At 73.4% G+C, this 113,473-nt stretch carries 101 protein-coding genes, 1 tRNA gene, 1 pseudogene and 1 riboswitch (1 of these 104 cut by a window edge); of the genes and pseudogenes, 33 read left to right on the forward strand and 70 right to left on the reverse strand.

The genetic code is table 11. The features are described from left to right. Nucleotides 1-431 precede the first annotated feature (431 nt). The 9 genes and pseudogenes from ACGFNF_RS27125 to ACGFNF_RS27165 all read right to left on the reverse strand — a co-directional run bounded on the left by ACGFNF_RS27125 (nt 432) and on the right by ACGFNF_RS27165 (nt 10,510). Nucleotides 432-504: transfer RNA gene (locus tag ACGFNF_RS27125), tRNA-Arg, on the reverse strand. Between the two features lie 421 nt (nt 505-925). Continuing rightward, nucleotides 926-1,384, reverse strand: coding sequence for a SitI3 family protein (locus ACGFNF_RS27130; protein WP_393171531.1), 459 nt, complete (start codon nt 1,382-1,384; stop codon nt 926-928). A gap of 14 nt (nt 1,385-1,398) precedes the next feature. Beyond that, complete coding sequence (locus ACGFNF_RS27135; RefSeq protein ID WP_393171533.1) at nt 1,399-1,809, reverse strand: hypothetical protein; 411 nt, start codon at nt 1,807-1,809, stop codon at nt 1,399-1,401. Between the two features lie 185 nt (nt 1,810-1,994). After that, nucleotides 1,995-2,522 carry a DUF6244 family protein gene (locus tag ACGFNF_RS27140; RefSeq protein ID WP_393171535.1) on the reverse strand — a complete coding sequence of 176 codons (528 nt, stop codon included), beginning with the start codon at nt 2,520-2,522 and terminating at the stop codon, nt 1,995-1,997. Between the two features lie 154 nt (nt 2,523-2,676). Beyond that, nucleotides 2,677-3,846: pseudogene (locus ACGFNF_RS27145) on the reverse strand (IS3 family transposase). A gap of 528 nt (nt 3,847-4,374) precedes the next feature. After that, nucleotides 4,375-5,670 carry a condensation domain-containing protein gene (locus ACGFNF_RS27150; protein WP_393171537.1) on the reverse strand — a complete coding sequence of 432 codons (1,296 nt, stop codon included), beginning with the start codon at nt 5,668-5,670 and terminating at the stop codon, nt 4,375-4,377. 363 nt (nt 5,671-6,033) lie between these two features. Continuing rightward, nucleotides 6,034-7,947, reverse strand: a complete 1,914-nt coding sequence (locus ACGFNF_RS27155; protein WP_393171539.1) for a condensation domain-containing protein — start codon at nt 7,945-7,947, stop codon at nt 6,034-6,036. Further along, nucleotides 7,944-9,743 carry an amino acid adenylation domain-containing protein gene (locus ACGFNF_RS27160; protein ID WP_393171541.1) on the reverse strand — a complete coding sequence of 600 codons (1,800 nt, stop codon included), beginning with the start codon at nt 9,741-9,743 and terminating at the stop codon, nt 7,944-7,946. The genes ACGFNF_RS27155 and ACGFNF_RS27160 overlap by 4 nt, the downstream gene beginning before the upstream one ends. Further along, entirely contained in the window at nt 9,740-10,510 is a 771-nt protein-coding gene (locus ACGFNF_RS27165; RefSeq protein WP_393171543.1) for a thioesterase II family protein, read from the reverse strand. The genes ACGFNF_RS27160 and ACGFNF_RS27165 overlap by 4 nt, the downstream gene beginning before the upstream one ends. Nucleotides 10,511-10,696: 186 nt before the next feature. Between ACGFNF_RS27165 and ACGFNF_RS27170 the strand changes: the two genes are divergently transcribed. Further along, complete coding sequence (locus ACGFNF_RS27170) at nt 10,697-11,206, forward strand: flavin reductase family protein (RefSeq protein ID WP_393171545.1); 510 nt, start codon at nt 10,697-10,699, stop codon at nt 11,204-11,206. Nucleotides 11,207-11,236: 30 nt separating this feature from the next. Here ACGFNF_RS27170 and ACGFNF_RS27175 read toward each other — a convergent pair whose 3' ends face one another. The 7 genes from ACGFNF_RS27175 to ACGFNF_RS27205 all read right to left on the reverse strand — a co-directional run bounded on the left by ACGFNF_RS27175 (nt 11,237) and on the right by ACGFNF_RS27205 (nt 25,345). After that, nucleotides 11,237-12,160: an aminotransferase class IV gene (locus ACGFNF_RS27175; RefSeq protein ID WP_393171547.1), complete on the reverse strand. Its 924-nt coding sequence runs from the start codon at nt 12,158-12,160 to the stop codon at nt 11,237-11,239. A 297-nt stretch (nt 12,161-12,457) separates the two neighbouring features. Continuing rightward, nucleotides 12,458-13,669, reverse strand: a complete 1,212-nt coding sequence (locus ACGFNF_RS27180) for a MupA/Atu3671 family FMN-dependent luciferase-like monooxygenase (RefSeq protein ID WP_393171549.1) — start codon at nt 13,667-13,669, stop codon at nt 12,458-12,460. Continuing rightward, on the reverse strand, nt 13,666-16,830 hold the full coding sequence (locus ACGFNF_RS27185) for a type I polyketide synthase (RefSeq protein WP_393171551.1): 3,165 nt from the start codon (nt 16,828-16,830) through the stop codon (nt 13,666-13,668). Before ACGFNF_RS27185 ends, ACGFNF_RS27180 begins: the two co-directional genes overlap by 4 nt. Continuing rightward, nucleotides 16,827-18,515 (reverse strand): non-ribosomal peptide synthetase, encoded by a 1,689-nt coding sequence (locus ACGFNF_RS27190; RefSeq protein ID WP_393171553.1) that lies wholly within the window; start codon nt 18,513-18,515, stop codon nt 16,827-16,829. Before ACGFNF_RS27190 ends, ACGFNF_RS27185 begins: the two co-directional genes overlap by 4 nt. Beyond that, entirely contained in the window at nt 18,502-21,951 is a 3,450-nt protein-coding gene (locus ACGFNF_RS27195; RefSeq protein ID WP_393171555.1) for an AMP-binding protein, read from the reverse strand. Before ACGFNF_RS27195 ends, ACGFNF_RS27190 begins: the two co-directional genes overlap by 14 nt. Beyond that, the gene (locus ACGFNF_RS27200; RefSeq protein WP_393171557.1) at nt 21,948-23,744 is read right to left on the reverse strand and encodes an amino acid adenylation domain-containing protein; all 1,797 of its coding nucleotides are present in this window, start codon (nt 23,742-23,744) and stop codon (nt 21,948-21,950) included. Before ACGFNF_RS27200 ends, ACGFNF_RS27195 begins: the two co-directional genes overlap by 4 nt. Continuing rightward, nucleotides 23,741-25,345 carry a PhpK family radical SAM P-methyltransferase gene (locus ACGFNF_RS27205; RefSeq protein WP_393171559.1) on the reverse strand — a complete coding sequence of 535 codons (1,605 nt, stop codon included), beginning with the start codon at nt 25,343-25,345 and terminating at the stop codon, nt 23,741-23,743. Before ACGFNF_RS27205 ends, ACGFNF_RS27200 begins: the two co-directional genes overlap by 4 nt. A gap of 533 nt (nt 25,346-25,878) precedes the next feature. Here ACGFNF_RS27205 and ACGFNF_RS27210 point away from each other — a divergent pair. Beyond that, nucleotides 25,879-26,730: a BTAD domain-containing putative transcriptional regulator gene (locus tag ACGFNF_RS27210; RefSeq protein WP_393171561.1), complete on the forward strand. Its 852-nt coding sequence runs from the start codon at nt 25,879-25,881 to the stop codon at nt 26,728-26,730. A gap of 76 nt (nt 26,731-26,806) precedes the next feature. Here the strand turns inward: ACGFNF_RS27210 and ACGFNF_RS27215 are convergent, their stop codons facing one another. The 5 genes from ACGFNF_RS27215 to ACGFNF_RS27235 form a co-directional block, all read right to left on the reverse strand. Further along, nucleotides 26,807-28,915, reverse strand: a complete 2,109-nt coding sequence (locus tag ACGFNF_RS27215) for a penicillin acylase family protein (RefSeq protein WP_393171563.1) — start codon at nt 28,913-28,915, stop codon at nt 26,807-26,809. Further along, nucleotides 28,912-30,537 carry a condensation domain-containing protein gene (locus ACGFNF_RS27220; protein ID WP_393171565.1) on the reverse strand — a complete coding sequence of 542 codons (1,626 nt, stop codon included), beginning with the start codon at nt 30,535-30,537 and terminating at the stop codon, nt 28,912-28,914. The genes ACGFNF_RS27215 and ACGFNF_RS27220 overlap by 4 nt, the downstream gene beginning before the upstream one ends. 31 nt (nt 30,538-30,568) lie before the next feature. Further along, nucleotides 30,569-32,371, reverse strand: a complete 1,803-nt coding sequence (locus ACGFNF_RS27225) for an ATP-binding cassette domain-containing protein (protein ID WP_393171567.1) — start codon at nt 32,369-32,371, stop codon at nt 30,569-30,571. Next, nucleotides 32,368-34,194 (reverse strand): ABC transporter ATP-binding protein, encoded by a 1,827-nt coding sequence (locus tag ACGFNF_RS27230; protein WP_393171569.1) that lies wholly within the window; start codon nt 34,192-34,194, stop codon nt 32,368-32,370. Before ACGFNF_RS27230 ends, ACGFNF_RS27225 begins: the two co-directional genes overlap by 4 nt. A 175-nt stretch (nt 34,195-34,369) precedes the next feature. Next, nucleotides 34,370-34,525, reverse strand: a complete 156-nt coding sequence (locus ACGFNF_RS27235; protein WP_393171571.1) for a hypothetical protein — start codon at nt 34,523-34,525, stop codon at nt 34,370-34,372. A 134-nt stretch (nt 34,526-34,659) separates the two neighbouring features. On the opposite strand from ACGFNF_RS27235, the gene ACGFNF_RS27240 reads away from it, so the two are divergent. Further along, the gene (locus ACGFNF_RS27240; RefSeq protein ID WP_393171573.1) at nt 34,660-35,988 is read left to right on the forward strand and encodes a condensation domain-containing protein; all 1,329 of its coding nucleotides are present in this window, start codon (nt 34,660-34,662) and stop codon (nt 35,986-35,988) included. A 47-nt stretch (nt 35,989-36,035) separates the two neighbouring features. On the opposite strand, the gene ACGFNF_RS27245 is transcribed toward ACGFNF_RS27240, so the two are convergent. The 4 genes from ACGFNF_RS27245 to ACGFNF_RS27260 all read right to left on the reverse strand — a co-directional run bounded on the left by ACGFNF_RS27245 (nt 36,036) and on the right by ACGFNF_RS27260 (nt 40,002). After that, nucleotides 36,036-36,965: a phytanoyl-CoA dioxygenase family protein gene (locus tag ACGFNF_RS27245; protein WP_393171575.1), complete on the reverse strand. Its 930-nt coding sequence runs from the start codon at nt 36,963-36,965 to the stop codon at nt 36,036-36,038. A 110-nt stretch (nt 36,966-37,075) separates the two neighbouring features. Continuing rightward, the gene (locus ACGFNF_RS27250; RefSeq protein WP_393171577.1) at nt 37,076-37,627 is read right to left on the reverse strand and encodes a GNAT family N-acetyltransferase; all 552 of its coding nucleotides are present in this window, start codon (nt 37,625-37,627) and stop codon (nt 37,076-37,078) included. Nucleotides 37,628-37,661: 34 nt separating this feature from the next. Then, complete coding sequence (locus tag ACGFNF_RS27255) at nt 37,662-38,384, reverse strand: hypothetical protein (protein ID WP_393171579.1); 723 nt, start codon at nt 38,382-38,384, stop codon at nt 37,662-37,664. Nucleotides 38,385-38,448: 64 nt separating this feature from the next. Then, nucleotides 38,449-40,002: a cytochrome P450 gene (locus ACGFNF_RS27260; RefSeq protein WP_393171581.1), complete on the reverse strand. Its 1,554-nt coding sequence runs from the start codon at nt 40,000-40,002 to the stop codon at nt 38,449-38,451. Here ACGFNF_RS27260 and ACGFNF_RS27265 point away from each other — a divergent pair. Next, complete coding sequence (locus tag ACGFNF_RS27265) at nt 39,958-41,439, forward strand: amino acid adenylation domain-containing protein (protein ID WP_393171583.1); 1,482 nt, start codon at nt 39,958-39,960, stop codon at nt 41,437-41,439. The two genes, ACGFNF_RS27260 and ACGFNF_RS27265, sit on opposite strands and share 45 nt — an antisense overlap. Nucleotides 41,440-41,472: 33 nt before the next feature. Here ACGFNF_RS27265 and ACGFNF_RS27270 read toward each other — a convergent pair whose 3' ends face one another. The 4 genes from ACGFNF_RS27270 to map form a co-directional block, all read right to left on the reverse strand. Further along, nucleotides 41,473-42,432 carry an aldo/keto reductase gene (locus tag ACGFNF_RS27270; RefSeq protein WP_393171585.1) on the reverse strand — a complete coding sequence of 320 codons (960 nt, stop codon included), beginning with the start codon at nt 42,430-42,432 and terminating at the stop codon, nt 41,473-41,475. Then, a complete protein-coding gene (locus tag ACGFNF_RS27275; protein WP_393171587.1) occupies nt 42,429-44,030 on the reverse strand; it encodes a condensation domain-containing protein in 1,602 nt (533 codons plus the stop codon). Before ACGFNF_RS27275 ends, ACGFNF_RS27270 begins: the two co-directional genes overlap by 4 nt. 64 nt (nt 44,031-44,094) lie before the next feature. Beyond that, complete coding sequence (locus ACGFNF_RS27280) at nt 44,095-44,313, reverse strand: MbtH family protein (protein ID WP_393171589.1); 219 nt, start codon at nt 44,311-44,313, stop codon at nt 44,095-44,097. 414 nt (nt 44,314-44,727) lie between these two features. Next, a complete protein-coding gene (gene map / locus ACGFNF_RS27285) occupies nt 44,728-45,546 on the reverse strand; it encodes a type I methionyl aminopeptidase (RefSeq protein WP_393171591.1) in 819 nt (272 codons plus the stop codon). Between the two features lie 75 nt (nt 45,547-45,621). Between map and ACGFNF_RS27290 the strand changes: the two genes are divergently transcribed. Then, nucleotides 45,622-45,888: a helix-turn-helix transcriptional regulator gene (locus ACGFNF_RS27290; RefSeq protein WP_357576654.1), complete on the forward strand. Its 267-nt coding sequence runs from the start codon at nt 45,622-45,624 to the stop codon at nt 45,886-45,888. A gap of 162 nt (nt 45,889-46,050) precedes the next feature. On the opposite strand, the gene ACGFNF_RS27295 is transcribed toward ACGFNF_RS27290, so the two are convergent. The 8 genes from ACGFNF_RS27295 to ACGFNF_RS27330 form a co-directional block, all read right to left on the reverse strand. Beyond that, nucleotides 46,051-47,133: a hypothetical protein gene (locus tag ACGFNF_RS27295; RefSeq protein ID WP_393171593.1), complete on the reverse strand. Its 1,083-nt coding sequence runs from the start codon at nt 47,131-47,133 to the stop codon at nt 46,051-46,053. After that, nucleotides 47,130-47,696, reverse strand: a complete 567-nt coding sequence (locus tag ACGFNF_RS27300; RefSeq protein WP_393171595.1) for an RNA polymerase sigma factor — start codon at nt 47,694-47,696, stop codon at nt 47,130-47,132. The genes ACGFNF_RS27295 and ACGFNF_RS27300 overlap by 4 nt, the downstream gene beginning before the upstream one ends. A gap of 130 nt (nt 47,697-47,826) precedes the next feature. Further along, on the reverse strand, nt 47,827-48,189 hold the full coding sequence (mnhG, locus tag ACGFNF_RS27305; protein ID WP_151453966.1) for a monovalent cation/H(+) antiporter subunit G: 363 nt from the start codon (nt 48,187-48,189) through the stop codon (nt 47,827-47,829). Beyond that, the gene (locus ACGFNF_RS27310; RefSeq protein ID WP_089002241.1) at nt 48,186-48,449 is read right to left on the reverse strand and encodes a monovalent cation/H+ antiporter complex subunit F; all 264 of its coding nucleotides are present in this window, start codon (nt 48,447-48,449) and stop codon (nt 48,186-48,188) included. Before ACGFNF_RS27310 ends, mnhG begins: the two co-directional genes overlap by 4 nt. Next, complete coding sequence (locus tag ACGFNF_RS27315; protein WP_393171680.1) at nt 48,446-49,066, reverse strand: Na+/H+ antiporter subunit E; 621 nt, start codon at nt 49,064-49,066, stop codon at nt 48,446-48,448. Before ACGFNF_RS27315 ends, ACGFNF_RS27310 begins: the two co-directional genes overlap by 4 nt. A gap of 11 nt (nt 49,067-49,077) precedes the next feature. Further along, nucleotides 49,078-50,655: a Na+/H+ antiporter subunit D gene (locus tag ACGFNF_RS27320; RefSeq protein ID WP_357576658.1), complete on the reverse strand. Its 1,578-nt coding sequence runs from the start codon at nt 50,653-50,655 to the stop codon at nt 49,078-49,080. Beyond that, the gene (locus ACGFNF_RS27325) at nt 50,652-51,137 is read right to left on the reverse strand and encodes a Na(+)/H(+) antiporter subunit C (RefSeq protein WP_393171598.1); all 486 of its coding nucleotides are present in this window, start codon (nt 51,135-51,137) and stop codon (nt 50,652-50,654) included. Before ACGFNF_RS27325 ends, ACGFNF_RS27320 begins: the two co-directional genes overlap by 4 nt. Then, nucleotides 51,134-53,971, reverse strand: a complete 2,838-nt coding sequence (locus tag ACGFNF_RS27330; RefSeq protein WP_393171600.1) for a Na+/H+ antiporter subunit A — start codon at nt 53,969-53,971, stop codon at nt 51,134-51,136. The genes ACGFNF_RS27325 and ACGFNF_RS27330 overlap by 4 nt, the downstream gene beginning before the upstream one ends. Nucleotides 53,972-54,285: 314 nt before the next feature. Here ACGFNF_RS27330 and ACGFNF_RS27335 point away from each other — a divergent pair, with 314 nt between their 5' ends. Next, nucleotides 54,286-55,239: a hypothetical protein gene (locus ACGFNF_RS27335; RefSeq protein WP_393171602.1), complete on the forward strand. Its 954-nt coding sequence runs from the start codon at nt 54,286-54,288 to the stop codon at nt 55,237-55,239. Nucleotides 55,240-55,319: 80 nt separating this feature from the next. On the opposite strand, the gene ACGFNF_RS27340 is transcribed toward ACGFNF_RS27335, so the two are convergent. Continuing rightward, the gene (locus ACGFNF_RS27340) at nt 55,320-56,918 is read right to left on the reverse strand and encodes an amidohydrolase (RefSeq protein ID WP_393171604.1); all 1,599 of its coding nucleotides are present in this window, start codon (nt 56,916-56,918) and stop codon (nt 55,320-55,322) included. 204 nt (nt 56,919-57,122) lie between these two features. On the opposite strand from ACGFNF_RS27340, the gene ACGFNF_RS27345 reads away from it, so the two are divergent. The 4 genes from ACGFNF_RS27345 to ACGFNF_RS27360 all read left to right on the forward strand — a co-directional run bounded on the left by ACGFNF_RS27345 (nt 57,123) and on the right by ACGFNF_RS27360 (nt 61,562). Further along, nucleotides 57,123-57,689 (forward strand): sigma-70 family RNA polymerase sigma factor, encoded by a 567-nt coding sequence (locus ACGFNF_RS27345; RefSeq protein ID WP_357576662.1) that lies wholly within the window; start codon nt 57,123-57,125, stop codon nt 57,687-57,689. Between the two features lie 87 nt (nt 57,690-57,776). Next, a complete protein-coding gene (locus ACGFNF_RS27350) occupies nt 57,777-58,532 on the forward strand; it encodes a zf-HC2 domain-containing protein (RefSeq protein WP_357576663.1) in 756 nt (251 codons plus the stop codon). A gap of 51 nt (nt 58,533-58,583) precedes the next feature. After that, entirely contained in the window at nt 58,584-59,264 is a 681-nt protein-coding gene (locus ACGFNF_RS27355; protein ID WP_393171607.1) for a copper resistance protein CopC, read from the forward strand. A 318-nt stretch (nt 59,265-59,582) separates the two neighbouring features. Continuing rightward, nucleotides 59,583-61,562 carry a bifunctional copper resistance protein CopD/cytochrome c oxidase assembly protein gene (locus ACGFNF_RS27360; RefSeq protein ID WP_357576665.1) on the forward strand — a complete coding sequence of 660 codons (1,980 nt, stop codon included), beginning with the start codon at nt 59,583-59,585 and terminating at the stop codon, nt 61,560-61,562. 49 nt (nt 61,563-61,611) lie between these two features. Here the strand turns inward: ACGFNF_RS27360 and ACGFNF_RS27365 are convergent, their stop codons facing one another. The 9 genes from ACGFNF_RS27365 to ACGFNF_RS27405 all read right to left on the reverse strand — a co-directional run bounded on the left by ACGFNF_RS27365 (nt 61,612) and on the right by ACGFNF_RS27405 (nt 71,397). Continuing rightward, nucleotides 61,612-62,301, reverse strand: a complete 690-nt coding sequence (locus ACGFNF_RS27365) for an ATP-binding cassette domain-containing protein (RefSeq protein ID WP_357576666.1) — start codon at nt 62,299-62,301, stop codon at nt 61,612-61,614. Next, nucleotides 62,298-63,353 carry an ABC transporter ATP-binding protein gene (locus tag ACGFNF_RS27370; protein ID WP_357576667.1) on the reverse strand — a complete coding sequence of 352 codons (1,056 nt, stop codon included), beginning with the start codon at nt 63,351-63,353 and terminating at the stop codon, nt 62,298-62,300. The genes ACGFNF_RS27365 and ACGFNF_RS27370 overlap by 4 nt, the downstream gene beginning before the upstream one ends. Then, nucleotides 63,350-64,219: an ABC transporter permease gene (locus ACGFNF_RS27375; protein ID WP_357576668.1), complete on the reverse strand. Its 870-nt coding sequence runs from the start codon at nt 64,217-64,219 to the stop codon at nt 63,350-63,352. The genes ACGFNF_RS27370 and ACGFNF_RS27375 overlap by 4 nt, the downstream gene beginning before the upstream one ends. Then, nucleotides 64,212-65,276, reverse strand: a complete 1,065-nt coding sequence (locus ACGFNF_RS27380) for an ABC transporter permease (RefSeq protein ID WP_357576669.1) — start codon at nt 65,274-65,276, stop codon at nt 64,212-64,214. Before ACGFNF_RS27380 ends, ACGFNF_RS27375 begins: the two co-directional genes overlap by 8 nt. Next, nucleotides 65,273-66,856, reverse strand: a complete 1,584-nt coding sequence (locus ACGFNF_RS27385; protein WP_393171610.1) for an ABC transporter substrate-binding protein — start codon at nt 66,854-66,856, stop codon at nt 65,273-65,275. Before ACGFNF_RS27385 ends, ACGFNF_RS27380 begins: the two co-directional genes overlap by 4 nt. A 482-nt stretch (nt 66,857-67,338) precedes the next feature. Then, on the reverse strand, nt 67,339-68,097 hold the full coding sequence (locus ACGFNF_RS27390; protein ID WP_357576671.1) for an SRPBCC domain-containing protein: 759 nt from the start codon (nt 68,095-68,097) through the stop codon (nt 67,339-67,341). A gap of 1 nt (nt 68,098) precedes the next feature. Next, nucleotides 68,099-68,707, reverse strand: a complete 609-nt coding sequence (locus tag ACGFNF_RS27395) for a helix-turn-helix domain-containing protein (RefSeq protein ID WP_357576672.1) — start codon at nt 68,705-68,707, stop codon at nt 68,099-68,101. A 65-nt stretch (nt 68,708-68,772) separates the two neighbouring features. Continuing rightward, nucleotides 68,773-70,881, reverse strand: coding sequence for a heavy metal translocating P-type ATPase (locus ACGFNF_RS27400; protein ID WP_357576673.1), 2,109 nt, complete (start codon nt 70,879-70,881; stop codon nt 68,773-68,775). A 108-nt stretch (nt 70,882-70,989) separates the two neighbouring features. Then, complete coding sequence (locus ACGFNF_RS27405; protein ID WP_357576674.1) at nt 70,990-71,397, reverse strand: four-helix bundle copper-binding protein; 408 nt, start codon at nt 71,395-71,397, stop codon at nt 70,990-70,992. Nucleotides 71,398-71,508: 111 nt separating this feature from the next. Here ACGFNF_RS27405 and ACGFNF_RS27410 point away from each other — a divergent pair, with 111 nt between their 5' ends. The 5 genes from ACGFNF_RS27410 to ACGFNF_RS27430 all read left to right on the forward strand — a co-directional run bounded on the left by ACGFNF_RS27410 (nt 71,509) and on the right by ACGFNF_RS27430 (nt 74,392). Then, nucleotides 71,509-71,781, forward strand: coding sequence for a hypothetical protein (locus ACGFNF_RS27410; protein ID WP_393171613.1), 273 nt, complete (start codon nt 71,509-71,511; stop codon nt 71,779-71,781). Between the two features lie 5 nt (nt 71,782-71,786). Next, nucleotides 71,787-71,927 (forward strand): hypothetical protein, encoded by a 141-nt coding sequence (locus tag ACGFNF_RS27415; RefSeq protein ID WP_393171615.1) that lies wholly within the window; start codon nt 71,787-71,789, stop codon nt 71,925-71,927. A gap of 9 nt (nt 71,928-71,936) precedes the next feature. After that, nucleotides 71,937-72,392: an ATP-binding protein gene (locus ACGFNF_RS27420; RefSeq protein WP_357576675.1), complete on the forward strand. Its 456-nt coding sequence runs from the start codon at nt 71,937-71,939 to the stop codon at nt 72,390-72,392. A 210-nt stretch (nt 72,393-72,602) separates the two neighbouring features. Then, nucleotides 72,603-73,436 carry an MEDS domain-containing protein gene (locus tag ACGFNF_RS27425; protein ID WP_393171617.1) on the forward strand — a complete coding sequence of 278 codons (834 nt, stop codon included), beginning with the start codon at nt 72,603-72,605 and terminating at the stop codon, nt 73,434-73,436. After that, nucleotides 73,433-74,392: an anti-sigma factor RsbA family regulatory protein gene (locus tag ACGFNF_RS27430; RefSeq protein WP_393171619.1), complete on the forward strand. Its 960-nt coding sequence runs from the start codon at nt 73,433-73,435 to the stop codon at nt 74,390-74,392. The genes ACGFNF_RS27425 and ACGFNF_RS27430 overlap by 4 nt, the downstream gene beginning before the upstream one ends. Here ACGFNF_RS27430 and ACGFNF_RS27435 read toward each other — a convergent pair. Together ACGFNF_RS27435 and ACGFNF_RS27440 are read right to left on the reverse strand one after the other, a co-directional pair. Beyond that, nucleotides 74,352-75,209: a cytochrome c oxidase assembly protein gene (locus ACGFNF_RS27435; RefSeq protein WP_393171621.1), complete on the reverse strand. Its 858-nt coding sequence runs from the start codon at nt 75,207-75,209 to the stop codon at nt 74,352-74,354. The two genes, ACGFNF_RS27430 and ACGFNF_RS27435, sit on opposite strands and share 41 nt — an antisense overlap. Next, the gene (locus ACGFNF_RS27440; RefSeq protein ID WP_393171623.1) at nt 75,206-75,691 is read right to left on the reverse strand and encodes a DUF2243 domain-containing protein; all 486 of its coding nucleotides are present in this window, start codon (nt 75,689-75,691) and stop codon (nt 75,206-75,208) included. Before ACGFNF_RS27440 ends, ACGFNF_RS27435 begins: the two co-directional genes overlap by 4 nt. 209 nt (nt 75,692-75,900) lie before the next feature. On the opposite strand from ACGFNF_RS27440, the gene ACGFNF_RS27445 reads away from it, so the two are divergent. The 3 genes from ACGFNF_RS27445 to ACGFNF_RS27455 all read left to right on the forward strand — a co-directional run bounded on the left by ACGFNF_RS27445 (nt 75,901) and on the right by ACGFNF_RS27455 (nt 78,875). Next, nucleotides 75,901-77,139, forward strand: coding sequence for a DUF2786 domain-containing protein (locus ACGFNF_RS27445; RefSeq protein WP_393171625.1), 1,239 nt, complete (start codon nt 75,901-75,903; stop codon nt 77,137-77,139). A 99-nt stretch (nt 77,140-77,238) separates the two neighbouring features. Next, the gene (locus ACGFNF_RS27450; protein ID WP_132231814.1) at nt 77,239-77,607 is read left to right on the forward strand and encodes a YciI family protein; all 369 of its coding nucleotides are present in this window, start codon (nt 77,239-77,241) and stop codon (nt 77,605-77,607) included. After that, nucleotides 77,604-78,875, forward strand: a complete 1,272-nt coding sequence (locus ACGFNF_RS27455) for an RNA polymerase sigma factor (RefSeq protein ID WP_393171627.1) — start codon at nt 77,604-77,606, stop codon at nt 78,873-78,875. Before ACGFNF_RS27450 ends, ACGFNF_RS27455 begins: the two co-directional genes overlap by 4 nt. Before the next feature lie 90 nt (nt 78,876-78,965). On the opposite strand, the gene ACGFNF_RS27460 is transcribed toward ACGFNF_RS27455, so the two are convergent. From ACGFNF_RS27460 to ACGFNF_RS27480, 5 genes are all read right to left on the reverse strand, one after another. After that, complete coding sequence (locus ACGFNF_RS27460) at nt 78,966-79,463, reverse strand: hypothetical protein (RefSeq protein WP_393171629.1); 498 nt, start codon at nt 79,461-79,463, stop codon at nt 78,966-78,968. A 183-nt stretch (nt 79,464-79,646) separates the two neighbouring features. Continuing rightward, nucleotides 79,647-79,820, reverse strand: coding sequence for a CsbD family protein (locus tag ACGFNF_RS27465; RefSeq protein ID WP_132231820.1), 174 nt, complete (start codon nt 79,818-79,820; stop codon nt 79,647-79,649). A gap of 163 nt (nt 79,821-79,983) precedes the next feature. Continuing rightward, nucleotides 79,984-82,236, reverse strand: coding sequence for a heavy metal translocating P-type ATPase (locus tag ACGFNF_RS27470; RefSeq protein WP_393171632.1), 2,253 nt, complete (start codon nt 82,234-82,236; stop codon nt 79,984-79,986). Between the two features lie 8 nt (nt 82,237-82,244). After that, entirely contained in the window at nt 82,245-83,243 is a 999-nt protein-coding gene (locus ACGFNF_RS27475) for a hypothetical protein (RefSeq protein ID WP_393171634.1), read from the reverse strand. 29 nt (nt 83,244-83,272) lie between these two features. Continuing rightward, complete coding sequence (locus ACGFNF_RS27480; RefSeq protein ID WP_132231826.1) at nt 83,273-83,482, reverse strand: cation transporter; 210 nt, start codon at nt 83,480-83,482, stop codon at nt 83,273-83,275. A 150-nt stretch (nt 83,483-83,632) separates the two neighbouring features. On the opposite strand from ACGFNF_RS27480, the gene ACGFNF_RS27485 reads away from it, so the two are divergent. Beyond that, nucleotides 83,633-83,935, forward strand: a complete 303-nt coding sequence (locus ACGFNF_RS27485) for a metal-sensitive transcriptional regulator (RefSeq protein WP_132231828.1) — start codon at nt 83,633-83,635, stop codon at nt 83,933-83,935. A gap of 176 nt (nt 83,936-84,111) precedes the next feature. Here the strand turns inward: ACGFNF_RS27485 and ACGFNF_RS27490 are convergent, their stop codons facing one another. Together ACGFNF_RS27490 and ACGFNF_RS27495 are read right to left on the reverse strand one after the other, a co-directional pair. Beyond that, nucleotides 84,112-84,738, reverse strand: a complete 627-nt coding sequence (locus ACGFNF_RS27490; RefSeq protein ID WP_393171636.1) for a DUF305 domain-containing protein — start codon at nt 84,736-84,738, stop codon at nt 84,112-84,114. 80 nt (nt 84,739-84,818) lie between these two features. Next, nucleotides 84,819-85,469 carry a hypothetical protein gene (locus tag ACGFNF_RS27495; protein ID WP_393171638.1) on the reverse strand — a complete coding sequence of 217 codons (651 nt, stop codon included), beginning with the start codon at nt 85,467-85,469 and terminating at the stop codon, nt 84,819-84,821. A 475-nt stretch (nt 85,470-85,944) separates the two neighbouring features. On the opposite strand from ACGFNF_RS27495, the gene ACGFNF_RS27500 reads away from it, so the two are divergent. Together ACGFNF_RS27500 and ACGFNF_RS27505 are read left to right on the forward strand one after the other, a co-directional pair. Continuing rightward, the gene (locus tag ACGFNF_RS27500) at nt 85,945-87,294 is read left to right on the forward strand and encodes a YibE/F family protein (RefSeq protein ID WP_393171640.1); all 1,350 of its coding nucleotides are present in this window, start codon (nt 85,945-85,947) and stop codon (nt 87,292-87,294) included. Nucleotides 87,295-87,460: 166 nt separating this feature from the next. Next, a riboswitch (cyclic di-AMP (ydaO/yuaA leader) is annotated at nt 87,461-87,592 on the forward strand. 3 nt (nt 87,593-87,595) lie between these two features. Then, on the forward strand, nt 87,596-88,612 hold the full coding sequence (locus ACGFNF_RS27505; protein ID WP_393171642.1) for a coiled-coil domain-containing protein: 1,017 nt from the start codon (nt 87,596-87,598) through the stop codon (nt 88,610-88,612). Between the two features lie 97 nt (nt 88,613-88,709). On the opposite strand, the gene ACGFNF_RS27510 is transcribed toward ACGFNF_RS27505, so the two are convergent. Further along, the gene (locus ACGFNF_RS27510) at nt 88,710-89,462 is read right to left on the reverse strand and encodes a carbonic anhydrase (protein WP_132231846.1); all 753 of its coding nucleotides are present in this window, start codon (nt 89,460-89,462) and stop codon (nt 88,710-88,712) included. Nucleotides 89,463-89,673: 211 nt separating this feature from the next. Between ACGFNF_RS27510 and ACGFNF_RS27515 the strand changes: the two genes are divergently transcribed. Together ACGFNF_RS27515 and mycP are read left to right on the forward strand one after the other, a co-directional pair. After that, nucleotides 89,674-90,015: a helix-turn-helix transcriptional regulator gene (locus ACGFNF_RS27515; RefSeq protein ID WP_393171644.1), complete on the forward strand. Its 342-nt coding sequence runs from the start codon at nt 89,674-89,676 to the stop codon at nt 90,013-90,015. A 54-nt stretch (nt 90,016-90,069) separates the two neighbouring features. Continuing rightward, a complete protein-coding gene (gene mycP / locus ACGFNF_RS27520) occupies nt 90,070-91,317 on the forward strand; it encodes a type VII secretion-associated serine protease mycosin (RefSeq protein ID WP_357576690.1) in 1,248 nt (415 codons plus the stop codon). 87 nt (nt 91,318-91,404) lie between these two features. Here mycP and ACGFNF_RS27525 read toward each other — a convergent pair whose 3' ends face one another. The 10 genes from ACGFNF_RS27525 to eccCa form a co-directional block, all read right to left on the reverse strand. Next, complete coding sequence (locus tag ACGFNF_RS27525; RefSeq protein ID WP_357580314.1) at nt 91,405-92,730, reverse strand: hypothetical protein; 1,326 nt, start codon at nt 92,728-92,730, stop codon at nt 91,405-91,407. Nucleotides 92,731-92,746: 16 nt separating this feature from the next. Then, complete coding sequence (locus ACGFNF_RS27530) at nt 92,747-93,328, reverse strand: hypothetical protein (protein WP_311410556.1); 582 nt, start codon at nt 93,326-93,328, stop codon at nt 92,747-92,749. Nucleotides 93,329-93,361: 33 nt separating this feature from the next. Beyond that, complete coding sequence (locus tag ACGFNF_RS27535; protein WP_393171647.1) at nt 93,362-94,888, reverse strand: S8 family serine peptidase; 1,527 nt, start codon at nt 94,886-94,888, stop codon at nt 93,362-93,364. 82 nt (nt 94,889-94,970) lie between these two features. After that, on the reverse strand, nt 94,971-95,249 hold the full coding sequence (locus ACGFNF_RS27540) for a WXG100 family type VII secretion target (protein WP_101413905.1): 279 nt from the start codon (nt 95,247-95,249) through the stop codon (nt 94,971-94,973). 28 nt (nt 95,250-95,277) lie between these two features. Next, nucleotides 95,278-95,586 carry a WXG100 family type VII secretion target gene (locus ACGFNF_RS27545; RefSeq protein ID WP_089002280.1) on the reverse strand — a complete coding sequence of 103 codons (309 nt, stop codon included), beginning with the start codon at nt 95,584-95,586 and terminating at the stop codon, nt 95,278-95,280. Between the two features lie 170 nt (nt 95,587-95,756). Continuing rightward, a complete protein-coding gene (locus ACGFNF_RS27550; protein ID WP_393171649.1) occupies nt 95,757-96,017 on the reverse strand; it encodes a hypothetical protein in 261 nt (86 codons plus the stop codon). Nucleotides 96,018-96,045: 28 nt separating this feature from the next. After that, entirely contained in the window at nt 96,046-96,774 is a 729-nt protein-coding gene (locus tag ACGFNF_RS27555; protein ID WP_132231854.1) for a hypothetical protein, read from the reverse strand. A 31-nt stretch (nt 96,775-96,805) separates the two neighbouring features. After that, nucleotides 96,806-97,099 carry a hypothetical protein gene (locus tag ACGFNF_RS27560; RefSeq protein ID WP_393171651.1) on the reverse strand — a complete coding sequence of 98 codons (294 nt, stop codon included), beginning with the start codon at nt 97,097-97,099 and terminating at the stop codon, nt 96,806-96,808. A gap of 17 nt (nt 97,100-97,116) precedes the next feature. Further along, entirely contained in the window at nt 97,117-97,539 is a 423-nt protein-coding gene (locus ACGFNF_RS27565) for a YbaB/EbfC family nucleoid-associated protein (protein WP_357580317.1), read from the reverse strand. A gap of 94 nt (nt 97,540-97,633) precedes the next feature. Next, complete coding sequence (gene eccCa, locus ACGFNF_RS27570; RefSeq protein WP_393171654.1) at nt 97,634-101,596, reverse strand: type VII secretion protein EccCa; 3,963 nt, start codon at nt 101,594-101,596, stop codon at nt 97,634-97,636. 168 nt (nt 101,597-101,764) lie between these two features. Between eccCa and eccD the strand changes: the two genes are divergently transcribed. Continuing rightward, nucleotides 101,765-103,162: a type VII secretion integral membrane protein EccD gene (gene eccD, locus ACGFNF_RS27575; protein WP_393171656.1), complete on the forward strand. Its 1,398-nt coding sequence runs from the start codon at nt 101,765-101,767 to the stop codon at nt 103,160-103,162. 23 nt (nt 103,163-103,185) lie between these two features. Here eccD and ACGFNF_RS27580 read toward each other — a convergent pair whose 3' ends face one another. Next, nucleotides 103,186-104,367, reverse strand: a complete 1,182-nt coding sequence (locus ACGFNF_RS27580; RefSeq protein WP_393171658.1) for a type VII secretion protein EccE — start codon at nt 104,365-104,367, stop codon at nt 103,186-103,188. A 151-nt stretch (nt 104,368-104,518) separates the two neighbouring features. Between ACGFNF_RS27580 and eccB the strand changes: the two genes are divergently transcribed. From eccB to ACGFNF_RS27625, 9 genes are all read left to right on the forward strand, one after another. Then, nucleotides 104,519-106,075, forward strand: a complete 1,557-nt coding sequence (eccB, locus tag ACGFNF_RS27585) for a type VII secretion protein EccB (protein WP_393171660.1) — start codon at nt 104,519-104,521, stop codon at nt 106,073-106,075. 134 nt (nt 106,076-106,209) lie between these two features. Beyond that, entirely contained in the window at nt 106,210-106,578 is a 369-nt protein-coding gene (locus ACGFNF_RS27590; RefSeq protein ID WP_151456012.1) for a hypothetical protein, read from the forward strand. Then, the gene (locus tag ACGFNF_RS27595) at nt 106,571-107,809 is read left to right on the forward strand and encodes a WXG100 family type VII secretion target (RefSeq protein WP_393171663.1); all 1,239 of its coding nucleotides are present in this window, start codon (nt 106,571-106,573) and stop codon (nt 107,807-107,809) included. Before ACGFNF_RS27590 ends, ACGFNF_RS27595 begins: the two co-directional genes overlap by 8 nt. Nucleotides 107,810-107,998: 189 nt before the next feature. Then, nucleotides 107,999-108,403 (forward strand): hypothetical protein, encoded by a 405-nt coding sequence (locus ACGFNF_RS27600; RefSeq protein WP_393171665.1) that lies wholly within the window; start codon nt 107,999-108,001, stop codon nt 108,401-108,403. A gap of 227 nt (nt 108,404-108,630) precedes the next feature. Then, nucleotides 108,631-109,449 (forward strand): hypothetical protein, encoded by an 819-nt coding sequence (locus tag ACGFNF_RS27605; RefSeq protein WP_393171667.1) that lies wholly within the window; start codon nt 108,631-108,633, stop codon nt 109,447-109,449. A gap of 46 nt (nt 109,450-109,495) precedes the next feature. Then, complete coding sequence (locus tag ACGFNF_RS27610) at nt 109,496-109,828, forward strand: YkvA family protein (protein WP_357580325.1); 333 nt, start codon at nt 109,496-109,498, stop codon at nt 109,826-109,828. Between the two features lie 31 nt (nt 109,829-109,859). Further along, on the forward strand, nt 109,860-110,267 hold the full coding sequence (locus ACGFNF_RS27615) for a pyridoxamine 5'-phosphate oxidase family protein (RefSeq protein WP_132231872.1): 408 nt from the start codon (nt 109,860-109,862) through the stop codon (nt 110,265-110,267). A gap of 298 nt (nt 110,268-110,565) precedes the next feature. Beyond that, entirely contained in the window at nt 110,566-111,237 is a 672-nt protein-coding gene (locus ACGFNF_RS27620) for a C39 family peptidase (RefSeq protein ID WP_393171670.1), read from the forward strand. Nucleotides 111,238-111,413: 176 nt separating this feature from the next. Further along, nucleotides 111,414-112,016 carry a hemerythrin domain-containing protein gene (locus ACGFNF_RS27625; RefSeq protein WP_393171672.1) on the forward strand — a complete coding sequence of 201 codons (603 nt, stop codon included), beginning with the start codon at nt 111,414-111,416 and terminating at the stop codon, nt 112,014-112,016. Between the two features lie 133 nt (nt 112,017-112,149). Here the strand turns inward: ACGFNF_RS27625 and ACGFNF_RS27630 are convergent, their stop codons facing one another. Continuing rightward, the gene (locus ACGFNF_RS27630; protein ID WP_393171674.1) at nt 112,150-112,386 is read right to left on the reverse strand and encodes a ferredoxin; all 237 of its coding nucleotides are present in this window, start codon (nt 112,384-112,386) and stop codon (nt 112,150-112,152) included. A gap of 4 nt (nt 112,387-112,390) precedes the next feature. Then, a protein-coding gene (locus tag ACGFNF_RS27635; protein WP_393171676.1) for a cytochrome P450 crosses the window boundary here: on the reverse strand, nt 112,391-113,473 show its 3' portion. 123 nt of this gene lie beyond the right edge of the window; only the last 1,083 of its 1,206 coding nucleotides appear in the window; its start codon lies off the right edge, out of view; the stop codon is at nt 112,391-112,393.

Here is a 113,473-nt window from a genome sequence, read left to right on the forward strand (position 1 = left end):
TTCTTGTCTGCCATGACGTGGTCCTTCCTGGACAGGATCGACGTCCTGTCCAACGGACCACACCCAGGTCAAACACGGAAATCTACGCAGTCCCAGCATCATCAGGTGGGACGCATCCGTCAAGCATGTGGTGGGACTAGACATGAGACTTGAACCCGTCTTCCCGTCATCCGACTCGCTGATCACGCTGGCTGCTGCGAACGGAGGTTGATCACGGGCTGAGCGCGAGGGGCCGTGGTGGCGCTGCCACCTCTCTGCTTCTACGCCCTGTGGCCTGCGTAGACGATCGCCCGAAAGGGTTCAAGATCATTGCACGTATTTGCACGGACGGCTGCAGCCGGCGGCTGCGGGTGGCATCCGGCTGCTCAGGCTGGCCGATCGACGCGGTAACGTATCCGCTGCTCAGATGGCGTTTTTGCTGATCTTCGAGGTGCCCCCGGCAGGATTCGAACCTGCGACACACGGTTTAGGAAACCGATGCTCTATCCCCTGAGCTACGAGGGCGCGAGAGCCTAGTCTAGCGACCTGGGGGTTCACCTGGGGTGGCAGGGAGTGCTCCACGTTCACCCACGTTCCCCGGACCGCCGTTGTCGCAGCCCAGGAGCACATCCCGAGCACACGAACCCCGGGTTGCGACCGGCGGTCGGCCACGGTGACCCGCGTTGGCACCGGTTCACCCGGGTTGGCATCCGCTGGAGAGCACACACCGCGCACATCATCGAAGATCATGTGGGGCTGCCCGCTCCCCCGGCTGGGCGCCGCCTCCCACGGGGGATTCCGGCCAGGTCGCCATCAGCCGCGCGGTGGCTGGTCGTCGTTGTCGCGGATCAGGTCCGTCGGGTCGAGGAAGACGACGTCGACGTCGACCACGGACGACGGGTCGAAGCCGCGTCGTTCGTCAGCGGGTCACCCGCGCTCGGCTGGTTCATTGGGTGATGATGAGGTCGTCTATGCCGTAGTGGCTCCACCAGGTAGGTCGGTGTCTGCGGAGTGTGCCCTCGACGCGGGTCAGCAGGAGCCAGTTTCCGTTCTGGACCAGCGCCGCGTCCTCCTGCCGGGCGGCCAACACCCGGGCCACGGCCTTCATCATGTTCGGGATGCCCTTGTCGACCACGTCGTCTGCCCGCATGGAGAAGTCGATGTCGACGTACGTCTCCGGGTCCCACTCCCAGCGGGCACCGTCGTCGGCCTCGGCATCGAAATAACCCTGGCTCCCTGAAGAGACGGTCAGCGCGTACCCGCGGGTGTCGTAGAGGCGAGCAGTGAACAGCCGCGGGTTGGTGCCGCTCGGCCTGGGCTTCTCGGCGGTGTCCACCGCCACGAGATCAGCCACGTGGTCCAGGGGCAGGTCACCCGCCAGGGTCAACCTGAATTCGACAGCCATCTCTGCGCCTCTCCTCAGTCTCGACGGACGATCTGCACGATCGCGCCACTCGGCGTTACCGCGACGAGTTCTTTCAGTCTCTCGACGGGCCAGGTGTCGAACTGTGTCCGCAGGGCCGCGAGGTCTCCGTGCCAGTCGTGCAGGTTCAGCACCACGCGTTGGGTCTGTTCCTTGTCGACCTTGGCGCGGACCTCGCTCCAGACGCCCCGCACCGGCTTGCCGAGAGTGGGCGAATAGCAGTCGAACACATGACCCTCGATCAGGTAATCCGGGTCTTTGTTCGGGTTGCCCGAGTCGCCGGTGCGGAGCCGGGCGTCGGCGATCTCCTGCCTGGTGGGGTTCTGGTGGACCCGGTAGCTCTTGCTGGCGACTATATCGGCACATTCGTTCTCGAGCTCCAACGGACGCCGCCCTCCGTCGTCCAACCGGGGTGGAATTCTGGTTCTCGGACCGGTCGGCGTCCCGCCCGGGACTCCGGTTGGCTGTCTGGTCCAGGGCGTGCCGTGGCCGTGGTCAGCGGATGTGGCGTCGCCAGCGGCATGAGGTGTCGACGGCGGGTCACCGTGCTCGGAAGGGGTAGGGCTGGTCGGTGGATGACCGCCAGCCCGTGTCAGTTTCCCGAAGACCCCAACTGCCGGGCCTGCGCGATCGCCGCTTCGACTGCCTGCCGGGCCCCGCCGGTGCGCGCAACGACCAGCACCAGGACCTGCTTGATGGCCTCCAGGGCCTGCAGCAGCGGCCCGGGCTGCCCGCCCTGCAGGACCATGGCGACGAGTTGCTGCGCCTCACCGACTCCGGTGATGGCCCCGGTCGCCGCGTCACGAGCGGCGTTCACGGCGCTCTGCACGGGCGCTAGCCCGGCGATCGTCTCCTGCGGGGTGGCCTCGTTCGGCACCGCCGCAGTGGCCTTCGTCGCTTCACCGATCGAACCGGCGAGACTTCCCAGGCCGCCTTGGATGCTCGTGATCGCGTTGCGCACCCGCGCCACACCCGCCGCCACGGCCACGAAGCCCGCGCCCGCGGCCCGCAACGCCACCTCCTGCGCCTGACTGTCAGCGGCGGCTGCCAACCCCTGCGCGCGTTCGACCCCGGTCATCAACGCGCGGAGCTCACCGGTGATCTTCTCGACCTGCGACACGTGGCCGGCGCCCCAATCGACGGTAATGAAAGTGCTTGATGCCTGAACCTACCGGGCTACTCGCGAGGCCACTAGACACCGGCGAGGCGGTCGACACCGCAGACAGCCACCGCGATGCGAACGGGTCTGCTGCACCGGCAGGTGACAGGTGTAGTCACGCGGCCTGACTGGCCGGTGGGTGCATGATGGTCTCGAATTCCACGGGGGTCAACCGGGATAGCGACCGTTGTCGTCGGCGGCGGTGGTAGGTCCGTTCGATCCAGGTCACGATCGCGATCCGTAGTTGCTCGCGGGTGGCCCATGATCGTCGGTTGAGTACGTTGTTCTGCAGGAGTCCGAAGAATGATTCCATGGCGGCGTTGTCTCCGGCGGCGCCGACGCGGCCCATCGATCCGGCCATGTGGTGGCGGTGCAGGGCTCGGACGAACTTCCTGGACCGGAATTGGGATCCGCGGTCGGTGTGCAGGATGCAGCCGGCCAAGTCACCGCGTCTGGCAGCGGCGTTGTCCAGCGCGGCGACGGCCAGGCGGGACTTCATCCGCGAGTCGATGGAGTAGCCGACGATGCGGTGGGACCAGACGTCCTTGATCGCGCAGAGGTAGAGCTTGCCCTCGCCGGTGTGGTGCTCGGTGATGTCGGCCAGCCACAGCCGGTTCGGGCCGTCGGCGGTGAAGTCCCGCTGGACCAGGTCGTCGTGCACCGGTGGGCCTACCTTGCGGCCCTTGCCGCGACGCTTGCGCTTGCCGAATAAGCTCCACCAGCCGTTACCCGAGCAGATCCGCCACGCGGTGCGGTCGGCCATCGGCTGCCCGGCGTCACGGGCCTCGTCGACGAGGAACCGGTAGCCGAACTCCGGATCATCACGGTGAGCGTCGCACAACGCGTGTGGCCCGGTACGCCGCCACCTCCTCGGCGGTGGTGACAGGTCGGGCCAACCACCGGTAGTAGGGCTGACGAGCGATCTTCAACACCCGGCACGTCACCGCCACGGGGATCCCGTCGGCGGCCAGCTCGCTCACGAGCGGGTAGAGCCTTTTCCCGGTAGATGCGCCTGTGACAAGTAGGCAGCGGCCCGCCGCAGGACCTCGTTCTCCTGCTCCAACAACCTGATCCGCTTGCGCGCCTCCCGCAGCTCGACCGACCCCGTGCCGGCCGTCGCGGGCGTGGTCCCGGCGTCGACGTCGGCCTGGCGCAGCCACTTGAACAACGTCATCGGGTGCACCCCGAAATCCTTGGCGACCTGCTCGACGGTCACTCCCGCCTCACGGTCACGAGCGACACGCACGACGTCATCACGGAACTCTCGAGGGTAGGGCTTGGGCACAGCGACATCCTTCCAGCCCGCCACCAGGGCAAGCCATCTCAGATGTCACCTATCGGTGCAGCAGACCCTAGGAACCCGCAGGTCATTTGCCTATGGGCACAGATAGAGCGTCGTCTTAGGAAACCGATGCTCTATCCCCCGAGCTACGAGGGCGCGAGGGCCTAGTCTGGCGACCTGCGGGCTCACCTGGGGTGGCAGGGAGTGGCCCACGTCCACCCCCGTCACCCGGACCCCTGTTCGCCCAGACCGCACGCCGAGCACACGAACCCGGGTTGCGACCAGCGGCCGTGGTGACCCGAGTTGGCACCGGTTCACCCGGGTTGGCCTCTGCTGGCGAGCACACGCCGCGCACAATTCCAAGATCGTGTAGTGCCGTCCGCCGTGGGAGTCAACTGGTTCGTCCGGGCATACGTCGGCGAGAACGAGCCGAGGAGACGGCCCGGCACGCCGGTTACGCGGACATCCTCCGGAAGCAGCTCGACGGTTCCATCGGTCGGTGAGGGTCCGTTCCTGGCCGATCTGGGCGACTCACCAGGAGGAGAGGGTGGTCGTCGGGTCCGCGGTGGCGGCGGTGGCGGCAGCAGCAACCGCGGTCACCGTGTCGCGCGCCCGGTCCACACTGAACAGGCTCAGGTCGAACTCGAGACGCAACCGGTAGCCGCCCGCCTGTTCCTCCACGAGCAGTCCCAGGGAGGAGCCTCCGGTCGGCTCACCCTCCAACGGGTCGATCTCCAGTAGCTCCACGTCGGCGAGCGGCCAGTCGGGGAGCCGGAGCGGTGCGGCCACGCTGACGCCGACCCGCGCGAGGTTGTGCATGTCGGCACCGTTCGCGGCCGCGGCGGCGATCACATCCTTGAACGGCAGGCTCTGCCGCTCCATGGTGGCCCACGCCTCACGCTGCACCGCCCGGGCCAGTTCACCGAAGGTCGCGTCGGCGGCGAAGCGGACCCTGACGATGCTGGGGCTGGCCAGTGGACCGACATGCGCCCGGGACTCGGGTGTGAGCCGGTTGTCCACCACCGTGGCGACCCAGAGATCGGTCTGGCCGGTGCGGCGGTGCAGCATCGCCATGGTCGCGGCGGCGAACAGCGCGAACGGGCTCACCCGCAGCCGCCGCAGGCCGGCCGGAACGCCGCCGTCCGGGTCCGGCATCGTCGTCTCGACGGTCCCGGTGGGCGCCAGCGTCGTCTCCGCGGGCTTTGACCGGTCGGCGGGCAGGATCATGGTCGGCAGGTCAGCGAGCCGCGACGTCCAGAATTCCCTGTCCTCACCCTGCACCTTCGGGTCCGGGTCGCGCAGCAGGTGAGCGGTCTCCGGGTACGTCTGCCGGATCTCCGGCAGGTCGTGCGGCTCCCGGGTCACCTCCGCGCGGTACAGGCTGGCGAGTTCGTGCAGCATCAGGCCCTGCCCATAGCCGTCCACCACGAGCTGGTGGCAGGAGAGGACCAGCAGGTGATCATCCTCGGCGTAGCGAACGAGTGTCACTCGGAACAGTGGTTCCACGCCGAGCCGGAACGGGCTGCGCGCAATACCGCGGACGATCTCGGCCGGTGGCTCCGCCCCGGGGTCCGACACCTCCACCACCCGCAGCACGGTCGGGTCACCCGGTCGTGTGGTCGGCACCGGGCCGTCCACGAACACGGCGCGGAGGAGATCGTGTCGCAGCGTCAGCCGCCGGACCGCCGCGGCCAGGGCCGTACGATGCACCGGACCGGTGAGCCGGAACACCACCGTCGAGATGAACAGGGGCGTGGCGGCGAGTGCCCGCGCCGTCGGCCACAGTTCTCTCTGCTGAGGCGTCAGTGTGGTCGCAGACGATGACACGACGAGCCCTTTCTGACGATGGCCGGCAGGCGGCCCGGACGGCATCGGGAGCGGTACGGTTTCTTGGTGAGACGGTCTGTGGGGCGGGCGGGATGCAGGTCGAGCAGGACATGAGGCGCTGCTCGTCCGCGACTGGACGGCGGCCCGTTCCCACAGACCGTCTCAGTCAGCTTCCGCAGCGGTCAGCTCCGGAAGGCATCAGCCGTCAGGCGTAGTGACGCACCAGAGCGGCGATCTGGTCGTCGTCGGCGACCGGACCCCAGAAGCAGTTGGTCCGCATGCATATCCCCCCTTTCCTCGATGATCGTCCAGTACGCGGTCCGTGGGATGGGGCCGACGCTGGCCGTCGGCGCCGCATCGGCGTCACGTTCGTGTGTCGGGTCGGATGGCCAGCAGACCGTTGATGGTGCTGGCGTCGAACAGGTCGAGGAGCGAGACCGACACGGACAGCTCGCTGCGCACCCGCCGTACCACCCGGGCTGCCACCAGCGAGCCGCCACCGAGATCGAAGAAGTCGTCGTCGGGCCTGACCACGGCGACGCCCAGCTCCTCGGCCCAGATCGTGACCATCTGTGCCCGCAGCCGGTCCGCGTCGAATTCCGGCGCTCCGTCGCCCGTGGTCGGAGCGCCGTCACCGGCCGGCTCCGGGAGGGTGCTGGAGGCCGGCCGCAGCAGGCTGATCCCGTCGTTCGTCCACCACGCCACGACGGGCGTGTCCTGACACGTCGGGGTGCCGTCGGCGTCGTTCGGCCCCATCCGCAGGGTGCCGGTCACGTGCCGCGGCACCGGTCGCCCGTCAGCGTCGACCACATCGACGGACGGTGTGTCACGCTCGCCGACCCGCGAGCGCAACCCGGCGGGCAGCGCGTCGAGCACACCGGCGGGCGCCAGTTCGCCCGAGGAGGGAACCGGACCGCGGAGCCGGAGTTGCCCGACGGGGCGGTCCGGGTCGGACATCATCTGCGCGATGATCTGGAGGTAATAGTCGACGAAGCGGTCGACCGTCTCGGCATCGAAGAGTTCTTCGGCGTAGCGGCACTCCACCAGGGTGGAGGCGCAGCTCAAGAGCACGTCGAAGACGAGGTCGAATTCGCTGGTCAGGGCCGCGCCGCCACGCAACGTCAACTCCGGCACGTCGGCCACGGTCAGCCCGACCAGGACCAGCGGGCGCCGCTGCTGCAGCACCTGGAACGTCACCTGGTACAGCGGGTGCCTGCTCATGTCCCGGGATGGATTGAGCCGTTCGACGATCCGGTGGAAGGGCGCCTCTTGGTGGGCGAACGCCGACGTGACGTGCCCGGCCACGCTCTGCAGCAGCTGACGGGAGGACACCTCGGGATCGACCTCGCCGCGCAGCACCACGGTGTTGATGAAGAAGCCGACGAGGTCTTGCAGGTCCGGATCGTCCCGGCCGGCCACCGGCGCCCCGAGCACCACCTCACGCTGGCCCGACAGCCGCGCCAGCAGGATCTCGAACCCGCTCAGCAACACCAGGTACGGCGTCGTCGACATGTCCCGGGCGAGCTGGCGGACCCTGGACATCAGCCCGTCGTCCACCGGTACCTGGCGCAGGCCGGAGCGGAAGCGACGCACCGCCGGCCGGAGTCTGTCGCCGGGAAGCTCGACCGTCGGCAGGTTAGCCAGAGCGCCCTGCCAGTAGTCCAGTTCCGTGCCGAGGTCGCGTTCCAGTTCGCTGCGCTGCCAGGACACGTAGTCGTCGTACTGCACCGGGAGCACGTCGTCCTCGCCGGCATCCGATCCGTCGGCGTAGAACCGGCCAAGGTCGTCGGCCAACACGCTGACCGAGGACGCGTCGCACATCATGTGGTGGGTGGATACGACGAGGGTGTGCCGCTCGACGTCGCGCACGAACAGTCGCGCGTGCAGCACCGGGGCGACGGTGAGGTCGAACGGCTCGGTCGCGACCTTCCGCCCGTACTCCTGCACTGCGGCGAGCTGCCCGTCCGCCGACTGGTGGCGCAGGTCGGTCACGGTCAGCGCGAAGCGCACGTCGTCGTTCACCACCAGGGCGGGTGAGCCGTCGACGAAGGTCAGCGCGGACCGCAACGCGGCGTGCCGGCGCACCACCCGGGTGAAAGCCCGTTCGAGGCGGTCGTGATCGAGTGCTCCGTCGATGTCCCAGCCGCGGGTGACGGTGTAGGCCGACAGGCCGGGCACCAGCTCCTCGGACAGCCACATGGCCTCCTGGGCGTACGACAGCGGAACTCGGCGCCCGGTGGCCACGGCACTCGGCGCGCTGCCGATGGTCGCGGTCATGCCGGGGCTCCCAGCCGAGCGGCGGACCGGTCGATGTACGTCGCGAGGTCCGCGACGACGCTGTGCTCGAAGGTCGCCTCCGGCTCCAGTCGGACCGCCAGATCCCGCTCGATGCGCATCCGAGTGCGCACCGCAAGCAGGGAGTGGCCGCCCAGGGCGAAGAAGTCGTCCTGCACTCCGACGTGCTCCATGGACAGCAGTTCCTCCCAGAGCCCCACGAGGTAGCGCTCCGTCGCGGTGTCGGGCGGCGCGTAGGGCTGACGCCGACGCCTGCGGTCGGCGAGCACCTCGGCGAGCTGCGCCCAGTCGCGCTTGCCGTGCGCATCCAACGGCATGGCGTCGAGCACCGCGAACTCCGCCGGCACGGCCTGCTCCGCAACCTCACCGGCGAGCCAACGCCGCAGTTCGGGGATGCGCAGCTCCGCCCGGGGCACGACGAATGCGACCAGTCGCTTGTCGCCACTCGGGCCCACCGCCTGAACGGCGGCCTCCAGCACAAGCCCGGACCGGTAGAGGGCCCGCTCGACCTCCTCCGGCTCCACCCGGTGGCCATGGATCTTCACCTGGCTGTCCAGCCGGCCGAGGTACTCCAGCGCCCCGTCGGGAGCGCGCCGCACCCGGTCTCCGGTGGCGTACATCCGCGTCCCGCCACCCCACGGGTCCGGCAGGAACCGCCGAGCGGTCAGACCCGGCTGGTCGAGGTAGCCACGGCCGACACCGGCACCGCCCACGAACAGCTGCCCGGGCTCGCCGTCGGGCACCGGACGGAGCTGCTCGTCGAGGACGTAGAGACGGGCGGCGGCGAACGCCGTGCCGATGGGCACGTGCCGGTCCCCCTCCACCGGAGCATCGATCTCGTGTCCGGTGCAGGCGACGGTGGTTTCCGTCGGGCCGTAGAGGTTGAAGAAGGCGCCGGCGAAGCCGCCCGCCCGGAGCTGGCGGCAGGTGTCCGCGAGCAGCACGTCACCGCCCGAACAGAGCAGTCGAAGCGACCGCAGGGCCTCCCGGTCGTGGCGGGCGAGGTGGTTCAACGCGATCGCCGGGGCGAGCATGGCGGTGATGCGGTGCCGACGAAGCTGTCGTTGCAGGTCGGTCCGGATCAGTTCGGGGATCGAGGGAATGACCACGACCTCGGCCCCACCGGCGAAGGACCGCCACAGCTCGAACGTCAAGGTGTCGAAGGAGATGCTCGCAGCCTGCGCCGTACGATGCCCCGGCCCGAGTTCCGGCACCGCTGGATCCAGCGCGAACGCCACCATCTGTCGGTGCTCCAGCACCACCCCCTTCGGGCGCCCGGTGGACCCGGAGGTGAACAGCACACAGGCCGCCTGGGCGGATGACGGTGCCGGCCTGGGCGCCGCCGGCGGACGATCGACACCGGTGGAGCCGGCAACGACCGGAAGCAACTCCAGCACCGGGCGGTCCAGGTGCTGGAGGCGGACTCCCCAGCCCGGGGCGGTGATCACCAGCCGGGAGCGTGCGTCGGTGAGCATCGCATCCCGTCGGGCGTCCGGGTACGCGGCGTCCACCGGCACGTAGGCGCCGCCCACGTGCAGCACCGCCAGCAGCGCCACGATCGTGTCCAGGCTGCGCGGGAGGTACAGCGCCACCCGGTCCTCGGCGCCCACGCCGTAGCGGCGCAGCAGCGCCGCGACCTCCGCCACCTCTGCCGCCAGCTCGGCGTAGGTCAGCTGCCGGTCCCCCTCGCTGACCGCCGGCTCGTCCGGATGACGGGCCACCGTCCGGGCGAACAGGTCCACCAGCGAGGCCGGGCCCGCGGTCTGCGTGACGGTCATCGCGCACCCCGGCTTCCGGCCTCATGCGGGGTGGCGGCGACGAAGGCGTCCTCGATGACGGTGAGCAGAGCGGGCGGCGCCGTGAGGAAGGTCAGCGTGTCACCGTCCAGCAGGTACTCGTCGGTGGCCCCGTACTGGTGCCAGTCACGCAGGTCGGCCTGGCTGACGTCGGGGTCGTCGCGCCACGCCACGGCGGTGATCGGGCAGCTCACCGGCTCGGGAGCGGCGGGAGAGTGGTCGAAACACATCTGCACGTCCCGCCGGAGCACCCTGATCGCCAGCGGCAGCAGCTCGGGTTCCATGCGGCCCTCGCCGAGCACCCCCAGGACCCGCTGGATCTCCGCGGCGAGGCGGCCGTCCGACATCCAGGGGTGGTACAGGCCGTAGAAGCCGCGATGCGGTGCCAACGAGGCCGAGACGACCAACCGGGCTGGAGCGGGCGCCCCGCACTCGGCGAGCCGGACGGCGAAGGCGTGGGCCAGCAGCGCGCCCATGCACTGTCCGAACAACACGAACGGCCGGTCCAGGTAGGCACGCAGACCGTTCACCGCGTCGACGGCGAAGGATGCGAAGTCCTGGTAGGGCTGCTCCCTGATGCGACGCTCACGGCCGGGCAACTGCACCGGGCACACCTCGAGCGAGCCGATGCGGTCCGGCCATCGACGCAGTGACGAGGCGCCCGCGCCGGCGTACGGAAAGCAGAACAGCCGAGCCGGTGCATCGGGCGAGGGCTCACGGATCAGCCATCGCGATCGCGCCTGCGCCACGGTGCCTCCCCTGGAATCGGTTGGAACGAGGGAGAAGCTAGTGGCGGGGGGTTAGGTCGGGGTTATGCGTGCCGCCCCGGCCCATGGCGCCGGCCGTCGACCGCGGCGGGTCCGATGCACAACCGACGCGCAACCGGTTCTCGGAATACTGCCCGGACGAGCTGCCGTACGCCCTGGGGGACCACCTTGACCACGACTGCTGACCAGGACCTGAACCTCGGACGCCGGTACCGGGAGGTGCTGGCGCAAATCCCGAAGGGCGTCATGGTGGTCGCCGCGGACGGCCTGGACGGCCCCGTCGGCATGACGGCCACCGCCGCGAATGCGCTGTCGCTGGACCCGCCGTTGTTCCTGGTGTGCATGCGGTCCGGCTCGCGCACGCTCGGCTGGCTGCGCCGGCGAGGGGCATTCGGGGTCAGCGTGCTGCGCGAGGCGCACCGGGACGTCTCCGAGCGGTGCGCCGGGCGGGCGGCGGACGCGGTGCGCGAGGTCTGCTACCGCCGGGCGCACGGCGTGCCGGTGCTCGACGACGCGCTCGCCTGGCTCGCCTGCCGGGTGCACGCCGAGTATCCCGGCGGCGACCACGTGATCGTGGTGGGCGCCGTGACAACCGTGTCGTGCAACGCGGGCGATCCGCTGGTGTGGCACCGCAGCGGCTACCGGGCCGTCACGGACCTCACCACGGCCGACGGGTGAACACCCCGCCGGCCGGTTTAGGTGACGTGCTCAGTGGTCGGACGTAGCGGTCAACCAGCCCAGCTCGCCGTACGCACGACCTCGCACCGTGTCGGAGAACGCCCGCACCAGTCGGCTGAACACCGGCCCGGACGCATCGAGCGGGTGACCGTCGACCTCCGTCGCGGGGACCACCTCCGCCGCCGTGCCGGTAAGGAAGACCTCCTGTGCCCGGCGCAGATCGGCCACAGTGACCGGTCCCTCCTCGACGGGTACGCCCAACCGCCGCGCCAGGACCAGGACGGCGTCGCGGGTGATGCCGGCCAGCGGACCGTCGACGAGCCAGGGCGTGGTGAGCAGACCTCCGCGGACCAGGAAGACGTTGGCGATGGTCGCCTCCGCGACCCGGCCGGTGACCTGGTCGAGCTGGATGGCGTCGTCGAAGCCCTGCTCCGCTGCGGCGGTGCGAGCCAGCGCCGAAACCGCGTACGAGCCGGTCGCCTTCGCCTGGGGGGGAAAGGTGGTGGCGGGCGGCCGACGCCAGGACGAGACGGTCAACCGCAGGCCGGCAGCACCCTCCGGCCGACCGCCGCGCGGACCGGCCATGGCGTACACCTCGACGGCGAGCTCGAAGCGGAACCGGCGCAGGTCCACCCCGAGCGCCGGCTCCGCGGTGAACAGCACCGGGCGGAGGTAGCGGTCGTCGGGTCCAGGAAGGCGGGCCGCGTCGAGGACCACCTGCCGCATCCGGGTCAGGTCGTAGTCGTGCCGGATGCCCAGGAGCCGGGCGGACTCCAGCAGGCGTCGCAGGTGGGCGTCGAGGCGGAACACGGCGGGCCCGCGGTCGGTGGCGTAACAGCGGATGCCCTCGAACACCGCGGTGCCGTGCTGCATGCTGTTGCTGCCGAAGGGGACGGCCCGCGCGCCGGGCCGGTCCCACACCGTTCCGAGGGACCGGCCCCAGGTGGTGCTCACGACATCACCTGGACATCGAGGTCAACCGCTGCGGTGGGCAGGCACAGCAGGAGCGTCGGGTTCCTTGCCACCGCACCGTGACCGCCCGGAACGGTCACCGACCGCGAGCCAGGGCCGCCGACGACGGCGTCGTCCGGCGGGTGCGCGATCCGGTACGCCGGCTCGAGCTGGTCCGGCGGCGGGGTACCCGCCACCGGCACCTGGCACGTCGTCCGTTGCCGCAGGGACCGCACGGTGGACAGGTACGTGCCCTTACCACCGCCTACGTGCTGATAGACGCTGCATGAGGCCGCCATCTCAGGCCTCCGACGGTTCCCGGAGGCGCTGCTGCAACCTGCCGAGCTGCCGGACGCACTCGATGACGTCGTCGTCAGGCAGACCGAAGTCGACCAGGCAGCCGAGCTCCGTCACGCCGGCGGCCGTGAGACGGTCGACCATCGGCCGGCAGGACTCGACGGTGCCGAAGAGGCCGGCCTGGTGCAGGTAACGCTGGAGGCCGTGCTCGAGCAGCAGCGCCCGGTCGGCCTCGCTGACGTCCTGCGGTCGGATCCCCAGGTCCTGGTTCGCCGCGAACTTCTCGAACAGGTTCATGTGGGCGGACAAGTACCGGCCCAGCGGTCCGCGTACCCGCGGCGTCACGTCCTCCTCGTGCTCCGCCAGGTGCGTGTGCAGCATGCACGTCACGTGCCGGTCGGCCGTCAGGTGACCGGCCTGGGTGCGGGCGTTCCAGTACAGCTCGACCTTGCGCGCCACCTCCTCCACGCTCTGTTCCAGCAGCGCGGTGAGCACGTGCTGGTTGAGTTCGCCCGCCGCGCGCCACGTGTCGGGATTGCCGGAGCTGGTCATCCAGACCTCCGGCTCCTTCGCCGGACGGGGAAACACCTGGGTTTCGACGGGTCGTCCGTCCGGTCCGGTGCGCTGCACGCTCTTGCCTGCCCACAGGTCCCGCAGGATCTCCAGCCGCTCCACCAGGACCTGCTTGCGGCGCTGGTAGCTGCCCGGATCGAGGACGAAGTCGTTCGCGTGCCAACCGGAGGCCAGCGACAGCGCCGTCCGCCCGCCGCTGAGGGCGTCCAGTACGCCCCACTGCTCCGCCACCAGCAACGGGTCGTGCAGGGGCAGCACGACGCTACCGGCGCGCAGGCGGATGCGGCGGGTCCGGGCGGCGATCGCCGCGAGCAGGACCGCCGGGCTGGGGTACGGCGCACCGAACGCGTCGAAGTGGCGCTCGGGCACCCACACCGCGTGCAGGCCCAGCTCGTCGGCGAGCTCAGCGCAGCGCAGGACCAGGCGGTACTTGTCGGCCGGCGAGTCGTCGAGGTCGGCGGAGAAGAAGAACAAGCTGACCGCCGGCGGATTGGGGCGTGCCGGCTCCGCAGCTGCCGGCGCATCCCGCGCCGGACCGGCGAGGACCGACCCGGCCCGCCGCTGCCGCAGGAGCCGTTCGAGCAACTCGCGACGCTGCGGCGACATCTGCTCGCGGTCGCTGGTCGAGGCTGGATCCGTCACCGCTGCGTTCCTCCGTTCAGCTCCGCCAACCGGGCTTCCACCTCCGCGTCCGTGAGGCTGTCCACCTCTGCCGCGATCGCCGCGAGCAGGCCGTCAGCGTCCGCGTCGTCGGTCGACGCGGCGTTCGGCGCCGGGCCCGGCCCGCTCTCGGCGGGCGGCGCCACGGCCGGAGGGGTGAACCCCGCAGCTTCCAGGTGCCTGCCGAGCGCAGCCACGGTGGGCATCTCGAACAGGGCGGTCATCTCCAGCTCGGGAGCGCCGTCCCGGCGGATCTGGGTGACCAGTTGCATGGCGAGCAGCGAATTGCCGTCGAGGTCGAAGAAGCTGTCGTTGAGGCCGAACTGGCTCACCCCGAGCAGGTCACGCCAGAGCCGCACCAGGTACCGCTGCACTGGGGTGAGGCCGGTCTCGGCCAGCGGACCGCTCGTCGGTGCGAACGATGCGGCCGGGCCACCGATCGGCTCGGCCGGTGACGCGGGTGCGGCGGAAGCCGCCGCGGTCCGATGGACCGGCTCCAGCCAGTGCCGGGCCCGCGCGAACGGGTACGCGGGCAGCGACAGGCGGGCGCGCGGCTCATCGTCGTAGTAGGCCGACAGGTCGAACGACCCGCCACGCATCCAGAGGTCGGTGACCACGTCGAGCAGGTCCTCGCGCTCGGCCCCGGCGTCACCCGTGAGGGTCGCGAGGTGATCGGCACCGGGCGCGACCGCGCGGACCAGCACCCCCAGGGACCTGCCCGGACCCACCTCCACGAACGGGGAGGCCTCGTCGCGCACCAGGGTGGCCACACCGTCGGCGAACCGGACCGGCTGGCACATCTGCTCGACCCAGTACTCGACCGAGGTGGCCTGCTCCGCGGTGAGGTAGTCGCCAGTCACGTTGGAGACGACGGGAATCTCGGGCGCTCGTAGCGGGCACTCGGCCAGGACCTCCCGCAGGAGCTCGGCAGCCGGTTGGATCAGCGGGCTGTGGAAGGCCCGGCTGACGTCGAGCCGCTGCGCCGTGACCTGCCGTTCGCGCAGCAACGCCGTGAACTCGTCCAGAGCGGGCAGCGCGCCGGCAACGGTGACCAGCGAAGGCGCGTTGACCGCCGCGATGGTCAGGTCCATGCCGTCCAACCACGGCCGCACCTCGTCGGCGGAGAGGGGTACCGACAGCATGCCGCCGTCCGGGGTCTGCGCCAGCGCGCGTCCCCGCTGCGCCACGACGCGAACGGCGTCGGGCAGGTCGAGCACCCCGGCGAGCGTGGCCGCCACCAGCTCGCCGACGCTGTGGCCGAGCATGGCGTACGGCCGCACGCCGAGGTCGAGAAGCGTGCGGCCCAGCGCCCACTCGACCGCGAACAGCGCCGGCTGGGTCAGTTCCGTCTGCGCCAGCCGGGCCCGGGCGGCCTCGTCCTCTTCTGCCGCCGGGTACAGCGTGGCGCGCAGGTCCAGCTCCGGCTCCTCGGCGAAGCGCGCCAGCACCATGTCGAGGTGGCGGGCAAACCCCGCGTCCCGGTCGGCCAGGAGTGCTCCCATCCGCACGCGCTGCGCGCCCTGCCCGGGAAAGAGGAAGACCGGTCGGTGGTTGGGCCGGGCGTGACCGGTGCGCTGTCGGCGTCCACCGGCAGCGGAGAGCGCGGACGCGACATCGTCCAGGTCCCGGGCCAGCACGACGCGGCGATGCTCCCATTCCCGGCGGCCGGCAGCCAGCGTGTACGCGACGTCGGCCACCTCGGCGGCGGGATGTTCCCGGGCCCAGCGCCCGAGATTGCGGCTGAGGGTTTCCAGCGCCTCCGGGGTACGAGCGGAAAGCTGCACCGCGTGACGTCGCCGGCGCGAGCGACCGCTGGCCCGGGCGGGCGGCGGCTCCTGGAGCACAACGTGCGCATTGGTCCCGCCCATGGCCAACGAGTTGACGGAGGCCAGCAGCGGTCGCTCCGAGTCCAGCTCCACCAGCTCCTGCGGTACGCGGAACGGCGTGGTGTCCAGTTCGAGCTTCGGGTTCGGCCGCTGGAAGTTGACCACGGGCGGAACCCGCCGGTGCCGCAGCGCCAGCACCGCCTTCATCAGTCCGGCGACGCCGGCGGCCGCGTCCAGGTGACCGATGTTCGGCTTGACCGAACCCAGCCAGCAGTACTCCCGGTCCGGGGTCCACTTGCGGAACGCGCGACTCAACGCGGCGACCTCGATCGGGTCGCCCAGCGGGGTGCCGGTGCCGTGTGCCTCCACGAAACTGATGTCGCGAGCCGACACGCCGGCACGGGCCAGCGCCCGGGTCACCGCACGACTCTGGCCCTCGATGCTCGGCGCCGTGAAGCTCGCCTTCGCCTGGCCGTCGTTGTTGATGGCCGAGCCGCGGATGACCGCGTAGATCTGGTCCCCGTCGCGCAGGGCGTCGGCGAAGCGCTTCAGGACGACCACGCCGGCGCCGTTGCCGAGCACGCTGCCGGCGGCTCCCGCGTCGAACGCCCGGCAGTGGCCGTCCGGCGACGAGGTACCGCCCGGGTTGGCCAGGTACCCGGCCGCCAGGGGCAGCCGCACGGAGGCGCCGCCCGCCAACGCCATGTCGCACTCGTCGTCGAGCAACGCACGAGTGGCGAGGTGGATGGCGACCAGCGAGCTGGAACAGGCGGTCTGCACGGTCACGCTCGGCCCGCGCAGGTCGAGCCGGTGCGACACCCGGGTCGCGAGGAAGTCCTTGTCGTTGCCGACCATGGTCTGCAGGTCACCGACCATGGCGACCACGTCGTCCGTGTGCGCCATGACGTTGTACAGCAGGTACGTGTTCATGGTGCAGCCCGCGAAGATGCCGATCTGACCCCGGTAGCGGTGGGTGTCGCAGGCCGCGTCCTCCATGGCGTGGTAGGCGCACTCCAGAAAGATGCGGTGCTGCGGGTCCATGATCGAGGCTTCCCGGGCCGAGTAGCCGAAGAAGCCGGCGTCGAACCGGTCGGCGTCGTCGAGCGCCGCCGACGCCGGAACGTAGTGGGGATTGTCCACCAGATCCGGTCGCACGCCGCGCTCGAGCAGTTCCTCGCGGGTGTGCCGAGTGATGCTCTCGACTCCCTCGCGGAGATTCAACCAGTAGGTGCCGAGGTCCGGTGCGCCCGGCAGGCGCGCCGCCATGCCGATGATGGCGACCGCGTCAGGGTGTTGGTCGAGAGGCGTGGTCGTCACGGTTTGTCCTTTACTGTCGGAGCCGGCTGCGACGGCGGGGAGGTCGGCGTGGACCGACGCCGCACGACGAGTCGGCTGGCCAGTTCCCGAGGGCGGGGGTACTCGAAGAGGAAGTGGATGGGGAACGTCAGACTCAGGCTCGTCTGCAGTTGGCGGTGCACGCGCGTAGCCACCAGCGAGTGCGCGCCCGCGTCGAAGACGTTGTCGTCCGGGGACAGGCTCGACACGGCCAGCGCATCGGCCCAGATCCGGCAGACCGTCGCCTCCACGTCGCGCGGGCTGGCGGAATCCGGCAGGACCGCCACGCGTTCGCGCTGCGCGACCTGCTGCAGCAGCGCCTCGTCGAGCTTGCCGTTCGTCGTCGTCGGCAGGTGTTCCACGAAGGTGACCTGTTCCGGCACCATCGCTGCGGGCAGCCGGTCGGCCAGGTGCCGCAGCAGGTCGCCCGCGTCCGCGGTGCCGACGACGAACACGACGAGGCGGGTCGGCTCCGGCACGACGAGGACCGCGCAGGCCGACACGCCCGACAGCTCGCGCGCCAGGTGCTCCACCTCTTCCGGTTCGACCCTGAAGCCGCGCACCTTGACCTGGCGGTCGGCCCGCCCCACCACGACGTAGCCCCGGTCGCGGTCCAGGTGGGCCAGGTCTCCGCTGCGGTACACACGCTCACCGGTACGGCGGTCGACGACGAACCGCTCCGCGGTGGCCTCCGGCCGGTGTAGGTACCCGTCCGCCACTCCCGGCCCGCCGATGACGATGTGACCGAGCGCCCCGACGGGCACCGGAAGGCCGTACTCGTCCACCAGCCGGATGCGGCTGGCGCCCGAGGGCCGGCCGACCGGCAGCACCGGCACGGCGTCGGCGTCGGCGTCGAGGTCGGCGGGCACCTCGTAGGCCAGGCAGTTCACCGTCGCCTCGGTCGGACCGTAGCCGTTCACCAGTCGACACTCGGCATTGACGAGCCGTCGCAGTCCAAGCACGGTGGACCGCTTGAGCACCTCGCCGCCCAGCAGGACCAGGCGCAGCGCGGGCAGCGGTTCCCCGGCGGCCACCAGTTGGTCCGCATACGAGGGGGTGGTGAACAGGACGGTGACCCTCTCCCGGGCGAGGAACCGGGCGTAGCGGCGCGCGTCGCGGCGCTCCTCCCCGGCGGGCACCACCAGACAGCCGCCGAACGACAGTGCGGTGAAGACCTCCTGCAACCCGAAGTCGAAGCCCAGGGACAAGGTCTGCGCCATGCGCACCCACGGCCCCAACTGCCAGGCCTCGCCCTCCCAGGCGACGAGGTGGGCCAACTGGTCGTGGCGGATGAGCACGCCCTTGGGCCGCCCGGTGGAACCACTCGTGTAGACCGTGTAGGCGGGCGCGTCCACCGGCGGCGGGTCCGCCGGCCCGGCTGCGCCGCGATCGGTGCACTCGTCGAGCACCACTACGACCGGCGATTCGGTCAGCCCCGACACGAGCCTGCGGGCCCGGTCCGCGGTGCCGGTGGAGGCGAGGACCAGCCGCGGCTGGCAGTCCGCGAGCATCTCCCGCAACCGGGCATCGGGGAACTCCACGGGCAGCGGCAGCACGCCGAGGCCGGCGGCCCAGGCCCCGAACATGCCGGTGGCGAACGCGGCGGGCTCCTCCAGCAGGAGACCGACCTGTCGCCGCGCCGCCGCATCCCGATCAGGCCGGCTCATCCGGCCTCCTTTCGCCGGACCCGTCGCCACCGGTGACCACTCGCAGCGCGGCCGCGAGGCGGTCCACCTGGTCGGCGAAGTCTTCGAAGCGGACGGTCCGTCCGGCCGCGACGACGGCCGGCGCGTCCGGCCAGGTAACGGCCGCGTCCCTCATCCGTGCGGGCACGGGCGTCTCGACGTCGGGGCGGTCCATGCCCGCGAAGCGCTTCACCAGGGCCTCGTCGGTCTCGGAGAGCACGAACACCTCGGCCACCCGCTCCGGCCCGGTGCCGGCCGCCGCGACCATGGCGGCGTACGTCGCCAGGATCGCCGCCGCGGTGTCCGGTCGGAACAGGTCGACGGCGTAGTCCAACGTCAGCAGATACTCGGACCTGCGCGGCGTGACCACGAGATCCAGGTCGTAGCGGCAGGTACGCCGGGGTACGGGAATACTCGCCATGGTCAGTTCACCCAGCCGCAGCGGGGCCGGCTGCCCGCTCAGCGCATCGCGCAGCTCGGGCACCTCGGGCAGCGGGTTCTCCAGGACGGTGACCAGGGTCTCCAGCAGCGGCAGCCGACCTGCCACACGCGGCGGCCGCACCGCCTGCACCGCGTGCAGCAGCGGGTAGAGCCCTTCGTCCATCCCGTCGAGCACCTGCTGGCGGACGTCTGCCACGAGCGCGTCGAGCTGCTGCTCGACGTCGACCCCGATGGCGACTGGCACCGTGTTGGTGCACAGGCCGCCGATCTCGGCGAGCCGACCGGACGGCCGGCCCAGCACCGGGACGCCCACGACGACGGGGCTGGGCGTGCCGTACCGGTGCAGGCACAGCGCCCAGAGGGCGACCAGCAGCGCCACCTGGTCGGGTCCGCCACGCGCGTCGGCCGCCACGGGGAGGGTACGGGTGACCCGACCGGCCCGCGCGCTGCGCCGGTTGGCGCGCGGCAGGTCGGTCCGGATGTCGAGGGCGGTCGCCCGCTTCGGCAACCGTCGCCGCAACGCCGCGCTCCGGGCCTCGGCCGCCGGTGACCGGAGGTACGTGTCCTGCTGGTTGACGTAGTCGTCGTAGGAGCCGCGCGGCGGCGGGCTCCAACCGGCGTCGCCGGACAGGCGGCGGTAGCCCTCCCCCAGGTCGCGGAGCAGCAGGCCAAGAGACCAGAGGTCGGTCACGATGTGGTGGACGACCAGTTGGTACACCTGACGGTCCGCCGACTGCCACCGGTAGAGACGCACCAATGGGCCCTTGTCGAGGCGAAACGGTGCCGCCGCGGCGTCGGCGAGTTGTTCGTCGAGCCGGTCCGGCCGGATCGGAACGGGGGCGAGCGCCAACGCCGCGGTCAGGTGTTCCCCGGATACCGGCTCGCGACGGTGCCGGTTGCCGTCGGCGACGATGCGGACCGCCAACTCCGGCTGGCGCCGTACGGCGAGGCGCAGCGCCTCGTCGAACGCCGCCACGTCGGTGCCGGGACCCAGTTCCCACGCGAAGGAGATGCTGTACTCGTCGCTGTCAGGGTCAAGCGTCTGCAGAAAGGCCAGCGCCTCCTGGGCCTGGGACAGACGGCCGTGGCCGGCCGGTGCCGCCGCAGGCTCCGCGGGGCGGGCAGCAGCGGGCGATTCCACCCGGGCCAACAGGTCGGCCAGCGTGGCGCCCTCCAGTAGGACACGCACCGGTAGGTCCGCCCCGGATTCGCGGTGGACCAGTTCGGACAGTTGCAGCGCCGTCAGCGAGTCGAGGCCGAGAGCCACCAGCGGTTCGGTCTCGTCGGTGACCGGCACGCCCAGCAACTCCTCGACCGCGCGTCGCGTCCGCCCCTGCGGGCTGGACCGGTCGGCTTCGGCGCTTCCCTGCCGGTCGCGGTATCGCTCGTACGCGCCCGCGCGGTACCGTCGCGCCGTCTCGCCGCGCCGCAATTTGCCGCTGGTGGTCTTGGGCACGGTGCCGGGCCGTACCGCGAGCAGATCGACCAGGCCGACCCCGAAGTCACTGGCGAGTGCGGCGCCGAGTCGGCGCCGGTCGTCGTCCGTGACGCCGCCGGCACGTGCTTCGGCCACCATCACTACGCCGCGGCCGGCCGGGTCCTGGAAGGCCACCGCGCCGCCCGGGCGCAGCGCGGGCACGACGCTGGTGGCCAGCCGCTCCAGGTCGTGCGGGTAGAGGTTGCGCCCACGGATCACGATGACGTCCTTGCTGCGTCCGGTGACGTGAAGCTCACCCTCTGTGAAGAAACCGAGGTCTCCCGTTCGAAGCCACCGCCCGGTGCGCCCAGCGACCGAGGCGCCGAACACCCGACCGTCAAGCTCGGGCTGCCCCCAGTAGCCGGCGGCGACACTGTCGCCCCGGACGAGGACCTCGCCGATGGTGCCGTCGGCGACCGGCGTGTCCCCGGCGACGACCACGACATCGCATCCGTACGGCCGCCCGCAGGACACCGCTTCGGCGCCGTCCGCCGCGCGGCGGGTCCGTGCCCCCTGCCCTGGCGGCATCGCCGTCACGAGCAGCGTCGCCTCCGCCAGGCCGTAACACGGGATGAAGGCCGTACGGCGGAAGCCGGCCGGGCTCAGCAGGTGCGCGAAGCGTTCCAGCGTCGACGCCGACACCGGTTCCGCCCCGCTGTACGCCTTGCACCACCCGCTGAGGTCCAGATCGGCGACCGGGGCCCGGCCCCACGCCCTGACCACCAGTTCGTAGGCGAAGTTGGGCGCGCCGCTGGTAGTGACGCCCAGGTCGGCGATCGCCCGCAGCCAGGACAGCGGGTGCCGGACGAAGTCGCCCGGCGCGGCCAGATAGGCCGGTATGGCGGCGTGCAGCGGGTGCAGCAGGTTCCCGATCAGCCCCATGTCGTGGTACGCGGGCAGCCAGCTCAGCACCACCGCGGACCGGTCGTGCCGGAAGGCGCGGGCGATCGAGTGCAGGTTCGCCGCGAGGTTGCCGTGCGTGACGACCACGCCCTTCGGCGTGCCGGTCGAGCCGGAGGTGTACTGCAGGAATGCGGGACGGGCCGGATCCGGCCGCGCCGGCTCGGGCAGCCGGTCCGTGCCGGCGCGCCATTCGGTGCGCATGCCGAGCGCCCGCTCCGCGTCCTGCGCCAGCGTCTCGTCTGACGTCCACGCCAGGGTCGCACCGCAGTCCTCGGCGATGCGTCGGACGGTTTCGGCTCCGGTGCTGGTGTCCAGTGCCGGATAGACCGGCACGGGCACCACTCCCGCGTAGAGACAACCGAGGAAGCCGGTCAGGAATCCGAGGCCGGGCGGATGCACCACCAGGACCCTGTCGCCCGGCTCGGTGCCGCTGCGTAACCGGGCACCGACCGTGGACGCCGCCTCGTCCAGCTCGGCATAGGTCAGCCGGTCGGTCGGCGTGCCGAGGTCCCGCAACCAGGTGAAGGCCACCCGCTCCGGCTCCGCCGCCGCGTGCCGGTGCAATCTGTCGAGCAGTCCGCCGTGCTCACCGCTCACCGCTGCTCAACCCCTTCCGGAACCCGGTCGTGCTGATCGATGTACGCCGCCAGATCCGTCAGGACGGGATGCTCGAAGACGGCCACCAGGGGGATGGCGCGCCCGATCCGGCGTCGCAGCCGGGCGACGAGCCGGAAGGCCAGCACCGACTGCCCGCCCAGTTCGAAGAAGTTGTCCGAGGGCCCGACCCGGTCCACTCCGAGCACCTCGCGCCAGGCGGCGCCGACGAGCTGCTGTGTGGCGCCGGTCAGCGGCGGCACGGCTGCCGTCGTCGGGCCCGGTTCCGATGCAGCCGGCAACGCCGCCCGGTCCACCTTGCCGTTGGCCGTGCGTGGCAGCGCATCGACGGCCACGATCGTCGTGGGGACCATGTACTCGGGAAGCCGGGTCCGCACCGCGCGGCGCACCGCGTCGACGTCCAGGGCGTGGCCGTCGGCGCGACGGCAGTAGGCGACGAGGGCCGCGGCGCCCGGGCTGTCCTCCCGGACGGTCACCACCGCCTGGGCTATCTGCGGGCACTCGGTGAGCGCCGCTTCCACCTCGCCCGGCTCCACCCGGAAGCCCCGGACCTTCAACTGGCCGTCGGCGCGCCCACAGAACTCGAGCCGGCCCGCGGGGTTCCACCGTCCCAGGTCGCCGGTGCGGTACATGCGGGTACCGTCGCCGGCCACCACGTCGGGCAGGAAGCGGCGCGCGGTCAGCCCGGGCTGCCCCAGGTAGCCCCGGGCGACACCGGCCCCGGCGACGAAGAGCTCTCCCACGATGCCCGGGCGGCGCACCGGGCGCAGGGACGCGTCCAGCAGGTACACCCGGGTACCGGCCAGCGGCGTGCCCAGGTGCGGGCCACCGGTTTCGTCGATCGGGGCGGCGGTGACGTCGACCGTGCACTCGGTCGGTCCGTACAGGTTCACCGGGATCAGCGCGCCGGCGGCCCGACGCGACGCCATCCGCCGCCACAGCGACGGCGCGATCGCCTCGCCGCCGACCAGCAGCCGCAGGGACTGGCCGAGGGGGCGCGCGTCGAGCTGGTCGAGCAGTTCCACGGCGTGGGTCGGGGTGACGTCGAGCTCGGTCAGTCGCTGCTCGACGATCGTACGGACCAGCGCCTCGGGGTCTCGGCGCACCGCGTCGTCGAGCAGCACGACCGTGTCACCGCGGCACAGCCGCAGCCACTGTTGGACGGAGGCGTCGAAGGCGAGGCTGGCGTTCCAGCCGATGCGTGCGCCCGGCGGGCCCACGACCGTCTCCATCGCCGTCAACAGGTTGTCCAGGGACCCGTAGGTCACCTGCACGGCTTTCGGCCATCCGGTGGAGCCGGAGGTGTACAGGGCGTACGCCCGGTGGCGGGGGTCGATCCGGGGGGCCGGCGGACCGCCCGCCGTGCCGGACCGGCGGCAGTCGGCGAGCCGGACGGTCCGCTGGACGGCGGGAAAGTCCGGAAGCGCCCCCGGACCGGACCCGCAGAGCACCAGATCCACCCGCGCGTTCTCGCACATGTGGTGCAGCCGGGCGGGCGGCAGCGCCGGGTCCAGTGGGACGTAGCCAGCACCGCTGCGCAACACGCCGAAGAGCGCGACGACCATGTCGACGCTCCGCGGCAGCAGGAGGCCGACCAGGGACTCCGGGCCGACGCCGCGCGCGGCGAGTCCCGCCGCGACCGTCCCGGCGCGCGCGGCCAGCTGCCCGAAGTCGAGCACCTCTGAGCCATGGACGAGCGCCTGACGGGTCGGATCGCTGTCGGCGACGGCGAGCAGCCGATCGACGATCGAGCGCCACGGCCGGTGCGGGCTCACAGCGAGTACCTCGCCGGTGCCAGGTGCAGACCGGCCACCTGCTGCGCGAACTCGTGCTCCAGGGAGGCAACCACATGCGGCTGCTCCGCGCGGTTGCGTGCGCCGATGAGCTGCTGGCTCGTCCGCAGCAGCGGCGTCAGATCGTCGACGCCCAGGCCCTTACCGTCCAGGTAGGGCAGGGCCCAGAAGTCGAAGTCGTACAGCGGCAGCCACACGGAGGAGGTGACCGCCTGGAACATGCGGTCGGTGTGTGTGGCGGCCTCCTCGGACGACATGGTGAAGTGGGACCAGTTGTACCCCTCGCCGCGGATGCCCAGGAGTTCCTTCTGCTGGAACACCGGCGACCGAGGGTTCGCCCACCAGGCCTGGGCACGCCAGAAGGACGGCGCGGTCTCGTTGAGGAAGTCGATGGTGTTCTGCACGGTCTGCTCCGTCTCGCCGGGGAACCCGACGATGATCGAGGCGAACGTCGTGATGCCACGCTCGTTCAACCGGAGGATGCCCTCCCGGTACTGGCTGTCCTGCGCGAGCTTGTGCATATTGCGCAGCACCGTGCTGTCGCCCGACTCGATGCCGAGGAACACACCGGCGCAACCACTGCGCGCCGCGAGGTCGAAGGCCTCGTCATCCCGCGCGTTGGAGCAGCGGAAGTAGGAGTACCACCGCAGACCGAGGTCCTCCTCGATCATCATCCGGCACAGCTCCTTGAAGCGCTTGGGCGGCACGTTGAACGTGTCGTCGACGAACACGACGTTGCGGACACCCATCCCGGCCAGCGTGCGCAGCTCGTGACGCACCGTCTCCACCGATGCCAGGGTCAGCGCCCCCGCCCGGGTGGGGTAGTCGCAGAAGCTGCACTTGAAGGCGCAGCTTCGGGCGGTCCGCAACTGGACGGTGGGCCCCAGCAGGGCCGGATCGAAGCCGGCCCAGTCGATGGCGCACGCGTCGAGGTCGTTGTTCTCGGGGGACCGTCGGGTCAGCACCCACCGGTCGTCGGGGCAGTGGATGACGTTGTCCAGCTTCGCGATGTCGTCGCCGGCCCGCACCGCGTGACACAGCGCGGCCAGGCTCTGCTCCCCCTGGGACTCCTGCACGTACGAGTCGGCCCCCATCGCGAAGAGGAGGTCCTGCACGTCGTCGGTGACGCCGGAGCGGCACAGGTTGTCGACGAGTGGACCGCCGACCACGATGTGACTCGACGGGGACCGCATGCGGACGTACTCCACGAGCGGGCCGACCGGCAGGATGTTGACGTAGAACGTCGTCGTGATCGCGACCACCGCCGGTCGCTGGGCGAGCAGGTCTTCCAGCCGGTCCTGCTCGCCGCTGAAGAGGGAGATCGGTTCGGCAGTGAGCCCCTGCCCCCGCAGGTAACTGGTGAGGTAGAGCGCGGCCAGGTTGAACACCTCGCCGACGTGGTACCGGTCGGCACGGCCGGTCGCCCGGTACCGGAGGTGGCTGAACGCCTGCAGCCACGGCATGCTCCGGCCCTCGTAGACCAGGTGTTCCGACCGCATGATCTGGAACTCCGGGGAGCGCGGACCCGCCCGCTCGCACATCACGCGGTATTCGTTGAAATCACCCTCGTTGTAGCCGATCACGACACAATCCAGAACGGCCATATCGAGGTGCTCCCGTCCGTTTAGCAAATCGACAGGATCGCCGACTCAATAACGAGCTCTCCCGCGGCGCCTGAGGCGGCATTCGACACTTTATGACACGTGACGAAACCACCGGATCTTCGACGCCGACGACAAGTTACCGACCATTGGTTCACAGGCGGTTACGCGAGCACGACGTGCCGGCATTTCGATCTTATCGACCAAAAAAGGGGCAAGTGGCGCCTATTTGACGCGCCATGCAGCTTTGAGGCGCCCGGCGAGCCCGAGATGCCATACACTGTGGACCGGATGGCCATCGGAGGGCGATATCTGTCGTAGCGGGCGGGTATACCAAAGACTTGCATCGATCAACATCGCTGGGATAGGCTCGAATAGCAAGATCCAGTCGGCGCCACGCATCCGCAGCCAACACCAGCAATATCGACCACCGCCACGGAACTCGGTGGCCATACCGCATCCATCCGACTGGATTCTGGTCGAGTCATGAAGCTCCATCTGATACGGGGGTATCGGTGATTGACCCAGATGAAGCAGACATCCAGATAAATTCCTTCGGCGCTTTCAGGCTGACTTGCGCCGGGCGGACGGTAGAGCGCTGGCGGGCGGGGAAAGCGAAAAGTCTCCTGCAATACCTCCTGCTACGGCGTGGTCGTGTCGTGGCCCGCGACAACCTCTACGAAGCACTGTGGCCGGACGCGCCCTGGTCGACGAACTCCAGCTCGCTGAAGGTCGCGGTCCACATGCTGCGGCAGACCCTCAGCTGGGCACAGGACCGGCGCGCGGAGGCCACGCGCCAATCGAGGCTGCAGCTACTGACCCGCGAGTCGGGGTACGTGCTGGAGGCCGAGAACGTGTGGCTTGACTTCGAAGCCTTCGACCAGCTCGTCGAGCTGGGCCATGCCGCCCAGTTGGAGCACCGGGACGCCACCGAACCGTACCGGCGTGCGGTGGAGCTCTACCACGGCGACTTCCTGGCCGACGCCGACACCGACTGGGCAGCCACACACCGGGAGTGGCTCCGGAGCCGCCTGCTGTGTGCCCTGAGCTTCCTGACCGACCGCGCCATGGCGGCCGGCGACCATCTGAGCGTGCTGCGCTGGTGCCAGCGGACGCTGGAGATCGAGCCGTTCCACGAGCAGAGCTACCGGGCCTTGATCCTGGTGCACGGGCAACAGGGGCAGCTCACCCAGGTCTATCGCTGGCACCAGTTGTGCGCCTCCAGATTGCGGGAGGGCCTGCAGGTCAATCCACACCTGACCACCCAGCGGCTCTATGCGCGCGCCGTCCGGGGCGACTTCGTCGGTCGGCGGCTGCACGCGCAGGCGTGGCGGCTCGACGGGCAACAGCCAGCTTTCGCGGGCTGACGTCCGCGGCCGACCGGGATCGCACGTCGCCGGCCCGGCCCCGTGGTGCGCGCACCACGGGGCCGGGCCGGCGACGTCACGGACAGCCCCGCAACGGGGTGCTGCTCGTGCCGTCTCCCGCCCACCGGTACACGGCCGCGAGATCCCGCCGGGTTGCGGCCACGGCCGCCCCCGGCACCTCCAGCAGGCCACCGCCCGACCGGCCCGGTGCCACCACCAGGCGCATGGCGGCACCGAAGTCGGGCTGCGCCACCCGCAGCGACTCCGGGCAGCCTGGCACTTCCACGCTGGCCCGGAGGGTGAGGGTCGCCGACGCGGCGGTGAGACGCAGTCCGTTGACGCTGCCCCACCGCACCGGTGCGGGGTCGCCGGTCTGCGCGGTCAACAGCCGTCGGGCCAGCAGCAGGTGTCCGACGACGAAGTGCCGGTCGTCCCGCCACGGCGGCGGCACCAGGCTGGCCGACAGCGACTCGATCATCCGCCGCAACGGCCGCTCGTGGGCGTTCCAGCAATACACGAAGGACTGGTCGTAGTCCTGGCAGGGTCGGGTGGCGGCCGCGAACAGCGTCTCCCGGACGACGTCGCGGAACACCGACAGCAACGCCAGGCCCACCTCGTCGGGCGCGGCGGTGCCGCGCCAGGCCGTCACCTCGTCCCGCAGGCATCGCAGCGTCGGTGGTCCGCCGTCGGCTCCCAGGTGCCGCACCGCGAGGGCCCGGTAGAACTCGTAGTAGCCGGCGTCGACGTCTCGTTGCAGGGCACGAGCCACCGACTCGTCCGGTGCCGCCGCACGGCCGAGGACCTGGGCCGCGCGGCGGGCGCGGACACCACCGAAGCAGTTCCAGGCCACGCCACTGGCACGCAGCAGGGAGTTGCCGTTGTTGCAGCTGATCACCATTCCGGAGGCCGGATCGTCCAGCCGCGGCAGCTCGGTGGGCGACAGCCGGGAATCGGGCATCGGACAGTCGGACGCGGTGAGTCCCCGCGGACCCGTCCCCTCACGTCGGGGAAAGCGTCCCCCCACCGTCCAGGTGATGTGGCCGGCGGCATCGGCGATCACCGCGTTGACCGGCGGCATGCCACTGTCGGTCACGATCGCCGCGGCCTCCGCCGCGTCACGCGCCCAGTACAGATCCGCGACGCGGAAATCCAACGCGGACGGATCGGTCAGCGTGCCGCGGAAGGCGATGTCGCGTCCAGCAAGCTGGCCGACGACCGGGCCCCGCGTGGTTTCCCGGACGTCGATCGTCACGTCCGCTCCACCGCGCACGTGGATGACCTCCCGACGCGTCCGCGCCTGCTGTACCTCCGCCGGGTCCAGCTCCGTGAGATCCACGGTGTCGCCCGGCAGCCGGGTGAAGCCCCAGGCCACATGGTCGTTGGCGCCGGCCAGCACCACCGGCAGCCCGGGCACCGTGATCCCTGCGACCCGAGCGTCGGGCAGCTCGACCCGGGCCACGTACGCCACGGACGGGCTCGTCAGCTCGAGGTGCATGTCGTTGGCCAGTACGGCGACACTGCCCCGGCTGGTCGCCCAGGCATTGCTGCCGACCGGTCGCTGCTGGGCCACGACCACCCGGTCACCTCCGCCCGGCGGCAGGGCGAACAGGGCGGCCAGCTCGCGCCGAGGCACCGGAACGTCGGTGACGGCCGGAGCGACCCCGTCGCACCCGGTCTCGAACTCGTCGCAGTCCGGCAGCAGAAAGTCGACGACGTCCGCCGGCAGGGTCCGGCGCATCACCTCCACCATGCGCAACTCGCCGCCGTCGCCGGCCATCTGCTGGAACAGCAGTTGCACGACGGCGATGGAGTCGACCGGGCGCCACGGCTCGTATTCGGCACTCGCCTTGGCGACGGCCACCCCCGCAGCGAACGCCTCGAGCAGTCGGCGCTGTCCGTCCGGCAGGCCGAGCACACATCGCGCTGCGACCCCGGGGAGATCGAGTGTGCGCTGGAGGGTGTCACCGGCGACCGCAGTGGGACCGAGCACCTCCGCCAACCGCCCGTGTGCGGTGCGACGCAGGAGGTCCATCTGGCTGCGGCGATCGCTGGCCACGCTCCAGCCAAGGCCGAATGCTGCCGGGACCGGCCCGCGCGCCCGCACGGTGGGCCAACCCTCGGCGTCCCGGTGCACCTCGACCGGCCCGCCTTCGGTATCCAGGATCACCGCACCGGGGAGGCTCACGGCTTGCCGGCCGCGGTCGGCGCCGACGACAGCGGCGCGTCCGGCGTCACCGCGATGCGGGCCAACAGCATGGCGGTGCCGTCCAGCAGGGCGACGGCATGGGCCCGGCGGCGGGGCTCGTCCGGAAACTCCACCACGAGGTGCAGGTCACCGTCCGGACCGACCAGGCCGAAGACCCCGAGCGTCGGTGCAAGGGCCAACGGGACCAACGGTTCGCCATCGTCGGGAAGCAACGTCAGCGGAAGCCCGTAGGCGGCGATGGGCCGTTCCACCCGGTCGACCGAGACCACCACGTCCACCAGGCCGCTCGGATTGACGTACAGCTCCTCTGCCGGTTCCCGCAGCAGACACTCCAGCGGCAGTCCTGCGGACGCCCGCGCCACACCGAGTTGCTCGCGCACCGCGGCGAGCACCTGCCGGGCGCTCGCTTCCGGTTGCACCGCAACGGCCAGCAGCGTGCTGGTGGCGAAGGGGCCGATCACCCCGTCGAAGTCGGGCAACCCACGGTTGTCCAGCACGGTACCCACCCCGATCCGGGACCGGTGCCGCAATCGAGCCGACACCACGGCCACGGCGAGTGCCACCGCCGTGAAGTCGGTGCCGCCCTCGGCCGCGACCCATTGCCGCAACGGGGCCAGCGCCTCGCTCCGGACCCGGGTCGACCAGCGGCCCAATGGCAGGCCCACCGGGAGACGCTCGGTGTCGGCCGGCAGGTCTGCGGCAAGGGCCCGCACGGTCGCCCGCCACGCGGCCCGGCGGTGGGCCATCGCCTCGGGGGCCCGCTGCTCCTGCCACCGCACGTAGTCCAGGTAGCTGAGCGCGGGAGCCGGCCGAGGGCTGCGACCTTCGGCGAGCGCGCCGTAGCAGGCGGCCAGGTCCTCGAACAGCAGGCGCAGCGACTCCCCGTCGCCGGCGGCGTGGTGCAGGTGAACGGCGAGCACGTGGTCCTCCGGTGCCCGACGGAAGAGCTGCACCCGCAGCAGCGAACCGCCGGCCAGCTCGAAGGCGGTCAGATGGGCACGGCGCAGTGCCCGCCGCAGCTCCCGCTCGGTGTCCGCTGGTGGACGTCCACTCAGGTCGATCATCGACAGCGGGGGTTCGGCGGGCACCGGCGCCAGCCGCTGCACGAAGCCTTCCGCCTCGGCCGTGATGATCGCCCTCAGCATGGGGTGGCGCTCGACCACCAGCCGCAACGCTGCGCGCAGCAGGGCGGGATCGACGGCCGCGGGCACGGTCGCCACCGCGGTCGCGTTGTTGGCCGGAGCCCATCCCAGCGCCGCCTCCATCGCCATCAGTTCCTGCTGCTGCAACGACAGGGGTGCGGAGGTCGCTCCACCGCCGCCCACCACCCGCGGCTCCGCTCCCGCAGTCACCGCCAGCACGCTCGTCACGAAGTCGCCGAACACAGGGTGGTCGAAGATGAGTTGCACGGGCAGCTCGACGCCCAGCGCCTTCTGCACCCGAGACATCAACCGGGTGGCCAGCATGGAATGGCCGCCGAGCTCGAAGAAGTGGCTGTCCTCGGCCACCTCGTCGATCGCGAGCACCGAGCGCCAGACGGCACGCATGCTCTCGGCCGCGCGGGCGGCTCGTTGCGTATCCGGACGACTCTCGACGGGCACGACTGCTCCTCCGTTGCGGGCTGCGGCCGGGTCACGCGTACGCGCGTGCCTGGCGGTCGTACAGGTCGCGGTAGATGCCGTCGGGCCGCTCGGTGAGCGTGGCATGGTCGCCCACCTCCACGACCTCCCCGTCCGCGATCACGATGATCAGGTCAGCCGCCCGAGCGGTGGACATCCGGTGCGAGGCGAACAGGGTGATGCCGTTCGTCCGCTCCACGGTCGCGCGCGCCGCCGCGATGTAGCGGCTGAGGATCTCGTCCTCGGCGAGCGGATCGATGGCGGCGGTGGGCTCGTCGAGTACCAGCAGGCACGGCGTCTGGCGCATCCTGCCCCGGGCCAGCGCGATCCGCTGCCATTGCCCGCCGGAGAGCTCCGCGCCATCCGCGAACGACCGGCCGAGCGGCGTGGCCGGGCCCTGCGGGAGGGACGCCATCACCTGCTCCGCCGCGCCGTCGCGCACCGCCGTGGCCACCCGGTCGTGGTCGTCGCGGTGCGGCAGGCTGCCCAGCCCGACGCTGAGGGCCGCAGTGAACTCGAAGCGGACGAAGTCCTGGAAACACGCGCTCGTCCGGGTGTACCAGGACCCGGGTCGGGTCAGCGCCAGATCCACGTCGTCCGCCAGGACCCGCCCCTCGGCGGGCTCCAGCAAACCACTGAGCAGCTTGATCAGGGTGGACTTGCCGGCGCCGTTGGCACCGACCACGGCGACCACCGAGCCGGCCGGCAGATCCAGGGTGACGTTCCGCAGCGCCGGCCGCTCTCCGCCGGGGTACTGGAAACTCACCCCTTCCAGCCGCATTCCCGTGACAAGCCGCTCGGGCGGTTCTTGGCGTCCACCGACGGCACCCACCGCCCCGGCGACGTAGTCCTCGAACGCCAGCAGGTTCCGCGACGCGTCCACGGTCTCCTGCAGGAATCCGAGGAAGGCCACCGCCTGCGCCACCTGGAGGCTGATCCACGTCACCAGACTCAACGTCAGCACCACCTCGCCCAGCGACGTGTGCGACGCGGTGTACTGCCGCAACACCAGCTGCAGCGCGCCGAGATACCCCACGGCGAAGAACGCTCCGGCAAGCGCCGTGGGCAGCACGTTGCGCCACACCGTCCGGGTCACCGGTGCGTCCGCCGCCGCGGCTACCCGCTCGTAACGGGCGCGCACCTCGTCGGCCGCGCCGGTCAGCCTCAGCTCCTTGCCGGAAGAAACGGCACTGCCGGTCTGGAACAGGTGTTGGGCCAGCCGGGCGTCGGCTGCGGCCGCAGCGACGGCGGCGCCCCGGCGACGATGTCCCCGGCGTGAGGCCACCAACGCCGGAATCGCGAGCAGCGGTGCGAGCAGCATGACGGGGTTCAACATCGCGAGCACGACGGCCGTGACCACCGCACGCACCGCCGCGCCCAGCACCAGCGCGAAGGCGTCCGCACCCTCGGACAGGTGGACCCTTTCCTGACGCAGGACCTCCAGTCGGTCAAGGACCTCGGGCCGGTCCATGTGGCCCACGCCCGGCAGGCGGCTGGTCAGCCGGATCAGGCGCTCGTCGATCAGCGCCGACGTGGCCTCGATCATCTTGGTGTTCAGCTCGATGGCCCACGACACGGACCCGAACGACAGGGCGGCCGCCGCAGCGATCCCGACCGCCGTGACGAGGACGGTGCTTCCATCGCCGGCCACCGCGGCGTCGATGACCACCTTGAGCAGATAGGCGATCACGATCGGAATCGCCGGGCGCAGGCCGAAGCTCAGAAACGTCAGTACCGTGGAACGGCGATCGGCTTCGAGGGACAGCCCGATCGCGGCCCACAGCGGGTGACGGCGGCCGCGGGGGGACGTCTTCACCTGGCCTCCTGTCCTACGAAGTGCTCGGCCTGGACGGTGAACATGCGGCTGTACCGGCCACCAGCCGCCATGAGGCTCGCGTGGCTGCCGCGCTCCACGACCTTCCCTTCGTCCAGGACGACGATCTGGTCGGCGTGCCGGACGGTGGAGAAGCGGTGGGAGATCAGCACGATGGTCCTGCCGGACACCGCCTGCAGGAGCAGGTCGTACAGCTCGGCCTCGCCACGGACGTCGAGCGCCGCAGTGGGCTCGTCGAGCACCAGGATCCTGGCGCCGGCGGCCGCGGCCCACAACGCCCTCGCCAGCCCGACCCGCTGCCACTGGCCGCCCGAGAGGTCGACGCCGTCGAACTGCCGGCTGAGCACGGTCGACCAGCCGGCTGGCAACTCCTCGACGACCTGCTGCAGTCCCGACCACCGGGCGACCTCGGCGAGGGTCTTCTCGTCGGCGGCGCGGTCCGGCGCGCCGAGCAGGACGTTGTCGCGCACCGGCAGCCCCCAGCGGATCCAGTCCTGGAACAGCGCCGCGAACTGGCGCTGCCAGCTTCCGGTGTCGATTTCCCGCAGGTCCACACCGTCCACCAGGATCCGCCCCTCGGTCGGCTGGTACAGGCCACAGAGCAGCTTGACCAGGGTGGTCTTGCCGGCGCCGTTGACGCCGACCACCGCGGTGGCCGTGCCGAGCGGAATGGTGAGGTCGAGGTGCCGGAGCACCCAGGTGGAGGACTGGGGATAGCGGAAGCCGACGTTCTCGAAGACGATGCTGCCCGAGGAGGACAGCGGGGCGGCGACGCCGGGCGCGGCAGCGGGATACGTGCTGGTCCATCGCTCCAGTTCGGCGGCCGCACCAAGGATCCGGCCGCCGGCCGCGATGTTCACCAGGTCGGGCATCACCGTCGCCAGGCCGAGCAGCGCCGTGGTGGCCATGGCGTAGGTGGTGAACTCGGCGACCGACAGGCGCTGCGCGCGCAGGTCGAGAGTCAGCGGCACGAGCACCAGGACGTGCAGCACCAGCACGATGCCGCCGCTGGCGAGGCTCGCCAGGCCAGATCTTCCCCGACCGCGGCGGACCTCCTTGAGCGCGCTCCAGAACTCGGCGCGGTACGACGAGAGCAACCAGTCGGCGAGTCCGAAGACCCGCACCTCCTTGGCGGGGCCGGCCGTAGTGAGGGCGTCCTTCAGGTACATCGCTCGGCGGACGCGGTCAGGCGTGCCCTCCGCGGAGGCGAGAGCCTGCTGGTAGTTGCGGGACACGATCACCATGGCGACACCGTGCCCGGCCAGAACCAGGCACCCGAGCCACCAGCGGTAAGCGCACAACACCAGACCGCCGCCGGCCGCCCCCAACCGGGTGATGGTCATGTTGGCGGCGCCCACCAGTCCGTCGCGGACCGTGGTGCCGCCGAGGCCCCCGTTGACGGCCGCCAGGAGCCGGCCGGTCCGTTCGTCCTCGAGATGGGCCACACCGGCGGGACGGTGCAGTGCGGTCAACACCCGCACGCAGACGTGCCGGTTCATCCGCCGGCCCAGGTCCTCCGCGACCGCCTGAGCCACGGGTGTGAGGGCCTGCTGGAACAGGAACAACACGGTCAACGCCAGCAGGAGCCCGGCCAGTGCCCGCGCGGTCCCGTCCCGGTCGTCGCCGTGGTGCAGCGCGTCGACCAACCGACCCGACGCGATCGCCAGCCCCGCCGGCACCGAGGCGGCCACCAGCGTGATGGCCGCGAGGAGCATGGCGGCGCCACGGTGGGCCGCCAGGGCTGCCGAGGCGAGGCGCACCACCGGTGTGGCCCGCAGCCGGGCTGCCCTCGTGCGGGGGCTCATCGGCACCTGGCTCGCCCGGCGCGCCGGCGGCCCGAGTCGGTCTGCAGGGATGCTGAAATCATTCGGTCTCCACGTCGGGCCGGACCGGGCCGTCAGCCCGGCCGGCGCACTACGGTGCTGTCGGCCAATCCATCCCCGTCACACCCGGCCCGGGCGTTCCGGCGCGGGGCCCGGCTCAGGTTTCCTGCGGCTCTGGGGGAGCGCCGACCGCCTTGACTTCGACCTCTTCCTCGGCCTCGAGCGCGGCCAGGGACTCCAGGTACGCGTCACGCACCTTGCCCAGGTCTTCTTCGTCAAGAAAGCGGGAAAAGGAATTGGGCATGCTGGTCACCTCCGGCCTGCATCGTATCGACGGACGGTTAGCGGATGGTTATGCCGATCCGCGCGATCCTCGGCCGATGCACCGGCCGCTGCTAGCCTCCCTCGCGCCGGCCGGCGACACGCCCACCACCCCGTGGAGTAGCCATGACGACCGATCCCGACGCCCGACGGGCCCTACTCGTCACGCTGCTGCGGCAACGGCGACGGGCCGATCCGCTACCGCTGACCGCCACCCAGGAGGGCATCTGGCTCGCTGAGCAACTCGATCCCGGCGATTCCGGGTACCACGACAGCATCGTGCTGCGGATCGATGGTCCGCTCGACGTCGACGCGCTGCGCGCCGGGCTGCGCGACGCGCAGGCTCGGCACGAGGCGTTGCGGGCCCGGTTCGCCACCGTGGACGGCACGCCCGTGCAGCACTTCGATGTCGATGCTCCGGCCTGGGCCTACGACGAGCTGCCCGGGTACGAGGTCGACGACGTGCGCATCCGTCGCCTGTTCGCGCTGGACGCCGCCACTCCCTTCGACATGGCGTGCGGACCACTGTGGCGGACGCGCCTCGTCCGCACCCACGCCCGGGTGCACCTGCTGTCGATCGTGCTGCACCATCTCATCACCGACGGCGCATCGCATTCCGTCCTGCTGGGTACGCTGATGGACGCATATGAACGACGTCGCCGGGGCGACACGATGGCCCGGGAGGAACATCAGGGTGCCTACGGGCGCTGGCTGCGGGCGAAGGTGGCGCGGGAGGCGGAGCTGGCCGGCGGGGCCGCCGCCGACGAGGTGGTGGCGCGGCTCACCGGCCTGCCGCGCCGGTGGGACCTGCCCGGCGTACGCAGTGCCGCCGGCCGACTGGCGGTCAGCGAGCCGGTCGGCGTGGACCCCGACACCTGGCGGGGGTTCCTGGACGCCTGCCGGAGCCTCGGCGCCACGGGATTCATGGCGCTCGGCGGGCTCCTCGGCCAGCTCGTCGCCGACGAGTGCGGCGCGAGGGACGTGGTTGTCGCCGCGCCGGTCGCCAACCGCCTGGATCGGTCCGACAGGGACCTGATCGGGTGTCTGATCGACGTGGTTCCGATCCGGATGACGATCGGCCCGGGCAGGGAAGTCCGCGAGGCGATCCGCCTCGGTCGGGACGCCGTGCTGGCGGCTCTGCGGTCGGCCGGTGTCCCGTACCGTCACGTGGCGCGCGCCGTCGGCGCGCCGGCCAGCGCCGACGATCCGTTGACCAACATCGGCCTCGAGGAGTTCAACGTCTCGACGAGCGCACGCCACGCCGGCGAGCTGCTGATTACGCCGCTACCACGGCAGGGGCTGCGGCTGCGTCACGACCTGGCCCTGTCCGTGCCGGTCACCGCCAGCGCCATGCCGGAACTGTGGGCCCCGGCACGACGCTGGGCGCCAGGACGGTTGGCCGAGCTGGCCGGTGCGATGGCCGAGGCGGTGCACGGGGTCGTGGCGCGACGGTGAGGCGACGGCACCGGCCCGTGCTGGCTGCACCGCCCGGTGCCGACCATTCACCGCTTGTGCCGGCTCAACACCAGCGCCGCGAGCCCCATCGGCGTCGGCTGGGCGGCGAGGTTCGCCTCGGTCAGTTGGACCCCGTAGTCCTCGCCCAGACGATCGAGTATCCGGTTCGCCGCCTCGACGCTTCCGCCCAGCGAGTAAAAGCTGTCGTCCGGCAGGCAGCGGGGGATGTCGATCTCCTCACGGTACATACGCTGGATGATGCTGGCCAGCACCTCGGTCTCGCTCCTGGTCACCGTGTCCGCACCGCGGAATCCGATGACCAGCGCCGGCCGCGCACGGTCGCTGCGGTTCGGCCCACTCTGGTGGATCATGTCGCCACCGAAGATCGCGGCGGAGCCGGCCGGGCAGTCCACCTGGACCCGGTACGGGGCGAGCTTCTCCAGCACCGTCGGGTCGACGGTCGGCGCCATCCCCGGCTGCTCGATGTGCGGCGCCACGCCGAGCTTGTGCGTGCGGGGATAGAAGTAGATGCCCCCGTTGTCGCCGGTGACATCCTCCAACGGCACCCACAGGTGCAGGAAGTGCGGCGGATCGACCGGCGCCGTGTACAGGTCCTGATGGGGGTACGCCCCGTGGGCGCCGGCCGGCTTGGGGAAGACCTCCAGGTAGAAGATCATGGGATCCCAGCTGACGGCCCGCCGCGCCACGTCCATGATCAGCGACCGGTGGACGAGGTCCTTGAACCAGGCGTCGTACTTGTCGACGTCGCGGTACTGGTGCAAGGTGACACCGTCCGCCTGGTAGTCGTAGCTGGCCCTTGGAACGGTGGGAAGCACCTCGCGCTCGTAGCGATCGAGCTGCCGCCGCGTCTCAGAGATCAGCTCGGGGTCGAAGAGCCGGTGCAGGAACACCACACCGTCCCGGTCCAGCGTCTCCGCGATGGTCGGATCGTCCGGCGCGACGAATCGCACGCTCATTCGTTCTCCTGCGTGGGTTGAGGGTTGGATGGCGCCGGGAACGCCTCGCCCTCGCCTGGTCACGGTGCCCCCGGCGGTGCAGAACGTAGGCGGCGGCAGTTAGGCCAGGGTTACGGGCAGCGCGTTCCCCCGGCGGCGGGCTCGTCGAGGTCGATGGCGTACACCCGGACCGGCCGGCCGGCCGACGGATCGGTGGTCGTCCGGTCCAGGCGCATGCCGAGCCGGCGCATGACCCGTGCCGAAGCGTCGTTCCCCACCTGGTGGATGCTGACCAACCGCGTCAGCCCCAAGTCGTCGCGCGCATGCGCCAGCACGGCGCAGGCCGCCTCCGTGGCGAGGCCGCGCCCCCAGTGCCGGCGCGCCAGCCGCCAACCGATCTCGACGGCCGGCAGCACCTCGGGCAGGAAGTCGGGGACCGCCAGCCCGACGAAGCCGACCACCTCGTCGGACTCGCGCAAGGTGAGCGCGAACAGACCGAACCCGTGCCGGTCCCAGTGCTGGCGGTAGTAAGCGAGGCGAGCTACGGTGCGCTCCCGGTCCAGCGGGGACCCGTCGCCGATCCACCGCATCACCTCGGGATCGCTGTTGACCGCCGTCATGGCATCGACGTCGTCGTCGCGCCACTGACGCAGCAGCGTGCGGGGCGTGATCAGCCGGGTCACGGGACGGCTCGCCCCGCCGGCGGCCCGCCCCGACTCACCGCGTGGCGAGGGCACCGTCGATGGCGGCACGGTACTCCCGCAAGGCAGCCACCGGATCGGTACCCGCGCTGAACAGGCACGAGTTCACCAGTACCGACGAGAACCCCATCCGCATCGCATCCAGCACGTCGTCCACCCCGCCGATGCCGCCGTCGAGCATCACCGGGACCGTCGCGTCGTCCAGCATCCCCGCCAGCACCTCGCGGCGGTGTGGGTCGATGCCCCGGCGGGCACCGATCGGCGATCCCATCACTCGCACCATGCTGCTGCCCAGCTCCTGGCATGCCGCGAAGGTCGCCGCGTCCGGCATGATCAGGGGCCAGACTTCCAGCCCGTCGGCCCTCAGTGTGCGGGCCGCCGCGACCACCGCGTCGTTACGGCTCACGGTCAGACTGTCGTCCAGCACCTCGAGTTTGATCACGCGGATGCCGGTCAGCTCGACAGCGCGTCGGGTCCGGGCCACCGCCTCGTCCCCGGTCGTCGGGTGGTTGATGTTCAGCACCGGCTGGACGGGCGACTCCGTTCCGAGCAGGGCACGCACCGTGCCAAGGGTGGCCGTCGCGTAGCCGACGGGCAGGTCGTCGCCCTTCGCCACCTCGTCGATGTTGTGCGTGTTGACGGCGAGGTAGCGGCACTGGCTCGCGGTCAACATGGCGGCGGCCTGAGGTGCGTCCACCCGATGGCTGGGTCGAGCGCCGAAACAGTGGAACAGCTCCATCATCGAATCCCTTCACAGGTACTGCGGGGCAGAAACGGTGCGCGCACACGCACCTGTTGGTGGCCTACGGCGGCTGGCGGAGGCCGGGCGACTGACCAAACAGCGTGACCGTCACCGGCAGGTGCGTGATGCCCAACATGAAGTTCGAGCGCAGCCGTCGCACGGGACCGGACACCTCGAAGCGCAGCCCGCGCCGGGCGATCTCCTCGGTCAGCATGGCGATCTCCATGCGTGCCGCGCCCATGCCGATGCACCGGTGGTGCGCGACGCCGAAGGCGAGATGCTGGTTGGGGCTGCGCCCCAGGTCGAGCCGGTCGGGGGAAGGAAAGGCGTCCGGATCGCGGTTCGCCGAGGCGTTCCACAGGGTCACCGTGTCGCCGGCCCGAATGGTCACGCCGCGCACGTCGACGTCACGGGTGGCGGTCCGCCGCACATAGGCGTTGGTGGAGGTCCAGCGGAAGAACTCCTCGACGGCGGTGCGGTTGAGGCCCGGGTCGTCGCGGAGGCGCCGCGCCTGCACGGGATGCGAGGCGAGCGCCTCGACGATCGCTGACGCCGTGAACGGGGTGGTCTCGTCGCCGCCGACGGCGACGTTGAGGGCATTGTACAGGATCTGGTCCTCGGTCAGCGCCCGGCCGTTGATCCGGGCCTGCAGGAGGATGCTGATGAGATCGTTACCGGGATTGCGGCGGCGGTGGACGACAAGGTCGCCGAGGAACTCGAATATCTCCGCCTGCGCGGCCACGAGCGTCATTGGACCGCCGGACCGGCTGGCGTACTCGTCGTCCCGGAAACCGATCATCCGGCGGGTCAGGCCCAGCAGGTGGAAGGCGTCCTCCCGCCCGATGCCCAACATCGCGGTCAGCAACCCGGCAGGAAGCTGGGGCGCCACCTCCGTGGCGAAGTCGCCCCCACCGGCCTGGACGAACCGGTCGAGCGCAGCCGTGAGGTAGCTGCGCACGTACCCGGCGGCCTTCGTCATCATCTGCTGCCCGAACGCCGGATGAACCTGCTGGCGGAGCAGCCGGTGTTCGGGCGGATCGGAACAGATGAGCATCTGCCCGGAGGCCGTGTCGGTCGCGCTGCGGTAGGACCCGCCGAGAACCGTGCCGTGCCGGGAGGAGAAGGTGACGGGATCCACGTACGCCGCCGCGACGTCCGCGTAGCGGGTCAGCGCCCAGTGGCCCGTGCCGTCCGGCCCGGCGTTCCAGTGGACGGGAGCCTCACGGCGCAACCGCGCCCAAATGGCGTGCGGGTCGCCGCAGACGAACAGGTCGAGATCATCGAGGTCGACGACCGTGGCGGACATGGTCTCCATCCCCCCGCTGCGAGGCTTTCGGACGGCCACGGGACGGACGCCCCGATGCCGACGCACACTAGGGCGGCCGAGTTGGCCGCCGGTTACGTGGCGAGAACGGATATGCCGGTGCGAGGACCGGCCACGGATACCCTCATGGCCCCAACGGTCGGGCGGCACACCGGAGGAACAGTGACCGGCGAACGGAAGCGAACGCAGTCCCTGACGGACGTTCTGCGCCGGACGGCACGCGAACAGGCCGGGCGGACGGCGCTGGTGGGTGACGGCTGGTCGCTGACCTACGCGGCGCTCGACGCCCACGTGGACGCGCTGTGCGCGCGGCTACGCGGCGAAGGGGCGCGAACCGGCGACCGGGTCGGCCTCGCCGTCGAGCGGGGCGCGCTGCCGCTGGTGGCCTCGGCCGCCATCATGCGGCTCGGCTGCACCTACGTGCCGCTGGACGTCCGCCACCCCGCCGATCGCCTCGCATATCTGGTGGGGGATTCGGAGATCCGGCTCGCCGTCACGGACGTGGCGGGGGCGTCGGCGCTGGCCGGCGCGCCCGTGACCGCCATGAAGGTGGATCAGGACGAGCTGCGGGCCCGGCCGTCGCCGACGCCACAGCCGCCGTCCGAGGTGAACCCATCGTCCGGCGCGTACCTGATGTACACGTCCGGCTCCACCGGCAGGCCCAAGGGCGTGGAGATCACCCATGGGAACGCACTCGCGCTCCTCCAGGACGCCCTGCCGCTGTTCGGCTACGGCGACGACGAACTGTGGCCCCTGCAGCACGGTCACGGTTTCGACGTCAGCGTGTGGGAGATGTGGGCCGGCGTCGCCGTCGGGGCCACGCTGCTCGCCGTGCCGCCGACGGCCGCCGGGGACCCGGAACGGATGCTCGAGCTGCTGCTCCGGCACCGGGCCACCCGGCTGCACGTCGTGCCGAGCGTGTTCCGGCACCTGGCCGAAACCGCACACGAGGAGCGGCTGACGGTTCCGCTGCGCTCGGTCGTCTTCTGCGGCGAGGCGGTGAGCTACGACGCCATCAAACTGTGGAACGAGGCCCACGGGCCGGTGGACCGACCCCAGTGGTGCAACGTCTACGGCATCACGGAGACCACCGTCTACAACACCATCGCGCAGTTGTCGGCCGATCAGGTCGAACGGGCGGACAGCGCCGCGCCGATCGGCCAGGGCTACGCCACCAGTCCGGTCGTCGTGCTACGCGAGGATCTGCGCCCCACCGCGCCGCACGAGGTGGGTGAGATCTTCGTCGGTGGACGGCAGGTGGCCGCCGGATACCTGAAGAACGCGGCCCTGACGGCGGAGCGGTTCCTGACGCTTCCCGATCGGCCCGGCACGTGGTACCGGACCGGCGACCTCGGGACCGCCGAGCCGGACGGGATGCTCCGCTGCCTGGGGCGCCGTGACGAACAGGTGAAGGTGCGCGGTCACCGTATCGAACTGGGCGAGATCGACCATGCGCTGCGGGCGCTGCCGTGGCTGCGTGACGGCGCGGTCGTGGCTCACCCGTCGGCCCGGGGTGACGCCATGCTGACCGCGTTCCTCGTGCCGGAGTCCGGCCTGGACGCGGCACCGCGCGCCCTGCTCTACCGGGTCCGCCGGGACCTGTCCGCCCTCCTGCCGGAGCACATGCTGCCGAACCGCGTGGAAGCGCTGGACCACCTCCCGGTCAACCCCAACGGCAAGACCGACCGGCGGGCGCTGCGCGACCTGGCCGCGCCCGGGCGTCGGTGATGACGGCGGCGGGCACGGGGCCCGGCGGGCCGCTCAGCCGGTGGCGGTCACGTCGTCGTGGACCAGGCCGGCGAAGAGCTTGTCGATGAGTTCCAGGGTCGCCGGGTCGAGGCGAACTCCGGACGCTGCGGCGTTGTCCCGCAGTTGCTCCGGACGGGTGGCTCCGACCACCGCAGCGGTTACCCCGGGCCGGTTGAGGACCCAGGCGATCGCCAACTGCGCGGGGGTGAGGTCCCGCCGGGCGGCGAGCCGGGCAAAGAGTTCGACCCGGTCGAGGACCTCGTCGAGCAGCAGTGCCGACATCGTCTGCTGCCCCACCTCGCCAGCGGCCCGGGTACCGGTCGGCGGGGGCCGACCGGGGCGGTACTTGTTCGTGAGGATGCCCTGTGCCAGCGGCCAGAACGCCACGACCCCCAACCCGTTGCGCTGGCAGGCGGGCAGCACCTCGCCCTCTGGCACCCGCCACACCACGTTGTACTGGGGTTGGTTGCTCACGGGTCGCGGCACGCCCAGCTCGTCCGCCAGCCGGCAGGCCTGCTCGATCTGTGGTGCGGTCCACTCGCTGACCCCGTAGTGCCGGATGGTGCCGGCCCTGACCAGCTCCGCGAAGACGCCGATGGTCTCCGCCAACGGGACGGCGGGGTCGAACCGATGGGCGGTGAGCAGGTCGATGTGGTCCACGCCGAGCTGGGACAGGCTGCGTCGTACGCTCGCCAACACGTGCTTGCGGGACAGACCGCCGCTCGTCCCCGAATACGGGAAGTACACCTTGGTGGAGATGACGTAGGTATCCCGGTCGACGCCCCGCAGAGCGGCGGAGAGACACTCCTGCGCCTCACCGTAGGAATCGGCGGTGTCGAAGAGGTTCACCCCCTGCTCCAGCGCGGTCGCGACGACGGCATCCACCTCCGCCTGCCGATCCGACGACGCGTTCAACCAGGTGCCCAGGCCCACCTCGCTGACGGACAGGCTGCCCAGCCTCCGGTATCTCATCCGCCGAGTCCCGCAAGCTCGTCGATGGCCGCACGCAGCTGGCGCTCGGCATGGCCGAACGAATCTCCCGGCCATGCCGAGAGCAGACGGTGCGTGACCCCACGCAGACCGTCATCGGCTCCGAAGAGTTCCACGACGAGCGGGAAGTTCGTCGGGTCGGCGGTGTCTCCCCGCTGCAGGATCTGCTGGGCGGACAGAACACAGCCGGGAAGCGCGCGGGTGTGGCCGAGCGGAGGCTGCAGGGCGAAGCCCAGCTTGGGCAGGCACCCGCTGCCGGCCAGGTCCCACCCACGTGCGGTGAGTTCGCGCAGGGCAAAGTCGCTGGGCAGGTCCTCGTAGGCCAGCGCGTCGGCGACCGCCGCGCGGACGGCACCGACGATGTCGGTGCCGGACATCGACGGGTCGAGGTCACAGGCCACGTGGAGCGTGTTGGCGAAGCAGCCGACGATGTCGTCGGCACCCGGCCAGCTGCGGTTGGCCGACTGGATGCTGACCAGTTGTCGCGGTTGACCGTTGCGGCGGCGGCCGAAGTCCAGCATCGCGGCGACCAGGACGACGAACGCCGTGGCGTCACAGCCGGCCGCGGTCGCGTCCACACCGGACGCGGTCCGCCCGGACAGGTCGAACGGCGCGATCCGCGAGGTGAAGCCACGCGCATCCGAGGAGCATGCGATGGGCGGCGACGGGCTGGACAGCGTCCTGCGGAGCTGATCCAGGCACTCCCCCAGGCGACCTCCGCTGAAGTGGTTGCGCTGCCACTCCGCGAACTGGAGGTAATCGGTCGAGAGATCGGGCAGGGCTCCGCCCGCGCCCACCTCGTGCGCGTACCAGGTGGCGATCTCGTCGACCAGCAGGCCCTGCGACATCCCGTCGACGGCGATGTGGTGGATCGCCATCAGCAGCGACCATGATCGATCACCGGTCCGGACCGCGGTGAAGCGGCAGGGCAACTCGCGATGCAGGTCGAAGCCGCGCAGATGCTCCAGGCGCACCAGGCGCTCCAGCCTGCTGGCGTCGTGCCGCAGGTCGACCTGACGTGTCGGGGACGGCTGCGCGACCAGTCGTTGGGCGGGTCGCCCGTTGTGCGTGCCGTAGAGCGTGCGCAACGACGACTGCCGCCGCACGGTGTGGGCGACCGCAGCCAGCAGGGCGTCCGGGTCGACGTCACCGACGAAGTCCAGCCGGGTCAGGCTGTTGAACAACCCCGCGCCGCCGGTCGCGAGGTTCATCTCGTAGAAGCCCTCCTGCGCGAGCGACAGCGGAAAGAACTCGCCCCGCCGGCGCCGGGCGTGCTCGGCGACCGACCGGCGTGCCGGAGTCGGGGAACGACGCGCCCGGCTGATCCGGTCGGCGAGATGGCGCGGCGTGCCATGCTCAAACAGGTCGACGAGGCGCAGGCGCACCCCGTACGCGGTCCTGACCTGCGCGAGGAGGGACATTCCCTTGAGTGAGTCCCCGCCCAGATGGAAGAATGACTCGTCGAGTTCGCACGGTGACCGGTCGAGCACCGTGCCGAAGAGTTCGGCCACCCGCCGGGCGACATCGTCGTGGTCGCTCGCCCCCGGCGGCTCGTCGTCGACGCACACGCTGTGGTTCATGGGAGCTCCTCAGGTTGTGTCACCGGTGGTCGGGCTCGGCATTCCACGGCGGCGGCGCACGGAGTCAGGCTCCGGCCGAATCCATCTGCACGACCAGGCTGCGCGGACGCATGTCCGTCCAGTGCCGCTCGATGTGGTCCAGGCAGGCGTCGCGCCGATCCGGTCCACAGACCACCTGCCAACCGGCGGGCACGGGCAGCGATTCCGGCCACAACGCGTACTGGCCATCGTCGTTCATCAGCGCTACGTAGCTACCGTCCGGGCTTTCGAACGGATCGTCCATGTCCACACCTCCCGTTGCGGCGGCGCCGGCAGCGCGGCTTCCGGCGGCACGGCGCCATCGCGCTGACCATAGGCAGACGTGGTTGCGCTGCAGTTATGCGCGGGCTCGCCGGGCCGCGCACCGGGAGCGTCACCGACCCGCCACCGCCGCGATCTGCGGGGACCTTCGAGGCGGGGGTTCATCACAGGCGCCGCGTCGGCGGCATCCGGGTGTCGGCCGCCCTTGCTCTGCTGCCCGGCTCCGCTCGGGCTGCCGGCAGCTACGGTGAGCCGCGGGCGGTGGTCCTCGGTGGCGACAGCAATGCCGGCGCTTCCGGCCTCCCTGTCCTGCACTTCAGCGGGGATCCGTCGATCGATGCGCTCAGGGCCACGGTCGACGGCATCGGGCTCGCTCGACGAGACACACCGGCCACGGTCAGGAGGCTGTGGCGGGCTTCCTGGTGGGATCGGCAGAGGTGGCGCCCTGAGTGGGGCGGCGGGTCAGGACCTGAGGGCCGGAAGCCGTGATGGCGACGGTGTGTTCGGAGTGGGCGGTGCGGGAGCCGTCGGCGGAGCGGATCGTCCAGCCGTCCTTGTCGAACTTGATCTTGTCGGTGGAGCGGCAGAACCAGGGCTCGATGGCGATGGTGAGGCCGGGGTTGAGTTTCAGGCCGCGGCGGGGGCGGCCGTCGTTGGACACGTGCGGGGCCTCGTGCATGGTGCGGCCGATGCCGTGGCCACCGAACTCGGCGTTGACGCCGTAGCCGTAGGAGCGGGCGACCTCGCCGATCGCGGCGGAGATGTCGCCGAGGCGACCGCCGGGCTGGGCGGCGGTGATGGCGGCCTCCAGTGCGACCTCGGTGGCCTCGATCAGCTTCAGGTCGGCCGGATCGGGCGTGCCGACGACGACGGAGAGCGCGGAGTCGGCGACCCAGCCGTCGATGCCGACCGCCATGTCGATGCTGAGCAGGTCGCCGTCGCGCAGGACATAGTCGTGCGGCAGGCCGTGCAGCACCGCGTCGTTGACCGACAGGCACAGCACGTTGCGGAACGGGCCGCGGCCGAACGAAGGGGCGTAGTCCCAGTAGCAGGATTCGGCGCCGCGTTCCTTGATCCGGCGGCGGGCGTGGTGTTCGAGGTCCATCAGGTTGACGCCGACCGCGGCGACGTCGCGCAGTTCGGCGAGCAGTTCGCCGACGAACTGGCCGGTCACCGCCATCCGGTCGATCTCCTCGGCGGACTTGAGCTCGATCACGACAGCCTCCCTCTCCCCTGTGCGGTATTTTTATACCACGCCAGGTCGGGGTGCTCCGGGGGGTATCCTGCTGGCATGGTTCGCCAACCACTCACCGCCGAACAGATCGCAGCGGGCCAGCGCCTCGGAGCCGCCCTCCGGGCCGCGCGGGCCGGCCGCAGCCTCGTCGAGGTGGCCCTGGCAGCCGGCATCTCCCCCGAGACGCTACGCAAGATCGAGGCGGGTCGCCTTCCCGCACCGGCGTTCGGCACCGTGGTCGGCCTCAGTCAGGCTCTCGACGTCCCGCTCAGCGACCTGGCCGATGTCTGGCGGGCCGACATGCCCATCCGCCAGGCGTCCTAGAGACCAGCCGCCCAAAACGGCTCGGTGGTCGCCCACGGCAGCGCTCTCCTGATGCCCCAGCGCCGCCGCGACAGGCAGTGGACCCCGCGCCGCAGCCTGCAATGGACCCTCGACGCCGGCACCCGCGCGGCGCGAGTGCCGGCGTGGCGACGGTCGAGGCGCTCAGTCGCAGCCCAACCCCTGGGCGTACGCGGGCGGCGGGTTGCCGGCGGCGACCTTGTCGGCGATCTCCCAGAACACCTCCGGCCAGTCGCCCTCGTCGTTGATCTGGTGCAGCACGCGCCAGTTGTGGCTGCTGCGCAGGGCGTCGCCGGCGCGTTGGAGAGCCGCGTCGTCGCCGGCCCGCTTCGCGCGTAGCCATTCGGCGATCCATGCGCAGCCGACCCGGGAGGTCACCTGGGCGCCGAACTGGTAGGAATCGTTGGTGCCGACGTCACCCAGCGCGGTGGGGTCGAAGTTCGGCGGCAGCGGCACGTCGGCGAGCACCTTCGCCGCCTCCTCGTCCACCCGCGCGGGCGTGACGATCTCCGCCGGAAGCGCGGCCAGCCAGGTGCGTACGTCGACGCGGACGACGGCGGCGAGGACCTCGTCGAACTCGTCCCGGCTCCAGCCTCCTCCGGCACGCAGCTCGACGAAGACGCCGTCGCGAGGGCGGAGCATGACCGCGAAGTCGTCGGAGCTGTAGCGGAACAGGTCGCCCAGCCAGCCGTCGACCCGCACCGCTTGCGGGGGGCTGACGTGGAGCCGGTCGGCGTGGAAGCTCTCGTACTGTCCGGCCGGGTACCAGTTCATCTCCAACTGGCGCCCGTCGTTGCTGAACGCGATGGTGCCCTGCTGCTCGGTGAACCCGTAGACGGTGGTCACCTTCCAGCCTGGTTGGTCGATGAGCAGCCGCGGGTTCCCCTCGGCGGCCTTCATCGCCACCGGCGAGTAGACGACGGGGGCACCCGCACTGGCGGCGTCCGTGGGAGGGGCCTGGCTGTCGTCCGGATGTTCGCGCAGCACGGTGGACACGGCGAGGAGGCCGGTGAGGACGGCGGCGGCGGTCAGCGCGCCGGCGAAGCGGCGAACGATGCCGCGGCCCGTTCGGGAGCGTGGTGGCGGTGACTCGACGACGCGTTCGAGCCTCGGCTCGGACATGATCTCCTCCAGGAGGGTCTGCTTCGCCCCGTCCAGGCGCCGGATGACGGCGGGTCGGTAGGGGTCGGCGTCTCGAACCATCCGGTCGAGGTGCTCCTCGGTCATCGGCCCTCCTTCGGGGTGGGTGCGGTCAGGACGTCGAGTACATGTCCGGGTGGGTCGGGGTCGTCACGGACGAGATCGCGCAGCCTGGCCCGCGCGCGCGACAGGCGGGTACGGACCACGGCCGGGCTCACCCGGAGGACCGCCGCCGCCTCCCGGGGCTCCAGGCCCTCCCAGACGGTAAGCATCAGCACCTCCCGGTCCAGCTCACAGAGGCGGGCCAGCGCGGCCTGGACGGTGAGCCGTGCCGGCACCTCGCTGCCCGGGTCGGCGGCGATCGCGGCCGTGAGCCCCTGTCGTAGCCGCTCGCCCAGCCGCTGCCGGCGTCTGCCGCTGCGATGGTGGTTGGCGAGCACCCGCCGGGCGACGCCGTACAGCCACAGCCGGGTCTCGGCTTCCGTCGGCATCTCGTGTCTGCGCCGCCAGGCCACGAGGAAGGTCTCCGCGACCACGTCGGCCGCGTCCTCGGGGTGCTCGACGCGCCGCAGGGCGTACGCCAGCAGCGGCTCGAAGCCCTCGGCGTAGACGCTTCGGAAACGGTCCTCGTGCTCGGTCGCGGAGCTCACGTCCACTCCATGTCCGGTCGGACGCCGATCGTGACGGGCCGTCGCCGCTCGACGTCGTCGAGCGGCGGCCGTGTCGATCGATTCCCGTGCCGTCCGCGCGGCTACCGGAGAGCCGCCGCGGCCCCGCCGGTCAGGAGCGGCCGGAGCTGATGCGGTCCAGGTGGGGCGCGAGTTCGTCGGTGATCAGCAGGTCGCGGCGGATCTCGTCGTGCGGGTAGCCGGCCCGGCCCACCATGTGCGCCGCGACGGGCGCGGTGGCGAGCTGGAAGGCGCCGACCAGCACGAGGGTGGTGATGTCCACCCCCGTACGCAGGCGCAGCGCGCAGCCGAGCAGGACGAGCAGCAGGCCGAGCACCTGGGGCTTGGCCGCCGCGTGCATCCGGGCGAGCAGGTCGGGGAAGCGCAGCAGCGCCGCCCCGGCGGCGACGCAGAGCAGCGCGCCGGCGATCAGGCAGACGCCGGCGGCGACGTCGAGGACGGCGTCGAGCGTCACTTGTCGTTCCTCCGGGCGGCGAACCGGGCGACGCTGACAGAGCCGACGAACCCGAGGATGGCGAGGACGACCAGCACGGGCAGCGCGGTGGCGTCGCGGCTGTAGGCGGCCTCGGTGGCGATGGCGGCGACGACGACGGCGAGCAGGACGTCGGTGGCGACGGCGCGGTCGAGGATGGACGGTCCGCGGATGATGCGGACGAGGGTCAGCCCGACGGCCACGGCGAGCAGCGCGGCGACGGTCACGGCGACGACGGTCATCTGGGTACCCCTTCCGGGTGGGTCGGCTCCGACGGGCCGGCGGCGTGGGGTTGCGTCACGCGGCGCAGTTCGTCGGGCGAGCCGATGGCGGCGACGATCCGCGCTTCGAGGTCGAGCACGCCCTGCCGGAACCGCTCGACCTCCTCGCGGCTGCGGACGCCGATGACGTGCACGTAGAGGGTGCCGGTCGTCCGGTCGGCCTCGATGATGAGGCTGCCGGGCACCAGGGACAGCGCCTCGGCGGTCAGCGTGAGGTTGAGGTCGGTGTTGACCCGCAGCGGCACGGCGATGATCGCGCTGAGTGGGGGTTTCCCGATCCGCACCGCCAGCCAGGCGATCTGGGCGGAGGCGACCACGAGGTCCCGCAGGAAACGCACCCAGAACCGCGCGAGCGGCACGGGGCGGATCCGTCCGGCGAAGGTCACCGGCGGCAGCGGGAAGACCGCCAGCAGCACGACGGAGAGCACCAGCCCGCTGATCAGGTTGGCCCAGGAGAGGGTGCCCCACAGCAGCACCCAGACGCCGGTCAGCCCGGTCACGGCGACGATCCGGTTGCGCCGGAGGGCCGTGCGGGTCAGCGGCGGGTTCGCCGGCGCGACGGGCTTCGGCGGGCTCATCGGGTCACTGGTCACGGGGCACCGTCCGGGAACACGGCCTCGACGTACGGGGTGCGGCGCAGCAGGTCGTCGGCCGCGTCGGTGCTGATGTCGAACAGCGGCCCGGCCACCACGGTCAGCGCCAGGCCGAGCACCACCAGGGCGGCGGTCGACCCGATCATCAGCCGGGGCAGCACCGCGCCCGACGCCTCGGGGGTCGGTGCCTTGTGCGGCTGCTCGGCACCGTCGGTGCGGGCGGCCCGCACGGCGTCGCCGACGTCCGGCATGTCCGGGTGTGGGGCACGCCAGAAGGCCAGGTTCCACACGCGGGCGATGGCGTAGAGGGTGAGCAGGCTGGTGAGCAGCCCGCCGACGACGAGCGTCCAGGCCAGCGGGCCGCCGTCGTCCACCCCGGCCTGGACGAGGCCGAGCTTGCCGAGGAAGCCGGAGAACGGTGGGATGCCGGCGAGGTTGAGCGCGGGCAGGAAGAACAGCACGGCCAGCAGCGGCGAGAGTCGGGCCAGCCCGCCGAGCCGGTCCAGGGCGGTGCTCCCGCCCCGGCGTTCGACGAGGCCGGCGGCGAGGAACAGGGTCGTCTGGATGGTGATGTGGTGCACCACGTAGAAGATCGCCGCGGACAGCCCGAGGGAGGTGCTCAGGCCGACGCCGAAGAGCATGTAGCCGATGTGGCTGATGAGGGTGAACGACAGCAGCCGTTTGACGTCGGACTGGGCGACCGCGCCGAGGATGCCCACCACCATGGTCAGCGCCGCCACCACCAGCAGCAGGTCGGCGGTGCGCCCGCCGGGGAACAGCAGCGTCTCGGTGCGGATGATCGCGTACACGCCGACCTTGGTGAGCAGGCCGGCGAAGACCGCGGTGACCGGCGCCGGGGCGGTCGGGTAGCTGTCCGGCAGCCAGGCCGACAGTGGGAACACGGCCGCCTTGATGCCGAAGGCGAGCAGCAGCATGCCCTGGAGCACGAGCCGGATGTCGTCCGGCAGCGCGTCGAGCCGGTCCACGAGCTGGGCCAGGTTGAGGGTGCCGGTCGCCGCGTAGACCAGGCCGATAGCGACCAGGAAGATCAGCGACGACAGCAGGCTGACCACGACGTACGTGGTGCCGGCCCGGATCCGGGTCTCCGTGCTGCCCAGGGTCAGCAGCACGTAGCTGGCGACCAGCAGGATCTCGAAGCCGACGTAGAGGTTGAACAGGTCGCCGGAGAGGAACGCGTTGCACACGCCGGCGGTCAGCACGAGGTAGGTCGGGTGGTAGACCGACAGCGGCGTCTCCTCGTTGCCGTCGGCCGTGCCCTGCCCGATCGAGTAGACGAGCACGCAGAGGGTGACGGCTGCGGAGACGACGAGCATCAGCGCGGCGAGCTGGTCGGCGACCAGGACGATGCCCAGCGGCGCCACCCAGCCGCCGACCTCGACGACCAGGGGCCCGTCCACGGAGGAGCGGACCAGCAGCGTGGCCGCCACGGCGACGGTGGCGGTGAGGACCGTGAGGCTGACCCAGCGCTGGGCGCGGGGCCGGCCGACGAGCAGCAGCGTCAGGGCCGCGCCGAGCAGCGGCATCACCACCGGCAGGGGTACGAGCCAGGTCATCGGCCCCTCCCCCCGTCCCCGGCCGGGCTGGCCGTGGTGTCGTCGGCGGGCACGGTGGCCAGGGCGACGTCGCCGTCTCCGTCACCGTCTCCGGCGTCGTTGTCGGCGGTGCCCGGTCCCTCGTCCCGGTCGGCCAGCTCCATGATGCGACGGTCCTCGACGTCGTCCTGCACCTCGTCGTGCCCGTTGAGGTGCCAGCTGCGGTACGCCAGGGCGAGCAGGAACGCGGTCATGCCGAGGGTGATGACGATCGCGGTCAGCACCATGGCCTGGGGCAGCGGGTCGCTCATGTCCCCCTCGGCGGTGGTGCCGACGATCGGCGGCCCGCCGGCCTTGCCGCCGGTGAGCAGCAGGAGGTTGGCGCCGTTGCCGAGCAGGATGACGCCCATCAGCACCCGCGTCAGGCTGCGCTCCAGCAGCAGCGTCACCCCGGCGGCGAAGAGGACGCCGACCACGAGGACGTAGGTCAGGTTCGGGTTCACACCAGCTCCTTCGTCCGGTCGTCGGCCTGTTCGGTCTCGCGTTGGTCGGTCTCCTGTTGCCGGTCCATCTCCGCGCCCAGGCTGCGCAGGATGTCCAGGACCAGGCCGACCACGATGAGGTAGACGCCGACGTCGAAGAAGACCGACGTGACGAAGTGGACGTGGCCGAAGACCGGCAGGTGCAGGTCCAGCAGGGCGCTCTGGAGGAACTCCCCGCCCAGCAGCATCGCGGCGACGCCCGTGCCGACCGCGACGAACAGCCCGGCGCCGAGCACCGCGCCGGCGTCGACCGGGGCGGCCCCGTTGAGTTCCGTGCGACCGCCCGCCAGGTAGCGCACGGCCAGCGCGAGCCCGGCCACCAGTCCGGCGGCGAAGCCGCCGCCGGGGGCGTTGTGCCCGGAGAAGAGCAGGTAGATCGAGAAGAGCACGATGGCGTGGAACAGCAGCCGGGTGACGACCTGGAGGATGACCGACTGCTGGCGGGTCGTGGCGCCGGTGGTGAGCCAGCGGGGCCGCGCCGACTCGGTGCGGCCGACGCCGGGAATGCCCCTGCGCAGGTCGAGGTCCCGGGAGTGGCGGAAGATGAGGCTGGCCACGCCGGTGGCGGCCACCACCAGCACGGCGATCTCGCCCATGGTGTCCCAGGCCCGGATGTCGACCAGGGTCACGTTGACGATGTTCTTGCCGCCGCCGTAGGAGACGGCCTCGTCGGGGAAGTCGACGGAGATCGGGGTGGCGATCCGCGCTCCCGCCGCGACGTACGCCATGCCGGCGGTGACCACGCCCACGGCGACGCCGAGCGCGATGCGACCGCGCCGGCTGGACCGGATGGGCCGCTCGGAGAACTTGGCGGGGAGGTGGCGCAGGACCAGTACGAACATGACGATCGTGACGGTCTCCACCAGGAACTGGGTCAGGGCCAGGTCCGGCGCGCCGTGCAGGATGAACAGCAGCGCGGTGCCGTAGCCGGCGACGCCGACGAGGATCATCGCGGTCAGTCGGCGCCGGGCGCGGGCGGCGGCCACGGCGGCCACGATCACCACCGCGGCGGCGACGGCCTGCAACGGGGTGTCCCACAGTTGGAACTGCTGCGGCCAGGGCATCCCGGCCAGCAGCGCCCCACCCGGCAAGGTGATCATCACCAGCAGGATGACGCCGAGGTAGAAGGGGAGGGAGCCGCGCTGCGTGGCGCCGGTCAGCTCCACCGCGAGCCGGTCCACCCCGCCGATGAGCCGGTCGTAGACCGCGGCCCCGTCGAAGGGCAGTCGGACCGACGTGCCCAGCCGCCCCCGGTGCCGCAGGAGGAACAGCCCCACGCCGCCGGCGACCGCCAGCGCCGACAGGCCCAGCGCCAGGGTCGGACCGTGCCACAGCGCGAGGTGGTAGCCGGGCTCGGCACTCTCGTACAGGTCCGCGTACGGGGCGAGGACCTTGTCGACGGCGGGCGCGAAGAGCCCCACCGCCAGGCCGGCGGCGGCGAGCACGACGGCCGGCGCGAGGAAGGGCCACCCGACCGGACGGGCCTCGGTGGCGGGCACGTCGCCTTTGGTCGCGAACGCGCCCCAGACGAAACGCAGCGTGTAGGCCACGGTCAGCGCCGAGCCGAGCACCACGCCGGCGAGCACCACCAGGTCGGCGGTGCCGCCGTGCAGGAACGCCTCGACCGCCGCCTCCTTGGCGACGAATCCGGCCAGCGGCGGGAGGCCGGCCATGGAGGCCGCCGCGAGGCCCGCCACCACCGCGAGCGCCGGGGCGCGCCGCCCGAGGCCGCTGAGTTCGCGCAGGTCACGGGTGCCGGCTACGTGGTCGACGACCCCGACGACGAGGAACAGGGTGGACTTGAACAGCGCGTGGGCCAGCACCATCGCCGCGCCGGCCAGCGCGGTGTCGCGGGTGCCGGCGCCGAGGACCACCATCAGCAGACCGAGCTGGCTGACCGTGCCGTAGGCCAGCAGCAGCTTCAGGTCGACCTGTCGCAGCGCCGCCCAGCCGCCGAGGAACAACGTGATCAGGCCGCCGACGAGCAGGATCGGCCGCCACGGTGCGACCCCGACCACGGCCGGTCCCATCAGCGCGACGAGGAACACACCCGCTTTGACCATCGCCGCGGCGTGCAGGTAGGCGCTGACCGGGGTGGGCGCGGCCATCGCGCCGGGCAGCCAGAAGCTGAAGGGGAAGATCGCCGACTTGCTCAGCGCGCCGAGCAGGATCAGCACCAGGGCCACGGCCAGGTAGCCGCCGCCGGGCAGGTCGGTGGCGATCTGCGACCAGCGGTACGTGCCGGCGTGCTGGCCGAGCATGACGAACCCGGCGAGCATCGCCAGGCCGCCCAGGGTGGTCACGAGCAGCGCCTGCATGGCCGCGCGCCGGCTGGCCCGCTTGGTGGGGTCGCTGCCGATCAGCAGGTAGGAGAGGACGGTCGTCAGCTCCCAGAACACGTAGAGCAGCAGCAGGTCGTCGGAGACCACCAGGCCGAGCATCGCCCCGGCGAACGCGACGAAGACGGCCGCGAAGCGGCCCAGGCCCGGGTCGTCGGAGCGGAAGTAGCGGGCGCTGTAGGCGAGCACCAGCGCCCCGACCCCGCCGACGAGCACCACCATCAGCCAGGCCAGGGTGCCCATCCGCAGGGCGATCTCCAGGCCGAGCTGGGGAACCCAGGTGACCGTCTCGACGACTGGGGTGCCGGAGCGGACCGTCCCGGTGCGGGTCAGCGCCCAGAACAGGGTCGCCGCGGGAGCCAGGGCCACCAGGTAGAGCCCTTTTCGGCCCCAGATACGTATCAGTCCCGGGGCGATCACGGCTGCGAGTGCGTGGACCGCCACCAGAACCAGCACATACCCTCCCCAGAGTTCGACAACCGGTTAGCCAACCCTAACCGGTAAGGAGCGAATCTGCATATCGGCGATACGGCGCCGCCGGCGTGCCCGTGCCCGCCGGCGGCGCGGACGACCGGCCGTCGGCCTCCCGTCGGGAGGTCCACGGGAGCCGATGCGGCGGCCTCGTCGCCCGCGCCCCTCCTGCCTATCATGATCAGGAGGCGATCGCCCACCTTGCGGATACCCTTGGCGACCTGGCGAGCAGGGCGACGACGCGCACCCGGGCGCGACGCGACGGCGCCGGAAATCGAGGGCGACGGATGGGTGGGGCGATGCGGAGTGGGGTGCTGGTGTCGACCCGGACGGCTCTCGCCGGGGCGACGGGCAACGCCCTCGTGATGGGTGTGGCCGAGGTGAGCACGCCGCTCGGCTGGGTGCTGCTTCCGGGGCTGCTCGGCGTGTCCACCCGCCCCCGGGTGGCGGCGCTGATCTCCGCCTGGGCGGCCGTCCTGCTGGCGGCGTCCGTGGTCGTTCCCGTCGTACCCGGACACCGCGCCGACCCGTGGGCGCTCGGCGCCTCCGTGGCGAGCCTGGCCGCCGTACCGCTGCTGGCCTGGGCCCGGCGACGCCGCGATGAGCGGGCAGTCGCCCGCGTGCCCGCGCCCCGCGACGTCGCCGTGTTCACCATGCCCGCCGGCACCGGACGCGCCGCGCTGGCCGTCTGCCGCGCCCCCGGGGAGGTCGCGGCGGCGGTACCGCTGCGCCGGGGCGGCCTGCGCGTCCTCCTCGGCGTGGCGCACGGGGCCACCCTGGCCCGCCCGGAGCACACCCGGGCGCTGGAGTCGGCCTTCCGGGACGAGGCCCTGCGCGGCGGAGGATCGCTGCCGCGGGTCGCCGGGGCCCTCGACGGCCTCGTGCGGGACATCGCCCCGGGCGGCTACCTCGCCGCCACCCTGGTGGAGGTCTCCCCCGAGGGGCGCGTCACCCTGCTGCGCTGCGGCGGCCCGGACGCCACCGCGCACGCCGCGGACGGGACCCGCCCCGCGGGCCTGCCCGACGCCGGCCCGCTCGGCCTGACCGGGACGGCGACGAGCGTGGCGGAGGCGCCGGCCGGCGCCCGGCGGCTGGCGGTCGCCCCGGCCGCCGGGCCGCACCGGCCGACCGAGGAGGCGCTGCGGTCCCCGCGTGCCGCGGACGCCGTGGTCGCGCTGACCCGACGCCCCGGCGGCGGCCGCCGGGCCGGCCCGGCACTGGTGGTCGACCTGCCGCCCGAGCGGCCTGCCTGACCGCCGACCCCGGCCTGCGGGAAGCGTCCGGCCCCGGTCGGCGGGCGGCGGGGAACCCGGTCAGCGGGCGGCGGCCCCGGTCAGCGCTGCCAGCGCACGACCCCGCCGACCACGGTGAGCGCCACCGTGAGGTCGCGCAGGGCCGCCGGCTCGATCCGGTACGGGTCGGTGGGCAGCGCGATGAAGTCCGCGAGCATCCCCGGGGTCAGCCGCCCCTTCAGGTGCTCCTCGTAGGAGGCGTACGCGCCCGCCTCGGTGAAGCAGCGCAGCGCCGTGTCGAGGTCGAGCCGCTCGTGCGGCTGCACGCCGCCGGGCGGGGTGCCGTCGGGCTGCTGCCGGGTCACCGCGGCGTGGATGCCGAAGAACGGATCCGGGTCCTCCACGGGGGCGTCCGAGCCGAAGGCCACCGTCGCGCCGGCGTCCAGCAGGCTGCGCCAGGCGTACGAGGCGAGGTCCCGGCCGGCGAGCATCCGGCTGGTCAGGGGGATGTCGCTGGTGCAGTGGGTGGGCTGCATCGAGGCGATCACGCCCAGCCGGGCGAGCAGCGGCACGTCCGCCGGGCGCAGGTGCTGGGTGTGCTCGATCCGGTGCCGCAGCCGCCGTACCGCCGTCGGGTGGGTGCGCGCCGACTCCTGCCAGTTGGCGTACGCCCGCAGCACCATCTCGTTCGCCGCGTCGCCGATGGCGTGCGCCGCGACGGCGATGCCGGCCCCGGCCGCCTTCGCCACCAGCCGTTCGAACTCCTCCGCCGGGGTGACGGCGATGCCGTGGTTGCCGGGCTCGCCGTCGTACGGCTCGGTCATCAGGCAGGTGTGCGAGCCGAGCGCCCCGTCGGTGAAGATCTTGACCGGGCCGGTGCTCAGCCAGCGGTCCCCGTCGCCTGTCGCCCAGCCCAGGTCGATCACCTCGTCCAACGCGGTCGACGGGATCGACTTGTGCACCCGCAGCGGCAGCTCGCCCCGGGCGTACAGGGTCTCGTAGGCGGCCCGGCAGTCCTGCCCGTCGATGTCGTGGATGCTGGTCAGGCCGACGGAGAGCAGCCGGGGCAGGTGGGTACGCAGTTGCGCGACCAGGTCACCGCTGAGCGAGGTGCGCATGACGTCGTACGCCGCGTCGCCGGCCGCCTCCCGCAGGATGCCGGTCGGCTCGCCGCGTTCGTCGCGGACGATCTGCCCGCCGATCGGGTCGGGCGTGCCGGCGTCGATGCCGAGTCGCCGGAGGGCGGCGGTGTTGACCCAGGTGGTGTGCCCGTCGATGGTGGGCAGCACGGCGGGCCGGTCCGGGCAGACGCGGTCCAGGTCGGCCCGGGTCGGCTGCACCGGGCGGTCCCACTTGTGGCTGTCCCAGCGCCCGCCGAAGAGCCAGGCGTCGGGCGGCAGGGTGGCGGCGTGCCGGGCGATCCGCGCCAGCGCCTCGTCGAGGCTGGTGGTGCCGCGCAGGTCCACCTGCTCCAGGCCGCGCACGTAGAGCGCCGAGTGCAGGTGGCTGTCGATCAGGCCGGGCAGCACCGTCATCCCGCCGAGGTCGACCCGGCGCGCGCCGGCGCCGGCGCGGTCCCGGCACTCGTCGAGGTCCCCGACCGCGACGATGCGCTCGCCGCGCACCAGCATCGCCTCGGCGTGCGGACGGGCGGGGTCGAGGGTGTGGATCCGGGCGTTCTCGAAAACCGTACCGGTCATGGGCTGCCTGCTTCGACGGTCGGGCGGGGCCGTCCATGCTAGACAGCTGCCCCCGGCGACGGGCGCGGTGGCACCCGGAGGCGGGGGCGTCGGGGAGGGCCACCACCGGGCCGCTTGCGGTACGCTACCGGCCAGTCACTACTACGACCCGTCGTGACCACCGTCGGGCACCCGCCCTCCGGTGGCCCGACACGGAGGTGCCGGATGGCTGACGACGCGGAGCTGACCGCGTGGGCGCTGGCCGCCGGCCGGGGTGACCCGACGGCCGCCGCCTGCTTCGTCCGGGCGACGCAGCAGCAGGTCCGCCGCTTCCTCGCCGCGCTGGTCACGCCCCGCGAGGCGGACGACCTGACCCAGGAGACCTTCCTGCGGGCGATGCGGTCGCTGCCGTCGTACGCCGGACGCTCCTCGACACGGACGTGGCTGCTCGCCATCGCCCGCCGGGTCGCGGCGGACCACGTCCGTACCGTCACGTCGCGGCCGCGCACGGTGCCGATGCCCGACGGGTACGACGTTGCCGACCCGGCGCGCAGCGGCTTCGACCGGCAGGTCGTGCTCGAACGCCTCATCGCGGCGTTGCCGAGGGACCGGCGGGAGGCGTTCGTCGCCACCCAGGTGCTGGGCCTGTCCTACGCCGAGGCCGCGGAGGTGTGCGGCTGCCCGGTGGGCACCATCCGCTCCCGGGTGGCCCGGGCCCGGGAGGATCTGGTCGCCGCCGCCCACGGCTGGTCGGAGCCGGACGCGGGCCGGGGCGGCGACGCCACCGGCTGACCCACCCCGCCGCGCTGACCTGCGGGAAGACGACGGTCCACGAAACTGCGCGGGAACCAACGACGGGTCCGGGACGACTACCGGTACATGGGGTGTGAGCAGTGGCGTGAGGTGCTGTCGGCGCAGTTGGACGGGGAGGAGACCGCCGCCGAGCGGACAGCCGTGGCGGCCCACCTGGCCGGCTGCGCCGGCTGCCGGACGTGGTACGACCGGGCCACGGCGGTGACCCGCCGGGCGCGGCTGTCGGTCGCCGTCGCCGGTGACGACCGCACCGACGCCATCCTCGGCGCGCTGCCCGCCCCGGCTCCGCGCCGCCGGCGGGAACGGGTCGTGCTCACCCTGCGGGCGGTCCTGGGCCTGGTCGGGGCGCTGCAACTCGTGCTGGGCCTGGCGCAGATCGGACGCGGCACGGCGAGCGCCCACGCGCACGTGGCGACCGGCGGGCTGATGTCGGGGCACCTGTGGCACGAGTCGGCCGCGTGGAACGTCGCCGTGGGCGCGGGCTTCCTCTTCGTCGCCGCCCGGCGCACCCCGCCGACCGGGCTGGTGCCGATGTTGAGCGCCTTCGTCGGCATGCTGGCGCTGCTGTCGGTCAACGACCTGCTGACCGGGTGGGTGGACACCGCCCGGCTGGTCAGCCACGGCTTCCTGCTCGCGGGCTACGTCATCGTCGTCGCCCTGTCCCGCCCGGGGCTGCGCCCCGACGGCCCGGCGCGGCGCAGCCGCCCGGACGAACCCCGCTGGAGCCTCCCCGCCGACGAGCCCACGGAGTCGCCGGGGCTGCGGCTGCTCCCGTCGCCGTATCCCGGCTCCGCCCGCGTCTCCGACCGCCGCGCGGCCTGACCGGTCACCAACCGCCCGGCTGACCACCACCAACCAGGAGAAGCGCCAGACATGCACAACCCGTCCCGCCGCCCGACCGTCGCGGCCCTCGTCGCCGCCGCGCTGGCCGCCACCGCGCTGCTGCTCGTATCGGCCGCCCCCGCCGCCGCGCACAACACGCTGCGGGCCGCCAGCCCCGCCGACGGCGACCGCCTGACGACGCCGCCGACGCGGGTCACGCTGGAGTTCGCGCAGCGGCTCGACCCGACCTTCACCACCATCGCGCTGACCGACGCCGCCCGGCGGAAGATCCCCACCGGCGGGCCCACCGTCGACGGGACGAAGGGCACGGTGACCGTCGACGAGACGCTGGGCGAGGGCACCTACACCGTCGCCTACCGGATCGTCTCCGCCGACGGGCATCCGGTGCAGGGGTCGTACCGGTTCACCGTGGCCAGCGGCGGCGGGGCGAGCACGGCGACGGGGGCGGTCACCGATCCGCCGGCCGCCGCCGCGTCTACCGCCGCCGCGCCGACCGCTGTCGCGGCCCCGTCCGCTGCCGCGGCCACGTCCGCTGCCGCCGCGCCGACCGACGCCGCCGCCCCGCCGGCCTCCGGGTCGGTCGACCCAGCCGCCGCCGCGACCGGCTCCGGCGGCCTCGGGACGGGCGGCGTGCTGCTTGCCGTCGGGGTCCTGGTGGCCGTCCTCGGCGGGACCGCGCTGCTGCTGCGCCGGCGCCGCGAGACCCGCTGACCGGCAGCACCCCGAGCCCCGCCCCTCCGGCACCGCGCCCCGGGCCGCCCCCGACGCGAACCGCCGCCCTCCCCGAACCCAAGGGACACCGACGTGCCAGACACCACCTCACGCCCCGCCCAGCCCGCCCGGGGCCCGGGCGCCGACTCCGTGACGACGACGGCGCCCGGTGACGCCGGGCCGGTCGCGGGCCCACCCGGTGCCGCCGGACCGGTCGCGGGCCCGCCCGGTGCCGCCGGACCGGTCGCGGGCCCGCCCGGCGCCGGCGTCCGTCCCGGCTCCCGGGGGCGTGGCGCGGGGCTCGTACCCGTCGCGGCCGTGGCGTCGGCGGTGGCCGTACTCCTGCTCGGTTTGCGGGCCGGCGACGCGCTCGCGGTCGCGATCCCCGGGCTGCCGGACCCGGGGCCGGTCACGGCGTGGGCGCTGCCCGTGGTCCGGCTGCTCGCCGACGGCCTCGCCACCCTGACGGTCGGAATGCTGGTGACGGCGGCCTTCCTGCTGCCCGGCGACGGGCGGAGCGTCTCGGCGTACGGCTGGCTGCTGCTGCGCCGCGCGGGCACGGCGGCGGCGGGCTGGGCGGTGGCCGCGGTGACGCTGATCGTGCTGACGGTCTCGGACCTGCTCGGCGTCCCCGTGGACGGACTCGGCGCCCCCACCGTGGTCAGCTTCGCCACCTCGATCTCGCAGGGGCAGGCGCTGCTGCTCCAGGCGGGGCTGGCGCTGGCGGTGGCGGTGCTGGCCCGGGTTGGCGTGTCACGCGGGCTCGCCGCCCTGACGGCGTTGGTCGCGCTGGTCGGGGTGCTGCCGCCGGCGTTCACCGGGCACGCCGCCGGGGCGGGCAACCACCAGATCGCGGTGTCCAGCCTCGCCCTGCACGTGCTGGCCGCCGCCCTCTGGGTCGGCGGGCTGGTGGCGTTGCTGATGGTCCGCCGCAGCCGGCAGCTCGCCGACGCCGCCCACCGGTACGGCCGCCTCGCCCTGGGCTGCTTCGTGGCCGTCGCGGTGAGCGGATCGGCCAACGCGGCCGTACGCCTCGGCGACGTGACCCAGCTCTGGCAGTCCCGGTACGGCTGGCTGGTCCTCGGCAAGCTCGTCGCCCTGGCGGTCCTGGGCACCCTGGGCGCCGTGCACCGGTCGCGGACCCTGCCGGCCCTGCGCGCGGGTCGACGCGGCGCGTTCGCCCGGCTGGCCGCCGGCGAGGTGGTCGTGTTCGCCGCCACCGTCGGGCTGGCGGTGGCGTTGTCCCGCAGCCCCACCCCGGTGACGCAGGGCCCGCTCGACGCCGATCCGATCACCGAGCTGCTCGGCTTCCCGATGCCCGCCGCGCCGACCCCGGAACGCCTGGTGGGCCAGCCGTTGCCGGACATGTTCTTCCTGACCCTCACCGTCCTCGGCATCGGCGGCTACCTGGCCGGGGTGTGGCGGCTGCAACGGGCCGGGCACCGCTGGCCGCTGGCCCGGACCGCGAGCTGGTCGGCCGGCCTGCTGCTGCTGGCCGCCGTCACCAACCTGGGCGTGGCCCGCTACGCGTACGTGCTGTTCAGCGCCCACATGGTGCAGCACATGGTGCTGTCGATGCTGGTGCCGATCCTGCTCGTCGGCGGCGCCCCGGTCACCCTCGCGCTGCGCGCCCTACGTCGCCCCGCCGACCCGCAGGTCCGTGGTGCGCGGGAGTGGCTGCTGCTGGCGCTGCACAGCCGGCCCGCGAGGCTGCTCACCCACCCCCTGGTCGCACTGGGCATCTACGCCGGCAGCCTCTTCGGCCTCTACCTCAGCGACCTGCTCGGCACGCTGATGCGCTCCCACCTCGGCCACCTGGCCATGCTCACGCACTTCGTGGTCGCCGGGTACCTGCTGTTCTGGGTGCTCATCGGGGTCGACCCGGGCCGGTCGAGGCTCCCCCACCCCATCCTGGTGATCATCCACCTCGCGGCGATGATGGCGCACGGCTTCTTCGGCCTCGTGCTGATGCAGACCACCAGCCTCATCGCCCCGGACTGGTACGTCGCCGTCCACCCCGACTGGGCGTCGTCGCTGCTGGAGGACCAGCGGCTGGGCGCGGGCATCGCCTGGGCGTTCGGGGAGATCCCCGCCGCGGTCGTGCTGGTCGTGCTGGTCCGCCAGTGGATCCGCGCCGACGGGCGGGAGCAGGCCCGCCTCGACCGGGCCGCCGCCCGCGCCGAGGCCACCGGCGAGCCGGACGACCTGGCCCGCTACAACTCGTTCCTCGCCGCAGCCGGCCGCGCCGACGCCACCGACTCCGACGGTTCCGCCGCGACGTCGGCCCGTACCCGGTAGACGTCGGCCCGTACCCGGTAGACGTCGGCGATCGGCCCCGGGGGGCCGGTCAGGGCTGCGGCGGGGGCGGCAGGTCGACCACCCGGGTGGCCCAGCGGGCCATCAGCGCCGGGTCGTGGGTGATGAGCAGGACCCCGGCGGCGTGCTCCCGCTGGTAGTCGGTGATGACGGCCGCGAGGTGCGCCTGGGTGGAGGCGTCGAGCATGGCCGTGGCCTCGTCGCAGAGCAGGTAGTCCGGCCGGTGCACGAGCGCGCGGGCGAGGCAGGCGCGTTGCAGCTGCCCGTCGCTGACGGCGTGGGGGCGGCGGGCGAGCAGGTCGGGCGTGAGGCCGACGAGGTCGGCCAGCTCCGCCGCGCGGGCCCGCGCCGGCGCCTCGGGCGTGCCGGTGGCGCGCAGCGGTTCGGCGATGATGTCGGCGAGGCCCAGCCGGGGGTCGGTGGCCGCGCGGGGGCTCTGGAACAGGATCGCGACGCGGGTACGGACGGCGGCGGGCAGCCGGTGCCGGGCGCCCGCCACCCGCTGACCGTCGAGGGTGACGTGCCCGGCTTCGGGGGCGTGCAGCAGGGCCAGCACCCGGGCGAGGGTGGACTTTCCGCTGCCCGAGGGCCCGCGCAGGCCGACCGTCTCGCCGGGGGCGACACGCAGGTCCACGCCGTCGAGGACGCGCCGGCCGCCGTAGGAGACCGCGACCTCGTGGGCGGCGAGCGCGGTGGTGGTCATGCCGGCGGTGCTGGTCATGCCGGCGCTCCGAGGGTCAGCGGGTGGTGACAGGCGATCCGGGCCGGGGTGCCCGCCGAGGGCGCGGGCGGGGTGCGGCAGATGTCGGTGGCGCGGTCGCAGCGCGGGGCGAAGGCGCAGCCGGGAGGCAGGTCGGTGAGCATCGGCGGATGGCCGGGGACCGGCCGGAAGGCCCGCTCGGGCAGGGCGTCGAGCAGGCCGGCGGTGTAGGGGTGGGCGGGTGCCGCGAAGAGTTCGGCCGTCGGCCGCCGTTCCACGATCCGGCTCGCGTACATGACGGCGACCGTGTCGGCGACTCGGCGGGCGGCGGCCAGGTCGTGAGTGATGAGCAGGACGGCACCGCCGGCGTCGCAGCGGCGGCGCAGCAGGTCGAGGGTGTGGTCGACCAGAGGCCGGTCGAGGCCCGTGGTGGGTTCGTCGGCGAGCAGCAGCGGCGGGTCGGGGGCGAGGGCGAGGGCGGTGGCCAGGCGTTGGGCCATGCCGCCGGAGAGCTCGTGGGGATAGCGGTCGAGGTCGGCGGGGTCGAGCCCGACGTCGTCGGCGACCCGCTCGGCCGCCGCGGGCGCCTCGCGCCGGGTGCGCCCGTGGGCGCGCAGGGTCTCCTCGAGCAGCCGCCGGCCCGTCCGTACGGGAGTCAGGGCGGTGGCGGGGCTCTGCGGGACCAGCCCGACCGCGCGGCCGCGTACGGCGCGGGCGAGGTGCCGCTCCGAGGAGTTCACCAGGTCGACCTGCGCCCCGGTGGGCGGGCGCAGGCGGGCGTGACCCGTGACGGTGGCGTTACCGGGGAGCAGGCCGAGCAGGGCGTGCGCGAGCACCGACTTGCCGCAGCCGGACTCCCCGACCACCGCCAGGAGTTCGCCCGGGTGGATGGTCAGGTGCAGGTCGGTGACGGCCTGCACGACGGCGTCGCGGAGCTGGAAGCGGACAATCAGCCCGTCGACCTCCAACAGGCCCGGCCGACCGTCGGCGGCGGTACCGGCGGGGGCGGCGGCATCACCCGTGGCGGCGGCGGTGGCGGTGGCGGTGGCGGTGGGCTCGCGGGTGGTGGTCACAGGTGCAGCTCCGCTCGTACGCGCGGGTCGAGGCGGTCGCGCCACCGGCCGGTGAGGGCGGCCAGGGCCAGCGTGACGACAACGAGGAGCAGGCCGGGCACGATGCTGGCCCACCAGGCGCCGGTGAGCAGGGACCGCTGCCCGTCGTTGATCATGTTGCCGATCGAGGCCAGGTGCGGGGGCAGGCCCAGGCCGAGGAAGGACAGCGCGGTCTCGTGCCAGACGGCGTGCGGCACCATCAGCGTGGTGGCCAGCGCCAACCGGGGCAGCACGTGCGGGAGCAGGTGCCGGGTGATCACCCGGGTGCGGCTCGCGCCGCCGGAGATCGCGGCGTCGATGAACGGCCGGGTGCGCAGGCTGAGCAGCTCCGACCGGACGATGCGGGCGGTGGAGAGCCAGTGCGTCAGCCCGATCGACAGGATCACCGCGCCGAGGCTCGGGCGCAGCATCGCGACGATGAAGATGCCCAGCAGCAGGTGCGGCAGCGCCGCGATGGTGTCGACCACCCGCATGAGCACGCGGTCGACCCAGCCGCCGAGGGTGCCGGCCACCGCGCCGACGAGGCCGCCGATCACGGTGGCGACGAGCGCGGCGACCGCGCCGACGAGCAGCGAGACCCGCAGGCCGTAGAGGCTGCGGTGGGCCACGTCGCGGCCCAGGTCGTCGGTGCCGGCCGGGTCCGCCCAGGAGGGCGCCAGCCGGGTACGGGCCAGGTCCACCGCGCTCTCGTCGAGCGGCCAGAGGACGGGGGCGAGGAGGCAGGCCAGGCCCGCGCCGACGAGCACGGCCCAGGCGAGCGCGGCACCGACCCGGCCCGTACGCGGCTTCGGCCGCCGGACCCGGGCGGGCAGGGCGAGGTCAGTCATCGAGGCGTACCCGGGGATCGGCGGCGGCGTAGGCGAGGTCGGTGCCCAGGTTCGCGGCCAGCACCACGACGGTGGTGGCCAGGGTCGTGGCGGCCAGCAGCGGGAAGTCGCTGCCCAGCGCGGCCTGTACGGTCACCGCGCCGAGGCCGGGCAGGGAGAACACGGTCTCCACCAGCACGGCCCCGCCGATCAGCTCGGGCAGGTGGGTGCCGACGAGGGTGAGGAACGGCAGCAGGGCGGTGCGCAGGGCGTGGCCGAACAGGACGGTGCGGCCGGGCAGGCCCCGGGCCCGGGCGGCGAGGACGTGGTCGTCGCGGAGGCTGTCGGCGACGGCGTCCCGGATGAACAGCACGAACCACGGCGTCTGGGCGATCGCCAGCACGCCCACCGGCAGGATCAGGTGCCGGGCCACGTCGGCGGGGTCGGTGCCGGTGGCGGTGATGTCGGTGAGCCCGCCCGCCGGCAGCCAGCCGAGGGTGAGGGCGAAGAGGGCGATCGCGGCCAGCCCGATCCAGAACACCGGCATCGACTGCACGGCGTACGCGGTGGCGCGCAGCGCCCGGTCGAACCAGCCGCCCCGCCGGTACGCGGCCAGCGTGCCCAGCAGCAGGCTCGCCACGAGGACGAGGGCGAGGGCGGCGCCGACGAGCAGCAGGGTCCAGCCGGCGCGGGCGGCGAGCACGGAGGTGACCGGTTCGTGGCGGCTGGTGGACCAGCCCAGGTCGCCCTGGAGCAGGTTGCCGACCCAGCGCAGGTACTGCACCGGCAGCGGGTCGTCGACGCCCCAGTTGGCGCGGATCTGCGCCAGGTTCTCCTCGGTGGCGGTGAACGCCGCCGCGCCCGCGTACTGCTGGGCGGGGTCGATGGGCGAGGCCGCGCCGAGGGCGAACATGCCGACGCTGGTGGCGGCGAGGATGGGTACGGCCACCAGCAGCCGCCGGCGGACCACCTTGCCGGCTCCCGCCAGCCGCCGCGGCCGGCGCCGGGCGGTGGTCCTCGCCGGGGGTGGCGCGGCGGTCGGGGCGGGGGTCTTCGCTGTCGGGGCGGGCGTCGTCACGACTTCTTCGTCCAGGTGTGGATGTTCCACCAGAGGCTGTTGGCGACGTCGTGCTCGTGCGGCTCCACCCGGGGGGTCACCCCGGCGACCGAGTCCTTCACCACGTAGGTGTGCTGGAGGTAGGTGAGGAACACCCACGGCATGTCGGTGGCGAGTTGCTTCTGGAACGTGGCGTACGCGGCCTTGCGGGCGGCCGGGTCGGCGTTGGCGCGGCCGTCCTGCAACGCCTTGTCCACCACGGGCGACCGGTAGGAGCCGGGGTTGAAGAAGCCCTGGCCGGCGAAGGCGGAGCCGAACAGCTTGTAGGAGACGAAGTCCGGGTCGTACGGGGTGCCGTAGCCCATCATGAGCGCGTCGCTGCCCATCCGGGGGGTGATCGCGTCCCAGGTCAGCCCCTCGGGGGTGATCTTGATGCCGACCTTCTTCGCGTCGGCGGTCACCGCGAGGGCGAGTTCCTTGCGGAGGCTGTCCGTGGCCGGGTACATGAGCGCGAACGCCGCCTGCCGGCCGTCCTTGGCGCGGATCCCGTCCGGGCCCGGCTTCCAGCCGGCGGCGTCGAGGGCGGCGGTCGCGGCGGCCGGGTCGGCGGCGGGCCTGCCCACGATCGACGGCTCGGCGAACTCCGACGTCGGCGGGACCGGCCCGAACGCGGGCTCGCCGGCACCGCCGAGCAGCCCGGTGACCATCGCCGCGCGGTCCACCGCCGCGTTCAGTGCCCGCCGCACCGCGAGGTCGGCGGTGACCGGGTTGCCCATCGGCAGCATCACGCCCCGGTAGTCGGCGGTGGGCACCCGCTCCACCCGGTAGCCGGCCTGCCCGTCGAAGCCGGTGGTCAGCTTCGGCGCCAGCTCCGCCGCGTCGAACTCCCCCGCCCGCATCCGCTGCGCGCGCACGTTGTCGTCGGCGACGAACGCCACCACCACGCCGCCGTTGGCGGGCCTGCCGCCCCACCAGCTCTCGTTGGCCGCGAGCACGAGCCGGTCGCCCGGGGTCCACGACGTCACGCGGTACGGGCCGGTGCCCACCGGCTTGCGGTTGAACTCGGCCTTGTTGATGTCCTGCCCGGTGAGCGCCTTGGCCGGCACGATCCCGAGGGCCAGCCGCTGCGCGAAGGGCGCGTAGGCGTACTTCAGGGTGAACACCACGGTCGACGGGTCGGGCGCGGTGACCGAGGCGAGCATGTCCAGGTCGGAGCGGAGCGTGGAGTCGACAGTCGGGTCCAGCACCGCCTGGTAGGTGAAGACCACGTCCTGGGCGGTGAACGGGCTGCCGTCGTGGAACAGCACGCCGTCGCGCAGCTTCGCGGTGACAGTCCTGCCGTCGGGCGAGACAGTCGGCAGCTCCCGGGCCAGCGCCGGCACCAGCTCGTTGCGGGCGTCGCGGGCGACCAGCCCGTCGAAGATCAGGGAGCCGCCGTCGACGCCGTAGTTGAGCACCGGGTTCAACGCGTCCGGCTCACCCGCCGTCGCCACGACGAGCGTGCCGGCGACGGCCGCGCCCGTCGACGTGGTCGTTGGCGAGGAACAGCCGGCCACGGCGAGGACACCGGCGACGGCCACCGCCGCCACGCGCTTGGACACAGGCGTACCCATCACATGCCCCCGGGTCTGTTTCTCCGCACGACCGCCCGGCGTCGTACCCGGGCCGGCGTCCTGATCTTGGCCGACGTGTCCGCAGTGGTCCACGGTCACGAGCGGGCGGACGCCGCGGCGATGGTCTGGATCATCGCGCCCGGGCAGCCGGCCACTAACGCCAGCATTCCGCAATTGCCAATCTCGTGCAACAAGCGCCGGGCGGCCATGTAGCCCAGGCCACACCCCGTCCACGTCGGAGCGCGACGGTCAGCCGCAGAGTACGGCCCGGCGCGGGTGATCTCGTAATCGAGGCGCACCGGCACCGGCAGCGGGACGGCTCCGGCGCCTCGTCCGCACGCCCCGACCACACCCGGACGCCCGGCAGGGGCCGGCCCGGCTCCCACCGGGCACAGCCTGCCGGGCGTCCGGATCGGCCCCCGTTCACCGGACGCCCGGCCGGGCCGTCCGCCGGGCGTTCTCGTCGTCGGTCAGCCGACGGGCAGGGCGGCCAGCCAGTCCTGCCAGGCCCGCTCGGCCGGGGCCGGGTCCTGCCCGGGAGCGAAGACGTGGTGGCCGAGGACCAGGGCGTCGCCGCGCTCGGCACCGGAGTACAGGAACCGGTAGAGCGCGTCGGCGGTGCGGACACCGACGTAGGTCGGCAGGCCGGCCAGGTCGACGACGCCCTCGACCGGCGGCAGCCCGGCGACGGTGCACCGGACCCGCTGCCCCTCGGCGAGCGGACCGGCCACGCCGAGGGCGTCGGCCACGGCCGGCCACACCCGGTCCGCGCCGCCGACGCCCGGGCGGAAGGCCGAGACCGGGGTCGCGGTCCGGCCGGGGAAGTGGGCGAGGTACGCGGCCAGCGTCCCGAGGTACATGTCCCAGCCGATCCCCATGGCCTCGTACTCGGTCTCCCAGTCGTCCCCGAGGACGCCGCTCTGGACGAGCCGCAGGGTCGTGCTGCCCCGCTCGCGGCCCTCGATCAGGTATTCCATGGCCATGAACGTGCCGTCCGGGGCCGGTTCGGTGCGGTCGGCGAGCCGCTTGCCGGGCTCCCAGGCGGTGATCGTCGACTCCTCGACGTGGCCGGCCATCGTCAGGCGGGTCCGGCCGCCCTCGCCCGGCTCGACCTCGGTGCGGCCCATGAACCAGGAGTCGATGCCCGGACCGGTGGCGATGGCCTCCCACACCTGCTCGGGCGTGGCGGCCAGCTCGACGTCCTTGCGCAGCTCGAAGTGGTGTCCCATGTCAGTGCTCCTCGTTCGCGGTTCTGTCGTCGGGGTCGGCGCTGGGGTGCAGGGCGACCACCACCCGGTGTTCGCGCCCGCCGGGGGCGTGCTCGTCGTGGTACCTGCCGACCAGGGCGGTGACGGTGGCCGCCAGTTCCTCGGCGAAGGCCGCCCGGTCGGCCGCCGAGGCGAACCGGACGGTGCCGTCGACCGCGAACGTCGCCACCCGCTGCTTCGCCCGCTCCGCGCCGGTGACGAGCGCGCCGACGTCCTGCACCAGGCGGGCGGCCAGCGCCAGCAGCCACCGCGCCGACAGCCGGTCCGGCGACTGCGCCGGGTCGGGCCGGACGGCGGCGAGGGCGGCGGGCGAGATCACGTACGACGCCGCGGTGGCCCGCATGACCCGCTCGGTCACGTTGCCCTTGCGGCGCTCCTCCACCAGCTCGACCAGGCCGTGCTGCTCCAACGCCCGGAGGTGGTAGTTGACCTTCTGCCGGGGCAGGCCGACGCGGGCGGCGAGCATCGTCGCCGAGGCCGGCTCGGCGAGCGCGGCCAGCAGCCGGGCCCGCATCGGGTCCAGCGACGCCTCGGCCGCCGCCGGGTCCTCGATCACTGCGATGTCGAACATGGGCACAGCGTCCCACCGACAACTTTTCTTGTCAAGACAATCGGATTGGTCGGTGGAGTCGCCGCTCACCCCTCCCGAGGGCGCAGGCGTACGCGGCGCAGCAGTTGGGCGTTGAGCGCCACCACGATCGTCGAGGCGGACATCAGGACCGCGCCGACCGCCGGGCTGAGCGTCACCCCGGCCCACGCCAGCACGCCCGCCGCCAGCGGGAGGGCGACGACGTTGTAGCCGGCCGCCCAGCCCAGGTTCTGGAGCATCTTGCGGTACGAGGCCCGGGACAGCCGGATCACGCCGGTGACGCCCCGCGGGTCGGACGAGGCGAGCACCACCCCGGCGGACTCGATCGCCACGTCGGTGCCGGCGCCGATGGCGATGCCCACGTCGGCCCGGGCCAGGGCGGGGGCGTCGTTCACCCCGTCGCCGACCATCGCCACCCGCAGCCCGCGCCGTTGCAGGTCGGCCACGGCGTCGTCCTTGTCGGCGGGCAGCACCTCGGCGAAGACCTCGTCGACGCCGGGACGGAAACCGAGGTCGGCGGCGACCGCCTCGGCGACCGGCCGGGCGTCCCCGGTGATCATGACGATCTTGCCGACGCCCTGCTCCCGCAGCTCCGCGATCGCCTCGCGGGCCTCGGGGCGGACCTGGTCCTCCAGCGCCAGGGCGCCGAGAACGGTGGCCGTGTCGCCGTCGAGGCGCAGCAGGTGCAGCACCGCCGCGCCCCGGCGCGACCAGTCCGCCTGCCGGTCGGCCAGGTCGTCCGGCGTCCGCGCGCCCAGCTCGCGCAGCAGGGCGGGACCCCCGACGGCGTACGCCGTGCCGTCGACCTCGGCGCGGACGCCGCGCCCGGTCAACGAGCGGAACCCCGTCGCCCGCCGGGCCACGCCGCGCCCGGCCCCGGCGGTCACGATGGCCCGGGCCAGCGGATGCTCGCTGTCCGCCTCCACCGCCGCCGCCAGGGCGAGCACCTCGTCCTCGCTGCCGCCCCGCGTGGCCGCCACCCCCGACACCACGTGCTCGCCCCGGGTCAGGGTGCCGGTCTTGTCGAACAGCACCGCGTCGACCGTGCGCATCCGCTCCAGCGCCAGCCGGTCCTTGACCAGGATCCCGCCCCTGGCCGCCACGGCGGTCGAGAGCGCGATCACCAGCGGGATGGCCAGGCCCAGCGCGTGCGGGCAGGCGATCACCAGCACGGTGACGGTACGCACCACGGCCGCGCCGAGGTCGCCGAGCACCGCCCAGGTCACCAGGGTCGCCAGGGCCACCACTGTCGCGACGTAGAACAGCCAGGCGGCGAAGCGGTCGGCGAGCACCTGCGCGCGACCGCTGGACTGCTGGGCCTGCGCCACCAGGCGTTGGATGCCGGCCAGCGCGGTGTCCTCGCCGACCGCCTCGACGCGTACCCGGATCGCCGCGTCGGTGGCCACCGTGCCGGCGACCACCCGGTCCCCGACGCCCCGGGAGATCGGCCGCGACTCGCCGGTCACCATGGACTCGTCCAGCTCGGCGCCGCCCTCGACGATCCGGCCGTCGGCCGGCACCCGCGCGCCGGGGCGGACCAGCACCAGGTCGTCGACCCGCAGGTCCGCCACGGACACCCGCTCGACCCCGCCGTCCGCCGCCACCCGCTCGGCGTCGTCGGGCAGCAGCGCCGCCAGGGCGGACAGCGCGCCCTGCGCCTTCCCGATGGCCTTCATCTCCTGCCAGTGCCCGAGCAGCATGATCGTGACCAGGGCGGCGAGTTCCCACCAGAAGTCCAGGTCGAAGACGCCGAGCGCGGTGGCCGCCGAGGCGACGTACGCCACCGTGATGGCCATCGCGATGAGCAGCATCATGCCGGGCGCCCGGTCGCGCACCTCCCGCACGGCCCCGACCAGGAACGGCCAGCCGCCGTAGAGGAAGACGACGGTGCCGAGGACGGGGCCGACCCAGGCCACGCCCGGGAACTCCAGCCGGTAGCCGAACCAGTCCATCACCATGTCGCTGGTCAGCACGATCGGCACCGTCAGCGCCAGGCTCAGCCAGAACTTCCGGCGGAACATCTCCGGGTCGTGCCCGGCGTGCTTGTCGTGCCCGGCGTGCCCGCCCGCGCCCGGAGCGTGCTGGCCGGCGTGCGTGTCGGAGGCACCCGTCGCGCGGGGCGGGTGGCCGTCGTGGTGGTGCGTCTCGTGGGGCATCTGCGCCTCCTCACGACCACCATACATACCCCCACCGGGTATCCGCCGGCGGATCGACACGGCGCCGGCACCCATGCGGGACGCCGGCGCCGTGTCGTGCGGGGACGGTCAGCTCATGGTGGCGAGCAGGTCCCGGCAGGCCCGCTCGCACGCGCGGCAGGCCTCGGCGCAGATCCGGCAGTGCTCGTGCATGCCCGCGTGGCCGGCGCACTCGTCGCCGCAGGACTTGCAGGCGGTGGCGCACGCCTCCAGCAGCGCGCGGGTGATGTTGGCGTCGTAGCCGGTGTGCCGGGACAGCACCCGGGCGGTCGTCGTGCAGATGTCCGCGCAGTCCAGGTTCGTCCGTACGCACTTCGTCAGCTCGGCGACCATGTCCTCGCTCAGGCAGGCGTCGGCGCAGGCGGTGCACGCCTGGGCGCAGGTGTTGAGCGCCTCGACGACGGCGGCCAGCTTGGCCCGGTCCAGGTTGATCGACTTCGGGTACGTCTCGAGCATCGGCATCGTGGTGCTGGGCACGGCGTTCTCCTCTCGGTCATTGCCTGTGCACTACCCGCGACCGTCGCCCGGCATGCGGCCACCGGCCGTACCGGTAGCGCGTCGGTCGTCGCGTTGGCCGATGATCGGACCGTGATGTTCAGACGCCTCCGGGAGACGGCCCGCGAGAACCGCCGGCAGCAACGGCTCATGTCGAAGTCGAAGAACCCCGACGGCTGCTGCGACTGCTGCGACCTGGGGCTGTTCTCGACCCTGCTGACGCTCGGCGCGGCGACGGCGGCGGCGACCCGGGCGCCGGTGCTGGACCGGGCGGGGGTGGCGGCGATCCGGGGCTACCGCCGGTGGCTGTCGCCGCACTGGCCGGACGGTGCCGCTTCACGCCGACCTGCGGGGCGTACGGATTGACGGCGGTGGAGCGGCACGGGTTGGCGGTGGGCGGACGGATGGCCGCCGAGCGGGTGCGTCGCTGCCGTCCGGGGGTGCCCCGGGGCACCCACGATCCGGTGCGCCGACCGATGAGCCCTGGAGTGAGCCGGCCGGAGATCGGGTAGAACGGAACCATGGGCCAGCTGAGCAGTTCCACACCCCCGGCGCAGGCCGTTGAGCTGCGGCGGTGGACGTTGCAGGAGCCGGTGGACCTGCGTGCCCTGCGGGCGTCCCTGCACGAGGAACTGACCGGCGACGTGCTCGGTGAGGGCGAGGCCCTGGCGGAGGTCCCCGAGCTCGTCGCGCTGATCGCCACGGAGCTGGCGACGAACGCCCTGCGCCACGGGATCCCGCCGACCATCGTCCGGCTGCTCGCGACCGACGACTACCTCATCCTCGACGTCGCCGACCACGACCTGGGGTCCCTGCCGCAGCTCGCCGAGGCCCGGCCCGTCGGCGACGGCGGGCGCGGCCTGGAGCTGGCCCGCGCCCTCTCCCTCGACGTCGGCTGGTACGCCACCGGCACCACCAAGAACATCTGGGCGTCCTTCCCCCGCACCGAGCGCCTCAGTGGCGCGCGGAACGCCTGACCGGGGGCACGGTCTGCCCGACCGAGCGGGTGATGTCGGCGGCCACCCGGTCGCGGCGCGGCGGCGCAGACCCCGGGGCGGAACGGCCGGCCGGTACGCCCGCCCCGGGCGACGAACCGGTCGAAGCTCCCGTCCCCGGCGTCCCGGGCAGGTCGCGGACCCGGCGCCCGTTCCGGGGCGGCCTACACTGGTCAGCGTGAGGCGACCAGCATGATCAGCAGCGAACGGCGGACCGCGCCGGGCAGTCACATCTGCTGGTCCTACGACGACCTGGAATCCCTTGCCGACCAGGCGGAGCGCCACCTCGCCGCGGCCCTCGCGGCCGGGGAGCGCTTCTGGTACGTGACACCACGCCCCTCGGACCTGGTGGCCGAGCGGCTGCACGCGCTGCCGAGTTTCACCGACGCGGTGCGCCGGGGCGCCGCCGAGGTGGTCGCCCTCGTCTCCACCTACTCGCCCGACCAGGTCGTCGACCCGGCGACGCAGGTCGCCGCCTACGCGGCCGCCACGGACGAGGCGCTGGCCGCCGGCCACACCGGCCTGCGCGTGGTCGCGGAGGCCACCGAACTGGTCCGCACCCCGGCCCAGCTCGACGTCTTCACCCGCTACGAGCACCAGATCGACCGCTACATGCGCACCCGGCCGTTCAAGGCCATGTGCGCCTACCATCGGCTGAAGCTGGGCGACCGGGCGGTCACCGAGTTGGCCTGCATGCACCCGCAGACCAACGTCGAGGACCTGCTGTTCCGGTTGTACGCCGTGGCGCCCGCCGACGGGCACGCCGCGCTCGCCGGCGAGCTGGACATGTCGAACCACGACCTGTTCCGCACCGCCCTGGACCGCGCCGACCTGCGGCCCACCGACGGCGAGCTGGTGCTGTCGGCGGCCGACCTGCGTTTCGTCGACCACCGCGCCCTGACCCACCTGGCCGAGTACGCGCACCGCCGCGGCGCGACCGCCGTGCTGCGCACCCCCCGCACGGCCGCGGCCCGCCTGGTGGAGCTGCTGGACCTGCCCGGCGTGCGGGTGGAGGTCACGCCATGAGGACGGGTGCGGCCGCCCAGCATCACGGCTACTACCACGAGGCCGTGCGCTACGACTCCGACGACGAGCTGCTCGCCGTGGCGGTGCCGTTCCTGCTCGGCGGCGTCGAGGCGGGCGAGCCGACCTTCGTGGCCCTGGGCGAGCGCACCGGCGGGCTGGTCCGCTCGGCGCTGCCGGCCGGTTCCGGGGTCGAGTTCCTGCCCGGCGGCGACGTCTACGCCCGGCCCGCCGCCGCCATCCGCTCCTACCGCCAGCTCCTCGCCGCGCAGGTGGCCGCCGGCGCCGGGCAGATCCGGATCATCGGTGAGGTGCCCTCGGTCTCGTTCGGCGCGACCTGGGACTGGTGGGCCCGCTACGAGTCGGCGATAAACCACGCGTACGACGACTTCCCGCTGTGGAGCATGTGCGCGTACGACAACCGGATCACGCCGCCGGAGGTGCTGGCGGACGTGGCCCGGACGCACCCCCGGTTCGCCACCCCCGACGGGCGGCACGTGCCCAGCCCGACCTGGACGCCGCCGAGGGAATACCTGCGGCAGAGCCGCCGGGTCGTGCCCGACCCCCTCCAGGCCCAGCCGCCGGCCGTGGAGCTGACGGACCCGACGGCGGCCGAGGCGCGCGCCGCCGTGCACAAGGTCGACCAGGGCCAGGTGCCGGTCGACGACGTGGAGGATCTGGTCGTCGCGGTGAGCGAGATCGTCACCAACGCGCTGCGCCACGGCAGGCCGCCGGTCCGACTGCGCGTCTGGGCCGGCGACGACCGCATCGTGGCGACGGTCAACGACGGCGGCGACGGGCCGGGTGACCCGTTCTGCGGGCTGCTCCCCGTGTCCGACGACGCCCCCGGCGGGCTCGGCCTCTGGATCACCTACCAGTCCTGCAACCACGTCACCTGGCAGCGCGACGACACCGGGTTCACGCTCCGGCTGACGGCCGGGAAGGCGTACACCGGCTGACCGGGACGGCCTCGCCGCCGGGCGGGCCCGCGCCGGCGGAGGGTGCCGGTCGGCGGGGCCGGCGCCGGCGGTACCAGGCCGCGAAGAGGGCGGTGGCGAGCAGCAGTTCGGCGACGTCGCCGCCGTAGTACATCAACCGGGCCGCCGCGCGCAGCGCGTCGACGTCCCGCTCGGGCAGCCCGGGCGGCAGGGTGGCGGCGTGCGCGTAGAGGTACTTCGCCAGCACGGCGTGCCCGGCCCCCGCCGCGAGCAGAGCGCCAACCCGCACCGCCGGGCCCGGCCGGCGCGGCGCCGGGTCCGGGCCGGCCACCGACCAGGCGAACAGGTAGCCGGCGGCCACGTAGTGCACGTGCAGGGCGTGGTGCAGCACGGGATTCCGCTCGGCCGCCGCGTACAGCGGCGTGAGCAGCACCAGCGCCAGCCCGCCGGTGGTGAGCAGCGCCGCCGTCACCGGATGGGCGAGCACGTGCACCGGCCGGGCCCGCAGGAACCGGCCCACCCGGCGGCCGGCCGCCGGCGGCACGACCCGCAGCAGCAGGGTCGCCGGCGCGCCGAGGGCCAGCGCGAGCGGCGCGACCATGCCCAGCAGCAGGTGCTGCGCCATGTGCACGCGCGGGTCGCCGGGCCCGCCCGCCAGCGGGCCGAGGGCGACCGCGAGCACCGCGCAGCCGGCCAGCCAGGCGACCGTACGCCGGCGACGCCAGCCGTGCCGGTCCCGGGACACGGCCAGCAGGTAGCCGGCGGCGAGCAACGCGACCGCCGCGAGCGGCAGCGGCGACGGCCCCGCGGCGCCACCGGTGTGCGCGAGCGCCGTCACCGGGCGTCGCGGTCGGAGCGGGACCGCACCCGCCAGGTCACCCACGCGCCGAGCAGCAGCAGCGCCACCGCCGCCACGTTCCACACCACGTCGTACGGGAGCAGGTGCACCCCGTAGCGGATCTGGTGCAGCCGCAGCACCTTGTGGTCGACGATCCCGTCGAAGAGCTGGAACGCCCCCGCGCCGAGCAGGAACCCGCCCCAGGCGGCCCGGGGCACCAGGGCGCCCCGGCGGCGCAGGTCGGCGAACCAGAAGAAGCCGCCGACCAGGGCGAGCAGCTCGGCCGAGTGCAGCAGCCCGTCGGAGAGCAGCCCGACGGAGAGGGTGGACCGGTCGTAGAAGTGGTGCCAGCCGAGGATCTGGTGGAAGACGATCTCGTCGACGGCGGCCATCACCGCCACCCCGATCACCGCGGCGGCGAGGACCGACCGGCGAAGATCAGGTGCGCCGGAGCCGTCGCCCGGCAACCACGATCCCGCCATCCCACCACCTCGCATCGCTCGCCACCCCCGAACTACCCGGGACCGGCCGAACCATGCGGAAGTTCCCCCCCGACGGGACGACAGTGCCGCGGTCTTCCGGTGGCACGGGTCACGACCGGCGGACGGCGCGCGGGCCCGGCGGTACCTTCGGCGGGCGGGCGACGATCGTTTCCCGGCGCGGAAGAAGCAGACCCCAGGAGGACACGGCCGTGCCGGACGCCGAGGAACTGGTCAACGACGCGCTCGCGGCGGTACGCGGCACCGACGTACGCCTCGCGGAGCGGCAGCTGGACCGGCTGATGATCGGGACGGGCGCCGCGGACGGCGCGGCGGCGGTGGACGCCGCGCTCCTGCGCCGCCTGGCGCGGGGCGTGGGGCGGCTGGCCGAGCGAGGCTGGCAGCCGGTGGACCTCGGCCGGCTCGCCGCCCGCCGACTCGACCCCCGGGCGGCCGGGCTGGTCACCGACGCGCTCGCCGCGCAGCGCCGCGAGCTGGCCGACCCGGTGCCGCCGTGGTGGGACGACCAACTGCGCGACCTGGGCGCCGGGGTGTGGTGGGACGCCGACGAGGGCCACCTGGCCGCCTGGTCCACCCGCGTCGGGTGCGACCGGTTCACCGCGCTGCGGGCGGCGGTCGACGCGCTGGCCCTGATCGAGGGGCTCCCGCCGATCGCCGTGCTGCGCCCGCCGCCCGGCGCGCCCGGTACGGCCGTCGCGCGCGGCGGGTCGAGCAGCGGCTCCCGGATGCTCGACCGGGTGCGGGCGCTGCTGGCCAAGGCGGAGTCGACCACCTACCCGGCCGAGGCGGAGGCGCTGACCGGCAAGGCCCAGGAGCTGATCGCCCGGCACAGCATCGACCAGGCGCTGCTGGCGGGCGTCGCCGAGCCCGCCGACCGGCCCGGCGGGATGCGCCTCGGCACCGAGCCCCCGTACGCGGGCGCGAAGGCGCTGCTGGCGCAGGAGGTGGCGGCGGCGAACCGCTGCGAGGCCGTCTGGTCCGACGACCTCGGCTTCACCACGGTGCTGGGCTGGCCGGCCGACCTGGAGGCGGTCGAGCTGCTCTACACCTCGCTGCTGGTGCAGGCCACCACCGCGATGCTGCGCGGTCGGGGGGAACGGCGGGCCAGGAGCACCGGCCGGCGCACCCGGGACTACGACGAGTCCTTCCTCAACGCCTTCGCGCTGCGAATCGGCGAGCGGCTGCGGGCCGCCACGGACGCGGCCGACCGGGAGGCGACGGCGCAGGCCGGGCCGGAACGGCTGCTGCCGGTGCTCGCCACCCGCGCCGAGGCGGTACGCGAACGCCTCGACACGCTCTTCCCCGGCGTCGTCCGGGGGCGGCTCACGGTGCGCGACGCCGAGGGCTGGTCGTCGGGCACCTCCGCCGCCGACCGCGCCTCGCTCGGCGCCGGCCCCGCCCCGAAGCGCCAGGTACGCGGCCGGCGCTGAGATTCCGTACCGCCGGCTGTCGGAACCGGCGAGTCGGCTCCGACCCCTCACCGGAGACGCGCCACCATGGGCGCGACCCGACGGAACGAGGAGCACCCGATGAAGTACATGCTGCTGATCTGGAACCGCCCGGGATTCGTCGACGGGTTGTCGGAGCAGGAGCGCAGCGCGCTCTTCGGCGAGGTCGACGAGCTCATGCGGGAACTGACCGAGTCGGGCGAGTTCCTCGGCGGCCAGGCCCTGGCCGACCCGTCGCAGGCGCGTACGGTCCGGCTGGCCGGTGACCGGCCGGAGGTGACCGACGGGCCGTACATGGAGAGCAAGGAACAGTTCGCCGGCTACCTGATGGTCGACTGCGACAGCCCCGAGCGGGCCACCGAGATCGCCGCCAGCTGGCCGGACGTGCGGCGGGGCTTCGGCGTGCTGGAGGTGCGGGCGATCATGGACGAGGCCGGGACGGAAATGTGAGCGGAGGCCACCTGGAGGACCTGCTGCGCGACCTGGCGCCGCAGGTCCTCGGCCTGCTCGTCCGCCGGCACGGCCAGTTCGACGCCGCCGAGGACGCCGTGCAGGAGGCGCTGCTCGCCGCCGCCGTGCAGTGGCCGCGACAGGGCGTGCCGGACAACCCCCGGGCCTGGTTGCTCACCGTCGCCACGCGCCGGCTGACCGACGAGTGGCGCAGCGAGCGCGCCCGGCGCAACCGGGAGGCCGCGCTGGCCGCCCGCGAGCCGGCGTACGCGACGGTCGCGCCGGCCGCCGACGAACAGCCACCGGCGGGGGACGACACGCTGGCCCTGCTGTTCCTCTGCTGCCATCCGGCGCTGGCCCGGTCGGCTCAAGTCGCGCTGACGCTACGGGCGGTCGGCGGCCTCACCACCGCGCAGATCGCGAGGGCGTACCTCGTGCCCGAGGCGACGATGAGCCAGCGCATCCGCCGGGCCAAGCAGCGGATCGAGGCCGCCGGGGCGCGGTTCACGATGCCCGCTCCCGGGGAGCGGGACGAGCGGCTGCGGGCTGTGCTCCAGGTGCTCTACCTGATCTTCAACGAGGGGTACACGGCGTCGAGCGGGCCGGACCTGCACCGGGCCGACCTGACCACCGAGGCGATCCGGCTGGCCCGGCTGGTGCACCGGCTGCTCCCGGGCGACGGCGAGGTGACCGGGCTGCTGGCGTTGATGCTGCTCACCGACGCGCACCGGGCCGCCCGCACCGGGCCCGCCGGGGAGCTGGTCCCGCTCGCCGAGCAGGACCGCGACCGCTGGGACCACGAGGCCATCGGCGAGGGGACCGCGCTGGTCACCGAGGCGTTGACCTGGTCACCGCCCGGCCCGTACCAGCTCCAGGCGGCGATCGCGGCCGTGCACGCCGAGGCCCCGTCCGCCGGGCGCACCGACTGGCGACAGATCCTGGCGCTCTACCGGCTGCTCGCCCGGACCGCCCCGAGCCCGATGGTCACCCTGAACCAGGCCGTCGCGGTGGCCATGGTGGACGGTCCCCGCGCCGGCCTGGCCCTGCTCGCCCCGCTCGACGACGACGACCGCACGGCCGGGCACCATCGGCTCGCCGCCGTCCGCGCCCACCTGCTGGAGCTGGCCGGCGAACCGGAGCGGGCGCGGGCGGCGTACCTGGCTGCGGCACGGGGGACGACGAGCCTGCCGGAGCAGCGCTACCTGTTGTTGCGGGCCGCCCGGCTGACGGGGACCGACGAGTCCCGGCGGCTGCGCGAGCCGCGTTGACGGACGCCGGCCGGCGTGCGGCACGGGGGTGCATGTCGGCCGGAGTCCCGGGTCAGGCGGCGACGACGCCGAGCGACGTGCCCGTCGGCTTCAGGCGCGGCACTCGCGGGTCAGCTTCGGTGGGATCGCGGTGAAGGTGGAGTCCATCCAGGCGGCCGGCCGGGACGCCCGGGAACCGGCGTCGATCCGGTCGGCGGTCTCCTGGATCAGGGCGCGGATCTCCGGGTCGGCGGCGCGGCGGGCCTGCGCGCGTACGTCGTCCGCCAGCCCCGCCAGGTTGCGCCGGAGCTGGTCGGCGACCTGCTCACCGGTCAGGTCGCGGGTGACCGAGGCCGCCGAGTCGGTGGCGATCCGCCGGCTGCCGGCGAGGATGAGCTTGTCGACCTCGCGGCAGACCTCGACGGTGTTGGCGGCGGTCGTGGCGACCGGGGAAGGGCTCGGGGCGGCGCTCGCCAGGGCCGTCGGGCTCGGCGGGGCCGCGCCGGGCCGGGCGGCCTCCTCCCGCGCGGTGTCCTGGCATCCCACGGCCAGCACCCCGAGCGCCACCGTGGCGGCGGCGCGGCGCGCGTAGACGACGGATCGGGACACGGGACCTCCCGTTCGGGGTCTCGGCCTTCCCGGGGCTGACGGCACGGGTGCGGCCGGCGCCGGGCGGCGGGACGTCGACCTGCCAACGAGTGGCGCCTGCCGGGGGAAACGTCCGCCGGACGCGCCAGTACGCCCTCCGCCGGCTCGGTTGGAGACCGGTCCGGCGGAGGGCGCGTACGCGGGTCAGCTCTTGAAGGCGTCCTTGATCTTCTCGCCGGCCTGCTTGAGCTTGGCGCTGGCCTGGTCGTTGCGCCCCTCGGCCTCGAGCCGCTCGTTGTCGGTGGCCCGGCCGGCGCCTTCCTTCAGCTTGCCGGCCGCGTCCTCGGTCGTGTTGTTGATCTTGTCCTCGAAACCCATGTCAACCTCCGGATTGGCGGTGCCGGTACGCCCCTCGAATACCCCGCACCGCCACCGTCCAACCGTCCGGTCACCCACCGCCGCCAGCCGGCAGGCCGCCGGGCCCGCCACGACCGGTGCCGCCGGCCCCTGACGGACGGGGCCGGCGGCACAATGCGGAGGGTCAGGAGACCGGGCGGAAGCCCCGCAGCCGGAGGCTGTTGGCGACCACGAAGACCGAGGAGAAGGCCATCGCGGCGCCGGCGATCATCGGGTTCAGCAGGCCGGCGGCGGCCAGCGGCAGTGCCGCCACGTTGTAGGCGAAGGCCCAGAACAGGTTGCCCTTGATGATGCCGAGGGTGCGCCGGGCGAGCCGGATCGCGTCCACGGCGGCCATCAGGTCACCCCGGACCAGGGTCAGGTCGGACGCCTCGATCGCCACGTCCGTGCCGGTGCCCATCGCCAGGCCGAGGTCGGCCTGGGCCAGCGCGGCGGCGTCGTTGACCCCGTCGCCCACCATCGCCACCACCCGCCCCTCGTCCTGGAGCCGCCGCACGACGTCGACCTTGTCGGCCGGCAGCACCTCGGCGACCACCTCGTCGATGCCCAACTCGGCGGCCACGGCACGGGCGACGGTGGTGTTGTCGCCGGTCAGCAGCACCGGCGTCAGGCCGAGCGCGCGCAGCTGTGCGATCGCCGCCCGGCTCGTCGGTCGGACCACGTCGGCCACCGCGAGGACCCCGCGGGCCCGGCCGTCCCAGCCGGCCAGCACCGCCGTCCGCCCCTGGGCCTCCGCCGTGGCCGCCGCCCGCGCGACCTCCTCCGGTACGTCGAGGCCGTGCTCGCGCAGCAGCCGGGGCCGACCGATGAGCACCTCCCGGCCGTCGACCGTCCCGCTCACGCCGAGCCCCTCGGCGTTGGCGAAACCGGTCACCGGCGGCAGGACGCCCGCCTCGGCCGCCCCGGCGGCGACGGCCCGGGCGATCGGGTGCTCGGACGCCGACTCCAGTGCCCCGGCGAGCCGCAGCAGCTCCGCGCGCTCCTCGCCGGCCGCCGGGACCACGTCCACGAGCGTCATCCGGCCGGTGGTGACGGTGCCGGTCTTGTCCAGCACGACCGTGTCCACCTGCTTCGTGGACTCCAGCACCTCCGGCCCCTTGATCAGGACGCCGAGCTGCGCGCCCCGGCCGGTGCCGACCAGCAGGGCGGTCGGCGTGGCCAGCCCGAGGGCGCACGGGCAGGCGATGATCAGCACCGCCACGGCGGCGGTGAACGCGGCGGTGCCGCCCGACCCGTTGCCGAGCCACCAGCCGAGGGTGCCCACCGCGAGGGCGATCACGATCGGCACGAAGACGCCGGAGATGCGGTCGGCCAGCCGCTGCACCGCCGCCTTGCCGGTCTGTGCCTGCTCGACCAGCCGGGCCATCTGGGCCAGTTGGGTGTCACCGCCGATGCGGGTGGCGGTGACCACCAGCCGGCCGCCCGCGTTGACGGTCGCGCCGACCACGGGCTCGCCCGGGCCGACCTCGACCGGGACGGACTCGCCGGTGAGCATGCTGGCGTCGACCGCCGAGGTGCCCTCGTCGACCACGCCGTCCGTGGCGATCTTCTCGCCGGGCCGCACCACGAACCGGTCCCCCACCACGAGCTGGTCCACCGGGATCCGGGTCTCCGTGCCGCCGCGCAGCACGGCGACGTCCTTGGCGCCGAGTTCGAGCAGGGCCCGCAGGGCCGCGCCGGCGGTCCGCTTCGCCCGCGCCTCGAAGTAGCGGCCGGCGAGGATGAACACGGTCACGCCGGCCGCCGCCTCCAGATAGATGTTGCCGGCGCCGTCGGAGCGGTTGATGGCGAGACTGAACGGGTGGGTCATCCCCGGCGTCCCGGCGGTGCCGAGGAAGAGCGCCCAGACCGACCAGCCGAACGCCGCCAGGGTGCCGAGCGAGACCAGGGTGTCCATGGTCGCCGCGCCGTGCCGCAGGTTGATCCAGGCCGCCCGGTGGAAGGGCAGCCCGCCGTAGGCCACGACCGGGGCGGCCAGGGTGAGCGACAGCCACTGCCAGAAGTCGAACTGCCAGGCGGGCACCATCGCCAGCACGATCACCGGCACGGTGAGCACGGCCGAGACCCACAGCCGGGTACGCAGGCCGCGCAGCTCGTCCACCGGCTCGGCGGCCGGTTCGCCGCCGGCGGGCGTGGGCGGGGGCGGCAGGGCCGCCGTGTAGCCGGTCTTCTCCACCGTGGCGATCAACTCATCCGGGGTGACCTCGTCGGCGTACCGGACGGTGGCCTTCTCCGTGGCGTAGTTGACGGTGGCGGTCACCCCGTCCATCCGGTTCAGCTTCTTCTCGATCCGGGCCGCGCAGGAGGCGCAGGTCATCCCGCCGATCGCCAGCTCGATCTGGTTCGGTGCCGTCAGCAAGGGCTTGGTGGTCATCATGCTTCCCGTCAGTCGTGCCCGTGACCGGGGACGCCGTGGTCGGCGCCGGCGGTCGGGGAGCTCGTGGCGGCGGGCGTGCCCGCCGTCGGGGAGCTGGTCGCCGCCGGTACACCCGGCGCGGTCGGGCTGCCGGCGACGACGGTGAACTCGGCGGTGCGCACCACGCCGCCGTGCTTGAAGTCCAGGTAGAGGCGGTAGGCCCCGGCCGACGGCATCTCCGCCGAGAAGCTCACCTCGGGGCCGGGCCGCGTCCGGCCGTCGCCCGGCTCGCCGTGCGGGTGCACGTGCAGGTATGCCAGGTCGCCCTGGCGCAGCGCCACCAGGTGGCCGTACGCGCCCAGGTAGGGCTCCAGGTCGGTGACCGGCGCGCCGGCGCGGCTCACGGTCAGGGTCAGCTCGGCGGTGCGGCCGGGCTCCGGGGCGCCGGCGAGCGTGACGGTGTAGCCGTCGACCGTGGTGCTGGTCGCCGGGGCGGGCAGGGGTCGCCCGGTCAGCGCGCCGGGGACGGTCACGTCGACGCCGAGCGTCAGCGCCTCGCCCCCGGTCGGGGTGAAGTCGGCGAACGCCCGCCAGACGCCGGGCCCGGCGAGCGGCGAGTCGACCCGCCAGGTGCCGTCCGACGCCATCTCGGGGTGCACGTGCCGGAAGCCGGAGAGGTCGCGGCGGGCCACGATCAGGTGCATGCGCTTGTCGTGCGCCACGTCGTACGCGGTCACCGCCCGGCCGTCCGGGCCGGTGACCTGGAAGGCGAACTGCCCGGCCGGGGCGTCCACCGGGCGCAGGGTGTAGCCGCGGTCGGAGACGAGCAGCCCGCCGGGCAGGTGCGCCGCCGCGCCGTTGTCGCCCCCGTGTCCGTCCTCGCCGCCGTTCCCGTGCCCCCCGGTGGCGTCGTGCGGGGCTTCGGCGGGCGGCGCCACGGGGTCGGCCACCCGGCCGACCCCGTACGTCGCGCCGAACACCACCGCGAGGCCGAGGGCGAAACCGCTCAGCTTCGTCGCCGTGTTCATGGTGTGCCTCGTCTCCCCCGTGCCCGCTGTCAGGCGCCGACGAGGTCGTAGCCGGCCTCGTCGACGGCGGAGCGCACGGTGTCGGTTTCCAACGGACCTTCGCTGGTGACGGTGACCTGACCGGCGGCGACGTCGACCTGGACGTCGCTGACGCCAGGGATCGCGCCGACCTCGGTGCTGACCGCGGTGGCGCAGTGCCCGCAGGTCATGCCCTGCACCTGGTACGTCGTGGTGATCATGGAACTCTCCTCTCGACGCCCCCAGCCTATACCCCCCAGGGGTAAATCGGAGGCGGACCGGTGCCTGTGCCACGTACCGGTACCCGGTGGGGGTATCCCGGTCACGAGCGAACGTACCATACCCCCGAGGGGTACGGTATCCTCGACCCCATGACCACACCGACGCCCACCCCGACCAGGGGTTACACCGCCACCAAGGATCAGCTGCTCGCGCGGCTGCGCCGCGTCGAGGGGCAGGTCCGTGGCATCGAGAAGATGGTCGACGAGGATCGCTACTGCATCGACGTGCTCACCCAGATCTCCGCGATCCAGGCCGCCCTGGACAAGGTCGCGCTAGGCCTGCTCGACGGGCACGCCCGGCACTGCATGCGCGAGGGCGCGGCCGAGGGCCGCGCCGACGAGATGGCCACCGAGATGATGGCCGCCGTCGGCCGCCTCATGAAGCGCGGCTGACCACCGGCCGGTTCCTTCGTCCGTCGGCGCACCGGTTCCGTGCGCCGGGCCCCTCCCGGAAGGATCCGTGCGCCGGGCCCCTCCCGGCCGGATCCAATGGCGGCGCCCCGGCGCCCCCGGGGCGGTACGGCCACGGTGCCCCGGCGCCCCCGGTCGGGGACGCCGGGGCGGGCGACTCAGAACCGGCCGAGGATCTTGCGCATCGTGTCGATCTCCGTCTGCTGGGTGCTGACGATCTGCTGGGCCAGTGCCTTGGCCTCCGCGTTCACGCCCCGGGCCAGCTCGTCGCGGGCCATGGTGATCGCGCCCTCGTGGTGGGCGATCATCATGGTCAGGAACTGCCGGTCGAACTCCCGGCCGGTGGCAGCCGCCAGCTTCGCCATGTCGGCGTCGGACATCATGCCGGGCATCCCGTGGTCCATGTGCGGCATGCCGCCCGGCGACGGCACCGGCCGCCCCCAGGCCGCCAACCAACCGCTCATCGTGGCGATCTCGGGTCCCTGGGCGGCCTTGATCTCCGTGGCGAGCCGCTTGACCTCCGGATCCGCCGCCCGCGTCGGCGCCAGTTCGGCCATCTCCACCGCCTGCTGGTGGTGCGGAATCATCATCTGGGCGAACATCACGTCCGCATCGCCGAACGCGGCCGCACCGGTGGCGGTGGCGGCCGGCCCGCCGGTGCCGGGGGTGCCGTGCCCCGCCCCCGGCGACGAGTGGTCGTCGCCGCCGCAGGCGGCGAGGGCGAGGGCGGCGGTGACGGCGACGCCGGCCAGGGCGGCACGGCGCGCGAGGGTACGAGTGGTCATGGTGAACCTTTCGGTGTCGGAACGTACGCGGCATGACGGGGACGCGGAACGGCGTGCAACCGCACCGCGTCGAACGCGTCCTACCTGCGCAGCACCGAGACCGTGGCGAGCCGCAGACCGACCGGCCGGGGCGGCGGGGCCCGGGGCGGCGGGAAGGCGCCGACCGGTTTGCCCCCGGTCGGGTCGACGGCGCGTACGCGGACCGACAGCAGCGCCGCCAGCAGCAGCGCGGCCGTGAACGCGCCCAGCACCGCCAGGCACACGCCCCACCCGGGCAGCCCTCCCCCCGTGCGGCCGCCAGCGGGCAGGAGTTCCTCGGAGGCGCAGCCCCCGGGACAGCCCACGACGGTCTGGAGGGCCGGCCCGGCGGCGTGCGGGGCGCCGACGTCCCGCGGGGGCGGCACGAGCGCGAGAGCGGCATGCGCGGCGGACACCACAGCGGCGTGCCTGGCGGAGACGACGGGCACCCGGGCGGCGTGCCGTGCCGGCGCGGGAGCGGCGTGCGGAACGGGCGCGGGAGCGGCGTGCGGAACGGGCGCGGCGGCGGCGTGCGGGCCGGGCGCGGCGGCGGCGTGCGGGCCGGGCGCGGCGGCGGCGTGCGCCGATGGGTTCGCGGGATGACCCGTCTGGTGCGAGTCGTGGCCGATCGTGTGCATCGCGGCCAGCCCGAGCAGCGTGCCGACGAGCAGCAGGAGCCGCGCGCCACGCGCCGCCGTCACCGTCGTCCGCACGTCCCTCACGCTAGCGCGTCGGCCCGTGCCGCAGGGGCACCACCCACGGCCGGCCCCCGCACGTGTGCGGGCCGGCACTGGTTACCGCGCGTCAACGGCGCAGGTGGGCCGGTCGGGCACGTATGGGTCCCGCGCGTGGGCAGCCGAACCTGGGCGGCTGGGCGCGCGCAGGTCCCGCGCGTGGGCGTGCCGGGCGGGCGGGCGAAGGTCCGCGCCGCGACACCACCAGCACGACCTGCGCCCCGATGCCGGGGTGGCTACCATTCGGCCGGTGGCCCTCCGGACTCCGCACCACCCGCGCCGCGCCCTCCGCCGGGCGATAGCGCCGACCGTCCGTCGCCGGACGGGAGCCGACGGCCACGGCACGTGACCACAGTGCCACGTGGAGGCGGTTCCCGCCCCCGCACCCGTGGCGACGCTGAACCGACCGGCCCGCCGGCCCGTACCCCGCCCTGGACTCGTTGGGAGACTCACGTTGGGCGCCGACCACACCCGTCCCGCTCCGTCCGCCCCGCCGAGGGTGCGGCGGATCCTCGTCGCGACGGTGGTGCCCCTCTTCGTCGCCACGCTGATCGCCGCCCTGGTGCTGTGGCCGTGGGACGCGCCCGACCCGGCGACCGGCACCGACGCACCCCGCTATCACGGCACGGTGACCCGGGTGGTGACGGAGCCGTGCCCGCCCGCCCCGGAGGCCCCGGAGGGGAGCCCCGACGCGCCGCAGGGCCCCTGCGGCACGGTCACCGTACGGGTGCAGGACGGCCCCGACGCCGGCCAGCAGATCCAGACGCCGATCCCGGCCGGGCCCGGTGCGCCGACCGTCGCCGTGGACGACGAGATCATCCTGGTCGAGCTCACCGACCCCGCCGACCCCACGGCCAGCACCTACAACATCGCCGAGCACCAGCGCGGCAAGCCGCTGGTCTGGCTGGTGGCGCTCTTCGCGGCCGCCATCGTCGCCTTCGGGCGGTGGCGCGGGCTGGCCGCGCTGGGCGGGCTGGCGGCGAGCTTCGCCATCCTGCTGACCTTCGTGCTGCCGGGCATCAGCGCCGGGAACCCGCCCCTGCTGGTCGCGGTCGTCGGCGCCGCTCTGATCATGTTCGTGGTGCTCTACCTGACCCACGGCGTGACCGCGCAGACCTCGGTCGCCGTGCTCGGCACGCTGGGCAGCCTGGTGCTGACCGGTGTCCTCGGCACGATCGCCACCGCCGCGACCCACCTGACCGGGTTCGGCTCCGAGGACGCCACCACGCTGTCGATGTACCAGGCCGACGTCGACCTGCACGGGCTGCTGCTGGCCGGGATCATCATCGGCTCCCTCGGCGTGCTGGACGACGTCACGGTGACCCAGGCCGCCACGGTCACCGAGCTGGCGCACGCCAACCCCGGGCTGTCGCGGACGCAGCTCTACCGGGCGGCGACCCGGGTCGGCCGGGCGCACATCGCCTCGACGGTGAACACCATCGTGCTGGCGTACGCGGGCGCCTCGCTGCCGGTGCTGCTCCTGCTGACCGCCGACTCGCGGGCGGTGACCCAACTTCTCACCAGCGAGTTCCTCGCCCAGGAGATCGTCCGCAGCGCGGTCGCCACCCTGGGCCTGATCGCCGCCGTGCCGCTGACCACCGCGCTGGCGGCCCTGGTGACCACGGCCGGCCGACGCGGCGGGGACGCCACCGACCGCGCCGCGCCCGCGACCGCGCCGACTCCCCGGCCGGCGGCCGACCGGTCCGAGGCGCTGGAGGCCCTCAGCGGGCCGCGTGGGGACACGCCGTCCGCCGCTCCCGCCGGATGGCCCGACGGGCGCAGAAGTACGGACACCGCATGGTGACGCTCCTCAGCGTGACCGAACAGGACGTTCAGCCTGATAAACGCGTCACTGGTCACCGTCCGCCATTACGAAATAACGCATTTAGTCGGCTTAGGGACGTAGATCCCCGGGAGCGTTCTCGGGTAACCTCGCTGCCGGTCACCGCCGAAGGCGCGCAGCGGCGCCTGCGGTGCCGCCGCCCAATCGCCGCGAGGCGAACCGGGGACCCAGGTACGTGGGGTGAATCCGCGACAGCGGTAGGGGCCACTTCCGCCCCGAACCCGTCAGCTAACCCGGTCGGCGGTCGACGGAAGGGAAAACTGTGACGGCACCCCTACGCCGCTGGTTGACGCCCGTGGTGGCCGTACTCGCCGCTCTGGCGGTCTTCGCCGGGCCTCTCCCGGCGGCGGCCGCGCCCACCCCGCCCAAGCCCTCCGGGCACGGGGACGACGAGCCCAAGCTGCTCGACGACCTCATCGAGGCCCGGAACCGGTCCTACGTGCAGGCCAAGGCGAAGCTGGCGAAGTCGAAGAAGCGCCAGCTCGAACTGGCCCTGGAGGTCTCCCGGGCGCAGGCCGAACTGAACGCGCTGGCCCCCCAGGTCAGCCAGATCGCCGCCCAGTCCTACCGCACCGGGCGGATCGGCGCGGTGTCCATGCTGCTGGACACCGCCAGCCCCGACTCGTTCGTCAAGCGCGCCGCCGCCCTCGACGAGCTCAACCTGGTCAACTCCAAGAAGCTCGCCGAGGTGAACGCGGTCAAGGACCGCGCCGAGCAGGCCAAGCTGGCGCTCGACACCGAGGTCCGCGAACAGCAGAAGCTGACGAACGAGATGGCGCGCGGCAAGCGGGAGGCGGAGAAGGCGCTCGCGCTGGTCGGCGGCAGAGGGCTGACCAGTGGCAAGGTGGTCGCCACCTCGCCGGTGGCGAAGATCGCGCCGGGGCGGACGGCCGACGGCGACTGGACGCCGCTGTCACCCACCGAGGACGACCCCACCACCTCCGGCCGCATCACCGCGCGCACCCTGCACATGTACAAGGAGGTCAAGCGGGCCGGCTTCAACCGGTTCGTCGGCTGTTACCGCCCCGGCGGGCCGTACGAGCACCCGAAGGGCCGGGCCTGCGACTGGTCGCTGCAGAGGAGCGGCTTCTCCCCCTGGCACAACGACGACACCTACATGTACGGCAACAACCTGACCGCGTTCCTGGTCCGCAACGCCGACCGGCTCGGCATCTACTACGTGATCTGGAACAGACAGATCTGGTTCCCGGCGACGGGCTGGAGTTCCTACAGCGGCCCGTCGAACCACACCGACCACGTCCACGTGTCGCTGCTCTAGCCGGGACACACGTACACAGAGGGCCGCCCCGCCGGACGCGGGAGCGGCCCTCTGTCGTCGTGCGGGCCCGCCGCGACGACCTGCCGGGCGAACGGAGTCAGGCGAGCGCGGCGCTGGCCGCCGCCTCCGGCGCGTCGGCCGTACGGGCGGGCACCTCGGCCACCGTCCGCACCTCGCCGGCGGTCAGCCGGTACGACATGCCGACCACCCCGCAGCGGCCGGCGGCCACCTCCGCGGCGAGGACGGCGGAGCGGCCCAGCATCGCCTCGACGGTGTGCGCGATGTGGATGTCGACGATGCCGTCGATGTCGTGCACGCCCTCGGCGGCGGCCCGGCGCAGGCTGGGCACCACGGCGTCCACCACGGCGCACAGGTGCCCGACCGGCGGGGTGCCGGTGGCGTCCGCCGCACGAGCCGCCTGGACGGCCCCGCAGGAGTCGTGACCGAGCACCACCACCAGCGGCGTGCCCAGGACCGTGACGGCGTACTCCACGCTGCCCAGCACCTCGGGACCGATGGTGTGCCCGGCGGTGCGGACCACGAAGAGGTCACCGAGGCCGCGGTCGAAGATGATCTCGGCGGCGAGCCGGGAGTCGGAGCAACCCACGATCACCGCGAAAGGGTGCTGCCCGTCGGCGACCGCGGCGCGGTGCCCGGCGTCCTGGTTGGGGTGGCGCGGGGCGCCGGTCACGAACCGCCGGTTGCCGGCGTGCAGCTCGGCGAGCGCCTGCTCGGGACTCGCGGGGACGGCGATCGCGGTGCCGACGTCGGCCGGGGCCCCGCCCGTGGCCGGCGCCGGGAGCGTCCGCTCCGGGCCCGGTTGGCTTCCTGGCGATCCGGGACGACTCATCCCACACCTCGCTACCTCACGTGAACGGCCTGGTCACCCGGGCCGACGCTGGACGCGGGCTGCCACCACCGTCACACGCACTGCAAGATACGTCAAGGGATGCGTGATATGCATTTCATATGTTCGACGGCCCCGGCGCGGTGGCGGTCGGGGTGCCGCGCGTCCGTCGGCCGCGAGGGCGCGCAGGAAAACACGAAGCAGGGGCCATACGATGGCGGGCATGGCGACGACAGGGGAGAACGGGAGCACCCGCAACTGGACCTTCCTCACCAACCACGGGCACGTGCTGCTCGCCATCGCCCGCAACCCCACCGCCCGGCTCCGCGACCTCGCCGACGAGGTGGGCGTCACCGAGCGGGCCGCGCAGGCGATCGTCGCCGACCTGGAGGCCGGCGGCTACCTGAACCGCACCCGGGTGGGCCGACGCAACGAGTACACGCTCAACCCCGCCGGGCGGTTCCGGCACCCCGCCGAAGCGGACCGGCAGGTCGGCGCCCTCCTCGCCCTCTTCGCCGACGACCAGGAGCCGGCCGAGGCCACCGAGCGTTCCTGACGAGGGGCCCGGGCGGCGGCACGCCGCTCCGGCCCCCGGCGGTAATCTCACCGCGTGCGCGAGAGTTTCCGACCGGGCGGGACCGGGCCGACCCGCCGAGGCGGGCGCGGTGCCCGCGCGGTCCTCGGTGGAGCGGCCGCGGTCCTGCTCGGCACCGCCGTCATCGCCCCGTCGCCCGCCTCGGCGGCGGTCCCCCGCTGCGGGCCCCCCGGGGTCGCCGCCCCCGCCGAGACGCCGTGGCCGCTGAGGAGACTCGAACCCTCGTCGGCCTGGCGGATCTCCCGGGGCGCCGGCGTCACGGTGGCGGTCATCGACTCCGGCGTCTCCGCCCTCCATCCCGCCCTGAAGGGCCAGGTCAAGGTGGGCCGGGACTTCAACGGCCTGCCGCAGCAGCAGGGCCGCTGCGACCTCGCCGGCCACGGCACCATCGTCGCCGGCATCATCGCCGGGAAGGAGGGCACCGGCGCGTCGTTCAGCGGCATCGCCCCGCAGGCCAGGATCCTCCCGGTACGCGTCCTGCCCGACACCAAGACCACCGTCGACGAGGGGCTGCCGGGGCAGATCGCCGACGCGATCCGGTGGTCGGTGCAGAACGGCGCCGACGTGATCAACCTGTCGCTGGTGACCCTGGACCGGCAGGATCTCGCCGACGCCGTCCGCTACGCCCTCGACGAGGGGGTGGTCGTGGTGGCCGCCGCCGGCAACCGCCAGGAGAACCAGCAGGACAGGCCCGCGTTCCCGGCCGCCTACCCGGGAGTGATCGCGGTCGCCGGGGTGGACGAGGAGGGCGGTCACGTGGGCAGCTCGGTCAGCGGGGACTACGTCGACCTCGCGGCGCCCGGGCTGAACATCCTCGGCCCGGCCCCCGGGGGCGAGGGCTTCCTCGCCGAGCCGCAGGGCGGCACCAGCTTCGCCGCCGCGTACGTCTCCGGGGTGGCCGCGCTGGTCCGGGCCGCCCACCCCGACCTCGACCCGGAGCAGGTCGCCGACCGGCTGATCCGGACGGCCGACAGCCCGCCCGAGGGGAAGAACGCCGAGGTCGGCCACGGGGTGGTGAACCCGTACCGGGCGGTGGCGACCGTGCTCGGCACCCGTACCGACCCGCCGGCCGGCGCGATGCCGGCACCGCCCTCCACCGAGGACCCGCTCGCCTGGCAGGGCACCGTCGCGGTCTGGGCCGCCGCCGTCGGCGCGCTCGTCGCCGCGCTGCTGCTGTCCGTCAAGCCGATCCTGATCCGCGGGCGACGCCGGGGCTGGCGCCCGGGCCGCCGCCCGTCCGCGACGGACGCCACGACCGGCTGACGCCCTTCTCCCGCACCGCCCCGAGCCCGCCCGGACAGCGTCGAGCGCCGCCCACCGGTGCGGTGGACGGCGCTCGGCGTGACTCCGTCAGCGCAGGATGCCCGGCGTACCGCCGCCGTCCGCGCCCCAGACGTCCTCGTCCTCCTCCAGCCAGGTGTTGCGAGGGGTCTCCTCCTCGCCGTAGCCGGCGCCCATGCCGGCCATGCCACCGACGCCCCGCGCGCCCGCACCGACGCCCTTGGCGCCCACGCCGGCGGCACCCGCGCGCCCGCCGCCACGGCCGGCCCCACCGGCCGCGCCGCCCATCATCGGGCCCATGCCACCCGCACCGAGCTTGCCGCCGGCGCCGAGCTTGCCACCAGCGCCCCGGCCGCCGCCGCGATTGGCGCCGGCCGCGCCGCCGCCCATCATCGGGCCCATGTTGGGGCTCACCGGCCGGCCGAGCGAGCCGCCGCCCGGGATGACGCCCCCGCCGCCCAGCCCGCCACCGCCACCGCCGCCGAGCCCGGTGGTGCCGGGCAGGCCGCCGCCACCGCCACCGCCGCCGAGCGCGGGGACCGTCGGGGCGCCGGCACCGGCCAGGCCGCTGCCGTAGTCGTCGGCGAGGCTGCCCGTGCTCGGGTCGTAGCCACCGCTGGGGTCGTAACCACCGCTCGGGTCGTAGCCGCCAGTGGTCAGGCCGGGGTGCGCGGTGGAGCCGATCCCGGTGGTCCCGGTCTCGGGCACGCCGGCCCCGCTGAGCGACGGCATGCCACCGCCCGGCATGCCGCCGGTCGAGGGCATCCCGCCCATGCTGGGCGCACCGCCCATCGGACCGGCACCCGGGCCACCGCCCAGGTTCGGGGTCTCCACGTTCGGCGACTGGGTGGTGCCCGGCGTGGTCTGGCCGGGCGTGCCCGAGTCGATGGTCACGTATTCGCCGCTGACCTGGTTGTAGACCTTGGCCGCCTCGTCGGACTTGTCGTTGAGCCAGTCGGCGAGCGAGGTGAGCGGGTCGAGCAGGCCCAGGAAGTCGGGCTTGACCTTCATCTCGAAGAGGCCCGTGTCGATCACGATGCGGCCGTTGCGCGCCTCCAGCACGTCGTTCACGCAGCTCGCGGGGATGGGGAACTCGGCCTGCGCGGCGCTCAGCTTGTCGGCGGCGGTCTTCAGCGACTGGACGATGCCGTTGTGCTTCTCGGCGTCGTCGACGACCCGGCCCGTGTCCGTGGCGATCTGCTTGATGTGGGTCTTGAAGGACTCGTACGCCGGGCCCTTCCACACCTCACCGAGATCGGCGACGTTCGTCTCCAGGCTCTCCTTGACGGAGTTCAGGTTCTTCAGCAGCTGCTCCCAGCCCAGGGCGGCGCTGGTGACGTCGCCCGGCCTGCCCGCGACGACGATCTGCTGGCACATCTCTTCCCAGCTCGGCATCCTGTCACCCTCCCGATCAGCCGTTGGATCCGTTGGTGGCGGCTTGGCTGAAGGCGCGCTCCATCTCGGCGGCGGACATGGCGTTCGCCTTCTCCGCCGTCTCGTAGTTCTCCTTGACCTCGCGCAGCGCGTTGGCGGCCTGGTAGAGGTCCTCGGCGAGCTTGCGGACGCTCTGCTGCGTGGTGGTGAAGAGGCTGCCGTGCTTGCGGGCCAGGTCGCCCGCCCGGTCGAAGGCGCCGAGCGGGCTCGTCGCCCCGCCCCCCACGCCGTTCATGCCGCCCGACGCCGCCGCGCCGCCCATCCGGTCCTGGATCTCGACCATCGTGTACGACTGCTTGTTGAGAAACGAGGCGTGCGACTCCAACCACTCGATGGCCTTGTCCAGACTGGACGCGTCCCACTCCGTGTTGTCGCCGCTCTCGCCCGACCCCGGCACCAGGCCGGAGGGGGTCTGCGCCCGGTTGACGTTGTCCATCGTGATGCCGCTGACGTGCACGGTGGGTGCCAGCGGGGTGATGGGCATGTACGGGGTGTCCACCCGGATCTCGTCCGGCTGGTCCGTCCTGTCCACCTGTGGGCTCGTCCGGTCGTCCGTCATCGGTTCCTCCCCGTCGCCGACTGACAATGTGGCTTACTGCTGGTGTCCGCCGGGGGTCGGCGGAGGTGGTGCCGGCGGCGCACCGTACGGGTGGGTTCCGCCGGTGGGCGTCGGGCCGTACCCGGGCGGGGGTCCCGCCTGGGGCGGTGCCGGCGTGCCGGGTGCCCCGCCGGGCGGCGGATAGCCGGGCGCGCCGAACTGCGGGTTGCCGTGCGGCCCTCCCGGGGCGCCGCCGGACGGCGGGTGGCCGGGGTGCGGCGGGTACCCGGGCGGACCGGCCTGCGGACCGGCCTGCGGGCCGGGCGGCGGATAGCCGGGCGGGCCGCCGGGCGGCGGGTAACCGGGCGGGCCGGGCCGGGCGACGGCCGCCTTCCGGCGGGACCGGCGCACCAGCACGATCACGAGGATCAGCAACGCGACGGGCACGAGCAGGCAGAGCGCCCCCTGCACCAGCGCGCCCGTGTCCTTCTTCATGCTTATCGACACCGCCGGCCCGTCGTCCTTCTGCGGCGTGGCCGCGCCCGCGGGCGGGGCGGCGCCGTCCGGGGCGCCGGCGAGCAGCGGGTGCGCGTCGACCGCCGGCACCGATCGCGTCAGCGCGGCGATCGGGTCGACCGCGCCGAAGCCGTGCTGGCTGTCGCGGCCGGCCGGGCCCAGGTCGCGGGCGGTGCGGATCAGCCGGTTCACCACGTTGGCCGCGTCGAGGTCCGGGTACTTGGCGCGGACCAGCGCCGCCACCCCGGAGGTGATGGCGGCGGCGTCGCTCGTGCCGCTGCCGATGCCGTAACCGTTTGACGACACGGACGCGGACCGGGGAGAGATGATCTCCTGCATCGGCGCGGCGAGCACGGCCTCCCGACCGGTGGCGCTCTGCGCGAAGAACTCGCCGTTCTTGGCCAGCCCGGTCACCGCGATGACGCCGGGGATGTTCGCGGGGCTGGTGACGACGCGGTCGTTCTGCAGCCGGTTGCCGGCCGAGGCGATCAGCACGACGTCCTTGTCCAGGGCGTAGCGGACGGCGGCGATCTCGTCGGGGGTCGCCGCCGTGCCCGTCCCGACGGACATGTTGATCACGTCGGCGCCGGCGTCGGCCGCCCAGCGGATGCCCTTCGAGAGGTCTGCCGAATCGAAGGAGTCACCCATCGCGACGGGCAGGATCTTCGCCTCCGGGGCGATGCCCAGGTGCCGCATCGCGCCACCGCCCCGGGACGCGATGATCCCGGCCATCGCCGAACCGTGGGCCTTCCTGGCGTCGTCGTCGCGGCGACCGTCGGCCGCCGTCCCGGAACCGATGCCCTTGCCCGGCAGGACCTGACCGCGCAGGTCCGGCAGGTTGGGGTTGACCCCGGTGTCGATGACCGCGACGGTCACGCCCCTGCCCTTGGTGAGCTTGTGGGCCTGCGGGATCTTCAGGGTGTCGAGGTACCACTGGAGGCCACGCACCGTGTCGGCGCGGGCCGGGGCCGGCGCGGCCAGTGGACCGGAACCGGCGCCGACGACCACCGTCAGCGCCGCGACGGCCAGCCGGAGCTTGGACCGCGAAGGCTTGCCCGCACGCATGATTCTCCCAGGACCTATCGGCACACAACGCGACGCGGCTCCGGCCCGGTCGAACCGGACCGGAGCCGCGTCGGCGACTGTGTCAGTTCCACGCCTTGGCGTTGCTCATCTCGGTGCTGACGTAGTTCTCGCGGGCGATGCCCACGGCGCCACCGATGTCGTTCAGGATCTTGTTGATGTCCCGGACGGCGGCGTCCCACTGCGCCTGGTGCTGCTCGTAGGCGGCACGGTCCTCGCCGTCCCACTGGAGCTTCGACAGCATCGAACGCAGCGTGTCCAGCTTCTCGTCGATGGTCTTCGAGATGGCCATCATCTGCTGGTTGCTGCTCTCGAGGACCGCGTAGTCGACCTTGATGCTCATGAGTTCCTCCTCTGCTCGGCTCGGCGGATCACGGGTTGAGTGCAGAGTGGAACTTGTCCAGCATCTGCTGCTGCTCTTCGTCGTTGACCTGGTGCGTCGTACCCGACTTGTCGAGCAGGTCGGCGATGTTGTCCATCGCCGTCAGCAGCTTGCCCGTGTCCTCGTTCCAGCGCTGCATGAGCGACTGGAAGCCGGTGGACGCCTGCCCCTTCCAGGCGATGGCCAGGTCGTCGACCACGTTCCACAGCTTCTTCAGCTCGCCGTCGACATCGCTGCGCGTGGAGCGCACGTCACCCGCGGCGGTATGCAGAGTCGCTGCTTCGACCTCGAACGCCATGCTTCACACCCTTCCGTCTTCTTGTGGCGGCGCAGTCGCCGCGTCCTCCCCCGCCGCAAGGCAATCACCCCACCGACGGACACTCAGTCAAGACCGTAGCGGACGGTGTCCATGCCCCGCAGCCCTGCCCCGAGCGGTCGCCCGACCGCCGCCGGAGCGGCCCCTCGCACCTATGCGGAGCGCGAGTACGAGCGCACGTGCAGCACCACCCCGACCACGAAGATCAGGGCGAGCATCGACACGAGCACCCACTGCACCGCGTCGTCGGCGAGGGTGCCGAGGGCCACCGCGAATGCCGCCACCCCGCTGAGCAGGACGAGTTCCATCGCCCTGCGGGTCAGCCGCGACCGGGTGAACTGCGCGACCAGCCCCAGGACGATGAAGACCGGGATGGTCACCAGCGCGTACCCGAACAACATGCTCTGCCACACGGTGGCCCCCACCTCTCGGCCCGGTCGCTCAGGCCCGGTAGAAGCCCGGGTCCTGCACCCAGTCGATCTGGATGTCCTGGATGTCGGGGTCGGCGTCGCCGGTCGCCCAGCCCGGACGGGAGTCCGAGACGAAGTTGTACTGACTGTTACCGCGGAACGCCGACGCCACCGTGGAGAACAGCGCGCCGATGTCCGTGAAGATGAGCCCGAGGATCGCCGCGGTGGCGGTGAGGCCGGCCACCCCGATCGCCTGCGCCAGCGGCGCGGTCGCGGGGAACGCCTGGAGGGCCACGGCCGCGATGACCGCGATGAGGATCGGCACCAGCGCGCCGACCAGGGCGTCGATCGAGGCGTTGAAGTGGTCGCGGACGGCGGTAAGCGCGTCCTTGTTGGCGTTGAGCGCCTCCGCGAGCGCCCCGATCTCGGCGTTCAGCTTCTGCACGAAGGCGTCGAACGCGTCCCGGTCGTCGAAGTCCCACTCCTCGCTGGACGGGATCACGCTCTCTAGCGCCGCTCCGAACTGGTCGCCGCCCAGGAAGCGGGCCGCGTCGCCCCACTCCTTGATGGACTGGTTGACCTCGTCGTTGTCGAACGTCTCGAGGTGGATGATGGCGGCGGTCAGGAAGGCGGCGCCGACCAGCCACACCCAGTTGGCCCGGGCCGCCCCGGCCAGCGAGCGGACCGGCGCGGTCTGCGCGGCGACGCTGTGCGTCCCCACCACCGAGCCCGAGGAATTCGCGATCAGGATCTCCGGCATCGAGCCCTCCCTGCGTCCCGCACCCGCGAGGTCACTTGACCACCCAGGGCTGGTCCGACTTCTCCCAGTTGAGCGCGCTCTGTTCGAGGTTGGCGGCGGCCCTCTCCAGGTGCTCGACGCCGGTGCGCAGGTTGTCGAGGTGACCGTCGACGGCAGCGTTGTGCGCGCTGACGGCGGACAGGCCGAGCAGCGTCATGGACATGCCCGACAGCTTGACGCCCTCCAGCGCCCGCTGCGCGTTGCGCAGGTAGGCCATCGGGCCGTCGGCGGCCGCGAGCTTCTGCCCGGCCTTGCGGATGGCGTCGACGTCGACGACGTTGGCCACGGGACCCTCTCCTCTCGTCAGCCGCGCAGCCGGCGCAGCGGGTCGTTGAGATCCACCCCGAACTGCTGGAACCACTCCTCGGGGGTGACCTTGCCCGCCTCGGCCCGCCGGACCAGGTCGGCACCGCCGAGCATCTCCTCCAGCAGCTCGCGCTGCCGCTCGGCGTGCGCGTCGTAGGCGGCGTCGATGGCGGCCTGGAGCGACTCGGCCAGGCTGAAGCTGTCCAGCCGCATCGCCCGGGCGTCGATCTGGATGTCGCCGACCTTCATGTCGCCGTCGACGGTGACCTGGACCAGGCCGTCCGGGCTCTCCCCGACGACCCGCAGCTCGGCGCGCTGCCGCTGGAAGTCCGCGAGCCGGCGCTGCTGCTCCTGCGCCTGGCGCAGGATGCCTTCCAGACCGGCCCCGCCCATGCCGCCGGGCGTCCACGATGTGCTCAAAACGGTCCTCTCGTCGGCTGCGACGCTCGTGCCGCAGGTTACCGGATTCCGTCACACCCGGGCGGTCCCGCCGACCGCCGCGTCGGTGGGCGCCTCAGGCCGGCTCCGACCAGGCCGTCTGGATGAGCTGCTGGCCGTCGCGGCGGCGCACCAGGGTGCCCCGGCCGGGCGGCTGCGGGCTCGGCCGCAGCGTGCCGAAGACCGCGCCCTCCTCCCGGTTGCCGGACATCAGCAGGCCGGGCTGGTCCAGCTCGCGCAGGCGTTGCAGGACCGGCTCGTAGAGCGCCCGGGCCACGCCACCCGCGCGCCGGGTGACGATCAGGTGCAGGCCGATGTCGCGGGCCTGGGGCAGCAGCTCGTGCAGGGCGCTGAGCGGGTTGCTCCCACCCGAGGCGACCAGGTCGTAGTCGTCGACCAGGATGTAGAGGTCCGGCCCCTTCCACCAGCTGCGGTCGCGCAGCTGCGCGGTGGTGACGTCCGGGCCGGGCAGCCGGTTGGACAGCGCGCTGCGGATCGAGGCGAGCCCCTGCGCGAACACCTGGTTCGACGGCGCGTAGTCGAGCAGGTGGTCCCCCTCGACCGCACCGAGCAGCCCGCGCCGGTAGTCGGCGATGACCAGCCGGGCCTGCGCCGGCGTGTACCGCTCCGTGATGCCCCGCGCGATCAGCCGCAGCAGGTTGGTCTTGCCGCACTCGGCGTCGCCGAAGACCGTCAGGTGCGGCTCGTTCGCGAGGTCCAGGTAGACCGGGGCCAGCGCCGACTCGTTGACGCCGATCGGCAGGCCCGGCGCCGAGCGGTCCACGACCCGGGCCAGCTCGCTGAGGGGCAGCCTGCGCGGCAGCAGCCGTACCTTCGGCGCCGGCTGGCCCTTCCATGCCTCCGCGACGTGCCGGGACAGGGCGATGGACGCCTCGGTCAGGTCGTCGATGTCGCGCCGGCCGTCGATCCGGGAGATGGCGGTCAGGAAGTGCAGCTTGTCGCGGGTCAGGCCGCGGCCGGGCGAGCCGGTCGGCACGTTCGCCGCCGCCCGCCGGTCGATCTCCGACTCGTTGGCGTCACCGAGACGCAGCTCCAGCTTCGTGCCGAGCAGGTCCCGCATGTTGATCCGGATCTCCGCCCACCGCACGGCGGTCAGCACCACGTGCACGCCGAAGCCCAGGCCACGGTTGGCCAGCGTGGTGATCGTCTGCTCCAGCTCCTCGTACTCCTGGCGCAGGGTGTTCCAGCCGTCGACGACGAGGAAGACGTCGCCGAACGGGTCGTCGGCGAACTCCCCCGCCGCCCGGCGCCGGCGGTAGCTCGCCACCGAGTCGATGCCGTGCTGGGCGAACCGGTTCTCCCGCTCGTCCAGGACGGCCACCACCTCGGCCACCGTACGGCGTACCGCCTCGGTGTCCCGCCGCCCGGCCACGCCGGCCGTGTGCGGCAGCCCGTCCAGGCTGCGCAGCGCGCCGCCACCGAAGTCCAGGCAGAAGAACTGCACCTCGCGCGGCGTGTGGGTGAGCGCGAGCGAGGCGAGCATGGAGCGCAGCATCGTGCTCTTGCCGCTGAGCGAGGCGCCGACGATCACCACGTTGCCGCCCGCGCCGGCCAGGTCCACGAGCATCGGGTCACGGCGCTGCTCGTACGGCCGGTCCACGATGCCCACCGGAGCGGCCAGCCGCCCGCGACCACGCCACGAGGCGGTGCAGAGGCCGTACCTCGGGTCGACGCTCAGCGGCGGCAGCAGCTCGCCCAGGCCCGGCGGCTCCGCCAGCGGCGGCAGCCAGACCTGGTGCGCCGGGCGGCCCCGCCCCTTCAGCCGGTCGATCAGCACGTCCAGCATCGCCACGGCCTTGCCGTCGGCGGGCTGCTCCGGCTCGGGCGCGTCCGGCACCGGCAGGGTCGGGTTCTGCACCGGCACGAAGTCCACCCCGTACCGGACGATCCGGCGCTGCACCAGCGCCCGCGACGACGCGGCGGCCTGCCCCGGGGCCCGGTACGGCCCGGACACGTACGCGGCCCGGAACCGCAGCATGGTGCTGGTGTCGGTCTTCAGGTAGCCGTGGCCGGGGGCGTTGGGCAGCTCGTACGCGTCGGGCACGCCGAGCACGATCCGGCTCTCCACCGCCGAGAAGGTACGCAGACCGATCCGGTACGACAGGTGGGTGTCGAGGCCGCGCAGCTTGCCCTCCTCCAGCCGCTGGCTGGCCAGCAGCAGGTGCACGCCGAGCGACCGGCCCAGCCGGCCGATCATCACGAAGAGGTCGATGAAGTCGGGCTTCGCGGCGAGCAGCTCGCTGAACTCGTCGCAGATGATGAGCAGGCTGGGCATCGGGTCCAGCGGCTCGCCGGCCGCCCGGGCCTTCTCGTAGTCGTAGCGGGAGACGTAGTTGCCGGCGGCCCGCAGCACCTCCTGGCGGCGGGTCATCTCGCCTGCCAGCGCGTCCTTCATGCGGTCGACCAGCGGCAGCTCGTCGGCCAGGTTGGTGATCACGGCGCTGGTGTGCGGCAGCGCGTCCAGCGAGGCGAAGGTGGCGCCGCCCTTGAAGTCGACCAGGACGAAGTTGAGCTCCTCGGAGGAGTGCGTCACCGCCAGCGCGCCGACGATCGTGCGCAGCAGCTCGCTCTTGCCGGAGCCGGTCGCGCCGATGATCAGGCCGTGCGGGCCCATGCCCTCGTGCGCGGACTCCTTGAAGTCCAGCTCGACCACGTTGCCGTCTGGCCCGACGCCGAGCGGGATGCGCAGCCGGTCGCGGTGGCTGCGCGGGCGCCAGGTCTGCTGCACGTCGACCGCGGCGGCGTCGCCGACGCCGAGCAGGTCCGGCAGCTCCATGCTCTTCGCCAGCGGCTCCTCGGACGTGGTCTGCTGCTGCGACAGCCGGAAGGGGGCGATCTGCCGGGCCAGCCCCTCGGCGGCGGACCCGGTGAGCCGGTCCGGCCGGCCGAGCCGCGACGAGGAGGTGCCGCGGACCAGTTCGAGGGAGCTGCCGTCGCCCACGTCGAGGCAGAGCAGCCAGCGCCCGGCGTCCCGGGGCACGGTGCCGGAGAGGTCGATCACGGTCGCGCCGAGCAGCCCCGGCCCCATGAGCTGGCAGGCCGCCGACACCTCGCCGCCGTCGATGACCACCACGAGGTGCGCCGCGCTGGTCAGCGGCTTCGCCTCCGGCGCGAACCGGGGCCGGCCGGCCAGCTCGCCGGCGAGCGCCTCCTCGGCCTCGGCGAGGCTCGCGAAGACCATGCGGCGGGCGCCCGCCGCGTCGGTCCGGGCGCTGTGGTGGTTGTGCGGCAGCCACTTCACCCAGTCCCAGGACGGCTGCCGGTCGGGCGCGGCGACGATCGCGACGACCATGTCGTCCGGGGCGTGGAAGGTGGCGAGCTGGCCGAGCGCGGCCCGCGTCAGGTCGAGCACCGGCTCCCGGTCGCCGCGCAGCACCACCCGGCTGAACGCGCGCACGGAGAGCGCGGTCGGCAGGTCCGGCACGCTCGAGTGGGCGCGGACGAAGCGCCGCAGCGCGATGGCGCTCATCGGCTCCAGGTCCTCGACCGGCTTGGTCTCCGGCGGGACGATCTCCACGGCCAGGCGCTGCGGGCCGGTGGCGATCCGGGTCTCGCCGAAGTCGTCCTCGGTGATCCGCCGCTCCCACAGCCGCCGGGAAGCGGCGATCGACCAGAGCGCGTCGGGCTCCGGGTGCCGCCAGGCCATCGCCGCCCGCTGCTGCTCGGCGGCGCGCCGGGTGCGCTTGCGCATCTGGGCCAGGTAGCGCATGTAGTCGCGCCGGTCGGCGTTGAGCTCGGCCTTGTCGTTGTTGCCGTTGCTCAGCGACCCGATCGCCATGCCCAGCATCGAGACACCGAAGAGGCCGCCGGCGATGTACGTCATCGTGCCGCCGCCCCGGCCGGCGTAGAGGAACGCCATGGCGCCCACGCCGCAGACCATCGGCAGGATCATCAGCAGCTGCCCCATCCCGCGCGGGGTGGGCTCGGGCAGCTCCGGAGGCGACTCCAGCAGCACCTCGCCTCGCGGCAGCGCAGGCCCCGGCTGACGCGGGAGCCGGCGGAACACCACCGTGCTCACGGCTGTCTCCTCCCCAGAAGCGGCCCTGATGAAGTTCGGCGAGCGACCGGAGTCGTCGGGTGGGCATCGTACGTGCCCGCCATCGTAGGTAATCTCCCGTGGGCGTCAGGAACCCGTGCGTCGGCGCCGCCGGCCAGGGGTGATCGTAGAGAGCGCGAGGAGGCCACTGTGGCGACGAAGACGGCGACCGGCGGCCTGAGCCGGATCACCATCGTGGCGCCCCGCACCCGGATGGACCTCGCGCTGCCGTCGGACGTACCGCTCGCCGACCTGCTGCCGACCCTGCTCCGTTACGCGGGTGAGGACCTGGCCGACGAGGGGGTGCGGCACGGCGGCTGGAGCCTGGCCCGGCTGGGCGGCCAGCCGCTGGACGGCGGCCGGACCGCCACGCAGCTCGGCGTCCGCGACGGCGAGGTGCTCTACTTCAACCCCCGGTCGGCCACCGCGCCGGAGATCGTCTTCGACGACGTGGTCGACGCCGTGGCCACCGCCACCAACCAGCGCCCGGGCGCCTGGCAGGTCGGCACCACCCGTTCCTTCGCGGTGCTCTTCGCCGCCGCAGCACTCGGCGCCGGCGCGCTGGCGGCGCTGTTCACCGGGCCGCCGCACCTGCCGGGCGCGCTGGCCGCGCTGGTCGTCGCGGTCGCCCTGGTGGTCTCCGCGGCCGTGCTGTCCCGGGCCGCCGCCGACAGCGCGACCGGGTCGGTGCTGGGGGTCGTCGGCCTGGCGTACGCGGGCGTCGGCGGCCTGCTGCTGCTCGCCGGCGACCGCCCGCTGACCGGGCTGGGCGCCCCGCACGTGCTCCTCGGCGCCACGGCGGTGGTGCTCTGCGCGGCGGTGGCCGCGCTGGCCGTCGGCGACCGGCTTCCGCTCTTCTTCGGCGCGGTCGCGGTCGGCGCGGGCACCGGCCTCGGCGCGGTGGTCAGCCTGGCCTTCGACACCGACGCGCCGGCAGCGGCGGCCGTCGTCGCCGCGGTCGCGTTCGGCGCGGTGCCGGCGCTGCCGATGGCGGCGTACCGGCTGGCCCGGCTGCCGGTGCCGTCCATCCCGACCGGCCCCGACGACCTGAAGAGCGACACCGAGTCGGTGGACGGCCGCCAGGTCCTCCAGCTCAGCGAGCGGGCCGACGGGTTCCTGACGGGGCTGCTCTGGACGGTGTCGCTGCTGGTGCTGGGCGCCCAGGTCGTGCTCGCGCTGCACGGCAGCCTGCCGGCGGTGCTGCTCTGCCTCGTGCTGGCCCTGCTGTCGCTGCTGCGGGCCCGGCCGTTCCTGGGCCGCGCCCAGCGCACCCCGGTGCTGTTCGCCGGCACGGCCGGGCTCGGCCTGGCCGCCGCCGCCACGTTCGGCAACGGTTCGACGGCGGTACGCCTCGGCCTGATCCTCGGCGGCCTGGTGCTCGCGGCCGTGGTGAGCCTGATCTACGGGCTCACCGTGGCCGGCAAGCGGATCTCCCCGGTGTGGGGCCGGCTGCTCGACATCGTGGAGATCATGCTGATCATCGCGCTGGTCCCGCTGGCCTTCTGGGTCGTCGGCCTCTACGGCTGGATCGTCAACCTGCGGCCCTGACCCGCGCTCGGCGTCCCCGGTCCTCAGTCGGTCGGGTGCAGGGTCGTGATCGTGGTGGCGGCCGGGGCGGTGGCGTAGACGCCGGGACCGTGCTGGCCGTCCACGGGGCGGGCCGGGGCGCCGGACCGGCGGGCCACCTCCCGTACCGCCTTGACCAGCGCCTCCACGTGGTCGTCGAGCGCCGCCACCCGGAGCATCGGCGGGGCGACGCGCCCGCCCGGCTGCACCACGACGGCCAGGGTGTGCGAGGGGGCGGACGTCGCCGTCACCGCGTCCACCAGCGGGCCGAACGGCGCGTCGGCCCGGGGCCGCAGGACCAGGCAACGCTGGGTCCAGCCGCCGCCGCGCAGCCCCGTCCAGGTCTCCGCCGGCGGCGTCGGCGCCAGGTCCAGCCCGGCCGCCGAGACGACCGCCGCGCGCAGCTCGTCGCGGCTGAGGGGGCGGTGGTCGAGCCCGGCGGCGGTCAACGCCTTGCCCAGCCGGCCGATGCCGGCGGAGAGCGTGCGGTGCACGCCGGGCATGCCGCCGCCCCGGCTGACGGTCTCGACGCGGGCGTCGCGTACGGAGAGCCGCAGCGCCAGCCAGACCGTCCGGTGGGCCGCGGGTGGCGCTCCCGGCGCCGGGTACCAGACGAGGGTGTGCGAGACGACCTGGGCGCGGGTGACCGGGCCGGTGAAGTCGGCGAGCACGCGCAGCGCCCGGTCCAGCACCGACGCGTCGACCGATCCGGCGGGCGCCCCGGCGTGGCCCTGCAACGCCACCGCCGCGAACCAGCCCTGCGCGTCCTGCCCGATGCCGAGGCGGGTGCCGCGGTCCGTGAGCTCGGTCACAGTCAGCTCAGGGGCCAGGGGGGCCAGCCTGGGGTCGGCCCCGCCGCCCGCCGCGACGGTGCTCCTGGCCGCCTCCCGACGCCGCCGCAGCCGCCTGCGCAGCAGCAGGTCCTCGTACCACCAGCGGCCACCCCGGCGGGCGAAGACCGCGCCCACCACCGCCAGCGACAGCACCCCGACGGTGGGGGCCAACCAGCCCGGCCCGCCCAGCGCCGCCCAGACGGCCAGGGCGCAGAGTTCCAGCACCACGAGCTGCCCCACGGCCACGGGCCCGATCCGACCACGGCCGCGCCGGTCGGCCGGGACGACCGGCCGCTGGGCGACGCCGGACGGCTGCGGTGCCGGACGACCGGGTGGCGCCTGAACCTGCGTCATCGCTGACAGTCCCTTTCTGGACGGCGGAGCGTCCGCCGGATCGGGTCGGGCGCTGGTCCCGGTGACCCGTCGACGGCCCCTTATCGTAGGGAAGCCCGCGACACCGACTCGGACCTGCTCGTCGCGGACCCACCCCCGCCGGAGGTAAGTCATGCGGACCCGCCGCGACCAGGTGCAGGCGTACCGCTTCGTCACCCGCCGGATCGTCTCGGCGCTGCTGTCGGGCGACCCCGAGACCAGCAACCTGCCGATGCGGCGGCTCGGCATGGCGGTCTTCGGCAGCGTCATCGCCGCGGCCGTGGTGCTCGGTGGCGTCGGCGCGTACGGGCAGTTCACCGGCAACACGGCGCCGCTGGAGCCGAACACCCTGGTGATCGAGCGGGAGACCGGGGCGACGTACGTCTTCGTCGACGGGCAGCTGCACCCCACCCTCAACTACGCCTCCGCCCGACTGATCATCAACGAGCCGGCCCCGCAGGTCCGCACGATGTCCCAGGCGTCGATCCGGGACCGGCCCCGGGGCCGTACGGTCGGCATCGTCGGTGCCCCCGACGCGCTCCCGGACCGCAAGTCCCTGACGGGCCTGCCCTGGTCCGTCTGCGACGTCCCGGACCCGGCCGATCCCCGCCGCTCCAGCACCCGGGTGGTGATCGACCGGCCGCTGCCCGGTGGTGCGCCGCTCGGCGACCGGGCCGTGCTGGTGGAGGCCGACGGCCAGCGGCACCTGCTCACCGGCGACCGGCGGTTGCAGGTGACGGGCGGCGACTCCGCGCTCGCCGCGCTGCGGATGGCCAACGCGCCCCGTCTGCCCGTGGGGCAGCAACTGCTCAACGCCGTGCCGGCCGGGCCGGTCATGCGGCAGCCGACCATCGCCGGCGAGGACGAGGCCAGCACGCTGACCGAGCGCCCGGCCAAGGTCGGTCAGGTCTTCCGGGCGGCGGGCCAGCACTACGTGCTCACCCGGGAGGGTCTCTCCGCGATCGGCGAGATCAGCGCGCTGCTGCTGCTGCGCGACGGCGGCCAGGTCACCGACATCACCCCGGCGCAGGCCGGCAAGCTGCTGACCGACGAGCGGGCGGAGGAGGCCGGGATGCCGCAGGCCCTGCCCGCGCTGCACCCGGTCACCGCGGGCCGGACGGCGGTCTGCGCGACCTACCGGGCGGGCACCGACGGCGGGCCGCCCACCACCACGCTGGAGGTCTTCGACCGGGTGCCGGCGGAGCTGGCCGCGCCCGGCGGGGTGCCCGTGCGGCAGAGCGCGCGCGACGGCGTGCGTACCGCCGAGGGCGTGCTGCTGCCCGGGGGTAAGGGCGTGCTCGTGCAGGCCACGCCCGGGTCCGGCGAGAGCGGCACGGCCGCCCCCGGCGCCACCGTCCACCTGATCAGCGCCCAGGGCGTCCGCTACCCGCTCGGCGTCGGCGCCATGTCGGCGCTGGGCTACGAGGGGGTCACCCCGCTGGCCGTACCGGCGTCGCTGCTGGCCCTCGTGCCCACGGGGCCGACGCTCTCGCGGGACGACGCGCTCGCCCACTTCGCGCCCGGCCCCGCGCCGTCGGCCCCGGCGAAGCCGTCGGCCGGCGCGGCGAAGCCGACGGGCAGCCCCGCGCCGGAGCGGTCCGGTACGCCGGTGACGCCCTCCGGGCAACCGGCGTCGGACGCGCCGGCCTCGCCGGACGGCTCGTCCGCCAGCCCGGGAGCGGACGGCTGAGGTCGGCCCGCCCGCGAGCGGAGCCGGACCCGCGCGTGACGGATCGACGCCGGTGGCGGGTCGCCCGCGTCGCACCCGTCGACTAACCTGAGCCCTGCCAACGGTTAGCGACGATGACGTACGGGGATGCTGCCATGACCGGGCGCACGACAGTCGACCTGCTGTCCCTGGAGGACTTCCACCAGAAGTTGGCCAACCGGCTGACCGAGGCGGAGAAGGCGTTGCGGAAGCTGAGCACCGAGATGCAGTGCCGGCCCCCGGCGCTGGGCTCGTTCGCCGACGCCACCGAGAACTCCCGCCGCTACTCCGAGATCCACCAGTCCTACGTGGACCAGGTCGACCGGCTGCGTGCGGCGGTGAAGGCCGCGCAGAGCGCCACCGCGACGATCCTGGCCAACTACCGCACCGCCGAGGAGCGCAACGCGGCCAACTCCGCCGACATCGCCGCCGCGCTGAACGGGGTGGACGACGCGTTGAAGCGGAAGGAGGATCCGCGTGTCTGAATACACCCAGCGCTACCAGCACGTCAGCCACCAGCAGCTCTACGACGCCGTGATGGCCGGCCAGCCGGGCCAGATCGACGGCGTCGCCGCGCAGTGGACGGCGCTCAAGGGCATGCTCGACGGGCTGTCCCGCGAGCTCAGCGGCGACCTCGACAAGCTCGCCAACACCTGGACGGGCTCGGCCTCGCAGGAGTTCCAGCGGCGGTTGACGCTCGTCACCGACTACGCCGACAAGCTCGGCGAGGGCATGGCGGACGTGAGCCGGGGCCTGACCCTGATGTCCGGCGAGCTGCGCACCGCCCGCGAGCAGGCGGAGAGTCCGGCCGAGACCGACGACCACGACCAGGCGCTCTCCGGCGCGGCCAAGGGCGCCGTGTTCGGCGTGCCGGGCATCGTGGTCGGCGGGCTGCTGGGGCACCAGCAGGACAAGGCCGAGCAGGAGAAGGCCCACCAGCGCATGGTCAACGTGGTGGCCGAGCTGGCCGCCGGCTACGACCTCTCGGCGTACGGCCGGCTCGTCCCGCCGCCCCCACCGCATCCGGACATCCCTGGCACGACCAGCCGCGATTCGACGCCCCCGCGCAGCGGCCCGGGCGCCAGCACGCCGACGGCCGCGCCGAAAACCTCCGGCCTCGCCGGGCAGCCCGGCGGCGCCACCGTCGCGGCCCCCGACCGGCCGAGCTCCGGACCGGGCGGCGGCGCGACCGGGACGCTCGTCCCGGGCGCCGTCGGCGGCGGGCAGCCGGGCGGCGGCGTGACCGACGGCGTTCCCGGCGGCGTCCCGGCCGGCACCTCCCTCGCCGGCGCCACGGTGCTGACCGGCACGCCCCCCACGACGGGTCCCGTCGGGCTGGGCGGCACCTCGACGGCCTCGGCCGGCGGACCGGGCCTCCAGTTCGGCCCGACGGGCGGCGTGCTCGGCACCGGAGCCCTCGCCGCGAGCGGCAACGCACCGGCCTCGGCGGTCCGGTCCGCCGGCGGCACTCCGGTGGCGGACAACCGGTCCGCGACCGGGATGGGCCGGCGCTTCGACAACGGCACACGACAGGGCGGCGACCGGGCGGCCAGCGGGACGGGACGCGGCGGGGCGGGTCGCCCCGGCGTTCTGGGCGGCGCCCGGGGCACACAGGACGACGACGCCGACGGCCGGCTGACCTGGCTGACGGAGGACGACATGGTCTGGGGCGACGGCGCAGCCGCCGCTCCGCCCGTGCTCGGCACCGACAGCTGACGCGCACCAGCACGACGACGGCCCACCCGGCGGGCGTACCACCGGGTGGGCCGTCGCACGTGCGGCGTCGGTCCCGGCGGGCGCGGTCCCACCCGCCCGACGATCCTTTTCGGACATCGTGGCGGCGGTCACCCGATCCCGGGTCGTCGGCGCGCTGCACGAGCCCGGCCCGGGCGATAGGTTGGACGGGTGCCCTCCGCAGCGTCCGTCGACCCGTTCTGGTCGGTGACGCTGCGCTCCCTGCGTGAGCTGACCCGGCTGGCGGTCGCCGCGCTGGTGCTCGCCGTGGGCCTCGGCGGCGCGACCGCCGCATCGGCCCCGGCACCGTTCGCCGCCGGCCCGACCGCCGTCACCGCCCCCGTTCCGGCCGCCGTGACGGCCGCCGTCCCGGCCGGCGCGAGCGCCCCGCTCACCCCACCGCTGTCGCGCCGCGAGCCGGTGGCCGAGCAGGCCGACGGCTTCGCCGCCCCGCCGGCGGTCCGGCACGACGACACTTTGGCCGACGCCGCCGCCGTGGCGGTCGCCCGCCCGGACGGCCCCGCCCGCGAGCCCGGCAGGGGCGTCCCCGCCCGGCGCGGTCCGCCCGCCGCCTGAACCGTCGGCCACCGGCTCCGCATCCGGGGCGACGGACGGCGACGGACCGCCGCCACGCGCGTCCGTCCGCCCGGCCCCGGCCGCCACGTCACCGGCGGCCACCCGTCGGTCCGTCGCCGGAGCGGCCACCGCCGCGGTACGCCCGCACGCGCGCCCACGATGCCCACCCGCCCGTACGCCGGGCACAGACCCTGTCGATTCCCTCGATCGACCGCGAGGTGCTGACCATGGAAAACGTGTTCTCCTCCGTCCTGCTCGACGTGCCCCGGGCCGCCGTGATCTGGCTGAGCCTGCTCGGGGTCGTCGCCGTCACCGTGGCCGGCCTGGTGCTGCGTCCCGGCCGGCTCCGCTTCGACGCCGGCTCCCGCATCCGGCGCGCCGCGATGCCGAGCGAGTTGGAACGGGTCGAGGAGGAGCGCGAACGTTCCCGGTACGCGGGGGAGGTCTCGGTCGCCGCCGAACGGGCCGCCACCACCGCCGCCCGCCTGCGGGCCGAGTGGCTGACCGCGCAGGAGGAGGTCGAGGCGGCCTGGCAGGCGTACGAGGCCGCCGAGGCGGACGTGCGCCGGCTGGCGGTCACCGAGGCGATGCCCCTTCCGCGTACCGTCCGGACGCCCGCCGAGTACGCCGAGCGTGAGCGCTTCCTGCACCGGGCCGCCCTCGACGCGTACTGGCGCAAGGAGTTGTCGGTCGAACAGCTCAGCGACGTCTTCGCGCACCGCGACGGGTGGGACCCCCGGCTGCACCCGGTCGAGCAGGAACTGGTGCTGCGCCGGGCGGTACGCGACAACCTGCTCGCCCGGCAGCGGGCGGCCCGGGAGCGGGAGCAGGCGGCGTGGCGGGCGGCCGAGAACGCCGCCGAGGCGGCGCGCAGCCTGCGGGACGAGGCGTTCGCCGCGGTCAACCGCCGCCCCGAGGAGTCGGAGTCGCTGCTGCCGCTGGTCGAGGGGGCCGGGGTGGCGGAGCAGACCCGGGAGTTCCCGGTGCTGACCGGCCGCGAGGTGCCGTCGGTGGCCCGGGGCCGGGCGGCGGTTCCCGCGTACTGACCGGCATGGCCGGGCGGAACCGGTCCCGCTGGGCTAGCGTGACGGCATGTCCAGGGAGGCGTGGATCGTCGTCGGCGTCGTGGCTGTCGTCACGCTGGTCGGCGCGGTGGTGCTGGCCGTCCGCGTGATCCGCACCCGGCGTCTGCTCGGCACGCTCGGGCTGAACGGCAAGCTCGCCTTCTACGGGGCGCTGCTCTACACCGTCCTGCCGATCGACCTGCTTCCCGACCCCATCTACCTGGACGACATGGCGGTGCTGACCGGCGCGCTGCTCTACCTGGGCAGGCTGGTCCGGCAGCGCCGCGCCGCGAGCGCGCCGCTGCCCGGGGCACCCGACGCGCCGTCCGGCGCCGACCGGGCGCACCGTCGCGTGCCATGATCGGCGCCGCGCCACGAGACAGGGGACGGACATGCCCGGTGACCATCGGTTGGCGCCCCACGACGAGCGGGTCGTGGCGTTCTGCCGGGAACGGCACCTGGCCACGCTGACCACCCTGCGCCCGGACGGCACCCCGCACGTCGTACCGGTGGGGGTCACCTTCGACGCGTCGACCGGGCTGGCCCGCGTCATCACCGGTGGGGCGTCCCGCAAGGCCCGGCACGTCGCCGCCGCCGGCCCCGGGGGCGCCCCGGTGGCCGTCTGCCACGTCGACGGGCGGCGCTGGCTCACCATCGAGGGGCGGGCCGTCGTGCGCTCCGACCGGCCGGCCGTCGCCGAGGCCGAGCGCCGGTACGCCGAGCGCTACCGGACGCCCCGCCCGAATCCGGACCGGGTGGTCATCGAGATCGCGGTTACCCGCCTGCTGGGCAGCCTGTGACCGGTTGACCGGTTCGTCCCGTCCCGCACCCCCCCCCACGTACGCCTGACCGGTCCGGTTGTGACGCGGGGCATCCGTACGCCGGAATCCTGCCGCCCGTGGCCCGGTTGAACCTCGACGTGCGGCCGGTGCACCCCCGGCCGTGGGCCTGGAATGCCCACCGGAGCAGGGCCGTTGCATCCCTGAGTACGCCCGTGGGCCGACCGCCCCGGGCCGTCGAATTCCCCGAGCCGAGCGCCTCCCGGTGCTGCGCGCCCCGGTCCCCCCGGCGGCGTCGACCCCCGATTGGAGCCCGACCATGAATCCGATCGTCCAGAAGAGCGGTCTCTCCGTCGCCGGCCTGCTGGTGGCCGGCGGATGCCTCGCGGGTCCGGCGGTGACCGCCCAGGCGGCGCCGTCGGCGACCACCCCGGTCGGCGCGGTGCACACGGACGACCGCGCCGCCAAGAACGGCCGCGCCGACCGGCGAGCCGAGCGCACCGTCGGCATCGAGTACCAGGCGCAGCCGAACTTCTACTACTGCGGCCCGGCCGCGACCCGGATCGCCCTGTCGGCGCTGGGCCGGGCGCTCCCCCAGGACGAGGTCGCGAAGAGGCTGGGCACCACCGAGGCCGGCACCGACTCGGCCCTGGACATCACCCGCGTGCTCAACGAGCTGACCGGCCGCGGGTACCGGACCACCGAGATCCCGGATCCGGTGGCCAAGCCGGAGCAGGTCGACCGGCTGCGGTCCGACGTCGTCGCGGCCCTCGACAAGGGCCGGCCGGTGGTGGCCAACATCAAGGGCACCGCCGTCGACACGGTCGGCAACCCGCACTCGTACGAGGGCGGGCACTACCTGACCCTGGTGGGTTACCGGGACGGCGGCGACCTGATCCGCATCGCCGATCCGGCCGCCCCCGAGGGCGAGTACTGGATGACCCTGGAGAAGGTCGCCAACTGGGTCGCCGAGCGCGGCTACTCGTCCTGATCCGATCCCACGAGGGCCGGCCTCCTGCGGGGGCCGGCCCTCGGCGTACCGGCGCGACGGGCGCCAGCCGAGCACGGGACGCGGGTCGGCGACACATCGATGACCGGTGGGTTCGGCGGACGGTTCCCGGGTACCAGGCCCACAACCGACCGTTCCGCAACCGGTAAGGGGCAGACATGACAAACCCACAGGACATCAGGGGTCAGGACGTCGTGGACGTCCTGACCGCCGACCACCGTGAGGTCGAGGCACTCTTCGTGCAGTTGGAGAGCCGGCAGGGCACCCCCGAGCACCGCCGGCAGTTGGCCGACGTGGTGATCGCCGAGCTGGTCCGGCACGCCGTCGCCGAGGAGATGCACGTCTATCCGACCGCCCGCAAGGCGCTGCCGGACGGCGACCAGATCGCCGAGCACGAGATCTCCGAGCACGCCGACGCCGAGCGGACCATGAAGGAGCTCGAGTCGGTCGACCCGTCCGACCCGCGCTTCGACGAGCTCCTGGCGCACCTGACGAGCACGATCCGGCACCACGTCAAGGACGAGGAGTCGGACCTCTTCCCCCGCCTGCGCGCCGCAGTCGCCACCGAGGAGATGGTCGAGCTGGCCGGCAAGGTGGAGGCGACCAAGAAGACCGCCCCGACCCGGCCGCACCCGGCTGCGCCCGACCGGCCGCCGGCGAACCGGCTGCTCAACCCCGGCGCCGGTCTGGTGGACCGGATGCGGGACGCGCTGAGCGGCCGCGTCACGTCGGCGGCGGAGCTGGGCCAGCAGCAGCGCTGACCGCCCCCGCCCATGGTGGCCACGCCCGGCCCGGGGCGTGGCCACCGGCATGTCGCCGGCCGGCGCGGAGGGCGACCACCGGGCGAGCCACGCGACCCGCCCGGCCCAAGGCCTCCGGCAGGACCGGCCCGGCTCAGGTCTCCGGGGCGATCCGGCGCAGGCCGTCCGCCTCGGACACGATGACCGCCTCCATCGGGCAGGAGTCCGCGGCATCCACCAACGCGTCGTCGGGCGCCACCCGCTCGGCCAGCGGGCGGGCCAACCCGTCCACCAGCACGAAGTGCCTCGGCGCGGTGCCCGCGCAGATCCCCGACCCGATGCACCGGGCCGGGTCCACGTGCACCCGCCACTGCTCGTCCGTCGCACTCATCTGTTCACCACCTCACCGGCATGGCGACGAGCCCCCGGACCAGCAGGCCGCTCTTCCAGGTCAGCTCGGATTCCGGCACGGCCAGCCTCAGGTCGGGCGTGCGGGCGATCAGCGTCTCCAGGACGACCTGGAGCTCCATCCGGGCGAGCTGTGCGCCGACGCAGTGGTGCACCCCGTGCCCGAAGCCGAGGTGGGGGTTGACCTGGCGGGTCAGGTCGAGCCGGTCCGCGTCGGCGAAGACCGTCTCGTCCCGGTTGGCCGACGAGATCGACACCACCACCGGCTCGCCGGCCCGTACCAGCACGCCGCCGACCTCGATGTCCTCCAGGGCGTAGCGGGCGAAGGCCGAGGACGCGCCGAGCGGCACGTACCGCATCAGCTCCTCGACGGCAGCCGGCACCAGGTGCGGCCGCGACCGGAGCCGGGCCCACTCGTCCGGGTGGGTGAGCAGGGCGTACACGAAGTTGGGGATCTGGGTCACCGTCGTCTCGTGCCCTGCCGCGAGCAGCCCGGCGGCCAGGCGCACGACCTCGTCCTCCGCGAGCCGGTCGTCGGCGTCCCGGGCCTGGACCATCGCGCCGATCAGGTCGTCGGTGGGTTGCTCGCGCCGCCGCGCGATCAGCTCGCCCATGTACGCGAGGAGACTGTCGATGTACTCCTGGGCCTGCTCCGGGCTCAGCGAGGTGGTCGACACGATCGCCTCGGACCAGGTGTGGAAGCGGTCCTGGTCGGCCACGGGTACGCCGAGCAGGTCGCAGATGACCCGGATCGGCAGCGGGGTGGCCAGGTGCTCCACCAGGTCGGCCGGCGGACCGGCCGCGAGCATGCCGTCCACCAGTTCGTGGGCCACCTCCCTGGTCCGGGGTCGCAGCTCCTCCACCCGGCGGGCGGTGAACGCCTTCGCCACCAGGCGACGCAGTCGGGTGTGCTCCGGCGGGTCCATCGACAGGATCCCGCCCTCCTGCTGTCGCGGCGAGTTGCGGGGCTCGTCCCGGTCCACCGAGGCGGCCCGGCTGAACCGCGCGTCGCCGAGCACGGTCCGGACGTCGGCGTGCCGGGTGGCGAGCCAGGCCGGCTCGCCGAACGG

The sequence above is a fragment of the Micromonospora sp. NPDC048868 genome, assembly GCF_043198195.1.
GTDB lineage: Bacteria > Actinomycetota > Actinomycetes > Mycobacteriales > Micromonosporaceae > Micromonospora > Micromonospora reichwaldensis.

What these genes read in the sequence shown, in the direction of transcription:
- ACGFNF_RS27130 (WP_393171531.1), bottom strand. Translation starts at nt 1,384, where the DNA reads ATGGCTGTCGAATTCAGGTTGACCCTGGCGGGTGACCTGCCCCTGGAC.
- ACGFNF_RS27155 (WP_393171539.1), bottom strand. Translation starts at nt 7,947, where the DNA reads ATGACCGCGACCATCGGCAGCGCGCCGAGTGCCGTGGCCACCGGGCGC.
- ACGFNF_RS27160 (WP_393171541.1), bottom strand. Translation starts at nt 9,743, where the DNA reads ATGACCGTCACGCAGACCGCGGGCCCGGCCTCGCTGGTGGACCTGTTC.
- ACGFNF_RS27190 (WP_393171553.1), bottom strand. Translation starts at nt 18,515, where the DNA reads ATGAGCCGGCCTGATCGGGATGCGGCGGCGCGGCGACAGGTCGGTCTC.
- ACGFNF_RS27230 (WP_393171569.1), bottom strand. Translation starts at nt 34,194, where the DNA reads ATGAGCCCCCGCACGAGGGCAGCCCGGCTGCGGGCCACACCGGTGGTG.
- ACGFNF_RS27240 (WP_393171573.1), top strand. Translation starts at nt 34,660, where the DNA reads ATGACGACCGATCCCGACGCCCGACGGGCCCTACTCGTCACGCTGCTG.
- ACGFNF_RS27245 (WP_393171575.1), bottom strand. Translation starts at nt 36,965, where the DNA reads ATGAGCGTGCGATTCGTCGCGCCGGACGATCCGACCATCGCGGAGACG.
- ACGFNF_RS27255 (WP_393171579.1), bottom strand. Translation starts at nt 38,384, where the DNA reads ATGGAGCTGTTCCACTGTTTCGGCGCTCGACCCAGCCATCGGGTGGAC.
- ACGFNF_RS27270 (WP_393171585.1), bottom strand. Translation starts at nt 42,432, where the DNA reads ATGAGATACCGGAGGCTGGGCAGCCTGTCCGTCAGCGAGGTGGGCCTG.
- ACGFNF_RS27275 (WP_393171587.1), bottom strand. Translation starts at nt 44,030, where the DNA reads ATGAACCACAGCGTGTGCGTCGACGACGAGCCGCCGGGGGCGAGCGAC.
- ACGFNF_RS27280 (WP_393171589.1), bottom strand. Translation starts at nt 44,313, where the DNA reads ATGGACGATCCGTTCGAAAGCCCGGACGGTAGCTACGTAGCGCTGATG.
- ACGFNF_RS27290 (WP_357576654.1), top strand. Translation starts at nt 45,622, where the DNA reads ATGGTTCGCCAACCACTCACCGCCGAACAGATCGCAGCGGGCCAGCGC.
- ACGFNF_RS27295 (WP_393171593.1), bottom strand. Translation starts at nt 47,133, where the DNA reads ATGACCGAGGAGCACCTCGACCGGATGGTTCGAGACGCCGACCCCTAC.
- ACGFNF_RS27310 (WP_089002241.1), bottom strand. Translation starts at nt 48,449, where the DNA reads ATGACCGTCGTCGCCGTGACCGTCGCCGCGCTGCTCGCCGTGGCCGTC.
- ACGFNF_RS27315 (WP_393171680.1), bottom strand. Translation starts at nt 49,066, where the DNA reads ATGAGCCCGCCGAAGCCCGTCGCGCCGGCGAACCCGCCGCTGACCCGC.
- ACGFNF_RS27320 (WP_357576658.1), bottom strand. Translation starts at nt 50,655, where the DNA reads ATGACCTGGCTCGTACCCCTGCCGGTGGTGATGCCGCTGCTCGGCGCG.
- ACGFNF_RS27335 (WP_393171602.1), top strand. Translation starts at nt 54,286, where the DNA reads ATGCGGAGTGGGGTGCTGGTGTCGACCCGGACGGCTCTCGCCGGGGCG.
- ACGFNF_RS27340 (WP_393171604.1), bottom strand. Translation starts at nt 56,918, where the DNA reads ATGACCGGTACGGTTTTCGAGAACGCCCGGATCCACACCCTCGACCCC.
- ACGFNF_RS27345 (WP_357576662.1), top strand. Translation starts at nt 57,123, where the DNA reads ATGGCTGACGACGCGGAGCTGACCGCGTGGGCGCTGGCCGCCGGCCGG.
- ACGFNF_RS27350 (WP_357576663.1), top strand. Translation starts at nt 57,777, where the DNA reads ATGGGGTGTGAGCAGTGGCGTGAGGTGCTGTCGGCGCAGTTGGACGGG.
- ACGFNF_RS27355 (WP_393171607.1), top strand. Translation starts at nt 58,584, where the DNA reads ATGCACAACCCGTCCCGCCGCCCGACCGTCGCGGCCCTCGTCGCCGCC.
- ACGFNF_RS27365 (WP_357576666.1), bottom strand. Translation starts at nt 62,301, where the DNA reads ATGACCAGCACCGCCGGCATGACCACCACCGCGCTCGCCGCCCACGAG.
- ACGFNF_RS27375 (WP_357576668.1), bottom strand. Translation starts at nt 64,219, where the DNA reads ATGACTGACCTCGCCCTGCCCGCCCGGGTCCGGCGGCCGAAGCCGCGT.
- ACGFNF_RS27390 (WP_357576671.1), bottom strand. Translation starts at nt 68,097, where the DNA reads ATGGGACACCACTTCGAGCTGCGCAAGGACGTCGAGCTGGCCGCCACG.
- ACGFNF_RS27395 (WP_357576672.1), bottom strand. Translation starts at nt 68,707, where the DNA reads ATGTTCGACATCGCAGTGATCGAGGACCCGGCGGCGGCCGAGGCGTCG.
- ACGFNF_RS27400 (WP_357576673.1), bottom strand. Translation starts at nt 70,881, where the DNA reads ATGCCCCACGAGACGCACCACCACGACGGCCACCCGCCCCGCGCGACG.
- ACGFNF_RS27420 (WP_357576675.1), top strand. Translation starts at nt 71,937, where the DNA reads ATGGGCCAGCTGAGCAGTTCCACACCCCCGGCGCAGGCCGTTGAGCTG.
- ACGFNF_RS27425 (WP_393171617.1), top strand. Translation starts at nt 72,603, where the DNA reads ATGATCAGCAGCGAACGGCGGACCGCGCCGGGCAGTCACATCTGCTGG.
- ACGFNF_RS27430 (WP_393171619.1), top strand. Translation starts at nt 73,433, where the DNA reads ATGAGGACGGGTGCGGCCGCCCAGCATCACGGCTACTACCACGAGGCC.
- ACGFNF_RS27440 (WP_393171623.1), bottom strand. Translation starts at nt 75,691, where the DNA reads ATGGCGGGATCGTGGTTGCCGGGCGACGGCTCCGGCGCACCTGATCTT.
- ACGFNF_RS27450 (WP_132231814.1), top strand. Translation starts at nt 77,239, where the DNA reads ATGAAGTACATGCTGCTGATCTGGAACCGCCCGGGATTCGTCGACGGG.
- ACGFNF_RS27465 (WP_132231820.1), bottom strand. Translation starts at nt 79,820, where the DNA reads ATGGGTTTCGAGGACAAGATCAACAACACGACCGAGGACGCGGCCGGC.
- ACGFNF_RS27470 (WP_393171632.1), bottom strand. Translation starts at nt 82,236, where the DNA reads ATGATGACCACCAAGCCCTTGCTGACGGCACCGAACCAGATCGAGCTG.
- ACGFNF_RS27475 (WP_393171634.1), bottom strand. Translation starts at nt 83,243, where the DNA reads ATGAACACGGCGACGAAGCTGAGCGGTTTCGCCCTCGGCCTCGCGGTG.
- ACGFNF_RS27480 (WP_132231826.1), bottom strand. Translation starts at nt 83,482, where the DNA reads ATGATCACCACGACGTACCAGGTGCAGGGCATGACCTGCGGGCACTGC.
- ACGFNF_RS27485 (WP_132231828.1), top strand. Translation starts at nt 83,633, where the DNA reads ATGACCACACCGACGCCCACCCCGACCAGGGGTTACACCGCCACCAAG.
- ACGFNF_RS27490 (WP_393171636.1), bottom strand. Translation starts at nt 84,738, where the DNA reads ATGACCACTCGTACCCTCGCGCGCCGTGCCGCCCTGGCCGGCGTCGCC.
- ACGFNF_RS27510 (WP_132231846.1), bottom strand. Translation starts at nt 89,462, where the DNA reads ATGAGTCGTCCCGGATCGCCAGGAAGCCAACCGGGCCCGGAGCGGACG.
- ACGFNF_RS27515 (WP_393171644.1), top strand. Translation starts at nt 89,674, where the DNA reads ATGGCGGGCATGGCGACGACAGGGGAGAACGGGAGCACCCGCAACTGG.
- ACGFNF_RS27525 (WP_357580314.1), bottom strand. Translation starts at nt 92,730, where the DNA reads ATGCCGAGCTGGGAAGAGATGTGCCAGCAGATCGTCGTCGCGGGCAGG.
- ACGFNF_RS27530 (WP_311410556.1), bottom strand. Translation starts at nt 93,328, where the DNA reads ATGACGGACGACCGGACGAGCCCACAGGTGGACAGGACGGACCAGCCG.
- ACGFNF_RS27535 (WP_393171647.1), bottom strand. Translation starts at nt 94,888, where the DNA reads ATGCGTGCGGGCAAGCCTTCGCGGTCCAAGCTCCGGCTGGCCGTCGCG.
- ACGFNF_RS27540 (WP_101413905.1), bottom strand. Translation starts at nt 95,249, where the DNA reads ATGAGCATCAAGGTCGACTACGCGGTCCTCGAGAGCAGCAACCAGCAG.
- ACGFNF_RS27545 (WP_089002280.1), bottom strand. Translation starts at nt 95,586, where the DNA reads ATGGCGTTCGAGGTCGAAGCAGCGACTCTGCATACCGCCGCGGGTGAC.
- ACGFNF_RS27555 (WP_132231854.1), bottom strand. Translation starts at nt 96,774, where the DNA reads ATGCCGGAGATCCTGATCGCGAATTCCTCGGGCTCGGTGGTGGGGACG.
- ACGFNF_RS27580 (WP_393171658.1), bottom strand. Translation starts at nt 104,367, where the DNA reads ATGACGCAGGTTCAGGCGCCACCCGGTCGTCCGGCACCGCAGCCGTCC.
- eccB (WP_393171660.1), top strand. Translation starts at nt 104,519, where the DNA reads ATGCGGACCCGCCGCGACCAGGTGCAGGCGTACCGCTTCGTCACCCGC.
- ACGFNF_RS27590 (WP_151456012.1), top strand. Translation starts at nt 106,210, where the DNA reads ATGACCGGGCGCACGACAGTCGACCTGCTGTCCCTGGAGGACTTCCAC.
- ACGFNF_RS27605 (WP_393171667.1), top strand. Translation starts at nt 108,631, where the DNA reads ATGGAAAACGTGTTCTCCTCCGTCCTGCTCGACGTGCCCCGGGCCGCC.
- ACGFNF_RS27610 (WP_357580325.1), top strand. Translation starts at nt 109,496, where the DNA reads ATGTCCAGGGAGGCGTGGATCGTCGTCGGCGTCGTGGCTGTCGTCACG.
- ACGFNF_RS27615 (WP_132231872.1), top strand. Translation starts at nt 109,860, where the DNA reads ATGCCCGGTGACCATCGGTTGGCGCCCCACGACGAGCGGGTCGTGGCG.
- ACGFNF_RS27620 (WP_393171670.1), top strand. Translation starts at nt 110,566, where the DNA reads ATGAATCCGATCGTCCAGAAGAGCGGTCTCTCCGTCGCCGGCCTGCTG.
- ACGFNF_RS27625 (WP_393171672.1), top strand. Translation starts at nt 111,414, where the DNA reads ATGACAAACCCACAGGACATCAGGGGTCAGGACGTCGTGGACGTCCTG.
- ACGFNF_RS27630 (WP_393171674.1), bottom strand. Translation starts at nt 112,386, where the DNA reads ATGAGTGCGACGGACGAGCAGTGGCGGGTGCACGTGGACCCGGCCCGG.